The sequence below is a fragment of the Streptomyces sp. NPDC029296 genome (genome assembly GCF_055569255.1).
In genome coordinates this window covers 18,488-121,815 of record NZ_JBVHXT010000033.1, presented here as the reverse complement: position 1 = coordinate 121,815, position 103,328 = coordinate 18,488, and the positions used below count along the sequence as shown (strand labels likewise).

The window sequence follows — 103,328 nt, the reverse complement described above, 5'->3', positions numbered from 1 at the left end:
CACCCGCGCGAACACCGGAAACACCCGATACAAACCCCGACCCATCCCCACCCACTGACCACCCTGACCAGAGAACACAAACGCCGACCCACCCGGGGAGGCGGTGCCCGTGACGATTCCGGGTGTTCCGTCGATCAGCGCGTCCAGGCCCGCCGGGTCCGTCAGCACGGCACGGTGCGGAAAACGGGCCCGCGCGGCCAGGTCCGCGGCCACCTCGGCCGGTGTGACCTCGGGGTGCTCGGCGAGGAACCCGCGCAGCCTGCGGGCCTGGTCGCGCAGGGCCGCGTCCGACTTGGCCGACAGCAGCCACGGCAGCGGCACCGTGGGGGCGGGGGCGGGCGTGGAGGACGTCTCCTCGGCCGGGACCGGGTCCGGGGCCGGTGCCTCCAGGATCACGTGCGCGTTCGTACCGCTGATACCGAACGCCGAGACGCCCGCGCGGCGCGGACGGCCGTGGTCGGGCCAGGGCCGGGCCTGGGTGAGCAAGGAGACATGGCCCGCCGACCAGTCGACGTGCGAGGTCGGCACATCCACATGCAGCGTCGGCGGCAGCTCGCCGTGCCGCATCGCCATCACCATCTTGATCACACCCGCCACACCCGCCGCCGCCTGCGTATGCCCGATGTTCGACTTCACCGACCCCAGCCACAACGGCTCCACCCGGTCCCGGCCATACGTCGCCAGGAGTGCCTGAGCCTCGATGGGATCGCCAAGGGTCGTCCCCGTGCCGTGCGCCTCCACCGCGTCCACCTCGGACGGCTCCAGCCCCGCGTTCGCCAGCGCCTGACGGATGACGCGCTCCTGCGACGGACCATTCGGCGCGGTCAACCCATTGGACGCCCCGTCCTGGTTCACCGCCGAACCCCGCACCACCGCCAGCACCCGATGACCATTGCGACGAGCGTCCGACAACCGCTCCAAGAGCACGACACCCGCACCCTCGCCCCAGGCCGTACCGTCAGCAGCCTCGGCGAACGCCTTCACCCGCCCATCGGCCGCCAGCCCCCGCTGGCGCGAGAACTCCACGAACCCCGCCGGCGTCGCCATGACCGTCACGCCGCCCGCCAGGGCCAGCGAGCACTCCCCCGCCCGCAGCGCCTGCGCCGCCAGGTGGATCGCCACCAGCGACGACGAGCACGCCGTGTCCACCGACACCGCCGGACCCTCCAGCCCCAGCAGATACGACACCCGCCCCGAGGTCACACTCGTCGCCGTGCCCGTGGAGAGGTAGCCCTCCAGGTCGGGCGGCTGTGCCCCGGCGCCATAGCCCGAGGACCAGATGCCGGTGAAGACGCCCGTCTGACTGCCCCGCAACGACGTCGGATCGATCCCCGCGTCCTCGAACGTCTCCCACACCGTCTCCAACAACACCCGCTGCTGCGGATCCATCGCCAACGCCTCACGCGGCGAAATCCCGAAGAACGCGGCATCGAAGCCACCCGCGTCCCTCAGAAAACCACCCGACCGCGTGTACGACGTCCCCGGCCCACCGGCCGGATCATAAAGACGACCCACATCCCACCCACGATCCGACGGGAACTCCCCCACCGCGTCCACCCCACCCGACACCACACCCCACAACTCCTCCGCCGACCCCACCCCACCCGGATACCGGGCCCCCAACCCCACCACCACCACCGGATCACCCGACACCGAAACCGCAACCGGCACGGACGCGGCAGGGGTTCGGCGCCGGGCACCGACCAGGAGGTCCCGCAGATGGCCGGCCAGCGTGTCGGGGGTCGGGTAGTCGAAGGTCAGCGTCGCGGGCAGCCGTACCCCGGCGACCGCGGACAGGCGGTTGCGCAGTTCCACCGCGGTGAGCGAATCGAAGCCCAGGTCCTTGAAGGCCCGTTCGGCGCTGACGGCCGCGGTGTCGCTGTGGCCGAGGACCGCGGCCGTCTGGCCGGTGACCAGTTCCAGGACGCGGCTGTGCTGCTCGGTCTCGGGCAGGGCCGCCAGTTCCCTGCCCAGGCCCGGCCGGTCCGTGCGCCGGGCGGGCCTGGTCCGGGTGAGGCGGCTGAGCAGGGGGCGGGTGGACGCCGCCGACAGGTCGAGGTGTGCGGGGACGAGTGCGGGATCGGCGGCGCCCAGGGCCAGGTCGAACAGTGCGAGCGCCTGGTCCGTGGGCATCGGCAGCACGCCGGCGCGGGCGAGGCGCTTGCGGTCGGTGTCGGTGAGGTGTTCGGTCAGCCCGCTGTCCTCGGCCCATTGTCCCCAGGCCAGCGACACGCCCGGCAGGCCCTGGGCACGCCGGTGTACGGCGAGGGCGTCCAGGAAGGCGTTCCCGGCGGCGTAGTTCGCCTGGCCCGGGCCGCCCAGCACACCGGCGGCGGACGAGAAGAGCACGAACGCGCTCAGGTCCAGGTCTTTCGTCAGCTCGTGCAGGTGCCAGGCGGCGTCGGCCTTGGGCCGCAGCACCTGGTCGATCCGGCCGGGCGTGAGGGATTCGACGACGCCGTCGTCGAGCACGCCGGCCGCGTGCACGACCGCGGTCAGCGGGTGCGCGGCCGGGATCGTCTCCAGTACGGCCGCCAGCGCGTCCCGATCGGCCACGTCGCAGGCCACCACCTCTGCGTCGAAGTCCACCTCCGCCGCGGTCCTGCCGAGCAGGAGCAGGTGCCGGATGTCGTGCCGGTCGCGCAGGTGCCGGGCGACGAGGCGGCCCAGTGTTCCGGTGCCTCCGGTGATCAGCACGGTGCCGTTCGGGTCGAGCGGGCCGGGTGCCGGGGGCGCTTCGGCCCGTACCAGGCGGGCGGCGTGGGCGGCACCGTCGCGGACGACGAGCTGCGGTTCGTCCCCCGCGACGAGGACGCGGTCGTCGGTGTCGACGAGCACGAACCGGTCGGGGTGTTCCGCTTGGGCCGCGCGGACCAGGCCCCAGACGACGCTGGACGGCAGGTCGGCGGGGTCCGGCCCGACCGCCCCGCGGGTCACGACGGCCAGCCGGCCGTCCCCGTCGCGCAGGAAGTCCTGGAGCACGCCCAGCGTCTCGGCGGCGACGGTGTGCGCGGCCGAGACGGGGTCTCCCGCCGGAGGTGTGACGTGGTGGACGGCCGGGGGTTCGCCGGTGCTCTCGACGGGCACCCAGTCGAGGCGGTAGAGCTGGTGGGTCCCGGCGACCGGCAGGCCCGGCGGCCGGTGGCGCACGGTCAGCGCGTCGATCACCGCCAGCGGGCCGGACTCGTCGGCGAGCACGACCCGGAAGGTGTCGGGGCCGGTGGGTGTGAGGCGGACCCGGGCCGTGGAGCCGGCTTCCCGCATCGACACCCCGGCGAAGGAGAACGGCAGGCGGCCGGCCTCCAGCAGGGTCAGCGGCTGGAGTGCGGCGTCGAGCAGCGCGGGGTGGAGACCGAAGCGGTCGCGGGTGCCGGCGGGCAGCGCCACCTCGGCATAGAGCTCGTCGCCCTGCCGCCGGATCTCGCGTACGCCCGCGAACACCGGCCCGTACTCGTAGCCCTGGGCGGCGAGGGTGTCGTAGAAGTCGGTCAGGTCGACGGGTTCACCGGCCGGCTGCCAGGTCTCGCCGGTGTCGTACGGGTGGGGGCCGCCGGACGCGAGCACGCCGGTGGCGTGGCGCAGCCAGGTGCCGTCCGTCCGGGAGTGCACGGTGACGGGGCGCCGGCCCGTCCCGTCCGGTGCGCCGACGGCGACCTGGACCGGCACGGAACCGTCGTCCGGCAGGATCATGGGGGCTTCCAGCACCAGTTCGTCCAGGACGTCGCAGCCGGCCTGCCGTCCGGCGTGCAGGGCGAGTTCCACGAACACGGTGCCGGGCAGCAGCACGGAGCCCAGGACGACGTGGTCGGCCAGCCATGGCCGGGTGGCCGTCGAGAGCCGCCCCGTGAGCAGGATGCTCTGGTCCCCGGCCAGTTCGACGACGGCACCGAGCAGCGGGTGCCCGGCGGAGTCCAGTCCCGCCGCCGACACGTCGCCCTTCGTGGCGGCGGGGTTCAACCAGTACGGCCGGTGCTGGAAGGCGTACGTCGGCAGCGGGACGTGGCGGGGCTCGCCGGGGAAGACCGGCGTCCAGTCGACGGTCACGCCCTGCGTGTGCAGACGCGCCAGGGCGAGGTGGAATTCCTGTCTGCCGCTGCCACGGCGCAGTGTGCCGGTCACCGCGCCGTCCATCACCGGCACCAGTACGGGGTGCGGGCTGACCTCCACGAACACGCCGTGCCGGTCCTGCGTCAGGGCCTCGACGGCGAGGTCGAAGCGTACGGGTTCGCGGAGGTTGCGGTACCAGTAGCCGGCGTCGAGGACGGAGGTGTCGATCTCCTCGCCGGTCACCGTCGAGCAGAAGGGGATCACCGCCGGGTGCGGTGTGATGTCGGCGAGGTCGGTGAGCAGTTGGTCGCGGATCGCCTCGACCTGGACGGAGTGGGCCGCGTAGTCCACCGGCAGACGGCGGGCGCGGATGCCGTCGGCCTCACAGACCGCCAGCAACTCGTCCAACGCGTCCAGAGCACCCGACACGACGACCGAACCCGGGGCATTGACCACCGCCACCGTCAGCCGGCCGCCCCAGCGGGCCACGAAGCCGACGGCCCGCTCATGCCCGAGACCGACCGACACCATCCCACCCTGGCCCGCCAGAGCGACCAGGGCCTTGCTCCGCAGAGCGACCACCCTGGCCGCGTCCTCCAACGACAACGCCCCCGCCACATACGCCGCCGCGATCTCCCCCTGCGAATGCCCCACCACGGCATCCGGCTCCACACCATGAGCACGCCACAACTCCGCCAGCGCCACCATCACCGCGAACAGAGCGGGCTGCACCACATCCACCCGCTCCAGCGCACCACCACCGGTCAACACTTCCACCAACGACCAGTCCGTATACGGCGCCAACGCCACACCACACGCGTCGATCACCTCCCGGAACACCCGCTCCGAGCCGTACAACTCCCCACCCATCCCCACCCACTGCGCACCCTGCCCCGGAAACACGAACACCGACCGACCCACCGAACCGGCCACACCTGTGATGACGCGGGGGTCTCCGTCGGCGAGGGCTGCCAGTTCCGCCATGAGGTCGGTCCGGGTGCTGCCCACCAGGGCCGCCCGGTGGGCGAGCATGGTGCGGGTGGTGGCGAGGGCCCGGCCGATCGCGGCCGGCCGGAGTCCGGGGTGGGCGGTGATGTGGTCCGCGAGCCGTCGGGCCTGGGCGCGGAGGGCGTCGTCCGTCTTGCCGGACAGCAGCCACACGGTGGGCTCCGCGGAGTCGTCCGCGGCGGGTTGTTCGGGGATTTCCTCCGGGAAGTGTTCGATGACGACGTGGGCGTTGGTGCCGCTGGCTCCGAAGGCCGAGATGCCCGCGCGGCGGGGGCGCCCCGTCTCCGGCCACGGCCGGGCCTCGGTCAGCAGCCGGATGTCACCGGTGTCCCACTCGACGTGCGGCGTGGGCTCCTGGACGTGCAGCGTCGGCGGCAGTTCGCCGTGCCGCATCGCCATCACCATCTTGATGACACCCGCCACACCCGCCGCCGCCTGCGTGTGCCCGATGTTCGACTTCACCGACCCCAGCCACAACGGCTCCACCCGGCCCCGGCCATACGTCGCAAGCAACGCCTGCGCCTCGATGGGATCGCCAAGGGTCGTCCCCGTGCCGTGCGCCTCCACCGCGTCCACCTCGGACGGCTCCAGCCCCGCGTTCGCCAGCGCCTGACGGATGACACGTTCCTGGGAAGGGCCATTCGGCGCGGTCAACCCATTGGACGCCCCGTCCTGGTTCACCGCCGAACCCCGCACCACCGCCAGCACCCGGTGGCCGTTGCGCCGGGCGTCCGACAACCGCTCCAGCAGCACCAGCCCCGCTCCCTCACCCCACGCCGTACCGTCGGCCGTCGACGAGAAGGGCTTGCACCGGCCGTCAGGGGCCAGGGCACGCTGGCGGGAGAACTCCGTGAACTGCAAGGGGGTGACGCTCACGGTCACCCCTCCGGCCAGGGCGAGTGTGCACTCCCCCGAGCGCAGTGCCTGCGCGGCGAGGTGGATCGCCATCAGCGACGAGGAGCAGGCGGAGTCGACGGACACGGCCTGGCCCTGGAGGCCCAGCAGGTAGGAGACCCGGCCGGAGGTGATGCTCGGCGAGATGCCGGTGGCGAGGTAGCCCTCGGTGTCGGGCGGTGCCTGGTCGGGGCTGCCGACGTAGCCGGAGGACCAGATGCCGGTGAACACGCCCGTCTGACTGCCCCGCAACGACGTCGGATCGATCCCCGCATCCTCCAACGTCTCCCACGCCGTCTCCAGCAACACCCGCTGCTGCGGATCCATCGCCAACGCCTCACGCGGCGAAATCCCGAAGAAATCCGCATCAAACCCCGCCGCATCCGCCAAAAACCCACCCCACCGCGTATACGACGTCCCCGCATGACCCGCATCCGGATGGAACAACCCCTCGACATCCCACCCACGATCCGACGGAAACTCCCCGATCCCATCCACCCCACCCGACACCACACCCCACAACTCCTCCGGCGACCCCACCCCACCCGGCAACCGGCACCCCATACCCACGATCACCACCGGATCAGCCCCACCACCCACCCCACCCACCGACACCGACGACACCACCGGCACCACACCCCCGCCCGCTCCGGAGAGTTCGGCGGTGAGGTGGTCCGCGAGGTCGGCGGGGGTGGGGTGGTCGAAGACGAGGGTCGCGGGCAGCCGCAGGCCGGTGGCGCCGGCGAGGCGGTTGCGCAGCTCGACGGAGGTCAGGGAATCGAAGCCGAGGTCGCGGAAGGCGAGTCGGGGCGTGATCGCGATGGTGTCGGAGTGGCCGAGGACGGTGGCGGTGTGGGCGGCGACCAGGGACAGCAGGTCCGACGCGGGGGGCTTGGGCGTCGGCGGGGTCTGCGGCATGGAGAGGTCGGCCGTGGTCAGCGCGGGACGTCCGGCGGCCAGCGCGGTGTCGAACATGGCCAGGGCACGTTCGGTGCCGATGGGGCGGATGCCCTTGCGGGCGAGGCGCTGGCGGTCGGCAGCGGTGAGGTGGGCGGTCATGCCGCTCTCCTGCTCCCAGTAGCCCCAGGCCATCGACACGGCGGGCAGTCCGAGGCTCTGCCGGTGTGCGGCGAACGCGTCGAGGTAGGAGTTCGCGGCCGCGTAGCCGGCCTGGCCGGCGTTGCCGAGGACACCCGCGGCCGCGGAGAACAGCACGAAGGCCGCGAGGTGGTCCTCGCGGATCAGCTCGTGCAGGTGCCAGGCGCCGTCGACCTTGGGGCGCAGCACCCGGTCGAGCTGCTGCGCGGTCAGCCGTTCCACGACGGTGTCCTCGAGCACGCCGGCCGCGTGGACGACGGCGGTGAGCGGATGCTCGGCCGGGATCGAGTCCAGTACGGCCGCCAGCGCGTCCCGGTCCGCGACGTCACAGGCCACGACCCGCACGTCGACGTCCTCTCGCGGCTCCAGGTGCGGCACCGCGCCGCCCCCGCGGCTGACGAGCAGCAGGTGCCGTACCCCGTAGCGGGACACCAGGTGCCGGGCGACGGCCCGGCCGAGAGTGCCGGTGCCGCCGGTGATCAGCACGGTGCCGTCGGGGTCGATCGGCCGGGGGACGGTGAGGACGATCTTGCCGGTGTGGCGGGCCTGGCTCATCAGCCGGAAGGTGGCGACGGCCTGGCGGAGGTCCGCGGCGGTGACCGGCAGCGGCTCCAGCGTCCCGTCTGCGACCATCGCCACGACCCGGGAGAGGATGTCGCCCTGCCGCGCGGGGTCGACGTCGCCCAGGTCGAAGGCCCGGTAGATCAGGCCCTCGGGTGTGCGGACGTCCGTCTTGCCCAGCTCGACGAACCGTCCGCCGTCGGCGAGCAGCCGCAGGGAGGCGTCGGTGAGTTCTCCCGCGAGCGAGTTGAGGACGACGTCCATGGCCGGGAACCGGTCGGCGAACCGGGTGTCGCGGGACGAACCGATGTGGTCGTCCGCCAGTCCGAGGCGCCGCAGGGTGTCCCACTTGGCGGGGCTCGCGGTGGCGAAGACCTCCGCACCGCTGTCCAGGGCCAGCCGGATGGCGGCCATGCCCACTCCGCCCGCGCCGGAGTGGACCAGGACCCGGTCGCCGGGCCGCAGTTCGCCGAGGTCGAACAGCGCGTACCAGGCGGTGGTGAACGCGATGGGCACCGACGCCGCCTCGGTGAAGCTCCAGCCGTCGGGCATCGCCGTCAGGAGCCGGTGGTCGGCGACCGCGCGCGGCCCGAAGGCGCCGGGCATCATTCCCATGACGCGGTCGCCGGGCCGCCAGGCCGTGACGCCGGGACCGACCTCCAGGACGGTGCCGGCCCCTTCGCCGCCCAACGGGGGCCGGTCCGGGTACATGCCGAGGGTGATGAGCACGTCGCGGAAGTTCAGGCCGGCCGCGCGTACGGCGACCCGCACCTGGCCGGGTTCCAGCGCGGCCTCGTGCCAGGGCAGCAGGGCCAGGTCGTCCAGTTGCCCGGTGCCGGACTCGCTGAGCCGGTAGGCGCCGTCGGGGACGGTCAGTTCCGGCGCGTACCGGGCCTGCCGCGGCACGAGGACGCCTTCCGGGCGCAGGGCCAGTTCGGGTTCGCCGCCGGCCGTCATGGCGGCCCGGACCGCGTCCTCCTCGGACGCGTCGCCCATGTCGACCAGGACGAACCGGCCGGGGTGCTCGACGGCGGCGCTGCGGACCAGGCCGCGTACGGCCGCGCCGGCCACGCCGCGGGTCAGGACGGCCAGGCGCGCGGCCGGCCGCTCCGGCTGCTCGGCCAGGAAGTCCTGGACGAGCGCGCGGGCCCGCTGGAGGAGGGCGTGTACGGAGTCGGCGTCGGCTTCCGCGGTGAGTACCGGGCTCGGCACCACCTCGGCCGGTGTGCTCGCGGTGAGGGGCACCCACTGGGTGTGCAGCACCGCGGCCCGGGGCTCGGCGGCCGGACGGACGGTCAGGGCGGTGATGTCCGCGACCGGGTTGCCGGTCAGGTCGGTCAGGGTCGCGCGGTAGGTGTCGGTGCCCGTGCGGGCGAGGTGGACCCGGGCGGTCGACACCCCGGTGGTGTGCACGGTGACGCCGGAGAAGGAGAACGGCAGCCGGACCCGGGTGTCGGGGCCGAGCAGGATCAGCGGCTGGAGTGCGGCGTCCAGGAGCGCGGGGTGGAGGCCGAAGCGGGCGCCGTCGGGGACGGACACCTCGGCGTAGAGTTCGTCCTCGCCCTGCCACAACTCCCGCACGCCCCGGAACGCGGGTCCGTACTGGTATCCGAGTTCGGCGAGGAAGGCGTAGAACCCGTCGGGGTCCACGGGTTCGGCGTTCCTCGGGGGCCAGTCGAGGCGTCCGGCCGTCACCTGGCCGCCGAGCGTTCCGGACGCGTGGCGGACCCAGCCGTCGCCGCCCTTGGAGTGCACGGTGACCGGGCTGCGGCCGGCGTCGTCCGGAGCGCCGACCGAGACCTGGATGTCCGTCGGTGTGTCCGAGAGCGCGAGGGGCAGGTGCAGGACGAGGTCGTCCAGGGTCCCGCCGCCCAGGGTGGCGAGTTCGAGAAAGGCGGTACCCGGCAGCAGAATCGTTCCGTCAACGGCGTGGTCGGCCAGCCAGGGATGGGTGCGGGTGGAGACGCGGCCACTGTGCACGGTGCTCCCGTCGGGCAGTTCGACGGTGGTGCCCGCCAGCGGGTGCCCGGTGCCGTGGTCGCCGGCCGCGGGGGTGAGCCAGTAGGTGCTGCGCTGGAAGGCGTAGCGCGGCAGCCTGACGCCGTGCGGGCGGTCGTGCGGCCAGGTCACGGCGACGCCCTGGACGTGGAGGCGGGCCAGGGCGGTGTGGAATTCCCCGATGGCGCCGTGGTCGCGGCGCAGGGTGCCGGTCGCCACGCCGTCCAGGTCCTGCACCAGCACGGGGTGCGGGCTGACCTCCACGAACACCTCGTGGCCGTCGGCGGTGAGCCGGGCGGTGGCCAGGTCGAACCGTACGGGCTCGCGGAGGTTGCGGTACCAGTAGCCGGCGTCGAGGGCGGAGGTGTCGACCGGCTCGCCGGTGACCGTGGAGTAGAACGGGATCGCCGCCGAGCGGGGCGTGATGTCGGCCAGGTCGGTCAGAAGCCGCTCGCGGACGGCCTCGACCTGGGCCGAGTGTGCCGCGTAGTCGACGGGGATGGCGCGGGCGCGTACGCCGTCCCTGGCGCAGGCGGCCAGCAGTTCGTCCAGGGCTCCGGGTTCGCCGGACACGACGACGGTCGAGGCGGAGTTGACCACCGCGACGGTGATCCGGTCGCCCCAGGGGCCCAGATAGCCGGCGGCGGCGTCCGCGGACAGCGCGACCGAGACCATGCCGCCGTGTCCGGCCAGGGCGACCAGGGCCTTGCTGCGCAGAGCGACCACCCTGGCGGCGTCCTCCAACGTCAGCGCGCCCGCCACATAGGCCGCCGCGATCTCCCCCTGCGAATGCCCGACAACCGCGTCAGGTTCCACACCATGAGCACGCCACAACTCCGCCAGCGCCACCATCACCGCGAACAGAGCGGGCTGCACCACATCCACCCGCTCCAACGCACCACCGCCGGTCAGCACCTCCACCAACGACCAGTCCGTGTACGGCGCCAACGCCACACCACACGCGTCGATCACCTCCCGGAACACCCGCTCCGAGCCGTACAACTCCGCACCCATCCCCACCCACTGCGCACCCTGCCCCGGAAACACGAACACCGACCGGCCCAGCGGGCGGGCGATCCCGGTGACCAGACCCGGCGCCGTGCCACCCCCGGCCAGAACGTCCAGGGCTTCGGCGGTGCCCACTACGACCGCCCGGTGCTCGAACACGGCGCGGGCAGCCAGCGCGCCCCCGACCGCCGCCGGGCTCACCTCGGGATGTGCGGCGGTGAAGGCGCCCAGCCGGCGCGCCTGCTCCCGCAACGCCGCCTCGGACCTGGCCGACAGCGGCCAGAGGACCCGGTCGTCCGCGTGGCCCCGGGGGGAGGGTGCGGAGGAGTCGGCCTCGGCGGGCTGCTCGAGGATCACGTGGGCGTTGGTGCCGCTGATGCCGAAGGCGGAGACGGCGGCCCGCCGTGGCCGCCCGGTCCCGGGCCAGGCGACCGGTTCGGTGAGCAGGCGGACCGCGCCGGAGGCCCAGTCGACGTGCGGCGTGGGCGCGTCCACGTGGAGGGTGCGCGGCAGTTCGCCGTGCCGCATCGCCATGACCATCTTGATCAGGCCGGCCGCGCCGGCCGCCGCCTGGGTGTGGCCGATGTTCGACTTCACCGACCCCAGCCACAACGGCTCGTCCCGCCCCTGACCGTAGGTCGCCAGGAGTGCCTGGGCCTCGATGGGGTCGCCGAGGGTGGTCCCGGTGCCGTGGGCCTCCACCGCGTCCACTTCGGACGGTTCCAACCCGGCCTGGGCGAGGGCCTGACGGATCACCCGCTCCTGGGAGGGGCCGTTGGGCGCGGTCAGGCCGTTGGAGGCGCCGTCCTGGTTGGTGGCGGAGCCTCGGACGACCGCCAGCACCTCGTGGCCGTTGCGGCGGGCGTCGGACAGGCGTTCCACCAGCAGCAGGCCGGCGCCCTCGGCCCAGCCCGCCCCGTCGGCCGCGGCGGCGAAGGACTTGCTGCGGCCGTCGGGCGCGCTCGCCCCCTGCCGGGACATCTCGGTGAACAGTGTGGGTGCCGCGTTGACGGTGACGCCGCCGACCAGGGCGAGGGAGCATTCTCCCGAGCGCAGCGCCTGGGCCGCCAGGTGCAGGGCCACCAGGGACGACGAGCAGCCGGTGTCCAGGGACAGTGCCGGGCCGAGCAGGCCCAGCTGGTACGCCAGCCGGCCGGACCCCACGCTCGACGCGGTGCCGGTGACCTGGTAGCCCTCCAGGTCGTCGGGGACCGGCCCGGCGGCGTAGCCGGTGGACCAGATGCCGGTGAACACGCCGGTGGGTGTGCCCTCCAGCGTGGTCGGGTCGATACCGGCGTGCTCGATGGTCTCCCACGCGGTCTCCAGCAGGATGCGCTGCTGCGGGTCCATGGCGAGCGCCTCGCGGGGGGATATCCCGAAGAACGCCGCGTCGAAGTCGCCGGCGGCGTCGAGGAAGCCGCCCTGGGACGTGCTCGACGTGCGGGGGCGGCTTCCCGTCGGGTCGTAGAGGCGGTCGATGTCCCATCCCCGGTCGGCCGGGAAGTCGCCGACCGCGTCCACGCCGTCCGCGACCAGCCGCCACAGGTCCTCGGGGGTGTCGGCGCCTCCGGGGTAGCGGCAGCCCATGCCGATGACGGCGATCGGCTCGTCCGTCGCGGCCGGGGCCAGCGGCGCGTCCTGCTCGCCGGACTCGCCGGACAGGTGGGCGGCCAGCCGTGCCGGGGTGGGGTGGTCGAAGACGAGGGTGGCGGGCAGTCTCACCCCGAGCGCGGCGGTCAGGCGGTTGCGCAGTTCCACCGCGGTCAGCGAGTCGAAGCCCAGGTCCTTGAACGCCTGCCGGGGGTCGATCCGCTCGGGGGTGGCGTGTCCCAGCACCCCGGCGACGTGGGTGGTGATCAGCTCCAGCAGGTCGGTGCCGTCGGCGGGGGGCGCGGGCCTGGGGGCCTGCGGCCGGCCGTGGGCCTCGGGCAGGTCCCGCAGCAGCCGGCTCGGCCGCGCGTGGGTGTAGGCGCGGGCGAACTGTGCCCAGTCGGCCTCGGTGACGACCGCGAGGGTCTCGTCGTGGTCGAGGACGTCCTGGAGCGCGTCGAGTGCCCGGTCCGGGTCCAGTTCGCCGAGGCCGAGCAGGGTGCGCTGGCGCTGCACGGACTCCAGGGCCGCCATGCCGCCTTCGGCCCAGATGCCCCACGCGACGGAGGTCGTGGCGCGGCCCTGGGCGCGGTGCTGTGCGGCCAGGGCGTCGAGGAAGGCGTTGCCGGCGGCGTAGGCCGCGCCGTGGCCGTCGCCCCACACGCCCGCGGTGGAGGAGAACAGGACGAAGGCGTCGAGGTCCGGCAGGAGTTCCGCCAGGTTCGCCGCCCCGGCGACCTTGGCCGCGATGACCTCGGCGAACTCCGCCGGTGTCGTGTCGGCCAGCCTGGTCGCCCTGATCGCGCCGGCGGTGTGGAAGACCGCGCGGATGTCGCCGACGCGCTCGACGAGGTCCCGCAGGGCGTCCCGGTCGGCCACGTCGCACGCCGCCACGGTCACCCGCGCCCCGGCTGCCTCCAGTTCGTCGCGCAGGCCGGCCGCTCCGGGTGCGTCGGGGCCGCGGCGGGCGGCCAGCACGATGTGCTCCGCGCCCTGCCGCGCGAGGCGGCGGGCCACATGTCCGCCGAGCGCGCCGGTGCCGCCGGTGACCAGCACCGTGCCCCGCGGCCGCCAGGGCCGCGCGGCCGGGCCCGACGGGGCCTTGCGGCGCAGCCGCTTGGCGAAGCACCGGATGCCGCGGATCGCCACCTGGTCCTCGCCCGTGCCGGTGAGCACACCGAGCAGCGCGTTCACGCTCTCCTCGTCGGGCACGGCGGGAAGGTCGACCAGGCCGCCCCAGCCGTGCGGGAACTCCAGCGCCGCGGACGCGCCGGTGCCCCACGCCAGGGCCTGGGCCGGGCTGGTGACCGGGTCGGTGCCCGAGGTGCTCACGGCGCCGCTGGTCGCGCACCACAGCGGGACGGCCGGTGTCCGCACCGGGTCCAGGGTGCGGACAAGGTCCAGGGTGCGGACCAGGCCCGCCGGGAGCACCGGGTGGCCGGGGTGCGGCTCCTCGTCCAGCGCCAGCAGCGACAGCACACCGTCCGGCCCGGGCCGGGCGCCCGGGGTGTCGGCCACGTCCCAGGTCTCGGCCACCGCGAAGCCCCGTTCGCGCAGGGCCTCGGCCCACGGGTGCCCGGTCGTGGCCAGGACGAGCCAGCGAGCAGGGTCCACCGGGGCCGCGGTACCGCTCATCGGCGCCCATGCCACCTCGTACCGCCGGTCGTCGTGGGGCACCGGCGGGGTCGCGGCCACCCAGTAGGGCTCGCGCTGGAAGGCGTACGTGGGCAGGTCCGCCCCGGGTGCGGTGCGGGGCAGGACCGGAGTCCAGTCGACGTCGGCTCCGGCGGCGTAGAGGCGTCCCGCCGCGGCGAGGAACTCGGTGAGGCCGCCGTGATCGCGGCGCAGTGTTCCGGTGGCGGCGACGTCCAGCGCGGGCACCAGCACCGGGTGCGGTCCGACCTCCAGGAACAGGGCGTGGCCGTCGGCGGTGAGCCGGGCGGTGGCCAGGTCGAACCGTACGGGCTCGCGGAGGTTGCGGTACCAGTAGCCGGCGTCGAGGGCGGCAGTGTCGACCGGCTCGCCGGTGACCGTGGAGTAGAACGGGATCGCCGCCGAGTGGGGCGTGATGTCGGCCAGGTCGGTGAGCAGTCGCTCGCGGATCGCCTCGACCTGTACGGAGTGGGCGGCGTAGTCGACGGGCAGGCGGCGGGCGCGGATGCCGTCGGCCTCGCAGGCGGCCAGCAGTTCGTCCAGCACGTCGGGGCCGCCGGACACCACGACCGCCGCGGGTCCGTTCACCACGGCGGTGGTCAGCCGCTCGCCCCAGCGGGCCAGGTAGCCGGCGACCTGCTCGGCGGACAGCGCGAGGGACACCATGCCGCCCCGGCCGGCGATGCCGGCCAGTGCCCTGGACCGTAACGCCACGACCTTGGCGGCGTCCCGCAGCGACAGCGCGCCGGCGACGTACGCGGCGGCGATCTCCGCCTGGGAGTGGCCGACCACGGCGTCCGGCCGCACGCCGTAGGACCGCCACAGGTCGGCCAGCGCCACCATGACGGCGAACAGGGCCGGCTGCACCACGTCGACGCGGTCCAGTGAACCGTGGCGCAGTTCGTCGACCAGCGACCAGTCGGTGTACGGGGCCAGGGCGGCGGCGCAGGCGTCGATGCCGGCGCGGAAGACCTCGGACTGCTCGTACAGGTCACGGCCCATGCCCGCCCACTGCGCGCCCTGTCCGGGGAAGACGAACACGGTTCCGCCGGTACGGGCCGGCGGTCCCGGCGGGAGCGCGGCCAGGCCGGACAGCAGGTCGTCCCGGTCGGCGCCGACCACCGCGGCCCGGTGCGCGAACCGGGTGCGGGCCGCCAGTGCGCGGCTGATCGCGGCGGCCGGGACGTCGGGGTGGGCGGTCGCGTACGCGTGCAGCCGCTCGGCCTGGGCGCGCAGCGCGGCGTCGGTCTTCGCGGACAGCAGCCAGGCGGTGGGGGCGGCCCGGCCGGCGGGTTCGGGAAGGTAGCCGGGGTCCGGGTCGGGGGACTGCTCGATGATGAGGTGGGCGTTGGTGCCGCTGATGCCGAAGGCCGAGATGCCGGCGCGGCGCAGGTGCTCGTGCTCCGGCCACGGCCGGGCCTCGGTGAGCAGCCGGACGCCGCCCAAGGCCCAGTCGACGTGCGGGGTGGGGGCGTCGACGTGCAGGGTGCGCGGCAGTTCGCCGTGCCGCATCGCCATGACCATCTTGATCAGGCCCGCGACGCCGGCGGCGGCCTGGGTGTGGCCGATGTTGGACTTCACCGACCCCAGCCACAACGGCTCGTCCCGCCCCTGACCGTAGGCGGCCAGCAGGGCGTGGGCCTCGATGGGGTCGCCGAGGGTGGTGCCGGTGCCGTGGGCCTCGACGGCGTCCACGTCGGACGGCTCCAGCCCGGCGTTCGCCAGCGCCTGGCGGATGACGCGTTCCTGGGAGGGGCCGTTGGGCGCGGTCAGGCCGTTGGACGCGCCGTCCTGGTTGACCGCGCTTCCCGCGACGACCGCCAGCACCCGGTGGCCGTTGCGACGGGCGTCCGACAGGCGTTCCAGCAGCACCAGGCCGGTGCCCTCGGCCCAGCTGGTGCCGTCGGCCGCGGCGGCGAAGGGCTTGCTGCGGCCGTCCGCCGCGAGGCCGTGCTGGCGGGAGAACTCGGTGAAGCCGAGCGGTGTCGCCATGATCGTGACACCGCCGGCGAGCGCCAGCGAGCACTCGCCCGCGCGCAGGGCCTGGGCGGCCAGGTGGACGGCGACCAGGGACGACGAGCAGGCGGTGTCCACGGACAGCGCCGGACCGCGCAGCCCGAGGTGGTAGGCGACCCGTCCGGACGTGACGCTGGTCGCGACGCCGGTGAACAGGTAACCCTCCAGGTCCTCCGGCAGGCCCGGCCCGGTCGCGTAGCCGGACGACCAGACACCGGTGAACACGCCGGTGTGGCTGCCGCGCAGCGAGGCCGGGTCGATCCCGGCGTGCTCGAAGGTCTCCCAGGCCGTCTCCAGCACGAGCCGCTGCTGCGGGTCCATGGCGAGCGCCTCGCGGGGCGAGATGCCGAAGAACGGAGCGTCGAAACCGGCCACCGCCTCCAGGAACCCGCCCCGGGTGGTGTACGTGGTGCCGGCGCCGCGCAGTTCCGGGTCGTACAGGCCGCCCAGGTCCCAGCCGCGGTCGTCCGGGAAGTCGCCGATCGCGTCCACGCCCTGCGCGACGAGCCGCCACAGGTCGTCCGGCGAGGCCACCCCGCCGGGGAAGCGGCAGCCCATCCCCACGATGACGACCGGGTCGTCGTGCGGAGCCGGGGTGGCGGGGGCCGGCCGGTCGCCGGGGCCGGTGCGCAGCCAGTCGATCAGTTCCGCGGGCGTCGGGTGGTCGTAGACGAGACCGGAGGGGAGGTGCCGGTCCAGGGCGGCGGCCAGGCGGTTGCGCAGTTCGAGCCCGGTGACCGAGTCGAAACCGAGGTCCTTGAAGGTGAGTGCGGGATCGATGTCCGCGGCATCCTCGTGGCCCAGCACGAGCGCGATCTGCGCGGTGACGACGGCTGCCGCGTCGACCGTGCCGCCCGGCCCGGGATCGTCCGTGTCCGTGCCGCCCGCCCCGGTGCCGCGGATCTCCGGGCCGCCGTCCGGCCGGCCGGGCGCGGTGGTCCCCGCTGTGTGCGTCCCCGGGCCGGCCGGGGTCCGTCCGCCCTGCCCGGCTGTCGCATCGGGCAGCCAGTACGAGCGACGCTGGAAGGCGTACGTGGGCAGGTCGACCGGCGCGGCCTCGGCGACGGCCGGGGACCAGTCGACCGGCACGCCGGCCACGAACAGCCGGGACAGCGCGGTCAGGAAGGCGTCCGGCCCGCCCCGGTCCCGGCCCAGTGTGCCGGTGGCGACCCCGGGCACGCCGGTCCGCTCGCGGGCCTGTTCCAGGGTCTGTTCGAGGGCGGGCAGCAGCACCGGGTGCGGGCTGACCTCTACCACGACGTCGTGCCCGTCCGCCAGCAGGGCGGCGGTGGCCAGGTCGAAGCGGACCGGCTCGCGCAGGTTGCGGTACCAGTAGCCGGCGTCGAGCTCCGTGGTGTCGTCGAGGAGGCCGCCGGTGACCGCGGAGTAGTACGGGGTGGCGCCCTGCCGGGGCCGTACCCCGTCCAGTTCGGTGCGCAGCCGCTCGCGGATCGTCTCGACGTGCGCGGAATGGGAGGCGTAGTCCACCGGGACGACGCGTGCGCGGACACCGTCCGCCGCGCAGGACTCGACCAGTTCGGACAGGGCCTGCGTGTCGCCGGACACCACGACCGAGCCGGTGGCGTTGACGACGGCGACCGTCAGCGCGCCGCCCCAGCGCGACACGTAGTCCTCGGCCCGCTCGGCGGACAGGGCCACGGACACCATGCCGCCCCGGCCGGTCAGCGCCACCAGCGCACGGCTGCGCAGTGCCACGATCCGGGCCGCGTCGGACAGCGACAGCCCGCCCGCGACGTACGCCGCGGCGATCTCGCCCTGCGAGTGCCCGACCACCGCGTCGGGCTCGACACCGAAGGAGCGCCACAGTGCCGCCAGGGACACCATCACCGCGAACAGGGCGGGCTGCACGACGTCCACGCGGTCGAGCGGGGCGCCGTCCAGGACGTCGGCCAGGGACCAGTCCGTGTACGGGGCCAGGGCCTGGGCGCACTCGTCCATGGCGGCCCGGAAGACGGGGTACGCGGCATACAGCTCCCGGCCCATGCCGGCCCACTGCGCGCCCTGGCCGGGGAACACGAAGACGGTACGGCCCGGGGTGCCGGCCCGGCCGGCGGCGACCTGGGCGGAGTCGAGCAGGACCGCGCGGTGCGCGAAACGGGTCCTGGTGGTGGCCAGCGCGTGCGCGACGTCGGCGCCGGTCAGATCCGGGTGGCTGCGCACGTGTGCGCGCAGGCGCTCGATCTGCGCTCCCAGCGCCTGCCTGGTCCGCGCCGTGACGATCCACGGCGCCGGCCCCTCGGGGGCGGGCCGCCGGACCGGCGGCGCGGCCGGCTCGGGCGCCTGCTCGACGATCACGTGCGCGTTGGTGCCGCCCATTCCGAACGACGACACGCCGGCGAGCAGGGGCGCGTCCGGCCGCGGCCAGGGGGTCAGGGCGGTCTGGACCCGCAGCGCCAGTGCGTCGAGCGGGATGCCGGGGTGGGGGGTTTCGTGGTTCAGGCTCGGCGGCAGTGCGCGGTGGTACACGCTGAGGACGGCCTTGAGCAGACCGACGATGCCCGCGGCGCCTTCCAGGTGGCCGACGTTCGTCTTGGCGGATCCGACCCGCAGGGCGCTGTCCGCGTCGCCCTCGGTGTCTCCGGACCAGGCCGCGGCGCGGTAGGCCGCCGCGAGGGCGGCGGCCTCGACGGGGTCGCCGACAGCGGTGCCGGTGCCGTGCAGCTCCACGTACTGCACATCCGCGGGACGCACGCCGGCGCGGGCCAGTGCCTCCCGGATGACCTGTTCCTGGGCCTGCGCGCTGGGCACCGTCAGGCTCTGTGTCGCGCCGTCGTTGTTGACCGCGCTGCCCCGGATGACACCGTAGACGCGGTCCCCGTCGGCCAGGGCCCGGTCCAGCGGTTTCAGGACGAGGAAGGCGCCGCCCTCGCCGCGGACGAAGCCGTTGGCCCGGGCGTCGAAGGTGAAGCAGCGGTCGTCCGGGGACAGGCCGCCGAACTCGGCCGCTCCCTCCTCGCGGGCGGCGGTCAGGTTGAGGTTCACCCCGCCGGCCAGGGCGAGCGCCGACTCGCCTCGGCGCAGGCTCTCGACCGCCAGATGCACCGCGACCAGCGCCGACGACTGGGCCGTGTCGACCGTCATGCTCGGTCCGCGCACACCGAGGAAGTGCGAGACGCGGCCCGCGATGACGCCCCGGTTGGTGCCGGTCAGCGTGTGCGGCGTGATGTGACCGGGGTAGGCCAGGGATGTGTAGTCCTCCCACATCGAGCCGACGAACACCCCCGTCGGGCCGCCCGTCAGCGTGCTCGGCACGATCCGGGCGTCCTCCAGCGCCTCCCAGGCGAGTTCGAGCATGAGCCGCTGCTGCGGGTCCATGCCGGCGGCCTCACGGGGGGACACACCGAAGAACGCCGCGTCGAAGCCGTCCACCCGGTCCAGGTAGCCGCCGTGCCGTACGCCCTGCCGGCCCGCGGGCGGCGCGGTGATCGCGTCGGCCCCGTCGCACAACAGTCGCCAGAACGCCTCCGGGTCCGGGGCCTTCGGCAGCCTGCCCGCCATGCCGACGACAGCGACACGCTCAGCGTCCGAATCCAAGGGGAAGCGCATCACATCGACACCTCGTGAGCCGGGGAATGAAGGAAGGCGGGCTGCTTCCGTAGCAGTCCCCACGGTGCGGCTCCGGCCGCGCGAGCGACCGGATGATGGAACGCGCGGGCAGCCCGGCGACCCGGTCGTATCCGAACCCGGACTCGACCGCGCTTCGGGCGCCTGGATCAGTGGAGCGGTCCTCGAAAGCGACAGCATTGGCGATCTTCGAGGAAGATGCACTGGTGCGCTGAGCGTAGGGGCCGAGGCGATGATCGCCTCGCTGCGCAGACGAGCATGGCAGCAACATCACGCCATTGCCATAGGCCAAGCGAAGGCTGTCTGAAACGCAGCACATCACAATGTCATATGCCAGCATGACAAAGGCACCGTGGCGAGATTTGTCGCATGTCCTCGTGAAGCGCGTCGTTTCGTACGGGCGGCCCCTGGCAGTGTCCCCCGGCGGATCCGCCGGCGAATCCGCCGGTGAACCCCCCGTGCGGTCGCGGGAGTTCGCCCGCGCCCGGCACCGCCATGACCGGGCCGGGTTCATGGGCACCGTCGACGCCGCCGGTGACAACGCCCTAGAATCCCCCTTCGCACTCGCGCAGAAGAACGTCCTCGACCGTCATCCGGCCACCCGGGAACCTCCGCACGGCGATCACCACCCGGATCGAGCGAATCGGCCACCGGTGCCGTCCACAGCGCCGGCTGAACCGTTTGACCCTCATCGACACCGTCCGACCGCACCGACTTCGAGACGATCGCGAAGCGCCACCGCCCCAGGGCGGCATGAAACCCAGCTGTCACCGGTCCGTGCGTCGGTCCCGGCCGTTCGCGCCCGGCACTCGACGCCCGGCCCTGGTGACATGGATCAGGAGGCAGCGATGCAAGCCACGTTCCCCTTCACCACACCACACCACCTCGACAACGAGCCCGAAGCCGAGGCTCTGCTCGCACAGGCTCCGGCCGTCCTCGCGACGATGGGTACGGCGGACGTCTGGCTCGCCCTCTCCTACAAGGCGGTGCGCCAGGTTCTGAGCGACAGCCGGTTCAGCCGGGAGGCGGCCACACTTCCGGGCAGCTCGCTGAAATTGTCCGTCGCCGCCGACCCGCTGCTGGTCTCCAGCCTGGACGGCGAGCGCCACGCCCGCCTGCGCAAGCTGATGTCGCAGGCGTTCAGCCCACGCATGGTCGATCGGCTCGAGCCACGCGTGCAGTCCATCGTGGACTCCTTGCTCGACGACCTCGATCCCACCGCGGACCTTGTGGCAGGTCTGTGCGCTCCACTGCCGTTGATGGTCATCTGCGAGCTGCTCGGCGTGCCCTACTCCGAGGCGGAGGCCATCCGCAGGTGGACCAGACGGCTGTTCGTCACGGACATCACTCCGGAGGAACTGCGGGCCGCGCAGGGCGAGATGCAGGACTGGCTCGCCGATCTGGTGCGTCGGAAGCGGGCGCGTCCGGACAACGGGTTGATCTCCGCGATGGTCGCCGCCAACGACGAGGGCGACCACCTCACCGAACCCGAGCTGCTGGCCAACCTCGAGGGTCTGCTGATCGCCGGCCACGAGACGACCGTCAACCAGCTGGGCAACTCGTTGCTGACCCTCCTGCGCCACCCGGACCAGCTCGCGCTGCTGCGGTCGTCACCGGACCTCATCGGACCGGCGGTCGACGAACTACTGCGCTACAGCAGGCTCTTCACCTCGGCCGAGGTCCGGGTCACGACCGAGCCCGTCGCACTGGACGGCGTCGAACTGGGGGCGGGCGAAGCGGTGCTGCCGGTCATCGTCGCGGCCAACCGCGACCCCGGTGTGTACCCGGACCCCGGCCGCTTCGACATCACGCGCGAGGGACCGGCAGCGCACCTCGCCTTCGGGCACGGGCCGCACTTCTGCCTCGGCGCGATACTGGCCCGCCGGGAGATGCGGGTGGCGATCGGGTCCGTGGTGAAACGGTATCCGGGACTCCGCCTCGCCGTCGACGAGTCCGAACTCACCTACGTGCCGGAACTGGTCTTCCGCGGCCTGCAGGCGTTGCCGGTCACCTGGTGATCCCTGGTCTCCGACACCGGCTCCGTTCCGGCTTCGGAACGATGCTCGGGCTGCCCTGGTCGCCGTCCAGTGGATGACCTCGGCGGAACGCACCGAGGTTCGCCTGACTGCCACGGCGCCTTCACCTCGCATCACCTTCGGTGCCGTCCGACAACGCCGGTTGCCGGACCGCACCGCGGACGCGGTCGGGCGTAGCCGAGCATGGAACACCGGACGTACGTGAGCGGACGGGCCCCCGGCACCCGGGGCTCCTCACACTCCTGAGGAGCCCCGGGGCCGTCATGGGCGGTGTCAGTACGAGCCGGTGCACGCCAGCAGCACGGTCCCGTTGCGGAAGCCACAGGCCGAGGACGTGAGGCCCGCGTCGTTCACCATCACAGTGTGCTGGTCGCTGCCCGACGAGACCTGGCGCTCGTAGTACGCGCCGGCGGAATTGCTCACGGTGATCCAGTCCCCCACGCTGGCGCCGGTGATCTTCCCCCAGGCGGCGCGGCACGACGGGCTGTAGCGCAGTTGGATGGTACGTCCCCCACCGGACGCCTGCTTGGCCGTGATGGCGTCGCCGGCACAGGTCGTCCCGTTGGGCTCCTTACCGGTACACGAGGAGCCGTAGCAGGTCGCACTGGGTGCCGCGTGGGCGGTCGGCGCGGTGAGAGCCATCGTCCCGCACAGCAGCGCGGCGGAAGAAAGCCCTACCATGAGTCGTTTGCTCAACGTTCCCCCTGGAAGCCGGAGGCCTGCCTGGCGCAGTTCCTCGGTCGTCCAAAGACGCTAGTGGGTGCCGCATGCGGAGCCCAGCGCTTGTCCAGGACACAGAGGGCGCCCCCTTCAGGCGCTCCGTCGCTGTTCAGGCAGAGGACCCCAGCCGTTACCGCGTCTGTGGAAGCGCGACGCCCCTCTCATGCCCTGCCTCAACCGGCCATGTGTTCCCACCGACTCCCCGTAACGGAACATAGCGATAATCTTGGCCGAAATGGCACACCTCGGCCATGGCGCAGTGCTGGAGGTGGCTTCGGCCGCTCGACCAAGAGGAACCCGACGACGCCCGTCGCAGTGGTTGCCGACGTCGCGGGCATGCCGAGGGCCGCCCGCCGCACACCGCCGGCCTGACCGGCATCGACACCCCGGTCGACACCTCGCACGTGTTACGGGAGGGCGCCGGCGACGACCGGTTCCCGCCCTCCGAGCAGCTCGTCCGGACGGTCCGCGAAGGGCACCTCGGCGCGAGCGCGGGCGCGGGCTCCACAGTTACGTCGCCCCGGATCCCGTAGCGGCCGCCCGCGCGCCGTCGCGGTGGTCAGTCCCGGCGGCCGGGCGAGGCCGGACGCAGCTCGCCCGGGGTCCGCCCGTACCGCTCGCGGAAGACGCGGGTGAAGTGCGACTGGCTGGCGAAGCCCCACACATGGGCGATGTCGGCCACCGTCAGCCGCGCCGAGCCGGGGTCGGTGAGCTGCTCGTGGGCCCGCGTCAGGCGGCTCTCGAGGATGTGGCGGGAGGGGCTGAGCCCGGCCTGCCGGAAGACGCGGCTCAACTGCCGGGCGGAGAGGCCCACCGCGTCGGCGACGTACTCCGCGCACAGCCGGGGGTCGGACAGGTGCCGGTCGATGTACTCCTTGGCGAGCAGCAGCCGGGCGTCCTGGTCGTCCCCGGGGCGCCCGCCGCCCACCCGGGACGCCGCGAGCGAGCGCACCAGGCCCAGCACGGTGCCCTCGGTGCCCGCCACGTCGCCGGGCTCCCGCCGGGCGAACCAGCCGGAAAGCACGGACTCCAGGGCTCGCACCGCCGGGGCGTCGGCCGACGACCGCAGCCCGAAGACCAGCGGCACCGGAAGCTCGGCGGACAGGCAGCGCTCGGCGAAGACCTCCCGGGGGATGTCCACCAGGAGCTGGCGCATGGTGGTGGGGAAACCGAGCAGGTAGGAGCGGCGGGTGTCGTACAGCACCAGGTCGCCCGCGCCGAGGCTGAGGCAGCCTCCGCTGTGGAAGAACACCGCCTGCCCCGAGACGAGCAGGGTCGCGAAGACGGAGTCCTTGGGCGTCTCCCGGCACAGCCGCGCGTTGCGCTCGATGACGTGCTCGTTCCCGGCGATGTCGGCCAGGCGCAGACTGCCGAGGCCGACGTTGGTCTGGGTGGCCAGCAGTCCGTCGTCGGAGTACGGGGAACAGGTCAGGCCGACCAGGGCCTGCCGGTTGTAGTCCTCCCACAGGTCGACGCGGTCCGCCTGGTCGACCGACCGTGTCGACACTCGGGAGAACGCGGTGGCGGTGTGTCCGGTCAACTCGGCCTCCTTGCCGATGTGAGCCAGTGTCCTGCGCGCCGCGGAGGAGCGCGTCTTCGAAGCCGGCCCCGCCGGGCCGGATGCGCCGGGCGGGTCACACCGGAGCGGCTCCGCCGGGATCGTCCCCGGCCGGAGTGCCCGCGCACGCTGTGCCCGTCAGCGAAGGGTACTCGGCGACGCGGCTCCGATCACGACCCGACGGCTCACCCCCGTCCGACGACCCGCCGCGGAGAACCGGGGCGGGCCGTCGGACGGGGGCGACAGGGCGGAGCGGATGGGGGATGTACCGGGTGGGGCGAGTGGGGGTGAGCCGCGCGGGCCGTCGGGCGGGTGCGGAGCGGGCCCGGACCGGCCGGAGGGCGGGTCTCAGACCGCCGAGTAGCCGCCGTCGACGGGGATCACCGCTCCGTTGACGTAGGCCGCCGCCGGGCCGCACAGGAACGCGATGACCGAGGCGACCTCCCGGGGCAGCCCGAGGCGCCCCATCGGAACGCGCGTGAGCACGGCACCGGCCGCCGCCGGGTCGTCGAGCACGCCGCGCGCCAGCGGGGTGACGACGAAGCCCGGCGCCACCGCGTTCACCCGGATGCCGTCGGACGCGTACTCGGCCGCCAGGGAGCGGGTGAGCTGGGAGACACCGCCTTTGCTGGCACTGTAGGCGGGCCGGTCCCGGCTGCCGAACAGCGCGAACATGGACGAGACGGTCACGACGGAGCCGCCCCGGCGGGCCAGCAGCGGCCGGGCCGCCTCGCACGCCGTCATCGCCGCGCCCAGGTTGACCGCCAGCACGCGGTCCCAGGTCCCGGGCTCGTACTCGGCGCGGTCCGCGCTCATGCCCGCGCAGACCACCAAGTGGTCCAGGGTGCCGGTCTCCGCGATGCGGCGGGCCAGCCCTTCCCGGTCGGTCACGTCCTGTTCGACGACGTGCACCCGCTCGTGCCGGGGCGGTGCGCCGCCGGGCGCCGGCGGCAGGCCCAGGGCGTACACCCGCGCGCCCAGCTCCGCGAGCAGCTCGGCGGTGGCGGCCCCGATGCCCGAGGTGCCGCCGGTGACCAGCGCGGTGCGGCCCGCGAAGGCGTCGGGGCCGGGGAAGCATGGAGCTGTGCCGGGCACGGGCCCGGGGAGGGACGCGGTACCGGTCGGCGCGGTCCCCGGCGGTACGGGGCCGGACGGCGCGGGGCCGGACGGTGCGGCGGCGGGGGCGGTGCCCGCGGCGGGCGGTACGGGCCCGGTACCGGGCCCGGTCGGTGCGCCGGTGGTCATCGGTCGTCTCCTTCCCGTCCGGCGTGCGCCGGGGCCACCGGGTGTGCTCGGCTCGGTCCAGGTGCCGACGACCAAGCTCTCGCGTGCGCCGGGGCCGCCGGGGTGTGCTCCCCCGAGGCCGGGGCCGAGGGCGACACCAGGATCTTGATCTGGTCGCCGCCGTCCAGCAGTGACGAGAACCCCTCGCGCACCACGTCGTCGAGGGCGATGACCGACGTCACCACGGGGCTGAGGTCCAGGCCCTCCGTCCCGACGAGCCGGATCAGCTCCGGATAGGTGTCCCGGTAGCCGACACTGGCCACGATCGAGTGCTCGTTGTCCACCAGCGCGGAGGAGTCGAAGCCGACGCGGCGCCCCAGCCCCACCAGTACCGTCCGCCCGCCGCGGCGGGTCGCCGCCAGGCAGGTGTCCAGCGCCGCCTGGGAGCCGACCACCTCGAAGGCCACGTCGGCGCCCTCACCCCCGCAGGCGGCACGCACCCGGAGCCCCGCGTCCTCCTCCCGGGCGTCCATCACCTCGGTCGCCCCGAGGCGCGCCGCGAGGCCGAGCCGGACCGGGTTGACGTCGGAGGCGACGATCCGCCGGACTCCCCGCCGCGCGGCGAGCAGCACGGTCAGCAGCCCGACCGGGCCCAGGCCCACGACGGCCACACTGTCGGCGTCCCCGCCGCGCCGCAGCGCGTGCAGCGCGACCGAGGCCGGTTCGAAGAGGGCCGCCTGCTCCAGCGGCACCTCGTCGGGCAGCCGGTGTGCCATGTACGAGGGAACCGTGGCGTACTCGGCCAGCCCACCGTGGCCCATCAGCCCGGCGAAGCCGAAGTGGCGGCAGATGTTGTACTCGCCCGCCCGGCAGCGCGGGCAGGCGCCGCAGCGGTAGTGCGGTTCGACCGCGACGCGGTCACCCGCCGCCAGGCCCCGCACGGCCGAGCCGACGGCGGTGACCGTGCCGCAGAACTCGTGCCCCAGGACGAGGGGGGCGCGGGCGCCCGAAGCCGGGTGGGCCTTGCCGACCGGCACCGAGTGCGGGCCGTCGGTGTACTCGTGCAGGTCGCTGCCGCAGATCCCGCAGTACGCCACCGACAGCAGCACCTCGTCCGGGCCCGGCGGGGTCACCTCCCGCTCGGTGACGCGTACATCGCGCGCTCCATACCAGACCGCGGCCTTCATAGCGCACTCTCCGAGGTGGAAACCGGTGTGGCGTCGTGTACCGGCCCGGCGGGGAGGCACCTGCGGCGCAGCACCGCGGGGGCGGTCTCCCGCAGCCCCAGCGCGAGCAGGACCACGGCGACGGCGCCACCGGAGGAGATGAACATCGCCGCGTCCAGACCCCATGCGTCCGAGGCCAGCCCGGCGACCAGGGGGCCGATGAACCCGCCCGCCAGCTCGCCGACGCCCATGACCAGGCCGAGGGCGACGGTCAGCGTCCGGCGCGGCACGGTCTCGGCGGGAATGGTCGCCATGATCAGCGTGAAGCAGCCCAGACCGGTGTAGGTGAGCACCACGACGACGCCGAGCAGCACCGGGTTGTCGACGTACACCACGGCCAGCGGGCACAGCGCCGCCACGACGGTGAAGGCGATGAGCGCGCCCCGTCGGCCGATCCGGTCGGAGACCGCCGGGGTCAGGAAGCCCCACAGCACCCAGGCCACGCCGAAGCAGGTCATGACGTGGCTCATCGTGCCGGAGGAGAAGCCCTTCTCGTCCTCCAGGTAGGTGGGCGTGAAGGTGATGACGACCGTGAACCAGGTCAGGTAGAAGCAGGCCGCCAGGGTGCACAGCACGATGTTGCGGTGCGCCAGCGCCTCCCGCAGCACCTCGCGCAGCGGCGGTGCCGCCTCCTGCCGCGCGGTGGCGTCCGCCGGGCCGGCCGCCGTGCCGCTCGCCGTGCCGACGGCGGTGTCGCCGGCCGTGCCGGACGTGTCCGCGCTCGTGGCGTCCGATACGCCGGGGAGCACCGGTACGGGCGGGCGCTCGCGCACGGACCGCGCGATCCACACGGCGATCAGCAGCCCGGGGACGATGGTCACCAGGAACGCCGTCCGCCAGTTGTGGTGCTCGGCGATCCAGACCACGACCAGCGGGGCGACGATGCCGCCCAGCAACCCCGCCGACGACCCCTGGAGCAGGCCCATGTTCAGGCCGCGCCGGTGTTCCCGCGAAGCCTCCACCATCAGCGACTGCGCCAGCGGGAGGACCGCGCCCTCCGCCAGGCCCATCAGCGCCCTGGCGATCAGCAGACCGGCGAAGCCGGTCATCAGTCCGCCCGCCGCGGAGAAGCAGGAGAACAGCACGACGGCGGCGATCAGGACCGGGCGGCGGCCGTACCGGTCCGCCAGCCTGCCGCAGACCAGCCCCGACAGTGCCCACGTGAGCGCCAGCACACCGGACAGGACGCCCAGGGCCGTGTGCGAGAGGTGGAAGTCGTCGGAGATGAACGGGGCGAGGAAGGTCAGCGCCTGGCGGTCGAAGAAGACGAAGCCGAAGGCCGCGAAGAGGACGAGCAGCAGACGGTGCTCGTAACGGCGGGCCTCGGCGTCCCCGGGTGCCGCCGGCCGGTCCGGCGCCGCGGCGCCGGGCCGAGGAGGGGTTCTGGTCATGGCGACCTCATGTCGGGTTCTGGACGCTGCCGGTCAGCGGAACAGGGAGTCGACATAGGCGGCGCCGATGCCGACCTCGTCGTAGTGGCGGCGGCACATCTCGATGTAGTCGTGCACGTCGAAGAAGCCGGTGGGCTCGCCGTTCTCGTCCAGCCAGATGAGCGGGCCCTTGACGATGAAGAGCGCCTTCATCGGCTGCTCGCTCTCGTACGCGACCAGGGTGTGGCCCTCGCCCGGAGCCTCGTACACGAAGTCGCCGGCGCCGGCCGTCCAGGGGCGCTCCAGGTAGCCCCACTTGCCGGAGATGGTGTACGCGAACACCTCGTGCGGGTGGTAGTGGCGGTTGACCAGACCCGCCTCCTTGGCCCGCAGGATGTCGGACCACGTGTTGTCCTTCACGTTGATCCACAGCGGGCGGGAGCTGACGGTTTCGGTGAAGGGCGCGTAGTAGCGGTCGTCGTCGGTGGCGACGTCGGAGAGGTAGACCTCCGGCAGCGCGTCCGGCTTGAACGAGTTCTCGATCGGCTTGAGGTTCTTCCAGAACTCGTTCTTCGGCTGCTCCGGCATGGAACGGACTCCCTTGGCTCGTTCATCGGGTGGTTGGCTGGAAGTCAATCCCGCGACGCATGCCCTGTCTGTCCCGTACGGGACACCTTCCTTTGCCTGTTCCGGACGCCCGCACTGTCCGAAAACCGTTGACCGCCCGCCGCGGGGAGCCCCCATGCGTCAAGCGCACGCATCGCGGAGGTCTGCCGCTCCACCACGTCCGCGAGGGCCGGGGCCACCCGGCGCGGCGGCGACGTCCTGGTGCGCGGCGACCGCGCGGCGGCGGTAGCCGTCCGAGGCGGTCTTCCGAGTGCGCGCCGGACCGGAAGGCGCGGTCGCGGGTTCCGGGCCGGGGTCGGCGAGCTCGCGCGTGGGCACCGTGCCAGGCGCGAGGTGCAGGGCGGGTCTGTTCCAGACGCGTCTTCGTCACCCGGGCCGCCGACTCCGGGCACACGGTGGGCCGTCCGGTGTCGGCGTCGTAGCCGACCACAGCGAGGTGCCCGGCCGGCTCCGGGGCGATGGCCGCCCACCGCTCGCGCGGCGAGGCGCCGACGGCCGGGAGTTCCAGGCCCGCTCGGTGACCAGCGCGCCGATCGCGGCCCCCGGCCCATCGGCTCGCACCCATCCCGGTGCACCGTGCGGACGGGCCGCGGCTTCGGCTACGCCTTCTGCCCGCCGCCGTTCGGCCGGGGCAGGCTCTCGATGCCCTGGGGCAGGACATCCCGCCGTGTACGCACTGCCGGCCGGACGCCGGGATCGGCCTGCTCGACTGACGGGGGTGGGGCACCACCCGGCCCGCCGGCTGTCCCGAAGGCTCGTAGCAGCGATACAGGGGAGGCGGGAGCGAGATGTCTTCTCAGACGGACCGTCGGCGTGCGCTGCGGACGCGGACGACCGCCTGCGCAAGCGCCTCGCTCATGTTCCCCCGGGTGCAGGCTCCGTGCCACTCCCCTGACCGGTCGCTGCGCCGACTCCCGCGCCGATTCCGGATTCTTGACCTCCAGCGGTCACAGCAGTGCCGGACGAGGCCCGGTTTCGGCGCACGCCGGCACGGCCTCAGCCCAGACGCGTCGGCCCAGAACATCCGCACTGCCACCGGGAGGGCGACCACCGACGGCCCCGGCGCCACCCGCGCCTTCGCCAGGTCCGCAGCCGACCCGGCACCCCGGCGTACGGCACGCACCTGCGCTGGGTCGCATCGAAGCCGGGCGGCCGACAGGAAAGCGCGGCTCATGCCCGGCGGACCGCGTAGCCCAGATACGTCACCGCAGGGCTGCCCTCCTGTTCGAGCACCATGTCGACCAGATCCGGCAGTTGCTCGTCGGTCAGCGTGCCACGCCTGCGTCCGCGCGTCGCGCGCACCAGACTGCGTACGTCGCGCGGCTTGAACGCCGAGACGTCCTTCGCCGACAGCCCGGCCCGGTCGAGGGCCTCGGCGAGCTCGGCCGGGCGGCGCAGCCGGTGGGCGGCGTAGCGGCCGCGGGGCATGATCCGGGTGCCCGGGAAGGCCTGGAAGGCACCGAGGTAGATCAGGCGGGACACGAGGGTGCGGTTCACTGTGTCGTAGACGAAGGCCCCGGCAGGGCGCAGCACACGCGCTGCCTGCGCGAGGACCGCCTTCGGCCGTTCGGTGATCTCAAGGGTGTCGGCGCAGTACACGAGGTCGAACGTGCCGTCCGGCAGGTCGAGTTCCTCCGCGGGTGACGTCAGGTACGTGATGCCGAGCCCGTTGTCCGCGTCCCGGGCGAGGGCCGTGGCGGCAGGAGACGGGTCGGCGGCGACGACCTCGAAACCCAGCCGGGCGAGACCCCTGGCGGGAAGGCCGCGTCCGCTGCCGATGACGAGCGCCCGGCAGCCGGCCGCCGTGAGGCTCAGCTCCGAGAGCACGCGCCGCAGATACTCCATCCGTACGGACTGGAAGGTCACGGCCCGGATGTGGCGGCCGTCGACGGCCGCCCGGTCGGCCGAGTCGACTGCGATGCGCGGAGTGGTGGACATGGCAGACTCCCTCGACGTTCAGGGGCAAGTTCCCTGAGGAAACCTAGCATTGACGAGTTCCCTGAAGAAACCCTTCGCCGATACGATCGAAGCGTGACCCGCACCTCCCTCTCCGACGTCGCGTGCTCGATCGCCCGTGCGACCGATCTGTTCGCCGACGCCTGGACTGCCCTGATCATGCGCGACGTCCTCCTCGGCATCCGCCGCTTCGACGAACTCGCGGAGGACCTCGGCCTGTCCCGCAAAGTCCTCGCCGCCCGGCTGGCCCGTCTGGTCGAGGAGGGGGTACTGACTCGCGAGCGGTACCAGGACAGCCCGCCGCGCGAGGAGTACGTGGCCACGGAAAAGGGCCGGGAGCTCTACCCCGTCCTGCTGGCGCTGATGGCCTGGGGTGACAAGTGGTACGCGGGGCCGGCGGGACCGCCCGCCCGGATCCACCACGACGCCTGCGGACACGTCACCACACCGGTCGTGGCCTGCGACACCTGCCGAGAGCCGCTCACCGTGGCCGACACGACACAACTGCCCGGCCCAGGCGGACGGATAGGGCCGGGCACACGGCTGTTGGGACCCTTGCTCGCCGCCCGGCACGAGGGGGCCCCGGCCGCAGCCCCGAAGCCCGCCCGATCAGCTCCTTCGTGATCTCGTTGCGTGCCGCCGCCTCAGGTCTTGCGCACTGGCCGGAGCCGACCGCCACGACTCCCCGTTGCTCGCCCCAACCCTGAACCGCCTGGGCGGCCTGGGGCCGTTGCCCGACGCATCACCGTGCACCGGGACACCGGATACGACTCGCACCAGGACGAGAAGACGCCCATCCAGACCAGCCGACGTTGGCACGCGGAACGGGCCGACATCACGGCCGTGACTCGTTGACGATCCCCACCAGCTCGCCCGGGCGACGCGGTCGCGGCTCTGTAGGAACCTGCGGAAGCGCAGCCCGGCAGCTCGACCGGTCAAGAACGAGCGGATGGGCCCGTGGGAGCGGCGTCACGGACGCGGAGAACCCGCGGTTCCGGGCCCTCGGCCCCCTCGCCTTGGTCCTCTTGCCCATCTTCGGCGGTTCCGCATGGGGGTGGAGCCCCCATCTTTCTGCCGACCGCCCCGACCCTGTGGGGGTCTCCCCCCACAGGGAACCGGCCCGGACGCCCCGAACGGCTCGAACCCTTGTCGGGACACGAAAGGCCTGCGATTGTCAGGCCTGTGATCAACACCATGGTTGCTCCCGCCGATCCGGCCGTTTCCGGCCAGCGGCGAGGCGGACCGACCGCCGTCGAACTCCCCCACGACCCGCAACCGGAGTGGGCCGCGTTCGTCGCGGCGGCGGTCGCCGCCGCGCCGCTCGCGCCGGTGGTGCCGGCCGGGGAACTGCCGGGCACCTCCGGTTTCCGGTTCGTCCTGGCGCCCTTCGCCGAGCTGGCCGCCTCCCGGCTGCCGGCCGCCGTCCCCGACACGGATCTGCCGCGCCTGCGGGCCCAGTTCACCGATCGGCTGGCCCGGCGCCTGGCCCGGCAGGCCGCCCGCACCCTGGTGCTCGAACTCAACGTCGCCCGGGTGGACGGCCGCCTGACGGGTGACACCCCCGCGGCCCGGTTCCGTGCGTTCCTGGCCCTGACAGCACGTCAGGACGGTTTGTCGGCCCTGCTGTCGGAGTACCCGGTGCTCGGCCGGCTGCTGGCACAGACCTGCGTCAACGCCGCCGACGCCCTGACCGAACTGCTCGACCGCTACACCGCCGACCGGACGGAGCTGGTCCGCACCCTGCTGCACGGCACCGACCCCGGTCCGCTGGTCTCGCTCCGCGCCACCGCCGGCGACGGGCACCGGCACGGCCGCAGCACCGCGGTGCTCACCTTCGCCGACGGCTCCCGGACGGTCTACAAGCCGCGCCCGCTGACCGCGCACCGGCACCTCAACGAGTTGGTCGGCTGGTTCAACGGACAGCCGGACGTGCCGGAACTGCGCACCGTCGCCCTGCTGGACCGGCCCGGCTACGGCTGGCTGGCGTACGTGGCGGCCCTGCCCTGCCAAAACCGCGGCCAGCTGGAGCGGTTCTACCGGCGGCAGGGCGCCTGGCTCGCGCTGCTGCACGCGCTGGACGCGACCGACCTGCACTTCGAGAACCTCATCGCCCGGGCGGACCACCCGGTACCGGTGGACGTCGAAACCCTCTTCCATCCCCCGGTGTCCGGTTCCGCCCCCGACGGCGACCCGGCGGCGCTCACCCTCGCGGCCTCGGTCCACCGGGTCGGCCTGCTGCCGCTGATGCTCTTCGGCGAGGACGGCACGTCCCTGGACGCGTCCGGCCTGGGCGGCGACGCCGGGGCCGTGGCGCCGCTGCCGGTGGTGGCCTGGGCGGAGAGCGGCACCGACCGGATGCGGCTGGTCCGCCGGGCCGGGGCGATCTCCGGGGCCGACAACCGCCCCCGGCTCGGCGGGGCGTACGCCGACCCGGCCGAGTTCACCGAGGCGCTGGTGGCCGGATTCCGCGCGGGGTACCGGGCGATCGCCGCCGGACGGGAGACGCTGACCGGAGCGCGGGGCCTGGTGCACCGCTTCGCCGAGGACGAGGTGCGCGTGGTACCCCGGGCCACCCAGGTGTACGCCACGCTGCTCGACGAGTCGACCCACCCGGACGTGCTGCGCGACCCGGCCGACCGCGACGAGCTGCTGCGGCTGCTCGGCACGGACGCCCTCGGCATCCCCGGGCCGGCCCGGCTGCTGGAGCACGAGATCGCCCAGCTCTGGGACGGCGACGTACCGTTGTTCACCACCCGGCCAGGCCTGGCGGACCTGTGGTCCGGCACCGGTTCGCGGATCCCGGACGCACTGGAGCGGCCGGGTCTGGAGCGGGTGGTGGAGAAGATCCGTGCCATGGGGACGGCCGACCTCGACACCCAGGAGTGGATCGTCCGGGCGGCGCTGGCCGCCAGGTCCACGGCCTGCGCCCACCGGCCGGGCGCACCGGCCACCCGTCGGAGTGGCACGGCCCGACCGGACCTGGCGGAGCGGCCGACGGCGGAGCGGCTGCTCAGCGCGGCGCGGCGGATCGGCGACCGCCTGACGGACGGCGCCCACCGGGGCCGGGGCCGGGGCCGGGTCAACTGGCTCGGCCTCGAACTCCTCGCGGACCGGGCCTGGCGGTTCGGGCCGGCCGGGGCCGACCTCGGGCACGGCTACCCGGGTCCGGCGCTGTTCCTCGCCGAACTCGCCGCCCACACCGGGGAGGAGCGGTACGTCCAGACGGCGCGCCAGGCCCTCAGCCCGCTGCCCGCGCTGCTGGAACGCCTCGCGGCGGAGCCGGAGGACCGGGCGGCCGTGGGCCCGGGCGCCTTCGCCGGGCTGGGCGGCATCGCCTACGCGCTCGCCCGGACCTCCGCCCTGACGGACGACCCCGAACTGGCCGGCTGGGCCGACCATGCCGCCGAACTCACCCGTGCCACCGCCGGGTTCGACACCGCCACCGAGGCCCCCGGCGCGGCCGGAACCGCCGACGGGTTCCGGGGCGAAGACCGGGCGGGCGGGCGGGCCGGGCTGGCCGAGGGGGCGGCCGGCGGGCTCGCGGCCCTGCTGGCGGTACACGAGACCACCGGGAGCGCTGCGGCCTGGCACGGCGCCGCGCTTTTCGCCGAGCGGCTGGCGGACCGTCCACCGCCGGCCGCGCCGGGGTTCGCCGAGGGCGCGGCCGGGGTGGGCTGGGCGCTGCTGCGGTTCGCGAGGGCCGGCGGCGGGGAGCGGTACGAGCGCGCGGGCCTGGCGGCGCTGCGCCACGCGGCCCGGAGCGCCCGTGCCGCTGCGCCCACCGGCCCGACCTGGTGTCAGGGCCTGCCGGGGATCGCCCTGGCCGTGGCCGACAGCCCCGCCGCCCTGGCGGATCCGGAGCTGGCCGGGCTCACCGGGCGCGCCGTCCACGAGCTGGCGGCCGCCGGTCCGCTGCCCGGCCATGCCCTGTGCCACGGCGAGTCGGGCGTCCTCGAACTGCTCGGCCGCCTCCCGGGCCCCGGCGCCCGGGAGGTGCTGGACCACCGGGCGGGTGCCCTGGCCGCCGCCCTCGACCGAGCGGCCCCGGTCTGCGGTACCCCTGGTGGCCTGGCCGTTCCCGGCCTGCTGACCGGACTGTCCGGCATCGGACTGGGCCTCCTGCGGCTCGGCTCGGCCGGGCGGACAGCTTCGACGCTGCTGCTGCAGCCGTCGCCATCGGCGCGGCCGTCGTGAACCGACGGCGCGACCTTCATCGAGAGGAACCCCCATCCATGAACGTCGAAGAGCTGGTCCGCAGCTGGAAGCAGCCCAAGGCGCGCGGCGACCGGGCCGCCGACCATCCGAGCGGGCAGATCTCGCTGGACCCCGGCGGCGGCGCCCGCCGCAGTCGGCTGCTCTCGGGATTCGACGAGCACTCGATCATCGGCACCCTGACCGTGACCGTTCCGTTCGCACCGGAAGCGGTCGGCTAGGGCCGGTGCGCACGCCCGGGCGCCGACCGGGCGACGGAGACCTTCGGCCGGTGCGCCCGTGGCCGTACGGGCGCGCCGGCCGCCGCGCTGCCGGTGCGCCGGCGGCGGCGGTCATCCCTGTCCGCGCGTCGACCGATCAAGTAGCCTCCACGGCATGCGCATGACTTCTTCACACGTCGTCGGCCGGGACGCCGAGCTGGCCCTGGCGGACAGCCTGCTGTCGGACGCCCGGCAGCACTCCGGCCGTGCGCTCTTCTTCCTGGGAGAGGCCGGGATCGGCAAGTCGCGGCTGGCCGGCGAGTGCGAGTCCAAGGCCGCCGCGCTGGGGCTCCCGGTGCTGCGCGGGCGCGGCAGCCCGAGCGGGTCCGGCACCCCGTTCCGGCCGCTGGCCGAGGCGCTCTCCTCCCGGTTCCGGATCGGCGGGCCTCCGGCCGACCCGGCGCTCGCGCCCTACCGCCCGGCCCTGGCCAGGCTGATCCCGGAGTGGCGGCCCGCGACGGCCGTCGGCCACCCGGAGGGCGTGGTCGACCTCGCCGAGGCGCTGCTCCGGCTGCTGGCCGTGATCGGCAAGCAGCACGGCTGCCTGCTGGTGCTGGAGGATCTTCACGACGTGGACTCCGAGACCATCGCCGTGCTGGAGTACCTGGTCGACAACCTCGCCGGGCTGCCGGTCCTGCTGGTCGGCACCCTGCGCCCGCAGCCGGGCCCGGCCCTGGACCTGGTCGACGCGGCCGACCGGCGGCGGGCCGCCTCGGTGGCCGCCCTGCGGCCGCTCGCGCCCGGCGCGGTGCGGGCGATCACGGCCGGCTGCCTCGGGGTGCCCGCCGCCGGGGTGCCGGTCGAGCTGGTCGAGCGGCTGGTCGCCGGCGGGGACGGGAACCCGTACCTGGTCGAGGAGCTGCTGGCCGAGATGGTCGGCTCCGGCCTGCTGCGCTGGGGCGGCGGCGGGGGCTGGCAGGTGGCCGGCGATCTCTCCGCCACCGTCCCGGCCACCGTGGTCCGGGGATACCGCCGGCGGATCGAGCTGCTGGACCCCGAGGCCCAGGAGGTGGTGTTGCTGGCGGCCTCGCTGGGAGCCCGGTTCTCCGTCGCCACGCTCCAGTTGATCACCGGGGCGGAGGACCGCTGTCTGTTCGCCCGGTTGCGCTCCGTCGTCGAGGCGGGCCTGATCGTGCCCGACCCGGGTGCGCCGGACCGGTACGCCTTCCGTCACGCGCTGACCGCCGAGGCGGTGCTCGCCAGTCTCCCGCCGGCCGAACGGGCCGCGATCGCCCGGCAGGCCGCTGTCGGCCTCCAGCAGGCCGACCCGGAGCTGACCGACGACCACTGCCAGCTGGTCGCGGACCTGCGGATCGCGGCCGGTGACCTGGCGGACGCGGCCCTGCTCTACGCCGAGGCCGGGCGCCGGGCACAGGCCGACGGGCTGTCAGGGACGGCCGTGGCGCTGCTCGGACGCGCCCACGAACTGGCCGACCCACCGGACCGGACCGCCATCGCCGAGTCGCTGCTGTACGCGCTGGCCGACGCCAGGCAGCTGGACCGGGCGCTCGCCCTGGTCGACTCGCTGGCACCGGCCGGGGCGGCGGCACTGTGCCTGGACTCCCGGATCGCCCTGCACACCCGGTTGGCCTGGGTCGCGGTGGCGGCCGAGCGGCGGGCCGACGCCGTCAGCCAGATGGCGGCCGCCCGGGCGCTGCTCCAGGACGGCGGCACCCCCCAGCAGGGCGCCGCGCTCGCCGTGGTCGAGTGTGAACTGGCCCTGCTGCCCGGGCAGGGCGGGTGCACCGCGGAGGTCGAGCGGAAGGCCCGTGCGGCGGCGGAGGTGGCCGAGCAGACCAAGCTGCCCGTGGTGGCGTGCCAGGCGTGGCAGTTGCTGGCCCTGCTGGTCCGGGAACGCGGCTTCGACACGGCCGACGCCTGTCTGGAGCGGATGCTCGCCGTCGCCGAGACGCACACCCTGCCGCTGTGGCGGGTCGAGGCGCTGACCAGGCTGGGCGCCAACACCTACCTGCGGACCGGCGACATCCGCCGGCTCGAACAGGCATGGGAGGCCGCGAACGAGCTGGGCGCGATCCAGCTGGCCCAGACCGCCGAGAGCGTGCTGGCGATGAACGCGGTGCTCCGGGGCGACCCGCGGCGGGCCGAGGAGATCCTCGCCCGCTGCCTGGACGCCAGCGCGCGGATGGGCAACCTCGGCACCCGCCGGTACCTGCTGCTGGTCTCGGCCACCCTCGGCGCGCACCAGGGCCGCCGCCGCGAGATGGAGCGCGGCCTGCTGGCGTTCCGTCAGGCCGGGGGCGCCGAATCGCAGCTGAACCCGGTGATGCTGGGACTGTGCCGGGCCGTCTGCGCCCTGCTGGAGGAGGACCGGACGGCCGCCCGGGCCGAGCTGGCCGCCGCGGCCGCCTGGGAGTCCCTGCATCCGAACGTCTACTACCTGGCCGGCCGGTACGGGCTGAGCCCGCTGCTGGAGGTGCTGGCCGGCCGGGTGGCCCGTACGGACTTCGCGGCCGTCGCGGCCAAACCGGCCGCCGGGCTGGCCTGGAACCGCCAGTTCCTGATGCTCGCCGACGCCGTCCTGCTCGGCCGGGAGGGCCGGGGCGAGCGGGCCGCCGGGGTGGTCGAGGACTTCCGCCGGCACGCCGCGATCTTCCCGACCGGCCACCACCTGGGCCTGCGCCTGGTCGCCGAGGCCGCCCTGGCCGACGGCTGGGGCGACCCGACGTCCTGGCTGCAGGCCGCCGAGGAGTACTTCCACCAGCTCGACGTGCCCGCCGTGGTGAGCGCCTGCCGGGCGATGCTGCGCCAGGCCGGGGTGACCGTACCGCAGCGCCGCAGCGGCCGGGAGCTGATACCCGCCGAGCTGCGCGCGCGGGGCCTCACCCCGCGCGAGTACGAGGTGCTGGCCCTGCTCGTCGACCGGCCCGGCAACCAGGACATCGGCCGGCGGCTGTGCATCTCACCGCGCACGGTCGAGAAGCACATCGCGAGCCTGCTGCAGAAGACCGGCCTGGCCGGCCGCGCCGCTCTGAGCCGGCTGGCGGCCGAGCTCTCCGCCGGCGGCTGAACCCGCCGTCCCGGCCTCCCGGCACCGGCCGAGCGGGTCCAGGTACAGGTCCAGCGGCGGCTCGGGCGCGAGGTAGAAGTGCCCGCCGGGCAGCGCCTCGTGCCGGAACGACCCCCGGGTGAGCTCCCGCCACAGCTCGCCCTGACGGTAGGTCACGTGCGGGTCGTCCGCCCCGCGTACCACCAGCAGCTCGCAGGCCAGCGGCGGGCCCGGGCGGTACTCGTAGCGCTGGAACAGCTCGAAGTCGGCGCGCAGGTAGGGCAGTACGAGCTCGCGGACCCGGGGGTCGGCCATCAGCTCGGCGTCCGCCTGGCCCATCGCGACGATGCTGCGCACCGCCGAGTCGTCGTTCCAGACGGCGCCCTGCGCCGAGACGTGGGCCGGGTCGTGCGGGGCGCGGGCCGCCGAGGCCACCAGGCGCCGCACCCCGCGGCCCTGCTCCTCCAGCCGCCGGGCCACCTCGTAGGCGACGATCGCACCCATGCTGTGCCCGAACAGCGTGACGGGCCGGTCCAGTTCGGGGAGGACGGCGGCGCATACCTCCTCGGCCATGGCGTGCAGGTCGTGGTGGCAGGGCTCCGGCAGCCGGTCTGCCCGGCCGGGGTACTGGACGCCGAGGATCTCCACGTCGGTGCGGCCCCGGGTGGCCCAGCCGCGGTAGTAGTTGGCCGATCCGCCGGCGTGCGGCAGGCAGATCAGCCGCCGCGGGGCCTCGGGGCGGGGCTCCAGGATCCGGACGGTCGTCACGCGCCGACCTCCTGACGGCTCGTCAGCACCATGTCGCGCAGCTCCTCGAAGGAGCGCAGCCCGTAGACGTCGGCGAAGTCCAGCCGGACGCCGAAGGTGACCGCGATCGACTCGATCAGCAGGATGAGGTCCAGCGAGGTCCCGCCGGAGTGGAAGAAGTCCTCGCCGCTCTCGGCGGGCGTCCCGGTCCGCTCCAGCCACAGCCGGGCCAGCTTCGTCCGGTCGTCCGCCCCGGCCGCGGGCACGGCCTCCTCCGGTGCGGGGGTGGACGGCAGGGCCTTCAGGGCCTCGCGGTCGACCTTCCCGGAGGGTTTCAGCGGGAACTCCGCGACCACCACCAGCTCGTCGGGCACCAGGTGCCGCGGTGCCCGCTCCGCCAGCCGGGTCCGGACCGCCCGCGGGTCCGCCCCTGCGGAGGCCGGGCGGACGAAGGCGCGGACGTGCCGCTCGTGGCCGGTGCCGACCGCGGTGGCGACCACCTCCCGTACCTCCGGGTCGGCGGCCAGCAGGGCCTCCACCTCGGCGAGGTGGATCCGATGCCCCCGGACCTTGATCTCGTCGTCCTCGCGGCCGCGGAACTCCACTACCCCGCCCGCGAGCAGGGCGGCCCGGTCTCCGGTGCGGTACATCCGGGCGCCCGGCAGGTCCGAGAACGGGTCCGGCAGGAAACGCTGCTCGGTCATGGCCGGGTCGCCCACGTAACCGAGGGCCAGCCGGTCGCCGCCGAGGTAGAGGTCCCCCACCTGCCCGGGCGGCAGCGGGCGCAGCCGCTCGTCCAGGACGTGGCAGGTGGTACCGGCCAGGCCCGCTCCGATCGGCACCGAACCCCCCTGCCGGTCCCAGCCGTCGAGCGAGAAGGCAGTGGAGATCACGGTGTTCTCGGTGGGCCCGTAGGTGTTCAGGAACTCCAGCTCCGGGAAGCGGTCAAGGATCCGCACCGCCTGCTCGCGCGGCATCACGTCACCACCGACCATCAGGGAGCGGAGCCCGCCCAGCGCGTCTAGGTGGTGGTCCGCCAGCAGCGCGAACACCGCCGGGGTGAGCACGGCGGTGGTGACCCGCTCGTCCCGGAGGAGATCGGCCGTCTCGTGCAGGGACAGCGCCCGGCGCGGGGCGCAGAGCACCGAGGCGCCCACCAGCAGGGCCGACCAGATCTCGTACATCGCGGTGTCGAAGGTCAGCACCGTGTGCACCAGGACGGTCTCGTCCGGGTCGCGGCGCAGCACGCCGGGCCGCAGGCAGAGCGCGGTGAGCGCACCGTGCGGCACCCCGACCGCCTTGGGCGTGCCGGTCGAGCCGGAGGTGAAGATCACGTAGGCCGGCCGGTCCGGGTCCCCGGCGGGCAGCGGGCCGGGCGGGTCGGCCGGGCCGGCCTGCTCGATCAGTTCGCGGACGTGCCAGCTGTCCGCGCCGATGCCCTCCGGCACGCGGTGCTCCGAGGTGGCCAGCACCAGCGAGACGCCGGCGATGGCGGTCATCCGCTCGGCGCGCTCCGGCGGGCAGTCGGGGTCGATCGGCACGAAGTGCCCGCCCGCCAGCAGGACTCCGAGCATGGCCACCAGTGCGTCGCGGTCGCCCACGCCGAGGACGCCGACCGCGTCACCGGCCCCGACGCCCTTGCCGTGCAGGGCGCCGGCCAGCCGGACCGCCCGGTCCCACAGCTCGGCGTAGGTGGAGCTGCCGGTGCGGTCCCAGGCCGCCACCTTGTCCGGGTGCTCGGCCACCTGTCGGCGGAACACGGCGTCGACGCACTCGAAGTGCTCCCGGCCGGGGCGGCCGGGCAGGGTCGCGCTACTCATCCGTTGCCTCCTTCTGCGACGGCGTCATGAGCCGTTCGACGAGCCGGGCGTGATCGCCCATGGTGCGTGCCAGCAGCAGATCCCGGAGCGGGATCACCACCGTGAAGACCTGCTCCAGCCGCCGGGCCAGCCGGATGGCGAGCAGCGAGTCCCCGCCGTTGGCGATGAACTCCGCGTCCTCGGTGAGGCCGGGGTGGCCGAGGAGTTCGCGCCAGGCGGCGGCCACCGCCCCGGCGGGGGTGGGCGGTTCGGCGGTGATTGCCTCCGCCGGGACGGCCGCCGGGTTCTCCGGGGCCCGTGCGGGGCTGCCGGCCGGGGCCGGGGCGGCCGGCCAGGCCGTCTCCGGCGCGATGTGGCGCTCACCCCCGAAGGAGGTGCCCGGAAGGTGCAGCCGACGGCCGTCCGGGATCAGCGCCGACAGCTCGACGGGCTGGCCCTCGGCCCACAACCCGGCGAGCGCGAGGGCGAGTTCGTCCTCCGCCCGGGGGCCCTTCCCCGGCACCAGCGGGAGGCTCTCCAGCCCGGCGGCGGCCGCCATACCGGAGAGGGCCCGGCCCGGCCCGATCTCCACGGCCAGCGCACCGGGGTACAGCTCGCGCACGGCGGCGATGCCCTCGCCGAAGCGCACCGTCCGGCGGACGCCCTCGGCGAGGACGGCCAGCGGGACCTCGGTGCCGGCCGGCACCACCGTGCCGTCCAGGGTGGACACGTAGGGCAGTGAACTGCGGCCGCCGGTACGGCCGGAGAGGCGTGCGCGGAGGGTCTGGGCGGCGGGCTCCATCGCGGCGGAGTGGAAGGCGTGCGAGGTGCGCAGGCGCCGGGCCGGGATCCGCCCGGAGAGCCGGTCCTCCAGCGCCCGGACGGAGACGGCCGATCCGCTCAGCACACAGGCGTCCGGGCCGTTCACCGCCGCGATCTCCAACCCGCCGGCAGCGGTCTCCGGTTCGGCCAGCAGCTCGCGGGCCTCGGCCTCGGAGCAGGACAGCGCCAGCATCGCCCCGGGCGGGCAGGCCTGCATGCTGCTCGCCCGGACAGCCACCAGCTCGACCGACGCCGCGAGGTCCAGGACCCCGGCCAGGCAGGCGGCCGTCACCTCGCCGAGGCTGTGCCCGGCCAGTGCCGCCGGGCGCAGCCCGAGCCCGTCCAGGGCGCGGACCGCCGCGTACTCCAGGGCGAACAGCGCGGGCTGGGCCAGCTCGGTGGCGCGCAGCAGCTCGGCGGGGAACTCCGGGTCCCGCAGCGCCCGCCCGGCCAGCCTGGCCGTGAAGGGCTCCATCACGGCCAGGCACTCCTCCAGCGCCTGGTGGAAGCCCGGCAGTCGGGCCTGGAAGGGCAGGGCCATGCCCGGCCGCTGGGCGCCCTGTCCGGGGAGCAGGAAGACCAGCGGCCGCGGGCCGTCCCGCGGCACCCGGCCGCGGACCCGCAGGGGGCCGCCGCGCAGCGCCCCGGCGAGTTCCGGGCCGGTCCGGCCGACCACCGCGAGCCGCTCGGCCAGCGGTGCCCGGCCGGCCCGCAGGGTGAAGGCCACGTCGGCGGCGTCCGTCTCCTGCCCGGTCAGCACCTCGGCCAGCCGGGCCGCGGTCAGCTCCAGGCCCTCCGGCCGGACGGCGGAGAGGGTGAGGACCGAGGTCCGCTCCGCCGGGATCCGGTCCGCCGGCACCCCCGCCGCCGGGACGGCGGGTGCCTGTTCGACGATCACGTGCGCGTTCGTCCCGCCGATCCCGAAGGAGCTGACGCCCGCCCGGCGGGGCTCGGGGCCCTGCCAGGCGCGGGCCTCGGTGGGCACCCGGAGCGGCGAGTCCAGGTCCGCCAGCAGCGGGTTGAGGCTCTCGAAGTTGGCCACCGGCGGTACCTGACCGTGCTTCAGGACCAGCAGGGCCTTGTAGAGCGCGGCCAGTCCGGCGGCCGCGTCGAGGTGTCCGATGTTCGCCTTGAGCGCGCCCACCGGGATGCTCCCGGCCGGGCCGGCCCCGCGCAGGGCGGCGGAGAGCGCCGACCACTCGATCGGGTCGCCGACGTAGGTGCCGGTGCCGTGCGTCTCGACGTACCCGAGCGAGCCGGGCGCCACGTCGCCGGAGCGCAGCGCCGCCCGGACGACGGCGGTCTGCCCCTTGGGGGCGGGGGCGTTGAACCCGGCCTTCGCCGAGCCGTCGTTGTTGACGGCCGAGCCGAGGATCACCCCGTGGCAGGCGGTGTCCGGCCCCACGTCCTCGAAGCGGCGCAGCACCACCGCGATCACGCCCGAGCCGCCGACCGTCCCGGTCGCCCGGGCGTCGAAGGGCCGGCAGCGGCCGTCGGCCGACATGATGCCGCCGCGCAGGTGGGTGTGGCCGGCCTGCGGGAAGCCCACCGAGGCGGCCACCACCACGGCCTGGTCGCAGTCGCCGGCGTTCAGCGACTGGACGGCCAGGTGGACCGCGACCAGCGAGGACGAACACGCCGTCAGCACGTTGACCGCCGGGCCCTCCAGGCCGAGCCGGTAGGCGATCCGGCCGGCCATGAAGTCCCGGCCGGTGCCGACGTGCAGGGCGGCCAGAGTGTCCGCCGAGGCCGCCGGATTGCCGAGGATCCGCGACAGGTAGTCGCTGCTGGAGGAGGAGGCGAAGACCGCGGTGCGCAGGCCGTCCGCCAGCGGACCGCGGCCGGCGTCCTCCAGCGCCGCCCAGCTCGCCTCCAGCATCAACCGGTGCTGCGGGTCGATGAGTTCGGCCTCGCGGGGGCTGATCCCGAACAGCTCGGCGTCGAACCGCTCGCTGTCCTCGATCAGGCCCCGGACCGGGACGTAGGCCGGGTCGTCGAGCAGGTGGCGGGGCACGCCCCGGGCCGCCAGCTCGTCGGGGTCGAGGGTGCTGGTGAGCTCCTCGCCCGCGCAGACCGCCGCCCACCACTTCGCCGGGTCCTGCGGGCCGGGGAGCCGGGCGTGCATGCCGGTGACGGCGATGTCCAGGGAACGGTTCCTCACCTCCCGTCCTCCGTTCCGGCCGTCCGCCGGGAGCGGCCCGCGGCGAGCCGGAGCCGGCGCCGGTGCGGGCCGCCGGCCCCGTCCTCGGCGTCCGCGGCCCGTACCGCCGGCTCCGGCCCGGGCGCGTCGCCGCCGCTCGCGGCGAGCAGCGCGGTCTGGGCGTCGACGGTGGTCGCGGTGAACAGCCCGACGATCGGCACCCGGGTCCCCGCCCGGTCCTCCAGCTCCATCTGGAGCAGCGGCACCAGCAGCGAATGCCCGCCCGCGTCGAAGAAGTTGACGTCTTCCGCGGCCGGCGCCTCGCCGAGCACCGCGGCCCAGGCGGCCCGCACCAGTGCCCGCAGGTCCGGTCCGGTCGCCGGGGTGGTCTCGGGCTCGGCGGGCCCGGGGGCCCCGTCCTCCTCGGTGCGGAGCTCCACGGCCCGCAGCGCCTCGCGGTCCACCTTGCCGTGCGGGGTGCGCGGCAGCTCCGGGACCACCCGCAGCACGCCGGGCACCATCGCGGGCGGCAGGGTCTCGGCGAGCCGGGCGCGCAGCTCCCGGAGGTCCACCCCGTCCTCGGTCACCAGGTGGGCCGTCAGGCTTCCCCCGCCGGGCGCGAGCAGCACGGCGGCATCGGTCACGCCCTCGGCCGCGCGCAGCGCGCCCTCCACCGCGCCGAGCTCGACCCGGTGGCCGCGGACCTTGACCAGCTGGTCCCGGCGGCCCAGGTAGCGCAGGCCGCCGCCGGTGCCCCAGCGCACCCAGTCCCCGGTGCGGTAGGACCGCGCGCCGGGCGCCGTGCCGTACGGGTCGGGGTGGAACGCGGCCTCGGTCGCCTCCGGCCGCCCGAGGTAACCGCGGGCCACCCCGCGGCCGCCCACGTGCAGTTCGCCGGCGGTGCCGTACGGCATCAGCCGCCCCCGCCGGTCCAGCACGTAGAGGCTCGCCCCCGGGACGGCCCCGCCGATGTCGACCGGGCCGGGCGCCTCGAAGCGGCGGTAGGTGCTCCACACCGTCGCCTCGGTCGGCCCGTACTCGTTCACGAGCGGCGTGGCGGGGAGCAGCGCGAAGTGCCGCTCCAGCAGCGCCTCCGGCAGCACCTCGCCGGCCGTGGTGACCACGTCGAGGGTGCCCAGCGCGGTCCGGCCGGCCCGCTCGGCCCGGTCCAGCAGCGCGGCGTACAGGGCCGGGACGGCCAGCAGGGCCGTAACGGCGTGGGTCTCGATCAGCCGCAGCAGTCTCTCCGGGTCACGGACCTCCTCGGTCCGCGCGACCACCAGCCGGCCGCCGGAAGTGAGGGTGCCCCAGAGCCCGGCCACCGAGGAGTCGAAGGAGAGCGGCGAGACCAGCAGGAAGGTGCGGTAGCCGCCGTAGGTCAGCCACCGGGCGGTGGTGGAGGCGGCCAGCGCGCCGTGCCCGACCTCCACGCCCTTGGGCTCGCCAGTGGTGCCGGAGGTGTAGATGAGGTAGGCCGGGTCGTCCGGCTCAACGCGGTGCGCCACCCACGCCTGGTCCGGCAGCACCGCCGGGGCCTCGATCGGCAGCACCTGGGCCTGCGGGAGGCGCTTTCGCCAGGCGGCGTCGGCCAGCACGAACCCGGTTCCGGAGTCCGCCAGGACGGCGCCCAGCCGGGCGGCGGGGTGGCCGGGGTTGAGCGGCAGGTAGACGCCGCCGGCCCGCAGCACCGCCAGTACGGCTACCACCATCTCGGCCGAGGGCTCGGCCAGCACGGCCACCGGCGTCCCCGGGCGCACCCCCTGCGCGGTGATCCGGGCGGCCAGGGCGTCGGCCCGGCCGAGCAGCTGTCCGTACGTCAGCTCGCTGGAGCCGCAGACCACGGCGGGCCGGTCGGGGTCGGCCAGCGCGATCTCCGCGACCGCCTCGTGCACCGCCCGGAAGCCCTCCGGCAGCGGTGTCCCGCGGCCGGCGGCCAGCAGTTCGGCCCGCTCCCCGGCGGAGAGCGGATCCAGCGAGCCCACCGTGGTCTCGTCGTCGGCGGTCAGCCCGCCGAGCAAGGCGGCCACGTGGCGGGTGAGCTGCTCGATGAGGGCCGGCTGGTAGCGGGAGGTGCGGTAGGTCGCCAGCAGCTCGGCGGAGGCCCCCTTGTCCCGCAGCACCAGGGTGAGGTCGTACTTGGAGATCCGCACCGGGAGTTCGAGGGCGGTGACCTCCAGCCCCGGCACGTTCCGGGGCGCCTCGCGTGCCTCGAAGTTGAACAGCACCTGGAAGACCGGGGTCCGGGTGACGTCCGGGGTGATCCCGAGCTTGCGGACCACCTCCTCGAACGGGACCGACCGGTGGGTGAAGGCCCGCAGCAGGCCGCGCTGCACGGCGCCGCAGAACGCCGGACCGGTCTGCGCCGGGTCCACGTGCACCCGGACCGCGGCCGGGTTGACGAACATGCCGACGGTGTCCACGAACGCGGCGGACCGGGTGTCCATGGTCGAGCCGACCACCAGGTCCTCGGTGTCGGTGTAGCGGGCCAGGGTGAGCGCGAAGGCGCTGAGCCCGACCACCTGCGCGGTGGTGCGGTGCCGCCGGGCGTATCCGCGGACCGCCTCCCAGGTCCGCTCGGGGAGCGGCACCCGGACCACCGCGCCCGCCTTGTCCGCGGTTCGGGTGGCGGGCTCGAAGCCGAGCGGCTCCGCGGTCTGCGGGAGCCTCAGCTCCTCGGCCCAGGCGTCGAACCGGGCCGGGTCCGGGCGGGCCGCGGCCTCCCGCTCGACGTACTCCGCATAGGGGCGGCCGGCCGGGGCGAACTCCCGGCCCGCGTAGGCGGCGAACAGGTCACCGGTGATCAGCGCCATCGAGCGGCCGTCCACCACCGCGTGGTGGGCGTTCAGCACCAGGACGTGGTCCTCGGGGCCGAGCACCAGCAGCTCCGCCTCGGCGAGCCGGCCGCCGACCAGGTCGAAGGACCTGGTCACCGCCCGGTCCAGCTCGGCGGGCAGGTCCTCGGGAGGGATCTCCCGGACCGCGAGCCCGAACTCCCCGGCCGGCCACCGTGCGCGCCGGGGCTCGTTGTCCACCTCGAACAGCCGCAGCCGCAGCTCCTCGTGACGCTCCACGACGGCCCGCCAGGCCCGGCCGAGGGCCGCCCGGTCGAGCGGTCCGCGCAGCCGTCCTGCCCAGGGGGCGGTGTACTGCGCGCTCTCCGGTTCGAGGACGTGCGCCAGCCAGAGCCGCCGCTGCGCGGACGACAGCCCCCCGCTCGCCTCGGACACCTGCTCCGTCATCGACTTCCCCTCTCGTGCGTGTACGTGAACGTGGGCCGGAAGGCTTCCGGTATCGCCGCGGTGAGCCGGCCGAGGGCCGCGTGGTCGGGCACCCGCCCGTACAGCCGGCCGAGCCGGTCGGCCGCGCCGGCCCGCCAGTCGAGCGGCTGGCCCGGGCGGCCCCGGATGTCGACCAGGTCGACCCCGGGCAGGGTGCGCAGCCGGTCCAGTGCGCCGACCTCCACCAGGCTCCGGGCTCCGGACGGCGCAACCAGCGCGTACTGGTAGGTGACCTGCTCGAACTCCGGGGCACCGGGCGCCGGCCGGCCGAGGGCGAGCAGCAGGGCGGTCTCGACCACGTCGTACCCGGCGCCCCGGCGCAGCAGGTCGACGACCAGCCCGCCGACCCGGCCGTTCACCTCGATGACGCGCGGGCCGTCCGGGGTCAGCTTGATCTCGGTGTGCACGACGCCGTCCCGGACCCCGAGGGCCTCGATCGCGGCGTCCGCCAGTGCACGGACCCGCTCCGCGGTCTCCGAGCGCAGCGTGTGCGGGACGAAGGATCCGCGCTCGCGGAACGGCTCCTCGAGCCGGAACTTGCCGGTGACGCAGATGAGCCGGCGGTCCCCGTCGTGCACGGCGGTCTCCACCGAGACGTAGTCCCCCCAGTCGGGGCCGGCCTCCTGCGCCACCCCGGTGAGCAGGCTCTCCACCAGGAGCACCGCCCCGGCCGGGGCGGACCGGAAGAAGTCCGCCGCCAGCCGTTCGGCCTCCTGCGCGCTGTCCGCCCGGCGGACGGAGCGGCTGCCGGTGCCGGTCCGCGGCTTGAGCACCACGGGCAGGCCGGCCTCGGCGACCGCCGCGGCGATCCCGGCGGGTCCGGCCACCGGCACGCAGCGGGTGGTGTCGATCCCCGCCCCGGCGAACAGCCGCCGCTGGAGCAGCTTGTCCGTCAGCCGCCGGGTGGTCCGCGGGCTGTGCCACCGGGTCAGCCCGAGCGCGGCAGCCAGCTCGCCGGTCTCCGCCAGGCGGTGCTCGCTGAAGGTGAGCAGACCGTCCGGCTCCCGGGCGGCCACCGCCCTCGCCGCCTCGGCCGCGGTGAGGCCGCTGACGTCGCAGAGTTCGAACCGGCCGCGCAGGCCCCGCAGCAACTGCGCGACGTGGGGCGAGCGTTGGTCGATCACCAGGAAGAGTTCGGCTCCGCAGGCGCGGGCCGCCGAGGCGATCTCCCCCGGGCCGGCGGCGCCGTCGTCGTAGACCACGCCGAGCCGCGGGCTACCGGATCTGCTGTGCATACCCATCCATCCGTCGAAGCGAGGGGCCGCCCGGTGGCGCGCCGCCGGTCAGTCCTGCGGGACGGCCGGCCAGGAGCGCTCGGCGGTGAGGTAGAGCAGCTCGGAGCGGACCCCGCGCTGCCCGGCCAGGTCGCGCAGGACGACCTCCTGGCGCAGCTGCTCGGCCTCCGGGTCGAACCAGCAGCCCGTCAGGTGCTTGAGCCAGGGCTCGATCCCCAGCGCGTAGACGAAGATCTGCTCGGCGCCGAGCCGCTCGGCGAGCTGGTCGGCGGGCCCGGCGAAGGAGCCCTTCAGGCCGCGCTCCAGGCTGTGCTCGCGGGAGATCGGGGTGTCCAGCAGCGGGCCGTAGAGCCAGGTCAGCGGGGCGCCGACGCACTCCAGGCCGATGAACAGGGCGTCCACCGAGCCGATCTCCTCGGCCACCAGGTCGTAGAGGGCCGGGTCGATCGGCGAGGTGTCGGTGGCGAACAGGAAGCCGCGGCCGCCGAGCCGGACCATCGGCACCATCTTGGCGCGGATGTCGAGCTCGCCGTGCTCGCCGAGGAAGGGCAGCGCGGTGACGGTGGCCGGACCGGCCTGCAGGCTCTGCATGTCGGCGAGTTCGACCACGTTGCGAAAGCCGAAGTGCTCCAGCATCGAGCGCAGGCCGATGTCGGCCAGGCTGCCGCCGGAGGACCGCGGCACCACGATGGTGCCGATCCGCCTCCGGAGCTGGAGCAGGGTCTCCAGCGAGAAGTGGTCGGAGTGGCCGTGGCTCAGCACCACGACATCGATGGTCTCCGGCAGGTCGGCGATGGTGTAGTGGCCCTCGAAGCCGTCCCCGTCGTAGCCGACGGTCGGGTCGGTCATCACCGTGAAACCGCCGAAGTCCAGCAGCACCGAGGCGTGGCCGAAGTACTGCATCCGCACCTCGCCGGTCCCGTTGGGCACGTAGCGCCGGGGCTCCCGCTCGGTGAACAGGCGGCGGAAGCCCACCCGGGCCTCCTCGTCCAGGCCGAACCTCTCCGCCAGCTCCTCCACGTCCACCGGCTCCAGCCGGGCGGCGAACAACTCGTCCAGCAGCTCGGAGGCGAACGGCACTTCCAGGTCGGTGCGGCCGGGAGCGGGCAGGATCGGCGAACTGTAGATGAAGGGCTGCGCCGGGTCGTGACGTTCCATCAGGGACACGGTCTGGGCGTGCGGTTCGGTCGCCGGGGTGCGGTAGAGCAGGCTCTCGAAGAATCGCAGGGCGGCGTTGTTGGCCGTGTCGTAGACCAGCTCGGTGACCCCGCGCAGGGCGGGCGGGAGGTCCTGGTAGAGCGGGGCGAGCGCGCGGCCGTCGCCGTTCTTGGCCAGCGTGGCGCGCATGGTGTCGATGTCCTCGGCCATCCGGATCCGGGCCTCGCCCTCGGCCAGGGTGCGCTCCAGCAGGTCGGCGACGCCCTGCGGGCCGCCCGGGCCCGGGTCGATGAACGGGGCGCCGAACATGTTCGGGTCGGCCAGCGCCCGGGCGTGCTGCTCGGGGCTCTCCAGGTAGCCGCGCAGGGCCGGCAGGTGGCGCTTGACGAGGTTGAGCGCGCCGGTGTGGGGCGCGGCCACGAACGGTACCGCGTACCAGCGGTGGACCAGTGGCTGCACGACGGTGGCCGGCGACAGGTAGGCGCGCATGCGGGGTCTCCATCCGTGCCGCGGAGGCACGTTCGAACGTGACGGTCGGGTGGCGGCGCCCACTCTGGCCCGGGGGCCGGGCCGGACACATGGGGAGCCGGCTCCCAGATTCCGCACACCGGTCCCGACGGAATCTGGGTGCGCTCCCCCCATGTGCGGGGACGGCGGCGCTGGGAGCGTTGCCGGTGCCGCCCCACCCGACGAACGAGAGCGAGGGGACCCATGACCGCGGTCCACCGGCCCGACACCGCCGTGATCGTGGATGGTTACTCCACGGGCGCCTTCCTCCCTCCGGCCTTCGCGGCCCTCGGGGTCGAGGTGGTCCACGTGCAGAGCACTCCCGAGCCCATGCTGACGATGCTCCAGCCGGACCCGGCCGCCTACCGGGACCGGTACGTGCTCTCCGGTGCGGACGGGCTGCCGGACACGGTGGCCGCGCTCGCCGCGCTGACCCCCGTCGCGGTGCTGGCCGGCCAGGAGCCCGGGGTGCCGCTGGCGGACCGGCTGGGCGAACTGCTCGGGCTGGCGGGCAACGGCTCCGCGCTCTCCGCCGCGCGCCGCGACAAGTACCGGATGATCGAGACCCTGCGGGCCGCCGGGCTGCGCTGCGCCCGGCAGGCGAAGGGCTCCGATCCCGGGGAGCTGGCCGCCTGGGCGGCCGCCGAGGGCGGTTTCCCGGCCGTCGTCAAGCCGCTCAGCTCGGCCTCCACCGACCACGTCTACGTCTGCCGCACCACCGAGGAGGTGGCGGCCGCGGCCCGCCGGGTGCTGGCCGCGACCGACATCTTCGGCAGCCGCAACACCGAGGCGCTGGCCCAGTCCTTCCTGGCGGGCACCGAGTACATCGTGGACACCGTCGGGGCCGGCGGCGAGCACTACGTCTGCGGGGTCTGGGAGTACGAGAAGACCGAGCTGCCCTCCGGCCGGCGGATCTACGACCGGGACGTGCTGCTGGACCCGGCGGCCGAGCCGGTGCCGGAGCTGATCGCCTATGTGCTGGACGTGCTGCGGGCGCTGGGCATCGAGCACGGCCCCGCCCACGCCGAGGTGATGATGACCCCGCAGGGCCCGGCCCTGGTCGAGATCGGCGCCCGGCTGAACGGCAACATGAACCCGGGCTTCCACGACGCCTGCCTGGGCACCAACCAGGCCCACCTGACCGCGCTCGCGTACACCCGCCCGCAGGAGTTCCTGGACCGCTACGCCGGCCGGGTCTACACCAAGCGCCGCGAGGCCGTGGTGCACAACACCCGGACCGAGCTGGACGGTGAGGTCATCGCGGTCGACCAGGCGGTGGTCGACGAGATCGCCGCGCTGGAGACGGTCCACCTGGTCGGCGTCAAGCTCGCCCCGGGCAAGCGGCTGCGCCCCACCACGGACCTGCTGACCAGCCCGCTGCGGATCTTCATGACCGGCCCCGACGCGGAGTCGCTGCGGGCCGACCACCGGACCATCCAGACCTTGAAGGACGCGGTCTACCGGCTGGCCGAGACCCCGGCCGTGGCGTGACGACGCACCCCCCGCAAGCACCCGAGGAGAGGTTGGCGACCCGTATGGACACCGAACGACGGCCAACGGTCCTGCTGTTGGGCACCGACAAGTACGTGATGCAGGCCTGCGTGCGCAACGGCGTCGACGCCGTGGTGATCTGGGGCTCCACGGCCTACGACTACGGCATCGTCCCGGTCCCCGAGCAGTTCACGGTACTGCGGGTCGACGACCAGAGCAGTGCCGAGGCCGTCCTGACGGCCCTGCACCGGGCCGGCCTGGCCGACTGGAAGTTCGACGCGGTGCTCACCTCGGACGAGTGGGCCATGGTGACGGCCGGCCTGGTCGCCGAGCACCTCGACTGCCGCGGCATCGACCCCGTCACCGCCGCCCACTTCCGCGACAAGTCGCTGCAGAAGCGCCGGATCGCCGCGGCCGGACTGCGCACCGCCCGGGTCACGGTGATCGAGGACATCCACGACGTCTCGGCCCTCACCGAGCTGCCCTACCAGCGGGCGGTGCTCAAGCCGATCGCCGGCGCCGCCACCGCCCGCACCTCGGTGGTCACCAGCCTGGCCGACCTGGAACAGCGCAGCCGCCGGTACCGCACGGAGAAGACCGCCCAGCGCACCTTCGTGCTGGAGGAGTTCGTCGAGGGCGACGAGTGGGTGGCGGACGGTGTGGTGTTCGAGGGCGAGATCGTCTTCCACGCGCTCGGCACCTACGGCGACCCGTGCCTGACCGTGGTCGACCAGGGGCTGCCGCTGCGGCTGCGCCGCTTCGACCCGAAGTCCGAAGCCTGGGCCTACGAGCTGGGCGACCCGTTCGTCCGGCGCGCGATCGAGGCGCTCGGCCTGCGCGACGGCGCCTTCCACATGGAGCTGTTCCACCACCCGGAGCACGGGCTGGCCTTCGGCGAGTGCGCCTCCCGGCGCGGCGGGGCGCTGATCCACGAGGAGCTCCAGGCCAAGTTCAACGTCCACCTCGGCGCCGCGCAGCTGTTCGCCGCGCTCGGCCGCCGACCCGAACTGAGCGTCGTGGAGCGGCCGGAGATCATCGGCGGGACCTATCTGCCGGGCCGTCCGGGCACCTTGATCAGCTGCCCCTCGCCGGCCGAACTGCGGGCACAGCCCGGCGTGGAGTTCGCCCGGGTGGAGTTCCCCTTCGGAGGCCAGTTCGCCGACGGCCTGGGCTCCACCAACCAGAAGCTCGGCCAGGTGCTGGTCGCCGCCGACTCGGAGGAGGAACTGCGGGAGCGGTTGGCGGAGTTGCGCGCGTGGTTCGCCGAACGCACGGTGGTCGCCCCGTACGGCGGCCCGCTGCGCGAGCTGCGCGCCTGGCAGCGCGAGACCTGGCCGGACCAGGACTACCGGGACACCCTGTGGGACTGACCGGGAAAGCCCAGGCCGTCGAGGAGCGGCGGCAGCGGGGCCCGCTCGCCCGGCTGCTGCCACAGACCGCCGAGCAGCGTGCGCTGGCGGCCGGGAGTTTCGTGAACTCCCTGGGCGCCGGGATGTTCATGACCAGCAGCGTGCTCTACTTCACCCGGATCGTCGGCCTGCCGATGGCCCAGGTGGCCACCGGGCTGTTCTGCGGGGCGATGGCCGGGCTGGCGGCCGGGCTGGCCGCCGGGCGGATCGCCGACCGGTGGGGGGCCCGGGAGACCCAGATCGCGGTGATGCTGATCGGGGCCGCCGCCGTGGCCTGCTACCTGGTGGTCCGCACCTTCTGGCCGTACCTGCTGGTCTCGGTCCTGCTCGGCGTGGTCTTCGCCGCCGCCAAGTCCAGCCAGGCGCCGCTGGTCCGCGGCTTCGGCGGGGAGAACCCGGCGGTCTTCCGGGCCTACCTGCGCTCCTCGACCAACCTGGCCATCGCCCTCGGCGCGCTGATCGCCGGTATCGGCATCCAACTCGACTCCTCCCCGGCCTACCTGTGCCTGGTCGGCGGCCGGGCGCTGGCCTTCGCGGGCAGCGCGCTCGCGCTGCTCCGGCTGCCCCGGCCGGCCCCGGTGCCGGTGCCCCGCAGCCGCCGCCGCTGGGAGGCGCTGCGGGACCGCCCCTACCTGACCGCGACGGTGCTCAACTCGCTGATGTCGCTGCACTACGCGGTGCCGACCTTCCTGCTGCCGCTCTGGATCGTCGACCACACCGAGGCCCCGCGCTGGATGGTCTCCGGCGCGCTGCTGCTCAACACGGCGCTGGTGATCGGTCTTCAGGTGCGGGTCAGCCGCGGGGTGGACGACACCGGGGCGGCGGGCACCCGGATGCGGTACGCCGGAGCCGCCGTCCTGGCCGGGCTGGTCATGATGGCCTCCGCGAGCGGCCGCTCCCCCTGGGTCGCGGTGACGCTGCTGCTGGCCGCCGTCGCCGTCTACACCTTCGGCGAACTCTGGCACGCCGCGGCCTCCATGGAGTACTCCTTCGGTCTCGCCGCCCCGCACGCCCAGGGCGAGTACTCCGGGGTCTTCGGCCTCGGCGCGGGCGTCGCCGAGGCACTGGCCCCCGCCGTGATCGGCGCGCTCGCGCTGACCTGGGGACCACCCGGCTTCCTCGCCCTCGGCCTGGGTTTCTGGGCCGTCGGCACGAGCTGCCGGCCGCTCATCGCCCGCTCCCTGCGCAAGGCCGCCGAGCCGGCGGCCCCGACCACCGAAATGGCGTGACCAGAAGATGACCACCACGACCGATCCGCAGTCGCTCGGCCAGGACATGCTGGAGCTCGTCCCCGGCCTGCACTTCGACCACCGGGAAATCCTGAGGGCCTACCAGCAGGTGGTGGACCGGGTGCCCGTCACCGACCCGGAGAACCCGGAGCACCGGCTGCGCCGCCTCGGCCTGACCCACCGCGCCGACGCGGCCGACCCCTGGCACGACGCCGGCACCGGCCAGTTCGACCAGCGGACCGGCGAGAAGCACTTCGAGGAGTCCGAGTTCTCCTTCTTCAACGAGGAGGTGAAGGACACCTACTTCTACCACCTGTACCAGAGCCTGCCGTTCCGGATCGGCCGGATGCGCCTGGTGCCGCTGCACCCGGGCGAGATCTACCACATGCACACCGACGCCTCCCGGGTGGCGCACGTCGCGATCACCAGCAACGAGGACAGCCGGCTGCTGTTCCGCACCGGCCACACCTACCACGTACCGACCGACGGCCGGGTGCACCTGCTCAACACCAAGCTGCACCACTCCGCCTACAACGCCGGCAGCACCACCCGGATCCACCTGACCATGACCAAGGTCGAGTAGCCCCCGGTCCTCGCCCCGCCACCACACCCCACTGATCAGCAGGGAGCCCGCATGACCGCCCAGGAGCCGACCGAGCAGGGCCGCCGCCCGGTCGTGGTGCTCGTCGACGGCTACACCACCGGCAACTACCTGCCGCCGGCCTTCGCCCGCAAGGGCGCGGACGTCGTCCACGTGCAGAGCACCGCCGAGTTGATGACCACGATGCTCGCCCCGGACCTCAGCGCCTACCTGGCGAACCTGGTCTGCGAGTCCCCCGAGGAGACCGCCCGGCAATTGGCCGCGTACCGGCCGGTCGCCGTGGTGGCCGGTCAGGAGCCCGGGGTGCCGCTGACCGACCGGCTCTCCGAACTGCTCGGGCTGCCCACCAACGGCACCGCGCGGTCGGCCGCCCGCCGGGACAAGTACGAGATGATCGAGGCGCTGCGACGGGCCGGGGTCCGCTGCGCCGAGCAGTTCAAGAGCGACCGCCCCGAAGAGCTGGCCGAGTGGGCCGAGCAGCGCGGCCGGTACCCCGTGGTGGTGAAGCCGCTGACCTCGGCGGCCGCCGACGGCGTGGCGATCTGCCGGGACGCGGCCGAGGTCCGCAAGGCGGCCGAGGCCGTCCTCGCCACCCGCACCGTCTTCGACGAGCCGAACCTCGAAGTCCTCGTCCAGTCCTACCTGGTGGGCGAGGAGTACGTGGTCGACACGGTCTCCTGCCAGGGCCGGCGCTACACCTGCGGGGTCTGGCAGTACCGCAAGAAGCTGATCGGCACCCACAACATCTACGACTACGAGCTGGTCCTGGACCACCAGGACCCGCGGGTGGCCGAGCTGATCGCCTACATGGACACCGCGTTGCGGGCGCTCGGCATCGTCTTCGGACCGACCCATGCCGAGGTCGTCATCACCGCCGACGGCCCGGCCCTGGTCGAGGTCGGCGCCCGGCTGGCCGGCGGGATGAATCCCGCTTACCACGACGAGTGCCTCGGAGCGAACCAGGCCGACCTGACCGCGCTGGCCGCCGTCCGCCCGGAGGAGTTCCTGGAGCGGTACGCCGACCGGCACTTCCGCAAGCGGCGGGAGGCCTGGCTCTACACCACGCCGACCGAACTCGACGGCGTGGTGGACGGCCTGGACCAGGACGTGCTGGCCGAGATCGAGGGCCTGGAGACCGTCCGGGGCCTCAACGTGAAGATCAAGGAGGGCGGCCGGATCCGGCCGACCGTCGACCTCTACACCAGCAGCCTGCGGATCTTCATGGCGGGCGACTCCGCCGCGCAGGTGGAGCGCGACTACCTCCACATCCGGCGGATCAAGGACCGGGTCTTCCGACTGCGCTGACCCTCCGTCACCCCCTTACACAACGCGGGAGTTCTCCAGCATGACCACCACCGAAGGCACTCCGCCGCAACTGCTGCTGGTCGGCGGCGCCGCGCCGAACCCGCTCAGCGTCGACGTGGCCGTGCGGGCCCTGGCCCAGGCCCGGGCCCGCGGTCTGCGCACCCATGTCACCAACCAGGAGGCCACCGTGGCCGCCACCCCCGAGGTGGCCGAGGCCGCCGACGCGGCGAGCGCGGTCGACTTCGAGGACGCGGCGGGCAGCGCCGAGTGGGCGGCTGCCCGCCGCGAGGAGGGCGAGCGCTTCGACGTGGCCCTCGCGGTCCGCGAGATGGCCCAGGTGGCGGCGGCCGAGGTCGCCGCCGGACTCGGCGCCCCCGGCAACCCGCCGGAGGCGGTCCGCCGGATCCGCACCAAGGACGCCTGCCGGGCCGCACTGGCCGCGGCCGGTTTCCCGCAGCCGGCCGTGCGGCTGTGCGCCGACGAATCCGAGGCGCGGGTCTTCCTCAAGGAGAGCACCGGCCCCTGGGTGGTCAAGCCCCGGGACGCCATGGGCAGCCTGGGCGTCAGCCGTGTGGACGGCCCGGACGGCCTGGCGGCCGCGATCGAACTGCTGCCGAGCCAGGACCCCTTCCTGGTCGAGGAGTTCGTGGACGGCCCGGAGTTCAGCGTGGAGGGCCTGTTCCTCGGCGCGGTGCCCACCGTGCTGGCGGTGACCGCGAAGGAGAAGCTCCCGCCGCCGTTCTTCGTCGAGGTCGCCCACGTCCTGCCCGCCCCCCTGCCGGAGGCGGACCGGGCCGAGATCGACCGGCAGGTCCGTGCCGCGCTGACCGCGCTCGGCCTGCGGTTCGGCGCCTTCCACGTCGAATGCTGGCTCACCGCACGGGGCGTGGTCCTCGGCGAGGTGCACGGCCGGGTCGGCGGCGGCTGGATCCACACCATGCTGCCCTACGTCTTCCCCGGCCTGGAGCTCTTCGGCCTCATCCTGGACGACGCGCTCGGCCGCCCGGCCGAGCTGCCGGCCGCCTCCTCCCGGGCGGCGGCCAGCCGCTTTCTCGCACCCCCGCCCGGGCGGCTGGTCGCGGTCGAGGGCTGGGACGAGGTGCTGGCCCATCCCGGCCTGCTCTACGCCGAACTGACCGTACGGCCGGGGGACGTGATCGGCGCGTTCCGCTCCGGCCAGGACCGGGTGGGCGCGGTCGTGGTCGGCGCGGAGAGTCCGGCCGAGGCCGAACGGCTGGCCCGGGAGCTGGCCGCCTCGGTCCGCTTCGTCACCGAGGAGCCGTCCGGCGCGGAGTCCCCCGAGGAGGCCGGGGCATGACCGGCACCCCCACCGGCACCGCCGGCCTCACGGGCACCACCGGAACCGCTCAGACCATCGGCACCGCCGGTACCGCCGGCACCACCGTCCGGGCCGGCCTCCAGGTCGACGTGGCGGTGGTCCCCCACCAGCTGGACCGCCCGTTCCAGATCTCGCACATGACCATCGCCACCGTCGACCGGGTCCGGCTCCGGCTGATCGGCTCGTGCGGCCGGCTCCGCGGCGAGGGGGAGATCGCCGCCGACCTCGGCTACGGCCAGGACGGCCCGGCCATCGCCGCCGAAGCCCGGCTGCTGGCGGGCGAGTTGACCCGGACGCGCGGCACCGAGACACCCGACCGGCTCGGCGAGCTGCTGGCCGGCGCGGCCTCGGCGTTCAGCGCCCCGGCCCGGATGCTGGTCGAGATGGCCTTCCTGGACCGGGCCGCCCGGACCGCCGGGCTGCCGGTCTGGCGGCTGCTCGGCCTGCCCGAGCCCGGCCCGGTCCGGCTGATGCACACCGTCCCGATCGGCGAGGAGGTCCCGGCCGCCCGGCCGGTGAAGATCAAGCTCGGCGGCTCCCGGGACCAGGAGGTGCTCCGCGGCCTGGTCGGCGTGGACGGCCCGGTGGTGCTGGACGTCAACCGGGGCTGGGGGCACGCCGCATGGGAGGAGTTGCGCCCGCTGGTGCAGCAAGTCGCGCCCACCGTCCTGGAGGACCCGGTGAGCGACGACGCGCTGCTTGCGGAGGTACGCGCCGCCCTGCCCGGCACCACCGTCCTGCTGGACGAGGGCATCGACAGCCGGGCCGCGGTGGAGCGCGCCGCGCTCACCGCCGACGGCGCCAACATCAAGCTGATGCGCTTCGGCGGCCTGCTGCCCGGCCTGGACGCCCTGCGCCACCTCGCCGCCCAGGGCACGGCCCGGATGCTCGGCTGCTTCCTGGAGCCGCCCCGGTCGATCGCCTACGCGGCGCAGCTGGCCGGCCTGTGCGACTGGACCGACCTCGACGGGCACTTCTGGCTCTGCGACGACCCGCCGGTACCCGGCTACCACCTCGACAGCTCCCGCCCCGGCATCCCCGGCATCCGGTACTGACGCCCCCCGGCGCCGTCACCGCACCGAACCCACGAGGAGTCAGCGCACCATGCAGCACGTCACCGAGCCGCTGCCGTACGGCACCTGGAACTCCCCGGTGGAGGCGGCGGAGGTCGCGCGGGGCGAGGCCCTGCTCGAATGGACCGGCTTCGTCGGCGAGGAGGTGTGGTGGACGGAGGCCCGTCCGCAGGAGGGCGGGCGCAGTGCCCTGACCCGCCGCACCGCCGACGGCCCGGTCCCCGCCCTGCCGCCCGGCTGGGACGTCCGCAGCCGGGTGATCGAGTACGGCGGCCGCCCCTGGCTGGCGCTGTCCGGCCGGGCCGAGGACGGCATCGTCTTCACCCACTGGGACGATCAGCGGGTCTACCGCTGGCGCCCGGGCGCCGACCCGGTGCCGCTGAGCCCCGTCGGGGCCTGGGCCGCCGAGTTGCGCTACGCCGACTTCGCGGTCCGCGGCGAGGAGGTCTGGTGCCTGCGGGAGACCGTCGCCGACGCCGAGGGCACCTCGGTGGTCCGGCACCTGGTCGCGCTGCCGCTGGACGGCCGGGCCGCCGGCGACCCCGCGGCCGTCCGGGTCCTGGCGGGCGGTCACGACTTCCTCTCCGGCCCGCGGATCGAGCCGGGCGGCCGCCGGGTCGCCTGGCTCGGCTGGAACCACCCGGCGATGCCCTGGGACACCACCGAGCTGATGGTGGCCGGGATCGAACCGGACGGCAGCCTGGCCGAGCCGGTCCGGGCGGCCGGCGGGGACGGCGAGTCGGTCACCCAGACCGACTGGGCGGCCACCGGCTCCGGTGCCCTCTACGCCGTCACCGACCCGGACGGCTGGTGGAACGTGCACGAGCTCGGGCCGGACGGCGGGCGGCGCAACCTGTGCGCCCGGCCCGAGGAGTTCGGCGAGGCACTGTGGCGGATCGGCCTGCGCTGGTGCCTGCCGCTGCTGGACGGCCGGCTCGCGGTGGTGCACGGTACCAGCGGCCGCCGGCTGGGCCTCCTCTCCCCGGACGGGCGGCTCGACGACCTGGAGACCCCGTACACCGAGTGGTTCTTCCCGGCCACCGACGGCCGCCGCATCGCGGCCGTCGCGGCCGGTCCGCGGCAGGGCCGCACCGTGGTGCTGATCGACCCGGCCGACGGCGGCACCCAGATCCTCCGCGAGCCGTCCGCCGCCCACCCGGAGTACGCCACCACGCCCTACCGGCGTACCTTCACCGGGCCGGACGGCGAGCCGGTGCACGCCCACGTCTACCCCCCGTACCACCCGGAACACACCGGGCCGGACGGCGAGCTGCCGCCCTACCTGGTCCTCGCCCACGGCGGGCCGACCAGCCGCAGCCACCTCGTGCTGAACCAGGAGATCGGCTACTTCACCAGCCGGGGCTTCGGTGTGGTCGACGTCCAGTACGGCGGCTCCACCGGCTTCGGCCGGGCGTACCGGGAACGGCTGCGGGAGTCCTGGGGCGTGGTGGACGTGCGTGACTGCGCCACGGTGGCCCGCGCCCTGGCCGCCGAGGGCCTGGCCGATCCGGACCGGCTGGCGATCCGCGGCGGCAGCGCCGGCGGCTGGACGGCCACCGCCTCGCTGGCGGCCGAGCCCGGCCTGTACCGGGCGGCCGGCATCTACTACCCCGTGCTGGACGCCGGGCAGTGGCGCACCCGGGGCACCCACGACTTCGAATCGCGGTACCTGGAGAGCCTGATCGGCGCCTGGCCGCAGCAGCGCGCCCGCTACGCCGAGCGCTCGCCGGTCGAGGGGGCCGGCCGGATCCGCGCACCGTTCGTCCTGCTCCAGGGCCTGCGGGACACCGTCTGCCCGCCGGCCCAGGCCGAGCGGCTGCTCGCGCTGCTCGAGGACTCCGCGGTGCCGCACAGCTACCTCACCTTCGAGAGCGAGGGGCACGGCTTCCGGCTCGCCGACACCGTGCGCCGCTCCCTGGAGGCCGAACTCGCGCTCTACGCCTCGGTCTTCGGTCTCGCCCCGTGACGGCCCGCCCGTCCCCGGGCGTCCCCGCCGACACCTCCACGCAGAGGAACACGACATGCCCTCAGGACGATCCTCGACCGGGCGGACGGACCACCGCCCCGGTCCCGGCCGCCCGAACCTCGACGACCTCGACTTCGACCGGCTGGCCCCGCCGATCAGACGGGGTCTCAAGTCCCTGACCCGACTGGACAACCACCACGCACTGCTGGCGATCGCCTTCGAGTACGGCCTGGTCGCGCTCTGCGTCACCGCCTGCGTCGCGGGCTCCTACTGGGCCTACCCCGTCGCGGTGGTCCTGATCGGCTCGACCCAGCGGTTCCTCGCCCACTTCCTGCACGAGTCGGCGCACAAGACCCTGGCCCGGAACCGGATCCTCAACCTGGTGGCCGGCACCGCCCTCTCCGGCTACCTGGTCGGCCAGCTGTACGGCCCGTACCGCGGCTCGCACGTCGGCCGGCACCACCGCCACCTCGGGGAGGCGGACGCCGACCCGGACTACCGCTTCCACCTCGAGTGCGGGCTCTACGACCCGGACCGCAGCGACCGCGGCTTCCTGGTCCGCGAGGTGCTGCTCTCGCTGCTGGGGCTGCGCACCGTGGACTACCTGCGCTACCTGGTCCGGGACCGGGTCCGGGCCCGGGAGTCGGACCTGACGGTCTCGGTGCCGGTGCCGCTCCGTACCGAGCAGCGGCTGTTCCTGCTCCAGTGGGCCGCCGTGCTCGGCCTCTGCGGCTGGCTCGGGGTGCTGCCCGAGCTGCTGCTGTTCTGGTTCGTCCCACTGCTCACCGGCAACATCGCGATCGGCTGGCTCTCCGAACTGGCCGAGCACTACCCGCTGCCGGAGAGCGAGTCCACCCGGGTGCTGCTGACCCGCAACCGGCACGGCCGGGCCCTGGAGACCTTCCTGCTCAGCCGGCACGGCGACCGCTTCCACCTGGTCCACCACCTCAACGCGGGCATCCCGTTCTGGAACCTGCACCGGGCCCACCGGCTGCTGCTGGACGACCCGGCGTACGCCGGCTGGGACGGCATGTGGGCGGGGGTGCTCAGCCGCCCGCGCTCCCGGCGCGGCAAGGAGACGGTGATCAGCTACGCGGCCAAGTACCGCGCCTGGCGCCAAAACGGCGGTGACCCGGCCACCGCGGACCGCACCTTCGCCCAGTCGATGATGCTCGCCGCCGGGCAGGTCACCGTCACCGTTCCCCGGCAGTCCGAACCGACCACCGTGAGGCCCTGATGACCGAGGCATACGTCACCACCCGGACACCCGCCGGCGACACCGCCACCACGCCCGACCGGGACGCGGGCCTGGGCCTGCGGCTGCTGGCCGCCGACGAGCGCTGCCGGCGCGCCTTCGCCGAGCCCGGCTCACTGCTGCGTCAGATCGCCTACCCGGCGGCCCGGCGCTACCTGGTCGCCGACGACCTGACCGGGCTGCTCCCCCGGCTCGACCTGCTCCGGACCCGCGGGTACCGGGTGTCGGCCGAGTACGTCGGCGAGGAGATCCGGGACGAGGCCGAGATCGAGCAGGTGGTCCGGGCGTACCTGGATCTGCTCGCCGCCGACGCCGGACCGCTCCAGCTCGGCTTCGACCTCTCCAACGTCGGCCTGCTGGTCTCCCGCGACCTGGCCGTGCGGAACACCTCACGGATCCTCGCCGCGGCGGCCGCGCACGGCAGCGAGGTGGTGCTCTCGATGGAGCGCTCGGAGCTGGTGGACCAGATCGTCTCGGTCTTCGCCGAGCTGGCCACCGCCCACCACAACGTCGGCATCACCGTCCAGGCCCACCTGCACCGCACCGAGCGGGACCTGCCCGGCCTGGTCGCGCTCGGCCGCAAGATCCGGCTGGTCAAGGGCGTCTACGCGGAGGCCCCGGAGACCGCCCTCGGCCGCGGCCCCGAACTCGACGAGCGCTACCTCGAGTTCGCCGAGTACGCCCTCGGCGAGGACGCCCGGCTCACCCTGGCGACCCAGCACGCCGAGCTGCTGGCCACCGCCCAACAGCGCGGGCTGCTGGCCGGGGCCGAGGAGATCGAGATGCTGCACGGGGTCCGCCCCGCGCTGCTCCGGCACTACCGGGAAGCCGGCTACCCCTGCCGGGTCTACACGACCTATGGCCGGAGCTGGTGGCTGCACCTGCTGCACCGCCTGGCCGAGCACCCCGCCATGGCCCTGCGCGCCCTGGCCGATCTCGCCGACCCCTCCGCCACGGCTTTCGGCACCGACTACTGAGAGGGCGTCACCCATGACCGGACAGCTGATCCACCTCAACACGGCCGGGGCCGGCCTGATGCCCGAAGCGGTCTCCACCGCGATGGCCGACTGCCTGGCCCGGGAGGCGGCCACCGGCAGCTACGAGACCGAGCTGCACCACGACGAGATCCTCCAGCACGACGTCTACCGGCGGCTCGGCCGGGTCGTCGGCGCCGACGCCCGCGACCTCGCGGTCTTCGACAGCGCCACCCGCGCCTGGTGGCGGGTGGTCTCCCGGCTCGACCTCGGCCCCGAGGACCTGATCTGGGTCACCCCGTACGAGTACGCGGGCAGCCTGATCGGGTACTTCACCCTGCGCGACCGCACCGGCTGCGCGATCGAGACCATCCCGCTGCGCCCCGACGGGAACCTGGACCTGGACTGGATGGCGGCCAACCTCTCCGACCGGGTCGCCCTGGTCTCGGTCACCCACGTGCCCTCCGGCTGCGGGATCGTCAACCCGGTCGCCGAGATCGGCCGGCTCCTCGCTCCGTACCGCGCGTGGTACGCGGTGGACGCCTGCCAGGCCGTCGGGCAACTGCCGCTGGACGTGGCCGCGATCGGCTGCGACCTGCTCACCGGGGCCGGGCGGAAGTTCCTGTGCGGGCCTCGGGGAAGCGGCTTCGCCTACACCACACCGCGGTTGCGGGCCGCGCTGCTGCCCGACTTCACCGACCTGCACGTGGCCCGGGTCAGCTCGCCGACCGCCGTCACGGTGCACGAGGAGAGCGCCCGCACCCTGGAGCTGGGCGAGCGCAGCACGGCCGTGGTGCTCGGGCTGCACGCCGCACTCGGTCACCACCTCGAACTCGCCCGGGAGGGACGGGCCTTCCCCTCGAAGGACGTCGTCGAGGCGCTGCACGCCTGCGTCGGCGGGCTGCCCGGTGCCGAGCCGCTGAGCCCGGGGACGGAGCAGTCGGGCATCCTCTCCTTCCGGCACGGCACCCTGCCGGCCGAGCGTGTCCGGGACGGACTGGCGGCCCGCGGCATCAATGCCTGGAGGATCGCCGGCGACCACACCCCGCTCTACCTCTCGGCCCGGGGCGTCGACACCGCGGTGCGGCTCTCGGTGCACCACTACAACACGCTCGAGGACGTGGAGGCGCTCGGCCGGGCCCTCCACGGCCTCCGGTGATCCGCCCCTCCGCCGGCCCGTCGGGGAGGTGCCGGCCGGAAGGTCCCGACGGGCCTGGCGCGCTCATGGTGATCAGGGAGGCCACCGCGGAGGACTGGCCCGCCATCTGGCCGTTCTTCCACCAGATCGTCGCCGCGGGCGAGACCTTCACCTACCCGCTCGACCTCGGCCCGGAGCAGGGCCGCGACTGGTGGCTGCTGTCCGCGCCGAACCGCACGGTGGTGGCGGTCGACGAGGCCGGCACGGTGCTGGGCACCGCGAAGATGCACACCAATCACCTGGGGAACGGCTCGCACACCGCGAGCGCCAGCTACATGGTCGATCCCGCGCACTCCGGGTGCGGGGTGGGCCGGACGCTCTGCGAGTACTCCCTGGAGTGGGCCCGGGCGGCCGGCTACCGGGGCATGCAGTTCAACGCGGTGGTCGAGACCAACGTCCACGCGGTGGGCCTCTACCGCTCGCTCGGCTTCGAGATACTGGGCACCCTGCCGGAGGGCTTCCGGCACCCGGAGAAGGGCTACGTCGGGCTGCACATCATGCACCGCCCACTGCCCTGACCTCTCGGCGTGACCTGCTGCGGCCGGCCCCGCGCCTCACGGCGGGGGCCGGCCGTCCTGACGCGGGCTCCGGCCTCCTGGGCGCCGAAGAGGCGTCGCGGACCGCGAGCAGCCCATACGATCACGCACATGCCGATCACACCGCCCATACCCATCCTGCGCAGTTCCAGCGGCACCCTGCTCCGATTCGACGAGGACGCACTGGTGTTGCGCCGGACGGCCGAGGAACTCCGGATCCCCCTCCCGGCAATCGGACACATCCGCCCGGAGGGGCGCGCCGTCGCCGTCGAGCTCACAGCCCCGCCCGGAACGGTGCCCGCCGTGCACCGCGTCGACGACGTGAGCGAGGCCGCGGTGACCCTGTTCGCCGACGCCGTCAACGCGGCTCTGCCCAGGCGCGCCGAGGAGACCGAGAGGGTCGACGGCTCGGCCCTGGTCACCGCCCGCGCCTTGACCGAGTCGCGCGAAGAGCGGCGAAAGCGCAGGCGAAAGATCTGGGCACTCGCCGTCGGTCTCTTCTTCTTCGCCCTCGCACTCGCCGTCGGGATCCACGGCCAGTGGACCGTCGCGCTCGAGATCCTGCTGGTCGGCCCCTTCGGCGCGGGGATCGTCGCGTTCGGCGCCATGGGGGCGGACACCGTATACCGCACGTGGTACCTGCCCCGGAACGGCATCACCGTCGAGGCGGGGAGAGTCGGCAGCACACACGTCCTGGGCGGCAGGTTCGGGACGTACGTGTACACAGACCTGCAGGGCATGAGCCGCAGCGTGTACGCCAGGAGCAGCGCCCCGACCGTCCAGGTCGCCTACCACCCGGACAGGCCCCACTTCGTGACCGTCTGTGCATCGCGGTCCAGCACGGCCGGGGACGCCGCTCTCACCGTGGTCCTCCTCCTCTTCGGCCTCGGCGTCGAAGGCGTTGTCATCACCCTGGCCGTCGCCGCCTTCCTGGGCATGTACCCCGGCCGCTGACGCCGGGCCGGTACGGACCGGCCGGCTCACAGGTCGCCCAACCCGCTGGTAGCGATGCTCGTCCTGATCACGGGCCCGGCCAGGCCCCGGCCACGGCCACCGCGCCCAGCCTGCTTGCCGATGTCCTCGGAGCCCGGTGTGTTCCCGAAGGCGGGTGCGTACGCCCTGCCGGTCCGGCACCATGGCACGGGAGCGGTCGGCAGCCCGCGGGAGCTGTCGGGCAGCCGTTTCTGACGGGGGCGAGGCAGTGCGGAAGAACCAGGGCGGACGCCGCGCGGTGTTGTCCGGGATGGCGGCGGACGAGACGGGAACCGGGGGCTTACGGCCCGGTGCGCCCCGGCAGTCCCGTGCCAAGGGTGTGCTCCTGGTGGCCGCCGCCTGGCCGATGGGTCTCGCGGGATTCTGGCTGGCCCTGGCCGCGTTCAACCACTGGCAGGACATCCGGCTCCGGTCCGGGATGGCCGTCGGTGCGTTCAACCCGGACGACCCCTGGTGGTACACGACGGTCGTCGCCGCTGCCGTGATCGTGGGCGGGGCCGTGGTGCTCGGTGCCGTGCGCGCCGTGGTGCTGCGACGCCCTCCGAGCGGACAGGGTTTCGGTCGTCTGCGGCTCTTCCTGCCCATCATGGCGTTCACCTCGGTCTACGGACTCTGGGGTGAGGACTCACCGGTGCCCTGGTGGGACGTCGACCTCCTCGTCCCCCTCGTCGCGGTGTCCGCCCAGACCCTGTTGTTCGGCGCGCGTCGTCTCGCCGTGCTCGGACGGCAGCACCTCGCGGAGATCATCCGGTGCCCGGGAGAACTCCGCAGGAACTCGTTCACGCTCTATCTGAGGTCCTTCGAGGACGACGTCCGGCGTACGGCCCTGGAGGAGAACGAGCGTCCGGCTCCTGGGCCGGGCGCCGTGCTGTCGGATCTGGGTCTGTCCACGCGGACCGAGGAGGAGCAACTGGGACAGGCACTGAAGACGGTGGCGCCGATGGTCGCTGTGGGCCGGCCCGGGGAGCGGCTTCCCCTGGTCGGTGCCCGGCGGTTGTACCTGCCGGTCGACGACTGGCAGGAGACGGTCCGGGACTTGATGGAGGGAGCGCGGCTCGTGGTGATGGCGGTGGGGCCGGGGGCCGGACTGCTGTGGGAGTTCAGGGAGGCGACACGGCTGCTCCCCGCGGAACGGCTCGTTCTCCTTGTGCCTGGTCGGGATGAGTACGAGAGGTTCCGGGCCCAGGCGGCACCGCCCCGGCAAGGCGCGGCGCGACCTCGGCAGGAGGCGCGTGCCTGGTCGTCTCCCGTGCTGCCGCCCTATCCCGACACCGAGCCTCCGGCCGGCCTCGCGTTGAAAGGCGCGGTGTACTTCGACGCCGGCTGGGCCCCGCACTTCGTGCTCTTCGGCGCGGGCGGGAGCCGGAGCAGACCCGGCGGCGTGGTCCGCATGGCGATGGAGGAAGGGCTCAAGCCGGTTCTCGACCGGTACCGTCCCGGCCGCCACCGGTGATACGGCCCGCACCGCGCCGCATCAGGCCGCGTCGGACGAGGAGACCGGAGCGCTGACCCGACGCGACCACCGCCGGCCGTGCCAGGCGACCGTGACGCCGCTCCCACATGGAGTCGAGGACTTCTTGCGGGCCGCCGTCGCAGCGCACCAGGACGCCGGTTCACGCGGGTTCCCGCCCGTCGGTCTCGCCCTGCTCACAGCGTGAGTTGTCCATTCCCGTCATCCAACCGACACCGGCCCGTCACCCATTCGACTGCATGTCCATGCCATTCTCCCGAGTGCCGCCTCCGTTCAACCCGCGTAGAGGGGACCCCACATGCCGGCGACACGCACCCGCCGCTGGAAGTCAGTGGCCTTCGCCACGGCCGCCGTCCTGGTCGGCCTCACCAGCCCCGCCCTCACCGCCACCCCCGCCGCGGCGACCACGACGGCGTACGACTCGACGTACTACAAGAACGCCGTGGGCAAGACGGGCACCAGCCTCAAGTCCTCGCTGCACACCATCATCAGCAGCCAGAACAAGCTGTCCTACTCGGCGCTCTGGGAGGCGCTGAAGGTCACCGACCAGGACCCGGCCAACAGCGGCAACGTCAAGCTGCTGTACTCGGGCATCTCCCGCAGCAAGACGCTCAACGGCGGGGACGTCGGCGACTGGAACCGCGAGCATGTGTGGGCCATCTCGCACGGCGACCTGACGACCTCCACCGGTCCGGGCACCGACCTGCACCACATCCGCCCGGAGGACGTCCAGGTCAACGGCGTCCGCGGCAACAAGGACTTCGACAACGGCGGCAGCAGCTTCACCAACTCCGGTGGCAGCCTCACCGACTCCGACTCCTTCGAGCCGCGCGACGCCGTCAAGGGCGATGTGGCGCGCATGATCTTCTACATGATCGTCCGCTACGAGGGCGGCGACGGCTGGGCCGACCTGGAGGGCAACGACGGCGTCGGCAACGGCGGCAACCCCTACATGGGCCGGCTGTCCGTCCTCAAGCAGTGGAACGACGAGGACCCGCCGGACGCCTTCGAGGAGCACCGCAACCAGGTCATTTACGACACCTACCAGAGGAACCGGAACCCGTTCATCGACCACCCCGAGTGGGTCGAGGCCATCTGGTAGAGCGGGCCGGACACGCCGGGCACCCCGCTGGCACTCCAGCGCGAAGTCGGCGGGGCCGCCGGCCCCGAGGGGCCGATCACCCGTTTCGCACGTCCGTCGGGCGGCATCGACCAGCCTTCCGTCGTGTCGCCCGTCGTGACCGAGAGGGCGCACCGCCCACCCTCTCCGAGACGGAAGACTCGACGTCGCCGGCGGGCCGGACGTGACGTCGTCGGTCAAGTGGTCTCGATCCGGGTGTGGCCTCGCGACGATTGCCGATCTCTTGTCCCGTGTCACCCCGGGATCCCCTGCGTCACAGGACCGGGGCGCGCAGCGACCGGGGCCCGTCGTCCGCGACGGCGTGCGGCGGAGGGAGCGGCGGCCTCCCGGGGCCGGAGATGATCGGCGGACCGGGGCGGGCGGCGGCCGGCATCGGTGATCGCGGTGAACGCACCGCTTCCGGCGGGTACCCGTTGGACATGATCAGACCTGATCGTCCCGGTGAGCGGCGGCTGCCGATCGATCGCGTGGCGCAATGGGGCCGGGCAGGGGTCCTCGACGGGCCGGGGCCCGGCCACGGCTCGGGGCCCGGCTACGGCACAGGGCCGGCGCGGACCGGCCGGGAGCGGGCAGCCTGCCGGAAGGGGACGGCCGATCGGCGAGGAGACGGGTATGGCAGGGCCTGAACGCACGGACACGGACGCGAGCAGTGGGCGGCAGGAGTCCGAAGGCGTATCCGACGGTGTGCTCACCGAAGCGCTGGAAGCCATCGGGACCGGTGCCTACGTCGTGGACGAGCAGGGCCGCATCATCGCCGTGAACTCCCACGCGGAGCGGATGCTGGCCATGCCGGCCGAGGATCTTCTCCGCCGCGACGCACATGACCTGTTGCATCGGGACGCTCACGGTCAGCCACTGCCGACGGCACGGTGCGTCATGCGGCAGGCGTTCCACGCCGGGCGCACCGCCCAGCGCGAGGAGGACCACTTCGCCCGCGGGGACGGCTCTGTCCTGCCGGTCTCCTGGCTGATCACGCCGTATCGCATCGGCGGGCGGCAGTGCGGCACCCTCGTCGTCTTCCACACCACCGACCACGCGCGGGAGGCCGGCGCGCGACGGGGGCCGGCGGCCGAGCTGACGGAGCTGGAGCGGCTGGCGCTGCTCGCCGAGACCACCACGCGCTTGACTTCGACCCTCGACGTCGACGAGGCGCTGCGCCGGCTGGTGGCGCTGGTGGTGCCCCGGCTGGCGGACTGGGTCATCATCGACCTGATCACCGAGCGGGACGAGGTGTGGCGCACGGTCGTCGTCCACGCCGACGGCGACACCCTGAAGCATCACGAGGACCTGCAAGGCCCGATGCCGCCCATCCCGGAGCGATCCCGCATGCCCCTGTCCAGGGCCCTGCGCGGGGTCGCCTCCACCGTCGCCGGACCCGAGACCTACCAGGGGGCGCCGGATTCCGGCATCGCGGTGGAACAACGCCGCCTGTTCGGTGCCACCGGCATCCGCTCCGCGGCCATCGCCCCCATCCGCAGCACCCGCGAAGTCCTGGGAGCCCTCACCCTGGGCCGGGCCGAACACCCGGGGAACTTCACCGGTGACGACCTGCCCCTGGTCGAGGACATCGCGCGCCGGGCCGGTCTCGCCCTGGACAACGCCCGCCTCTACCAGCGTCAGCGCAAGGTCGCCGAGACCATGCAGAACCATCTGCTGCCCCAGATGCCGAGCGTGCCCGGGCTGCAGATGACCGTCCGCTACCTGCCCGCACCCGACGCCTCGCACGTCGGCGGCGACTGGTACGACGCCTTCCCCCTGCCCGACGGCGCCACGGCCCTCGCCGTCGGCGATGTCGTCGGCCACGACCTGGAGGCCGCGGCAGGCATGGCGCAGGTGCGCAACATGCTCCGCGCCTATGCCTGGACCCACCGGGAAGGGCCCGGCCGGATCGTCGAGCGACTCGACGAGGCGGTCCAGCACATCACCGATGTGCCCATGGTGACCATGGTCCTGGCCCGGATCGAAGAGGCGGGCGGCGGCCACTGGCGGCTGTCCTGGACCAACGCCGGCCATCCGCCGCCCCTGCTCGTCAGCCGCGACGGCCTCGCCGACTACCTCACCGACGGCCACGGCCTCCTCCTCGGCACCGGACTCGGCGCTTCCCGCCCCGACGCCACCGTCCTGATCCCGACCGGATCCACCCTCGTCCTGTACACGGACGGCCTGATCGAAGCCCCCGGCCAGAGCCTGGACACCGGTCTGCAGCGGCTGCGCCAGCACGCAGCCGCGCTCGCCCACCGGCCGCTGCCCTCCTTCACCGACCGGCTGCTGAGCCGGGTCCGCCCCGCCGACAACGACGACGACGTGGCCCTCCTCGCCCTGCGGGTGCCCGCCAGGCCGTGAGATGCGACCCGGTGTCTCAGGGGGCTTGGGGGCTTGGGGGCCGATGTGTCGCGGCTGGGCGCGCCGTCGGCGCACGGCGTGCCGCCCGCGACCGATGCCGAGCGGCCCTGTGCGCTCTGAGAGGATCAGGGCATGGCGGACTCACCTATGCAGATCAATGCCCTCATCGTCGATGCCGCTGACCCTGAGCGGCTTGCCGCGTTCTGGTCCGAGTTGCTCGGTCGGCCGGTCGTGGGCCGTATGGGACCCTATGTATGGCTGCGGCGCGAGAACGGCCTGGGCCTGGGCTTCCAGCGAACCGGCGAGCCCAAGTGCGTGAAGAACCGTATGCACTTCGACGTCACCTCACCCGACCCGGCCTCGGAGCAGCAACGTGTCGAAAAGCTCGGCGGGCGCCGGCTGGAAGAGTACGACGCCGGCGGGTTCCTGGTGATGGCGGATCCCGAGGGCAATGAGTTCTGCATCATCCCCGAGGGCCCCTTCGAACTCGATGACGAGGGGCGCGCGGACTACCTCGCCTGATCGGCCGTGTTACGAACGGTTGTACGACAGGCGCCGACACCCGGTCGGCGCGACAGATTCCCTGCTCGCAACCCCTCTCCGTAATCAACTGCGTTCGTTTCGTTGACATTTCACGCAGAAGTCTTACCGTTGGGAGCGCTCCCATAACAGCCTCGCCACTGGAAGGAGTTCCCCCCACATGCGCAACCAGAGTCCGTTAACCAGGCGTTCGCGGCCGTCCCTCCGTCGGCCTCTCCAGGTGCTCGTCACGCTGTTCGCCGTGGTTGTCGGCGCACTGACCTGGTCGGCCCCCGCCCAGGCCCACGGCACCATCGTCGACCCAGCCTCCCGCGCGTACCAGTGCTGGAAGACGTGGGGCAGCAACCACACGAACCCGGCCATGCAGACGGAAGACCCCATGTGCTGGCAGGCCTTCCAGGCCAACCCGGACACCATGTGGAACTGGATGAGCGCGCTCCGCGACGGCCTCGGTGGTCAGTTCCAGGCGCGGACCCCCGACGGGACGCTCTGCAGCAACAACCTCTCGAGGAACGCCAGCCTGAACAAGCCCGGGCCGTGGAAGACCACCAGCGTCGGCAACAACTTCTCGGTCCACCTGTACGACCAGGCGTCCCACGGTGCCGACTACTTCAAGGTCTACGTGAGCAAGCAGGGCTTCGACCCCAAGACCCAGACCCTGGGCTGGGGCAACCTCGACTTCATCACGCAGACCGGCCGCTTCGCGCCGGCGCAGGACATCACGTTCCCCGTCCAGACCTCCGGCTACAGCGGACACCACATCCTGTTCGTGATCTGGCAGGCCTCGCACCTCGACCAGGCCTACATGTGGTGCAGCGACGTGAACTTCGGCTGAGCCGGGGAGAACCGCACACGGCACCGGCCTCTGCCGGGCGGCCGGTGACCCGCCGCCCGGCCGACCGAACCCCGTCGGGGCAGGGGACCCATGTGGTCGCCTGCCCCGGCGGGGTTTCCCGCGCCCACCGGATCCGCCTGTTCGAGGGCACCTCCTCCGCGAGGCCCGGCTCGCGGAGGATCGCGGGCTGTGCCTCCGATTCGACCAGCCGGTGCACCGAGGCCCGGCCGCGGATCCCGGCCGTCCGCCCGACCTGCCGCACCGTCGGCGCTTCCCCGTGACCGGCGATGCGCCGACCCCCGTCCACAGACACCGCGGTGACCGCGGAGCCGGTTCTTCACGATTCCGTGCCGTCCCGAGAGGCGAGACGTGTCCGCGGCCGGTGTCCGTGGACGCCGGCCGCGGGGGGCTGCCCGGTCCCGTCAGTCGGCCGCCGGTGCGGCGCCCTCCGGATCCGGGGCGGAGGGGCGGCCTCGGGTCAGGCGGAGGTCGGTCAGGGCGAGGGTGACGGCCGAGGCGACCACGACGGCGTTGAGGCACAGGGCGAGGCGCGGGCCGATGCCGACCAGGGTGCCCGCCAGTGCCGTGCCGGCCGAGCCGGCGGCCATCTTCAGGCCGGCCATCGTCACGAACACCTGCGCCCGGGCGTTGGGCGGGGAGTACACCGACCGCACGGCCAGGGTCGCGGTGAACAGGACCGCGCTCGTCGCTCCCGCCAGGGCGAAGGTGCCCAGGGCGAGGACGTAGCCCGGCGCCAGCGCGCAGAGGCCGACCGCCGCGGCGTTCGCGGCGATCAGCCGCAGCACCCAGCGCTCCGGCTCCCCGGTGAGGGGGAACGCGCCGGTCAGCAGGGCTCCGCAGAGGTTTCCGACGCCGTAGGCGGCGCCGAGGGCGGCGCCCGCGCCCGCCGAGCCCTGGAGGCTGCGGCCGAAGACCACCGCTATCACCATCACACCGCCGGTGCTGACCGAGGTGATCATCGTGGCGACCATGACGCGCCGCAGCGGGCCCCGCCGGACGATCACGCGGAGGGCGTCCCGTACGGGCATCGAGCGCTGCCTCGCGGCGGCGGGCCGGTGTTCCTTCGGCAGCGCGAACATCAGCAGGCCGGCCACCACGCCGGCCGCGCCGAGCGCGACGACCGCGCTCACGGCCCCGGTCAGGGCGGTGAGCGCGGCGACGGCGGCCGGACCGAGGATGTTGCTGGTGCCGTAGGTCGCCGAGTCCCATCCCTCGGCCCGGCGCTGGGCGCGGGTGTCCTCGCCGACGATCAGTGCGAGCCGGCTGCTGAGCCCTCCCGTCATCAGCGGGTCGCACAGACCGCCGACGACGACGAGCACACCGACCAGGACGACGGGCAGGCGGCCCAGCGTCCAGCCGGTCGCGGCGAGCATCAGCCCGAAGACGAGGAACGCGGCCGCCAGCCGGAACCTCGGGTCGCGGGCCTCCTCCAGCCAGCGCGCCATCCACGGCCCGGCGGCGTTGGGCAGTGTGAGCAGGGCCGCCAGGATGCCGCCGAGCGCGGCCCCGCCGTGGCCGGGCCGGGCCAGCGTGAGCGCGACGAGCGCGACGGGAGCGCCGCCGCTCGCCGAGCGCACGAGCGTCGCCGAGGTGAGGTACACGGCGAGCGCCATGCCTCGCCTCTGAGGTAACGCTCCCCGCGTCTCCCGTGGTTCCGGCGCCGACGGATCGCCGGCCCGGTCGGCTGCCCGCGGGACGCCGGCCGGCTCCTGCTCCTTCGGCGCGGCGGTCGCGTCCGGCGGTCGCGGGGTGCCGGGAGTCGCGTCGCCGTCGGCGCGGTCGCGGCGGTCGGGCACGTCTTCTCCGTTCGACGGGGTCCGGCCGCGGGGCCCGGACACGCTGTTTCCGTTCGTGCCCGCGGTGGTCCGCCGGCCGCCGTCGTGCCTCACGCGGCCGGAGCCGAGGTGCGGGTCCGCTCGGCCAGCAGCGGGAAACCGAAGAGGTCCTCGATGTCCGCCTTGACGGCCGAGCACGCCGCCTCCGCCTCGGCGGGCGTGGGGGCGACGGCGCGCAGCATGCCGAACGAGTCGAAGTTGGTGCGCATGGGCGGCACCACGTCGCCGGCGCCCGCCCGCGCGTAGCCGGAGTGGAGCCGGGCGAGGAACGGGGCGAACCAGGTGCCCGGAAGACGGGCGGGCACGGTGGACTTCTCCGGTACGGCGAGGAAGGAGTGCGAGGCCGAGCCGTTCAGGGGCAGCGGGCCGTCGGGCAGGGGGCCGCCGAGGAACAGGTCGACCAGGAGGGCGAAGACGTCGACGCCGGCGACCGTGCCGATGGTGTCGGGCAGGGAGCCGCCCGTCAGCCGCGGGTTGACCTCGATGAGCCGGAAGCCGGACGGGGTGTGCATGACCTCCACGTGGAAGATGCCGAGGTCGAGCCCGAGTGCGCGGCACACCTCGACCGCGTAGCGGCCGAGTGCGGCCTCGTCGGCGGCCGGCAGTCCGGACGGGACGGTGCAGCCCAGTTCCAGTACCGGGTTCTCGCGGCTGACCTTGCGGCTCGCGCACACCAGCGGGACCAGGCGCCCCGCGGACGCGGCGACCTCCACGGAGTACAGGTCGCCGGCCACCAGTTCCTCGACCAGGTACCGCTCGTCGAGCTGCCGGGCCATGCCCTCGGTGAGTCCGGCCCGGTCGGCCGCGGCGGCGGCGAAGTGTGCGCGCACGGCGGAGGGGTCGCGGGCGATGGAGGTCACGGCCTTCCCTATGCCGAGAACCGGTTTGACGATCACCGGGTAGCCGATCGCCTCGGCGGCCTCCAGCGCTTCACCGGCGCCGGTGACCACGCGGAAGCCGACGCTCGGCACCCCGCGCTCGCGCAGGACGCGGCGGCACTCGCCCTTGTCCCGGGCCGCGAGGGTGCCGGCCGGAGAGGTGCCGCGGGCGCCGATGCGGGCGGCGAGGTCGGCGGCGGCCTGCGCCCCGTAGCTCAGCGTGGAGAGCACCGCGTCGACGCTCCCGGGGTCCGCGCCGGAGGCGAGCAGTGCTCCGTACACCGCGTCGCCGTCCAGCGGGTCCGCGAACGGGGCCGCGTGGTCGGCCAGCCGGATGGCCTCGCGGCGCTGGGCCGGGGTGGCGGTGAAGTCGTAGAGGGGGCAGTGCAGGTAGGTCACGGTGTGACCGCTGCGCTTCGCGTAGGCGAGTGCCTGGACACCCAGACCCGTGGTCTCCACGAAGAGGAGGTGAGACATGGCGGCCCTTCCTCGCCGCGCGGCGGCGGGAGATCGATCCGAGCGGATGCGGGGTGACGCAGGACAGCACAGGTGTTCCCCCTGAGCGGGATTCATGTCCGGCCGGACAAGGCATCGCATGGGCCCGTCGGCCTCCACGCGAGGGCGCCGGATGCGGGCCGGTGCGCCTGACGTGGGCCGATCGCCACATCGCGCAGGAGAACCGGGTGTTCACCACCGTCGAAGAATGAGATGTAGGACACACTCATCGTGGGTGAGGTGTGATTCGTGTGGCGCTGGTGACCCGAGGGCAGCGAAAGCCCGGGGTCATCCGGACAGCGGCGAGCGGCACACCGCCCGAAGGGCTCCACGGCGTTTCGGCGCTCCACGCACCATCGGATCGAGACCGGCCGGTCCCGACCGCAGGTTCGAGCCCGGGGGGATCCTGTGAACCACAGCGCGAAGACCGAAACGACGGCCGCCTTAGACAGGCCGCTGCTGTTCCCGCTGGGAAGGCGGGCCGGTGACACCCGTACCGTCGTCTTCCACCCCCTGGGGGGCGGCCTCCTTCCCTGCCTGGGTCTCGTCGCCCACCTCTCCCGCCATGGCCCCGTGTACGGCGTACGGGCGCTCGGCCTGGAGGAGGGCGAGGAACCCGACACCCGCATCCCCGACATGGCCGACCGTTACGCCGAGGCGGTGGCCGCCCTCCCCGCCCCCGCCGACCTGTTCGTCGGCTGGTCCCTCGGCGGGCTGCTCGCCTTCGAGACGGCGCGGCGGCTGACCGGTGGGCACACGCCCGACCTGGTGCTCGTCGACAGCAGTCCGGCTCCGATCGGCGAGGGACCCGAGGCCTACGAGGCCGTACGCCGACGGGTGCTGAGCGAGGCCGCGGCCCACATGGGCGCGGACGCCCTGGCCCGCACGGAGCGCACCGTCGACGCCCACCTCTGGGCCCGCATCCAGTACCGCGCCGAGGGGCGGCATCCGGGCCGTGCCCTACTGATCACCTGTACCGGCAGCGACGATCCGCAGCAGGCCCGGCGCTGGTCGCCGCACCTCGCGGACGTCTCGGTCCGCTCTCTGGACACCGATCACTTCGGCGTCCTTCGCGCCCCGCACCTGCACCAACTCCGCCTGGATATCGAGGAGTTCCTCAAGCCCGGCGGCGGCAGCCGGGATCGGCGCCCCGCGCCCGGCACGGTGTAGGGCCGTCGCGGCTCCCGCCCGCCGACCGGCGCCGCCGCGCAGCGCGCCCACGGCGGGCCGCGTCCCGGCCCGGTGGCCGGCGCCGCCACCCGGCTCTCTTCCCCCTTGATCCGTTCTCCCGTTCCGACGGGGTGCGCCACCGTCTCCGCCCCGGACGGCGCGGACGACTGCCCGCCGGCGGTCGTCCTCCGTCCCCCGTTCGTACGCCCAGCGTTCCCGGACGCTGCGCGTGTCCCCCTGCCCCGCTCCGCAAAGGAATGGCATGCAGCACGCACACCCCACGTCGCCCCGCCTCGCGAGCGTCGTCAAGGAGGTCGTCGCGGCGGCCTCCGAGCCCCCCGTCGACCCGCACGGTCTGAGGGACGACGAGCCGCTCAACGGCGAGCGTCTCCACATCAACTCCCTCTCCCTCATCGGCCTCCTGGTCCGGATCGAGGAGGAGACCGGCGTCACCCTCTCCGACGAGTTGTTCGTCGGCAGGTCCTTCGCCACCGTCGCCGACATCACGGCGATCGTCGAGCAGAGCAGCGAGGCCACCGCATGACCGAGGTCCCCCGCCGCTGGCGCAGCGTCCTCGCGCACCTCGGACAGCCGCTGCCTGCCGACCGCACCCAGCACGCCGCCACCGGCGGCAGCGTGCAGGCGAACCTGCCGATGGAACTCGTCCGTCAGAGCGTGCAGCCCCGCGAGTACTGGGACATCCCCGAGGAGGTCGCCGACGCCTACCGGCGTTTCCGTCCCACCCCGCTGTGGCGGGCCCGCGCCTTCGAGGAGGCGGTGGGCGCCCGGGTGCCGATCTGGGTGAAGTACGAGGGCGGCAACATCTCCGGCAGCCACAAGCTCAACACCGCGCTCGCCCAGGCCTACTACTACCACCGGGCGGGCGTGCGGGAGCTGGTCACCGGCACCGGGGCCGGTCAGTGGGGCACCGCGCTGGCCGCCGCCTGCGCCCGCTTCGGCATGCGCTGCACCGTCTTCATGGTCGGCGGCAGCCTGGAACGCAAGCCGTACCGCGGCGTGTTGATGCGGATGCTCGGCGCACGGGTGATCTCCAGCCCCAGCACCCTCACCGAGGTCGCCCGTTCCGGCCGGTCGGCGGGCAACAGCCTCTCGCTCGCGATCGGCGAGGCCGTCGAGTACGCCGCCCGCACGGAGGGAGCGGCGTTCTGCATCGGCAGCGGTGAGACGTACAGCATCCTGCACCAGTCCGTGATCGGCCTGGAGGCCATCGACCAGCTCGCCGAGGAGGGGGGCGAGGTCGACGCCGTGGTCGGCTGCGTCGGGGCCGGCTCCAACTTCGGCGGCATCGCCCTGCCCTTCCACGCCCGGGCCGCCGCCGAGGGCGGCACAGCACCGGCACTGATCGCGGCGGAGTCCAGCACGACCCCGAAACTCACCCGCGGCGTGTACGCCTACGACCGCACGGACGCCACCGGGTCGTCGCCGCTGGAGGCCATGTACACCGTCGGCAGCGACTACGCCATCCCCGACTCCCATTCGGCGGGCCTGCGTTACCACGGCGCCGCCAAGCTGATCTCCGCGATGCGGCACGCGGGACAGGTCCGCGCCACCGCCGTCGACCAGGTCGCCGCCCTCGCCGCCGGCCGCGCCTTCACCACGGCGGAGATGACCCTGCCCGCCCCGGAGTCCGGACACGCCCTGGCCGCCGCCGCCCGGGCGGCGGGCGACGGCGGCGGAGACGGCGACGCCCCGCGTGCCCGCACCGGCGTCCTGGTCTGCGTGAGCGGCCACGGCTACCTGGACCTCGGCGCCTACCAGCAGTTCCTCGAGGGCGAGCTGGCCGACCGCGCGCCGGACCCGGCTGCCATCGCCGACGCCGTCGCGGGCCTCGCCCGGGCCGACGCACCGGGGGGCGCCGGCCCGGCGCCCGGCCGGGTCACGGTCCCGCCCGCCGGGACGGCCGGACGCCCGGCAGGCACCCCCGTCGGTCTGGGGGAGGTGCGATGACCGCTCCCGCCCTCCCGCGGACCGCCCCGCCGGCGGATCTGTGCGCCGAGCTCCTGGACTGCGTCCAGGTCAACCTGGCCTGGCTGGCGTGCGCCGAGTACGGGGTGCCGCCGCTCGTCCTCGGCGCGCGGCTGGAGTTCGCGCCCCGCGACGACGGTCCCGGCCGGCTGCCGACCGTCGAGGCGGCCACCGACACCCAGGTGGAGCGCACCGCCCAGGCGCTCGGTCTGTGTCTCACAGACCGTCGGGTCCACCCGCCCGGCACCGGGATCCCGCCGACCGGCACCGGCACCGCGTACGTGGTCGCCGACGCCTATCACCTGCCCTGGGTGCCGTACCACGGTCACGCCCACATGGATCACAGCTTCCTGCTCGACACCGACGCCTCCGGGCGGGCCGTGGTGCGCGACGGCTACCACAACGACACCCCGCACGGTCCGGCCCGGCCCGGCACCTGGACCCTCACCGGGGCCGAGCTCGCCGAGGCGCTGCCCGACGGCGCACGCGTCTACCGCACGGCCCGCGCCGGGGCCCCGCGGGACGCCACCGCGGTCGTACCCGCCTCGGCGGCGGCCGTCGAGGCGTACGTGCGCGCCTACCGGGAGCACCCCGACCGGGAGGAGGCCCTCGCCCGGCTCACCCTGGAGACCTGGCTGCTGGCCCGGGCCCGGCGGCTGCACGCCGCGCACCGCGCCGCCGTCGGCGACACGGCGCCGGCCGTCGAGGAGCACCTGGCGGCCTGGGGCAAGCTGGCCGAGCAGACCTTCCTCGCCCACCGCCGCGTCCAGCGCGGCCGGCCGGAACCCTCCGGCCCGCTGGAGCGTCTCGCCGGACTCCTGCACGCCGACGCCCGGGTGTTCGCCGCGCCGCGCCCGGCGCGACGGGCCGGCCCGGTCACGGCCGCGGCCGTGACCGGCGGCACCGGCTCACCGGGCGCGGACGCGCTGCGCACGGCCGTCGCCGAGGAGGCCGCCGCCGTGCTCCGCGTCCCCGCCGCCGAGGTGCTGGCGGGCCGCCCGCTGACCGGGATACCGGGCTTCGGCTCCTTCCGCATGGTCGACATCGTCGAGCGGATCGAGGAACGGCTCGGCATCGAGTTCGACCCCGGCGATCTCGTCCCGGAGAACCTCCACGACCTCGACGGCCTGTGCCGCATCACCGCCCGCGCCCACCGGGAGAAGCCGTGAACCTGCTGCACGATCTGATCGACGCCGCGGCACACCGCGCGCCGGACGCACCCGCCGTCAGCACCTCGCGGGACACCCTCACCCACGGCGAACTCGCCATCGCCAGCCGGGCGGCCGCCCGCTGGCTGCGCGCCCTCGGCGTCCGCCGCGGGGAACGCGTCGTGGTGGTGGCGCCCTCGGCCGTCGAGGTCGCCGTCGCCGTCTACGCGGCCTCCCGGATCGGGGCGCCCTTCGCGCTCCTGCACGAACAGACCCGCGGGCGGGCCCTGGCCCACGTCCTGGACGACGCCGCACCCGTCCTCCTGCTCGCCGACGACGAGGACGCCCGGCGCCTGGCCGCCGAGCGCGGCATCACCGCCGCCCGTCTCTCCGACGTCCCGCGCGGCCCGGACCCGGACCCCGCTCCCGGCCGGCCCGCACCGGCCGCCGACGGGACCGGCGCCGGCGCCCCGCTCCCGGTGGACCCCGTCTGCCTCATCTACACCTCCGGCACCACCGCGGCGCCGAAGGCCGTGGTGAGCACCCACCAGCAGGCGCTGTTCGCCGTCCACGCCATCCAGGGGGAACTGGCGTACCGCCCCGACGACGTGGTCTACAGCCCACTCCCCCTCTCCTTCGACTACGGCCTCTACCAGCTGTTCCTCGGTGCGGCGAGCGGCGCCGCGGTACGGCTGGGGCTGCCCGCCGAGGTCGGTGCCACGTTGCTGCGCAACATCGAGTCCGCGGGCGCGACCGTCCTGGCCTCCGTCCCCGCCGTCGCCGATACCCTGGCCAAGCTGGTGCGCCGCTCCCCCGGCCACGGCCTGCGGCTGCGACTGCTCACCAACACCGGCGCCGCGATGCCCCCGCAGCCCCTCGCCGTGCTGCGGGCCGCCGTCCCCGGGCTGCGGGTGCAGCTCATGTTCGGGCTCACCGAGTGCAAACGCGCCGCCATCAACCCGCCGGACGCGGACCTGGAGCACCCGGGCAGCTGCGGCCGGGCCCTGCCCGGAACCGAGATCCACGCGGCCGGCCCGGACGGGGAACGGCTGCCCCCGGGCGAGATCGGCGAACTGGTGGTGCGCGGACCGCACGTCATGGCCGGGTACTGGCGCCGCCCCGAGCTGACCGCCCAGCGGTTCCCGCGCCGCGACGGCCTCTTCCCCGAGCTGCGCACCGGCGACCACGGGTGGCTCGACGAACACGGTTTCGTCCACTTCGCCGGCCGCCGCGACGACATCTACAAGGAACGCGGATTCCGGGTCAGCGCCACCGAGGTGGAGGCCGCGGCCCGGCGCGTCGAGGGCGTCGAACAGGCCGCCGTACTACCGCCGGCCGAGGGCTCGCCCGCCCTCCTGGTGGTGGTCTCCGACCGCGCGCCCGCGGACGTCCTGGAGGCCATGCGCGAGGAGATCGAGGAGTTCAAGGTGCCCGGCCGCTGCGTGCCGCTGCCCGCCCTGCCCCTGACCCGCAACGGCAAGGTCGACCGCAAGGCCCTCGCCCGGGAGGTGGCGAGCCTTGTCTGACGCGACCACCGTCGTCCGCCCGGACACCTCCCGGCCCGACGCCGTCCCCGGCGCCCTGCCCGCGGCGGTCCGCGCCGCACTGGACGCGGGCGCCGAGACACCCGCCTACGTGTACGACCTCGCGCGCGTCCGCGAGAACGCCGCCCGGCTGCGCGGGGCGCTGCCCGGGCCGGCCGACCTCTACTACTCCCTCAAGGCCAACTCCCACCCCGCCGTCCTGCGCACCCTCAGGGAGGCCGGGACCCTGCCCGAGGTGTGCTCCCCCGGCGAACTCGACGCCGCGCTCGCGGCCGGATGGCACGCCGGGCAGGTCCTCTACACCGGGCCCGGCAAACGCGACCAGGACATCGACCGGGCCCTGGAGGAGGGGGTCCGCGAGTTCTGCGCCGACTCCCCCACCGGCCTCGACCAGCTCGACCGGCTCGCCGGGCGGGCGGGGGTGCGGGTACGGACGCTGCTGCGCGTCAACGACGACCGCCCCGCCGCCGGGCAGGGCCTCGCCATGACCGGGGTCGCCTCCCAGTTCGGCGCGGACACGCGGTGGATCACCGACGAGCCGGAGCGCTTCGGGGACCGGCCCCACGCCGAGGTCACCGGCCTGCACCTCTACATGGGCACCAACCTCTCCCACGTACCCGACCTGCTGGCGCAGTTCCGGCAGTCGCTCGGCACCGCCGCCCGGCTCCGCGCCGTCCTGGCCCCGCACACCGCGCGGCTGGACACCACCCTCGACCTGGGCGGCGGCTTCGGCGCCCCCTTCGCCAAGGAGGGCGAGGCCGCCGATCTGACCGGCCTGCGCGAAGGGCTCGCCGAACTGCTCGACGCCTCCGCACCCGGCTGGCGTGACGGAGCGCCCCGCCCGGCGTACGAGTCCGGCCGTCACCTGGTGGGCACGGCCGGGACCCTGCTCACCCGGGTGCTCGACGTGAAGCGGTCGCACGGCCGGGACGTCGCCGTCCTGGAGTCCGGCATCAACCACCTCGGCGGCATGGCCGGCCTGCGCCGCCTGCCCCCGCTCAACCCGACCCTGCTCACCGACGCGGCGGGACGCGGCGCACCGCGGCCCACCATGGTCACCGGCCCCCTGTGCACCCCGCTCGACACCTGGGCGCGGCAGGCCCCGCTGCCCCCGCTGCGCCCCGGCGACCTGCTCGCCGTCCCCAACGTCGGCGCCTACGGGCTGTCCGCCAGCCTGCTCGCCTTCCTGGGCCACCCGGCCCCGCTCGAAGTCGCCGTCGACGGCGACGCCGCGCCCGACCTCACCCGCCTCACCCTCATCCGGAAAGGCTGACCGCCATGGACTCCGTGTTCCAGGACGTGCTCCGCGACCACCTGCCCCGCCTCCAGGGACAGCCGCTGACCGACGACACCCCGCTGCGCGACCTCGGGCTCGACTCGATGAAGTCGGTCGACCTGCTGTTCGCCATCGAGGACGAGATGGGCGTCTCCCTGCCCGACGACGACCTCAACGAGGAGACCTTCGCGACGGCCGGCTCGCTGTGGCGGGCCGTGGACGCCGCACGCGCCTCCGAGGCGGCCGCGTGACCACCACCGCCACCGCGCCCGCCCCGGCCGCCGGCGCAGCCGGCCGGGGCGGGGCTCCCTCCTCCCTCGCGGCCCTGGTCGAGGAGGTCGCCGAGGTGACCGCGGCGCACGCCCGGCGCACCGACACCGAGGCCGTGTTCCCCGTCGAGGCGCTTCAGGCGCTGCGCCGCACCCGGCTGCTCGGCCTGCTCGTGCCGGCCGCCGACGGCGGACTCGGCGGAGACCTGGGCGACGTGCTCACCGCGACCCGGCGGCTGGGCCGCGAGGACATGTCGCTCGCCATGGTCTTCGCGATGCACTGCCAGCAGGTGGCCGCCCTGGTGCGGCACGCCGACGGCGCACTGCGCGACGACCTCCTGCCCCGGATCGGGGCGGGCGAGGTGTACCTGGCGTCGGTCACCACGGAAGCCGGCAAGGGCGGCGCGCTCCTGACCGCCACCGCGCCCCTCGAACAGCGCGCGGGCCACCTGGTCCTCGATCGTTTCGCGCCGATCGTCACCGGCGGCCTGCACGCGGACGGTTTCCTCGTCACCATGCGCAGTCCGGATTCCGCGGACGAGCACGACGTGTCGCTGGTGTACGCCGACCGGAGCCAGCTCGAGGTGGCCTGCGCCGGCGACTGGGACCCGCACGGCATGCGGGCCAGCCACAGCGGCGCGCTCCACCTGCGCGGCGCCGTTCCCGGCCACCAGGTCGTGGGGCAGCACGGCCGCTTCCGGGACGTCGTCACGCACACCTTCGGACCGCTGGCCCACCTCGGCTGGAGCGCGGCCTGGCTGGGCACGGCCGAGGGCGCGCTGGCCCGCACCGTCGGCATGCTCCGCTCCGGCCGCAGCCGCGGCAACGCCGTGCTGGACTCGGAGCTGCTGCTCACCCGGCTCGCCCGGGTACGGCACCGCCTGGAGGCCGTCGCCGCGCTGCTGGCCCACACCCTGGACACGGTCACGCACGAGGACGTGTCCCGGCCCCGTGTCCAGCTCCTGGTCAACGGGCTGAAGGTGACCGCCTCCGAGCAGTGCCATTCGGCGGTGCAGGAGCTGGTGGAGGCGGTCGGGCTGCGCCACGGCTACCTGCGCGGCTCACCCGTCGCGCTGGAGCGCGCCCTGCGCGACCTGCGGTCGGCGAGCCTGAACTTCAGCAACGACCGGCTGCTGCTGGCCGACGGCAGGCTCACCCTCCTCGACGCGGAGGTGCGCCTTGCCTGAGGTGGTGGAACTCCTGGAGCGCGGCCGGCGCGGGCCCGCGGCGCGGCCCGGGCCGGCCGGCCCGGGGTCCGGACGCGACCTGTGGGCGCGCCTGGGTGCCGAGGGCGCCCTGCGCGGGATCTACCGGGAGGGTCGGCCCGAACGCGGGGTGGTCCCGGGCCGGTTCGGCGACCTGATCGCGCGCTGCGAGGCGGAGGAGGGCGCCGGGCCCCTGCTGTCGGTCTGCGTCCAGGCCGCCACCGTGCTGCCGCTGCTGGCGGAGGCGGGCCGGCGCGGGCCGGCCGCGGCGGACGTCGCCCGGCGGATGCTCGACGGCCGGGCCGTCGTGGCGCTGGCCGCCACCGACAGCGGCCCCGGCTCCGACCTCACGGCCCTGGCGACACACGTCGAGGAGACGGACGCCGGGACGGTGCTGCGCGGCGCCAAACGGTGGATCACCAACGCGGTCCACACCGACCTGCTGCTCGTCCTGGCCCGCCGTCGTCCCGGCCCGCACTTCACCAACTTCACCTGGTACCTCGTGAGCGCCGACGACCCGCGGGTGCGGATCGAGGCGGCGCCGGGCCCGTACTTCGCGGGATCCGGCACCGGACACGTCCACCTCGACGGCGCACCGGTGCTCGCGGACGGGCCGGTCGGCGGCGCGGGGCGCGGGCTGGCGCTGTTCGCCCGGCACATCGCGGTGGAACGCCTCGCCGGCGGCCTGTGGGCGGCGGCGGCCTGCCGCCGGGCGCTGGCCGACACCCGGGACCGGCTGGCGGAACGCGGCCTGTGGGAGCAGCCCGCGATCCGCCAGCGGCTCGCCGCCGCCCTGGTCCGCACCCGCCAGCTGGAGGCGCTGGTGGAGGCGCTCGGGACCTCCGTGGCCGCCGGGCACGACCACGCCGGTGCGGCGCTGGTGAAGGCGGCGGCCGGGGAGACGGCCGACCACGTCCTCGGGGTCTGCGCGCAGCTGTGCGGTGCGGACGGCTTCGCCGCCGCGGGCATGCAGCACCGGCGTGCCGAGGCCGCGCTGTTCGGCATCGCCGGCGGCAGCACCGAGACCGTGCTCGCCTCCGTCGCCGACCAGGCGGAGGCGCTGCTGTCCCGGTCCCGCGAGGCGGCGTCGTGACCGTCGTCCCGGTCCTGGCGCGCCCCGGCGCCGCGGTCCGGCCGTCCGGTCCCGTCACCGTCGAGGCGGCGCCCGGGGTGTGGGTGGCCTGGGCGCGCGGGGCCGCTCCGAGCACCCACCCGGCCGACCTGGCGGACGTGGGCGGCCGGCCTCGGTGGCGGCGCCGTCAGTCCCTCGCCGCCCGGGGACTGCTGCGCACCCTGCTGGCCGAGGTGTGTCCCGGGACCGAGGACGTCCCGCTGACCGCCGGCGTCCGCGGCCGGCCCGGGCTGGAGGGGCTGCCCCATCTGGGCGTCAGCCTCTCCCACGACGGCCCGGACGGCGCCTCGGCCGACACCGCGGACGATGCCTCGGGCCACGCCCCGGGCGGTGTCCCGGCCGGCGCAGCGGAGGATGTCTCGGGCTACGGCCCGGGCGGTGACCTGGTGGCCGCCGCCGTGGCCCCCGGCCGGCGGGTGGGCGTGGACGTCCAGTTCCCGCCCGGGCCGGACCTGCCGCCCGGCCTGGTCCGCCGGTGCCTGCGCGCACGCGCCGCCGAGCTGTCCTCGCTGCCGGCCGACCGCCGCGCCCTGGAGTTCGCCTGGGTGTGGACCGTGCAGGAGGCCTGCGTGAAGGCCGACGGCACCGGCATCGCCGGCCGCCCGTGGTCCCTCGACATCCCGGTGCGACCCCGCACCGGCACCCTGGGCGATCTCACCTGGATCGCCCTGCGTCACCTCAGCGTCCTTCCCGTGAGTTGTGCCTTTGGAGATCTCCGTGCCCGCTGAACCGCTGAGCTGCTACACCACCAACCTCAAGGAGCACCTCCGTCTCACCGACCCCGCTGCCGAGCGGCGGCTGGCGGCCGGTTTCTCCCTCTCCGTCCGCCGCGACGGTCTCGACGGCACCTTGGCCTTCAGCCACCACGAGCGGGTGGCGCCCGACTTCGGCTACCGCGGCGCGCGCCGCTGGGAGGACGCCCTGTCCGCCCTGAGGCGCGAGTTCGCCCGCCGGGGCGACGTCCTCGCCGTGGCCGACTGCCGCAACCTGCCGTGGAGCCCGTCCCACCTGGTGCGCGACGTGCCGCACTGGTTCCGCCTCGCCGCCCGCGACGGCGACCGCTGGCTGGTCGTCGACGACTTCGACGCCCTGCTGCCCGAAGGCCATCAGGCCCCGTACCGCGGCTGGGTCGACGAGGCCGGACTGCGCCTGCTGCTCGCCCCGTTGCCGGGCCTGGACACCGTGCTGCACCAGCGGGACGTGTACGCCCTCGGCGGCGGCCCCGCCTGGGTGCCGGACCCGGGGAACCACCGCTGGCTGGAGCACGGCGCCGGCCGCTTCGATCCGTGCCCCGGCGACTGGGTCCACGGCACCGCCGCCTCGCTCGCCCTCCTGCGCGACCTGCTGCCCTCCGACCCGGAGGCGCTGGTCCGCTACGCCGAGGACCTCTGGGCCGCGGCGCGCCACCACCAGTACCTGCACCGCGCCGAGCCGGCGACCGCCGCCGCGTGGGGCGAGCTGTCCCGCTCCCTGCGCTACGCCGCCCAGTCGGCGGCACGCGGCAGGCCCCGCGCCTCGCTGGTGCGCACCGCCTTCGACCGCATCCTCGCCGCGATCGGTCCCGACGCGGCCGCCGCCCGCCCCGCCGCCGTGAGCGCGGGAGCGGCCTGGTGACCGCCCGCACCGGGGAGCACCCCGGCACCCTGCACGCGTGGTTCGCCGCATCGGCCGCGCGCCACCCCGACCGCGTCGCCCTGGAGGCCGACGGGCGGGTCCTGACCTACCGCGAACTCGACGAGTACAGCGCCCGTGTCGCGGCCGGCGTCCTCCGGGCCTGCCCCGGACCGCCGCGCCGCGTCGGTCTGCTGGCCGGCCGGCGGCCCGCCACGTACGCCGGCTACCTGGCCGTGCAGCGGCTCGGTGCCACGGTCGTCCCGCTCAACACCGCCTGGCCCGGCGCCCGCAACGCCTCCGTCGCCCGGCGTGCCGGGCTGGACCTGGTGCTGACCGACGGGACCGGCGAGGCGGGCGGGCCGCCGGTGCCGCTGCTCGACCTGGCCGACGCGGCCGAAAGCGCCGCCGACGGCACGGCTCCCCGCGCCGGGGAACCGGGGGCGCCCGCCTACATCCTGTTCACCTCCGGCAGCACCGGCGCCCCCAAGGGCGTACCGATCCTCCATGACAACGTCGCCCCGTACCTCGCCCATGTCATCGGCCGCTACGAGGTGGGGCCCGGCTCCCGGCTCTCCCAGACCTTCGACCTCACCTTCGACGTCTCGGTGTTCGACCTGTTCACCGCGTGGGGCGGCGGGGCCACCCTCGTCGTGCCGAGCCGGGACGAGATCCTGGCGCCCGTACGGTTCGTCAACGACCGTCGCCTGACCCACTGGTGCTCCGTCCCCTCGGTGATCTCCTTCGCCCGGCGGATGCGGGCGCTGCGCCCCGGTGCCATGCCGGGGCTGCGCCACAGCCTCTTCGCGGGGGAGCCGCTCACGCTCCAGCAGGCCCGGGCGTGGCAGGCGGCGGCGCCGTCGTCGCGGCTGGAGAACTTCTACGGCCCGACCGAACTGACCATCACCTGCTCGGAGTTCGGTCTCGGCACCGACATGGACGACTGGCCCGCGACCGCCAACGGAACGGTGCCGATCGGACAGGTCTACCCGCACCTGGAGCATCGCGTCCTCGACGCCGCGGGGCGGCCGGCGAAGGAGGGGGAACTGTGCGTGCGCGGCCCCCAGCGCTTCCCCGGCTACCTGGACCCCGCCGACAACGCCGGACGCTTCTGGGACCTGGACGGCGACCGTCCCGCCGACCCCTGCGACCCGGCTTCGGCGCCGCCCGGGCCGGCCGCCCGGCGGACGGACGCGGTCCCGGCCCGTATGTGGTACCGCACCGGCGACCGGGTCCGCGGGAGCGGCCGGGACGGACTCCTCCACCTCGGCCGCCTCGACCACCAGGTGAAGGTCGACGGTTACCGCGTCGAACTCGGCGAGATCGAGTCCGCGCTGCGCGACCAGCCCGGCGTGCACGACGCCGTGGTCCTCGCGCTGCCCACGGCGCACGGCGGCACGGAACTGCACGCCGTGTGCACCGGTGCCGAACCCGAACCCGGGACACTGCTCGCCGCGCTCCGTGACCGGCTGCCCGTCTACATGGTCCCCGCCTTCCTCCACGTCCGTCCCGAACTGCCCCTGAACGGCAACGGAAAGACGGACCGGGCGGCCCTCGCCGCCCTGCTGCAAGACGCCCCCGCACTCACCCCGGTCAAGGAGCCCCGATGGCGAGAAACCGCCCCGGCCCGCCCGTAGTCCTCGTCGGCGCCCGTCCCGTGGAGGGCCACGCCACCCTGACCCGCCTGGGCATCCCCTTCGTCTGGATCGTCGATCCCGGCGAGCCCCTGCCGCGGCCGGGCCCCGGCGTCCTCGCCGTGCACCGCGCCCCCTACCGCGACGACCCGACGTCCCCGCTGGAGGCGCCGCTGCCGCGCGACACCGCCGCGGTCCTCTCCTTCACGGAGTTCGGACTGCTTCCGGCCGCCCTGCTCTCCGAGGCGCTGGGGCTGCCGTCGGTGTCCGTGGGCGCCGTGCTGCGCACCCGGGACAAGCTCGTGATGCGCCGGGCACTGCGGGGCGCCTGTCCCGGTCCCGCCTTCGGCATCGTCGGCGAGGACGAACCGGAGGCGGATGCCTTCCCCCTGGTCGCCAAACCCGTCCGGGGCGCCGGCAGCCGGGGCGTGCGCTACATCGCCCGGCCGGCCGACTACCCGGCCCTGCGCGAGGAACTCCGCGGCCTGCTCTGGGAGCGTTACGTCAGCGGCCCCGAGTACAGCGTGGAGGCCGTGTCCGGCGAGGACGGCCACCGCGTCCTCGGCGTCACCGCCAAGCGCACCAGCGGGCCGCCGCGCTTCATCGAGACCGGTCACGAGGCCCCGGCCTGCGTCGACCCGGTGGTGCGCGGCCGCATCGAGACATGCGTACGCGACTGCCTCGACGCCCTCGGTGTCGACCGGGGCGCCAGCCACACCGAGGTCAAGGTCGAGGACGGCCGGGTGCACGTGATCGAGACGCACACCCGGGCCGGCGGCGACCGCATCCCGTTGCTGACCCGGCTGGTCACCGGGCTCGACCAGTACGAACTGGCCGTCCGCTCGGTCCTCCCCGGCGCGGTCGCCGCCGAGCCGCGTCCGCGCTTCGCCCACGCGGCCGTCCACTACTTCCCCTGGGAGGACGCCGTCCTCGCCGGCCACGCCGATCCGGAGCGCTGCCGGGCCCTCGACGGCGTGGTGGAACTGGAGGTGCGCGCGCGTCCCGGCGACCGTCTGCCGGTCTGGCGGCACAGCCACGAGCGTCCCGGGCACGTCGTCGTCGGGGCCGGCAGCCGCGACGGACTCCACGCGCGGGTCCGGGCCGTGGAGGAGGCGCTCGGCCCGGTCCTCCACCGTGCGTCCGATCCCGTCTCCCCCGCGCCGCCCCCACTGCTACCGACTTCCTGAGGAGTCTTCCCATGGGCCTTCCCGCACCCGCCGCCACGTCCCTGCCGCCGGCCGCCGGCCCCTCCGGCAGCGGTCCCGAGCACCGGCCGCGCGCCGACCGCGACGCCTTCCGCGCCGCCATGACCCACCTCCCCAGCGGCGTCAGCATCGTCACGACGCAGAGTCCGGACGGCCCGCTGGGCTGCACCGTCAACTCCGTCGTCTCGCTGTCCGCCCAGCCGCCCTCGCTGCTGGTGTCGCTCGCGAACACCAGCCGTACCCTGCTCCACGTCCTGCGCACCGGCGGCTTCGCCGTCAACGTCGTCTCCTGGCGGCAACGGGAGCTGTACCGCCGCTTCGCCCAGGGAGACCCCCTGCGGCGCTTCGACGGCGTCCCGCACACCGTCCGCGACGGCCAGCCCGTGCTGGCCCACACGTCGGCCGTGTTCACCTGTGTCGTCGAACGGTCGATCGAGGTGGGCGACCACACCCTCCTGGTGGGCGTCCCCCTGGAGGCGTCCCACGACGGGGACGCCCCTCCCTTGGTCCTCCACCGCCACCGCGCGCACCGGCTGGACCCGTACGCGTGACGCCTGCCGCAGTCGGCCGTCGCCGGGGCTGGGCGGGGAGTGGCCGAGCGTGTCCTGGTCCGCGGACCGGCCGGCCGGGGGGGCAGAGCCGCAGCAGTCAGGCTCTCGCACCACGGGCGATGCGGAACAGAACATTCGGACGCAACGGTCCTTCCGGTACGGCGGGATCGTCGAAGTCGCCGGCCGGGTCCCGGGTCATGCCGATCCTCCGCATCACGGCCTGGGAACGGAGGTTGGCGGACGTCGTCACGGCGAGGATCTCCGGAAGCCCGAGCGTGTCGAAACCGTGGGCCACGACTGCCAGCGCGGCCTCGGTGGCGTAACCCCGGCCCCAGGCCGAGCGGGTGAGCCGCCAGCCGATCTCCACTCCGCTGAACGGCATGCCGTCATCCACCCGGTCCAGGCCCGCGAAGCCGATGAACTCGCCCGCGTCCCGCACCTCGACCGCCCACCATCCATAGCCTCGCCGGTCGAACTCGGCCTGGAACCGCGCCACGGAGGCATCGCTCTGTTCACGGGTGAGCAGGTCACCCAGGTGCTCCCGGACCTCGGGATCGGCGTTCATCGCCGCCCACGGTTCAAGGTCGCAGTCGCGCCATCGACGCAGGACGAGGCGATCGGTACGCAGTTCAGTCATGCTGCCCAGCCAACGTGAACTCGTCCCCCCGAGGCAATCCCCTCGACGCGGGGCGAGGCCGGGTCCCGACGTCGATGAGCACCGCGCCGTAGACCCGTCCTTCGCGTGTGGCGTACTCGCCGACACCAACCACCCTCGAGGCCGCCTGATGGGAGCGGCAGCGCGTCCGACGGACTGTTCAGTAGAGCGGGAAGGCCCAGCCGCCGGGGTACCAGGGTTCGCGTTCGCCGCGGAAGGCCGCCGAGGCTCGGGAGAGCGCGCCGCGCCGCAGTTCCTCGACGAGGCCGGCGGCCGCGAGGACGGCCAGCGAGGTGCCGCCGAGGAAAGCGGCGCCGAGTTCCGCCGCCGTCAGGCGTAGGTCGGCCGGGGCGGTCGTGGGTTCGCACAGAACGTTCCCCGCTTCCGCCTGCAGCCGGTGGCGCCCGCTGTTCCACGGGCAGAAGTCGTCGCGCACCTCCAGCACGAGGTCCAGCGGAAGGCTGTAACTCCGGCCGGCCAAAGCCCTGCCCACGTCGGCCGGCCGCAGCCACAGGCGGTCCACCGGCGCCGCCTGGACCGCCCGGGGTTCGACGAGCAGGTGGGGCAAGGGCTCGTCCAGGGCGCCCTCGTAGTCGATCCGGGTCACCAGGTCGATCCCGGCGAGGAAGCGCCACAGCGCCGCGTACGCCCGGAGCGAGCACGCCGCCAGCTCCACCACTTCCACCGTCCCGGTACTGCCACCGAGCCCGTCCGGCGCGGAGCCGTGCCGGTAGAGCGCGTAGCCGGTGGCATGCCCGTCGCGCTCCTCGTGCACGGCGAACCGGAGCGAGGTGGCGCCACCGCGCCGGTGCGGATGGTCGGCGAGGCGCACCGCCCAGTGGGCCGCCCGCCGGTCGGGCCAGCCGACCGTGGTGGCGCGGACCCGGTCGTAGATCTCCTCGAGGACGGGGCGGGCCTGGACGGCGTGGCGCAGCCGGACGGTTCCGTCGCCGAAGTCGGTGTCCGGGCGAAAGCGCATGGCGCGCCGGTCACAGCGCATCCGGTTGCCGGCCGTCGCGGGGCCATAGCCGTACCGTCCGTAGATGCCGGCCTCGGAGGGACGGAGCGCGGCGACCGGCTCGCGCCGCCGCTCGTGCAGGTCGGTCAGCTGGGCGCGCATCATCGAGGTGAGGATGCCGCGGCGGCGATGCGTCGGGGCCACGCCCACGGAGGCGATTCCCGCCACCGGCAGGACGCCCCCGGGCACGGTCAGGGACCGGCTGTAGACGGAGGCCCCGGCGACCGGCTCGCCCTCGTCGAAAACGGCCAGGGTGCGGGTGAGATCCGTCGCGGCCCGCTGTTCGGCGAGCTCCTCGTCCGACCGGTCCAGGCCGTATGTGTCGGCGATCATGCGCGCCCAGGGAACGAACTCCTGCTCGGCGACACAGCGAAGCTGGAACTGGGAAGTGGTCACCGGACATGTGTACAGCACATCCGACCGCTGCCTTCCCACCGGCAAATAGATCGTCAAATGCCGTAAGGCGGCAGCGGGTTGGAAGAACCCTGCCGTTTCCACACCCGCCACCACAGGTCAATCCGCCATTTTGTCGAAGAAGGCAGGGGGCTACTCGACCAGCAAGATCATTCACCTTCGGTCCGCACCTGGCTAGCGTCCTTCGCAATCACTGATCCGTGCAGCTCGGGGGCCTGTGGCACGGGGTCCCGGGGCGCGAAGGAGGGAGTCAGGCATGGCTTTGAACGCACAGGGCTTCGCGATCATCGAGACACCGGAACCGGACGAGTACACCCTCGCCCAGTTCGAGAACCTCCCGCTCGACCCGTACACCGGCTCACAACAGCGCTACCGCCGCTTCTCGCAGTTCCGGCTGGTCCACGACGGCGAGTGGAAGCTCGAGCTCCTGCCGCACCGTCATTTCGCCCAGCCCCGCCAGTACAACGACCTGGTCGGCGGCCGACTGCGCACCCTGGAACCGCTGACGGTGGACCCCACACCGCTGATCGCGGCCGGTGCGGAGGCCCTGGATCTGGACAAGGGCACCGTCTGGCAGCTGAACGTGCACCAGTGCCGGGTCGTGTCCACCCCCGAGGTGGAGGGGGTGGCGGCCCCCGAGGGCCCGCACCGCGACGGCCACCACTACGGCATCGTCGCCGTGACCCGGCGGCACAACATATCCGGCGGCGAGACGCAGTTGATGCCGCTCGGCGGTGGTGAGCCGTTCTTCACCACCACTCTCCAGGACGGCCAGGCGATCTGTTTCGACGACCGGTTGATGTTCCATCACGTGACCGACATCGAGCACCTCAGCGAGGAGGGCGGCCACCGCGACGTGTGGCTGGTCGCGGTGAACCCGTGGGAGCACCGGCGCTACGGCGAGGAGTACGAGGCCGAGGTCCTCGCGAGCAACGGCGAGGCGTGAGATCCGTGACCCACACCGTTCTCGACAGCCCGCCCGCCGCCACTTCGGGCACGGCTGCCGTCTATGACCGCATCGGCGTAGGCTACTCCGCCGTCCGCCGCCCCGACCCGCGCTGGGCCGCGCTGATCCGCGAGTCCCTGGGCGAGGCGCGTACGGTCCTGAACCTGGGAGCCGGTTCAGGCGCGTACGAGCCGGAGGGCCTGCAGGTGATCGCGGTCGAGCCCTCACGGGAGATGCGCGCCCAGCGGGGCGCGGGCAGCGCCCCCTGCCTGGCGGGCCGCGCGGAGAACCTGCCCTTCGACGACCGGACCTTCGACGCGGCCATGGCCGTGCTGACCGTGCACCACTGGTCGGACCTGGAGGCCGGGATCGCGGAACTCCTGCGCGTGGCCGACCGGTTCACCGTCGTCACCTACGACATGGACGTCCAGGCCGACTTCTGGTTCACCCGGGACTACGTACCGGAGATCGCCGACGCCGAGCGTTCCCGGGTCCCGTCGCTGGAGCGGCTCACCACGTTGCTCGGCCCGTGCGAGGTCGTGGAACTGCCCGTCTGGCACGACTTCACCGACGGCTTCATGACGGCCTTCTGGCGGCGACCGGAGGCCTACCTGGAGCCGGCCGTCCGGCGGGCCTGCTCGGCGTTCGCGCTGACCGACCCGGCGGCCGTCGAGCGCGGTGTGGCCCGGCTGCGCGCCGACCTCGCCTCGGGCGCGTGGCAGCGCCGTTACGCCGACCTGCTGGAGCGCGACCACATCGACGCCGGGTTCCGGCTGCTGACGGGGACCGCGCGCGACGCCGCGGCCGGGACGGAGGCCGCGTCGTGAGCCGCCTCGCACGGGACTCCCGGACCGCCGACTGGGACTACGGCCGCCTGGTCGACATCGCGGGCCGGCACGGCACTCCGCTACAGGTGCTGGATGCCGGGCGGCTGGACGGCGCGGCCCGCGAACTGCTCGCGGCCCTGGACTCGTTGCACAGGCCCACCCGGGTCTACTACTCGGTGAAGACCAACTACCTGCCCTATCTGTGCCGGCGGCTCGCCGGTCACGGCATGGGCGCCGACGTGGTCTCCGGTTACGAGCTGGACGCCGCGCTGGCCGCCGGATTCCCGCCGGAGGCCGTCGTGTTCAACGGCCCGGTGAAGACCGAGGAAGAGCTGGCGGCGGCCGTACGGCACGGAGTACGGGTCAACATCGACGGCGAGCAGGAGATCGAGACGCTTCAGCGGCTGGCCGCTGCCGCCGGGCGGACGATCGAGGTCGGCATCCGGATCTCCCCCGGGCTGCCGCTGTCGACGTCGCCGGACCCGTCGTACCGGGCACTGGCCGAACGGGCCGCCCGCCGCAACCGCTTCGGCTGGCCGGCCGGCTCCGCGCAGCTCGCCGGTCTCGTCGAGCGCATCACGGCCTGCCCCCACCTGTCGCTGACAGCGGTACACGCCCACCTCAGCAGTCAGATCGTGCACCAGGAGCTGATGGTGGCCGCGCTGGAGCCGATCCTGCGGGAGGCCGCGGCCCTGCACCGCACGGTCGGGCTGCGCGAGGTCAACATCGGCGGCGGCTTCGGCGTCCCGGGCATCCGCCGCCCCCGCACCGGCCCGCTCACGGCGCTGTGGGGGCAGCAGGGCGGCACCCCGTTGCCGGATCCGGAGCCGGTGCTGGACGTGCCCGGGCTGCTGGCCGACGTGGACAAGCGGCTGCGGGAGGCGGGGCTGGCCGACGTCGTCCTGGCGTTGGAGCCGGGGCGCTGGCTGGTCTCCGACGCGATGGCGATGGTGACCCGGGTGGCGTCGCGCAAGGAACTGCCGGACGCCCGCTGGCTGATCCTGGACGGCGGCAACAACGTCGCTCCCTGGACGGGCAGCGGCGAGGAGCACCGCCTGGTGCCGCTCGGCCGTGCCTACGCGCCGACGACCGCCGCGTGGTCGGTGGCCGGACCGTTGTGCTATGAGAACGACATCCACGCCGCCGCCGTCGACCTGCCCGAGGACATACGGGTCGGTGACCTGCTGTGCCTGCACGACACGGGCGCCTACTCGCTCGGCCGGAGCAACAACTTCATCCGGACCAGGGCCGCCGTGGTCGCGCTCGACGGGGACCGGGAGGAACTGGTCTGGCGGGCGGAGACGGGAGCCGATGTGTTCCGGCTGGCCGACCCGGGTGTCCGACCGTCCGAGTCGTCGTGATGTTCAGGAGTTACGCGGAGCTGCTGAGGCTCCCCGGCGCGAGTGCGGCGGCGGTGCCCGCCGCGCTCGCGCGCCTGGCCGGCACGATGGTGCCGCTCGCCCTGCTGCTGGCCCTGGTCCAGTCGGACCGGTCCGTGGCGGTGGCGGGTGGCGCCGGAGCGGTGTACGCCCTCGGCAGCGCCGTGGGCGGCCCGTTCATCGGCCGGCTGATGGACCGGCGCGGGCCGGCGCCCGTATTGCGGATCACCGGGCCGCTGTCCGGCGCTCTGCTGGTCGCCGCCGCGCTGGGGGCGTCCCGCGCGCCCATCGGCATCCTGTTCGCCGTGGCCTGCTGCGCGGGCCTGGCCACGGCTCCGGTGGGTGCGTCGGCGCGGGCGATGTGGCAGGACCTCACCGACGACGAGGATCTGCGCAAGCGGGCCTACACGTTCGAGTCGACCCTCAGTGAACTGCTGTTCGTGCTCGGGCCGTCGGTGGTCAGCGCGCTCGGCTGGCTCCTCGGGGCCCGCACCGTGCTGCCGGCCACCGCCGTGCTGCTGGGGGCGGGAGCGGTGGGCTACGGGCAGGCGGGCATCGTGCGCCGACGCGCGCCCGTGCCCCGCCGCGCGCCGGGCCGGGACACCCGGCGCGGTGCCGCCGCGCTGTCGGTGCTCGCCGCGATCGCCCTCACCGCGGCCCTGTCCAGCGCACTGGCGGTGGCCGTCACGGCGACGCTGCGCGCTCAGGGATCCGCGCCCGAACTGGCCGGGTCGCTGGTCGCGTTGCAGTCCGCGGGCAGCGTCGTGGGCGGTCTGCTCTACGGCGCCCGAACCCGCGGCGGCAGCACCTTTGGCCGGTACGTACGGCTCCTGGTGGTCCTGACCCTCGCGCTGGCCGTGCTGCCGTCGGCCGCCCTGGCCCACCGCGCGGGCCTGCCGGCGGCCTGGACGCTCGTCCTGCTGGGCGCGCTGCTGGCGCTGAGCGGGCTTCCCATGGCCCCCGCCGGCGCCGAGGAGTTCCAGCTGGTCGGCGACATGACGGCACGTCACCGGATGACGGAGGCGTTCGCCGGCGTGGGCAGTTTCATCGCCGTGGGCGGTGCGCTGGGCTCCGCGCTCACCGGTGCGGTCGCCGACAGCGCCGGCCCCGTCGCGGCCCTCGGCCTGCCCGCCGCGTGTACGTCGGCCGCTCTGCTCCTCACCCTGGCCGCCCGGCGGCCGATCGCCGCGGCCGTCGCCGCGGCCCGTGACGAAGACCGCGTCCGCTGCGCGACGCCCGAATCCGAAAGGCACAGCCATGAGCACTGAACCCGGTGTTCTCGCCGTCGTCGAGAGCCAGTTGTCGAACTTCGGCCTGACCCCCCTGCGGGCCGCCCACGAACTGGGCTTCCACACCGTCCTGGTGAGCAACGACCCGGACCGCTACCGTGTGGTCAGCCTGGCCGAGGAGGTGTACGCCAAGCACCTCGACGAGGTCGTCACCACGGACACCAACTCTGTCGACGCGGTCGTCGCCGCGCTCGCCCCGTTCCACGCGGCGGGCCGGCTGCGCGGGGTGATGACCGTCACCGACTACAACATCCCGATCGTCGCCGAGGTCGCCGCCCGCTTCGGTCTGCCGGGGCTGTCCCCCGAGGCGGCCCGCACCTGCCGGGACAAGCTGCTGATGCGCGACGCGTGCCGGGCGGCCGGTGTCGCGGTGCCGGACTACCACCAGGCGACCGGGGAGGCCGACGCGCTGGACGCGGCCGGCCGCTTCGGCTACCCCTGCGTGGTCAAGCCGATGACGGAGTCCGCGAGCATCGGCGTCACTCTGTGCCGCACGCCCGCCGAGGTGGTGGCGGCCTACCGCGACCTGACCGCGAGCCCCACCGACTTCCGCGGCCAGCCGCGCCGTCCGGGCGTACTGGTCGAGGAGTACCTGATCGGCTTCGAGGTCAGCGTGGAGTCGGTCCTCGTGGACGGCGAACGGCACGTCCTCGGCGTCACCGACAAGGCACTCGGCCCTCACCCCCACTTCGTGGAGATGGGCGACACCTTCCCCTCGATGCTGTCCGAGCCGGTCCGCCAAAGCTGCGCCGACCTGGCCCGGCGCGCCCTGGAGGCGGTCGGCCACGACTTCGGGGCCGCCCATGTCGAGGTGAAGGTGACCGCCGAGGGACCGCGGATCGTGGAGGTCAACGGGCGCATGCCCGGTGCCGAGATCACCCAGCTGATACGCGAGGCGACGGGCCTCTACCTGCAGCGGGAGGTCGTCCGGCTGCACGCCGGGCAGGCCGCCGACCTCACCCGCACGCGCGAGAACGCCGCCGCCTCCCGGTACCTGGCCGCGCACCGCACCGGTACCCTCGCCCGCGTCGAGGGCGTGGACCTGGCACGCCGCGTCCCGGGCGTGGCGGAGGTGGACCTGGAGGTCCGCCCCGGGGACCGGGTACGGCCCGCCGAGTCCAACCTGGACCTGCTCGGGTACGTCGTCGCCGTGGGCGACACCACCGGCGACGCGGTACGCCGCGCCGAGTCCGCGCTCGGCCAGCTCACCCCCGTCTTCGCGGCCGACGAGGACGAGCGGTGACAGCCGCCGCGGCGAAAGACACCTCCGCGTGGGAGGTGGCCGTGCACCGGGACCTGGCGGAAGTCGACACGGAACGCTGGGACGCGCTGTTCGGGCCGCGGGGCTTCTACTCGACGTCCCCCTGGCTGCGGCACGCCCAGGCGACCGCGGCCACTCCCCCGTACTACTTCACGGCCGTGCGGGACGGCGAGCCGCTGGCGGCTCTGCCCGCCTACCCGCTCGAGGCCGGCACACCGTACGTCTTCTGCGCTCCCGGACGGGTGGTCACCTCCCTCCACGAGCGGCTGACCGGGCGCGGTGCCGACTGGACCGACGCGCTCATGCCCGCGCTGGCCTGCGGCGGCCGCAATCCGTCGCACACCAAGGCCGGCGTGCGCCCCGGACTGCCGCCCGAGGAGCAGCACGCGGTGCTTCGCCGGCTGGTCGCGACGGCGGAGGACGAGGCGTGGCAGGCCGGCCTCGACGCGGTCTCGTTCCTGTACGTCGACGAGGACGACACCCCGCTGCGCCAGGTCCTGGAGTCCGGGCGGTACACCGCCCTGCCCGGGCAGACCGCGTATTCCCTCCAGGTGCCGGCCGACGGGGACTTCGGCACGTACCTCGCCCGGTTCCCCTCCCGGCACCGGGTGAAGATCCGCAAGGAGGTCCGGGTGCTGGCACAGGCGGGCGTCACCTACCGGACCCGGCCCCTCACCGAGGAACTCATCGAACGGATCGCCCCGCTGGAGACGGCCCTGTATGCCAAACACGGCACACCCGCGGACGCGGCGGCCTTCCTCGCGGTACTGCGCAGCGTGGCCGCCCACGCCGGTGCGGCGGCCCGGGTCACCACCGCCCACCTGGACGGTGAACTGGCGGGTTTCGTGCTGACCTTCACCCACGACGGGCAGCTGTACGCCCGTCAGGGCGGCTTCGACTACGCGGCGAAGGGACGGCTGCCGCTGTATTTCGGCCTCGTCTACTACGAGTTGCTGCGTCTGGCGATGGCCGAGGGCCTGACGCACATCCACTACTCCACCGGCTCGGACACGGTGAAACTCTCCCGGGGCTGCACCCCGGTCCGCCAGTTCGCGTACGTCAAGGCACGCCGGGAGGACCTCACGCGACGGCTGGCCGAGCTGGCCGAGCTGGGCGTCTGAGAGCAGACCGGCCCTTCCCGGCCGTCGCCCGAAGCGGCATACCGCTCGAAGTGCCCGGCGGCTGCCTGGCAGACGCGCGGAGTACCCGCGTGCTCCCCCGCGAGCGCGCGGGTCCGCCGTGCGAACGCGACGGCACGGCGGACTCGTCCGCGAGCCGGGCGCCGAGGCCGGCAACGTCACCGCTCACGACGCTCGCGATGCCGAACCGGCGCGGCTGTCCGTCTCATAGGCTCGGCAGGACATCACGCAGCACCTGTCCGCGGAGGAGCCTTCTCATGACCCGCTACTGTGTCGAGCCGGACCGGCACGAGTTGATCGCCGCCTGGGGAACGGGCGAAGGCGACCTGGCCGCCTGCGTCGCCACCCTGCCGGCCGGCGCCGGCGTCGGCAGTCTCCTCGCTCTGGCCCGGGCACTCACCCAGCTCTCCAGCGCCGCGTGGCGCACCTACACGCATCCCGCCAGTGCTGCCGACTCCTTGGAACCCAACAGCGACGGCTGGCGCCGCGAGGAGGAGCGCAAGGGATTCGGCGGGGTCGTCGAGGCGATCACCCGGCCGAACCTGCCGAGCGGCGGCAGCATGGTGGTCTCCTACAGCGGCCTCCTCGAATCCGCTCACCGGGTCGGGCGGGCCCTGCACAGCCTCGGCGACCCGCACCTCGTGAAGGCCATCGCCGCCGAAGCCGCCGTGGAACTCGCGGCCGTGGAGAGCGCCGAACTCGGTGACCTCGGCGGCCGCGCCCAACAGGCCGTCCTGCTCAGCCGTGAGGACGCCTCTCCCGTCCAGGTCGCCGCCGCCGACGACCTCCTGCGGCAGGATCCCTTCGGCCCCGACGAACTCTTCATCGGCATCGATCCGACCGCGGCCGCGGTCGCGGCGGCCCACTGGCTCGCCGCCGCGGCCGACGTGGCCTCGCGGGCATCCGGGCTCGACCCCGCCCAGGTAGTCCTCGAGGCCGACAACATCGAGGCCCTCCCCCACGAGACGCCCACCCTGGTCCTCGGCCTCATCAACGACGGCGTCGCCCCGCACGACGCCGTCACCAGCCTTGTCCGCCACGCCATGCACGTAGCCGACGGTGTGCTGCCCGACCCGACGGCACTGCGGGAACAGCTCGAGGACCTGGAGGAGACACTCGCCGAGTACACCGGCGACGACGAACCCGACCTCGGCGATCTGGCTCTGCGCCTGACTCCCCTCGATCCCAGGCGTCCCGCACGAGATCTCCTCGAAGACCTCCTCACGGGCATCCACGGCTGCTGGCTCCTCCACAGCGAGTACGACGACCTCGGCCATGACGAGGAGACCGGCACCGACGACGTGGAGGAATGGGACGACGAACAGGCCGAACATCACCAGAACCGCAGCCGCGAACGCTTCGCCCAGCTCGTCCGGGACACCGCCGCCCACCACCGCGACCGGCTCGTCTGACCCCGCCCGCCGGCGCCCGTGGCCGGCACCCGCCGACTGCGACGCCTCGGGCAGCCACAGCGGCGGCACCGCTTCCCGCGCCGCACGGCCGGCCACTCTCGCGGTGACGGAGCGGGTCCGGGTGCCGTACGCGTCCGTGCGGCGAACCCGTCACGGACATCCACCAGGCGCACACGGCCCGGCAGCGAAGTACGGACCGGGCACCGGCCGCGCCCAGGGTGCGGGAGCCGAGGGGCCGTTGCCGCCTCGGCGACCTCACATCAGCACGGCGAGCGTCCCCCAGCCTCCCCCCTTCCGGCGGGTCTCGACCGCCTGCGCGATCCGCTCGAAGGGCAGGGACGTGGTGCGCAGGGCGAGCCGTCCGTCGGCCAGGTCGCGAAGGAGCCGGTCGAAGACCTCGGCGGGCACACGGCGGCGGACCATGTTCATCGGCAGCAGGGCGATGTCCCGGGCCATCAGGGCGGGCAGGTCGACGCGGAGGGTGGTGCCGGCCACGTAGCCGATCAGGACAGCGCGCCCTCCGGGCCGCATGGCCTCGAGGAAGTCCGGGACGGTGTTCCCGCCGACGGTGTCGAGCAGGACGTCTGCCTCTTCCTTCCCCGCGGCCTCTTCGGGGGCCGGACGGACCAGGATCTCGTGCGCGGCCTCGGGGACGGCACCGGCCGCGTCCTCGTCGCGGACCACCGCGACGACGTAGGCGCCGGCTCGCGCGGCCAACTGCACGCAGAGAGAGCCGACGGCGCCGGCCGCGCCGGTCACCAGCACCCGCTCCCCCTTCTTGACCCGGCCCACCGCCTCCACCGCGGCCCATGCGGTGGTCGTCGGCGAGTAGCAAGTGGCGGCGAGCGCGGCATCCACTTCCCGGGGGACCTCGCGGACCGCACCGGCCGGGACCGCGACGCGCTCGCCCCAGGTACCGTCCCGCTCCAGCCCGATGCCGCCGCCACGCACCAGCACCCGGCGTCCGAGCAGTCCGGCGCCGCCCTCGACGACGGTGCCGACTCCCGCCGTGCCGGGGGTGAACGGCAGTGGGGGCCGGTGCGCGAAGGTACCGGTCATGACGGTGAGGTCGAGATGGGTTACGGCGGCGGCCTCGACTTCCACGATCACCTCGCCGTCCCGCGGCGGTGCGGGATCCGCGATCTCCTCCGGGCCGGGTGTGGTGTTCCAGGTGTGCAGACGAGCGGCAAGCATGACGTACTCCGAGGGTCGGTCGTGTACGGGGTGTCCTCCCAGGGGAGCACCGCGACGACACCAAGGGCCACTACCGCCACAAGCCGAAAATGCCCGCGTTTGCAAGCACCCGGGCAAGGGGGTCGTGTGCGACGCCCGCGCTTGCGACGGCAGTCACCCGCTCCGGTACGGCGACTCGTCCGCGGCAACGGGACGCGCCGCAGGCACATCGCTCCGGCCCCGCCGTGCGCCGACGACGCACGCGCCCCGTCCGGCGACGTCGGTGGACACCCCGTGGTCTGCGTGCCGCCCGAGCGAGGTCGCGGGCTGCCGTGTCCACGCGGCCGGTGACCGAGGCGCCTCCGAGCCGGAGCCCGCCTCGGCGGTGCAGACACTCAGCCGCCTCGCCGGGGAGGGTGAGGGCGGCGACCGTTCCGTGCCCGCAGGCGGGCAGTTCTCCTTCCGTGGTGAAGGAGCGCGGTTCGGCCGTGCCACCGGTGCGACGCACGTACACGGCGTGCGAGGTGCCCTGCGCGGCGGGGATCCGGCGCCGTCCGCCGTCGCCCCGCGGCGCGTCGTTGTGAGGATGCCGTGGTGACCGAATGGCGACCTGTCGCCGCGTCCCCGCTCTCTCTACTCTCCCGTATCCATGACCACAGGACACCAGGGAACGACCCGCAGACGGTTCCTCGCGGGTGCCGGAGGCACGGCGGGCGCCCTCGCCCTGTCCGCGGGTACGGTCCAGGCCGCTGCCACCGCCCCCACCGGCAAGCACGTCGCCGTCCTCGGCGGCGGTGTCGCCGGACTGAGCGCCGCCCATGAACTCGCCGAACGCGGCTACACCGTCACCGTCTACGAGTACTACGACGTGCTCGGCGGCAAGGCGCGGTCGATGGACGTACCGGGCACCGGCACCGGCGGCCGCAGGCCCCTGCCCGGCGAACACGGCTTCCGCTTCTTCCCCGGCTTCTACCGCAACCTTCCGGACAGCATGCGCCGCATCCCCTTCCCCGGCAACGCCGACGGCGTCCACGGCAACCTCCGCAACGGCACCGAGGCGCTCTTCGCCCGGGAGGGCGGCCGACCGGACCTGCACTTCCCCCTGCGGCGGGTGACCACCCCGCCCGCGCCCGGCGACATCACCCCGTCGTGGATCCGCGACCAGATCCTCTCCGTCCTCGACCTGGGCAGCCGGCTGCCCGCGCACGAGGCCGCCTACTTCGCCGGCCGGGTCCTCGTCCACCTCACCAGCTGCGACGCGCGCCGCGAGGACCAGTGGGAGAAGACCCCCTGGTGGCACTTCATCCGCGCCGAGCGGATGAGCGAGGAGTACCGCACGCTCCTGGGCATCGGGCAGACCCGCAACCTCGTCGCCACCCGCGCCGAGGTCGCCTCCACCCGCACCGTCGGCCGCGTCATCATCGAGGCACTGCTGCTGTGGGGCCTGCTGGGCCGCGGCATGGACGGCGACGCGGACGTCGACCGGGTGCTCAACGCCCCGACGAGCGAGGCGTGGATCGACCCCTGGTCCGCACACCTGCGCTCGCTGGGCGTCCGGTTCGTCCTCGGTACCGAGGTGCGGGAGGTGCTCTACGACGGCGGGCGCGTCACCGGCGTGCGGGTCTCGGCCCGTGACGGGAGCGGCGAACACACCGTCACCGCCGACCACTACATCTCCGCCATGCCCGTCGAGCACGCCCGGCGCACCTGGGGTGCCGCGCTACGCGCGGCCGACCCGCGGCTCGCCCGGTGCGACGCGCTGCAGACGGACTGGATGACCGGTGTGCAGTTCTATCTGCGCACGCCGACGCCCGTCGTCCACGGGCACATCAACTGCCTCGACTCGCCGTGGTCGGTGACCGCGATCGGGCAGGCGCAGTTCTGGGACGTACGGAACTTCCCGGAGGACTACGGCGACGGACGCGCCCGCGACTGCCTGTCGGCGATCGTCTCGGAGTGGGACAAGCCGGGGATCCTGTACGGCAGGACGGCCCGTGAATGCACGCGCGAGGAGATCGTCGAGGAGTGCTGGGCGCAGTTGAAGGACGCCCTGAACGACGCCGGCAGGACGACGCTCACGGACGCCGACCGGATCGCCTGGTTCATGGACCCGGCCGTGACAGGACTCGGCGGCCCCGACCCTCGGAACCGCGAGCCACTGCTGGTGCATCCCGCGGGCACGCTGTACAACCGTCCGTCGGCGAAGACCGCCGTGCCGAACTTCTTCCTCGCCGGGGACTACGTCCGCACGGACGTGGACCTGGCGACGATGGAGGGCGCCAACGAGTCGGCGCGAAGGGCCGTCAACGCGCTCCTCGACCGGGACGGCTCGTCCGCCGAGCGGTGCCGGATCTGGGAGCTGTACCGCCCCGCGGAGCTGGAGCCCCTCAAGCGCGTCGACGAGCTGCGCTACCGGCTGGGCCTGCCCAACACCTTCGACCTGGGATGAGCGGACAGGCCACCGCGGGCCTCCACGGCCTCCGACAGCCGCACACCCCGGTCCCGTTGCGTGTGGGTTCACTCTCCCGGCTGCCGGGGCGAAGTGCCCGAGACGGCTTGTGCGCACAGGTGTCGTGACACGACCAGCCCCGGACGGGAGGCCCAGGTGCCGCGCGAGGGCGTCGCGCACGGGTACACGCACGCGATCCGGTGAAGCGTGGCCGCGATGCCGCCGACCGCGGTGGCCTCCGCCATCCCGGTCACCGCCCGGGCGGCCGGCCACGGCCGGGGGGGGGGGGGGGGGGGGGGGGGGGGGGGGGGGGGGGGGGGGGGGGGGGGGGGGGGGGGGGGGGGGGGGGGGGTGGGGGGGGGGTGGA

Annotated in this window: 65 protein-coding genes and 1 pseudogene; 47 read left to right on the top strand and 19 right to left on the bottom strand. The window is 74.2% G+C overall.

The window, feature by feature from the left end; all coding sequences use genetic code 11:
- The coding region (locus ACZ4W9_RS27125; protein ID WP_467940175.1) for an SDR family NAD(P)-dependent oxidoreductase at positions 1-19,440 on the bottom strand (19,440 nt) is incomplete at its 3' end.
- Between the two features lie 866 nt (positions 19,441-20,306).
- Between ACZ4W9_RS27125 and ACZ4W9_RS27120 the strand changes: the two genes are divergently transcribed.
- The gene (locus tag ACZ4W9_RS27120; RefSeq protein WP_467940174.1) at positions 20,307-21,476 is read left to right on the top strand and encodes a cytochrome P450 family protein; all 1,170 of its coding nucleotides are present in this window, start codon (positions 20,307-20,309) and stop codon (positions 21,474-21,476) included.
- Positions 21,477-21,767: 291 nt separating this feature from the next.
- On the opposite strand, the gene ACZ4W9_RS27115 is transcribed toward ACZ4W9_RS27120, so the two are convergent.
- From ACZ4W9_RS27115 to ACZ4W9_RS27090, 6 genes are all read right to left on the bottom strand, one after another.
- The gene (locus ACZ4W9_RS27115; protein ID WP_467940172.1) at positions 21,768-22,175 is read right to left on the bottom strand and encodes a DUF2690 domain-containing protein; all 408 of its coding nucleotides are present in this window, start codon (positions 22,173-22,175) and stop codon (positions 21,768-21,770) included.
- Between the two features lie 598 nt (positions 22,176-22,773).
- Positions 22,774-23,754, bottom strand: coding sequence for a helix-turn-helix domain-containing protein (locus ACZ4W9_RS27110; protein ID WP_467940170.1), 981 nt, complete (start codon positions 23,752-23,754; stop codon positions 22,774-22,776).
- 366 nt (positions 23,755-24,120) lie between these two features.
- Positions 24,121-25,017 carry an SDR family NAD(P)-dependent oxidoreductase gene (locus ACZ4W9_RS27105; protein ID WP_467940168.1) on the bottom strand — a complete coding sequence of 299 codons (897 nt, stop codon included), beginning with the start codon at positions 25,015-25,017 and terminating at the stop codon, positions 24,121-24,123.
- The gene (locus ACZ4W9_RS27100) at positions 25,014-26,183 is read right to left on the bottom strand and encodes a 2,3-butanediol dehydrogenase (protein WP_467940166.1); all 1,170 of its coding nucleotides are present in this window, start codon (positions 26,181-26,183) and stop codon (positions 25,014-25,016) included. Before ACZ4W9_RS27100 ends, ACZ4W9_RS27105 begins: the two co-directional genes overlap by 4 nt.
- Positions 26,180-27,613, bottom strand: coding sequence for an MFS transporter (locus tag ACZ4W9_RS27095; RefSeq protein WP_467940164.1), 1,434 nt, complete (start codon positions 27,611-27,613; stop codon positions 26,180-26,182). The genes ACZ4W9_RS27100 and ACZ4W9_RS27095 overlap by 4 nt, the downstream gene beginning before the upstream one ends.
- A gap of 33 nt (positions 27,614-27,646) precedes the next feature.
- Complete coding sequence (locus ACZ4W9_RS27090) at positions 27,647-28,180, bottom strand: 2,4'-dihydroxyacetophenone dioxygenase family protein (RefSeq protein ID WP_467940162.1); 534 nt, start codon at positions 28,178-28,180, stop codon at positions 27,647-27,649.
- A 608-nt stretch (positions 28,181-28,788) separates the two neighbouring features.
- Here ACZ4W9_RS27090 and ACZ4W9_RS27085 point away from each other — a divergent pair.
- On the top strand, positions 28,789-28,932 hold the full coding sequence (locus tag ACZ4W9_RS27085) for a DUF6233 domain-containing protein (protein WP_467940160.1): 144 nt from the start codon (positions 28,789-28,791) through the stop codon (positions 28,930-28,932).
- 457 nt (positions 28,933-29,389) lie between these two features.
- Here the strand turns inward: ACZ4W9_RS27085 and ACZ4W9_RS27080 are convergent, their stop codons facing one another.
- Entirely contained in the window at positions 29,390-30,157 is a 768-nt protein-coding gene (locus tag ACZ4W9_RS27080) for a class I SAM-dependent methyltransferase (protein WP_467940158.1), read from the bottom strand.
- A gap of 93 nt (positions 30,158-30,250) precedes the next feature.
- Between ACZ4W9_RS27080 and ACZ4W9_RS27075 the strand changes: the two genes are divergently transcribed.
- The 5 genes and pseudogenes from ACZ4W9_RS27075 (at position 30,251) to ACZ4W9_RS27055 (ending at position 37,675) form a co-directional block, all read left to right on the top strand.
- A complete protein-coding gene (locus tag ACZ4W9_RS27075) occupies positions 30,251-30,799 on the top strand; it encodes a winged helix-turn-helix transcriptional regulator (RefSeq protein ID WP_467940156.1) in 549 nt (182 codons plus the stop codon).
- A gap of 34 nt (positions 30,800-30,833) precedes the next feature.
- Positions 30,834-31,003 (top strand): annotated as a pseudogene (locus ACZ4W9_RS27070) (IS5/IS1182 family transposase); the annotation flags it as partial.
- 366 nt (positions 31,004-31,369) lie between these two features.
- Entirely contained in the window at positions 31,370-34,369 is a 3,000-nt protein-coding gene (locus ACZ4W9_RS27065; RefSeq protein ID WP_467940155.1) for a type 2 lanthipeptide synthetase LanM family protein, read from the top strand.
- A 38-nt stretch (positions 34,370-34,407) separates the two neighbouring features.
- A complete protein-coding gene (locus tag ACZ4W9_RS27060) occupies positions 34,408-34,608 on the top strand; it encodes a hypothetical protein (RefSeq protein ID WP_467940154.1) in 201 nt (66 codons plus the stop codon).
- Positions 34,609-34,762: 154 nt separating this feature from the next.
- Entirely contained in the window at positions 34,763-37,675 is a 2,913-nt protein-coding gene (locus ACZ4W9_RS27055; RefSeq protein WP_467940152.1) for a helix-turn-helix transcriptional regulator, read from the top strand.
- Here the strand turns inward: ACZ4W9_RS27055 and ACZ4W9_RS27050 are convergent.
- The 6 genes from ACZ4W9_RS27050 to ACZ4W9_RS27025 are packed head-to-tail and all read right to left on the bottom strand — an operon-like array spanning position 37,568 to position 49,322.
- Complete coding sequence (locus ACZ4W9_RS27050; protein WP_467940150.1) at positions 37,568-38,422, bottom strand: thioesterase II family protein; 855 nt, start codon at positions 38,420-38,422, stop codon at positions 37,568-37,570. The two genes, ACZ4W9_RS27055 and ACZ4W9_RS27050, sit on opposite strands and share 108 nt — an antisense overlap.
- Positions 38,419-40,221: a non-ribosomal peptide synthetase gene (locus ACZ4W9_RS27045; RefSeq protein WP_467940148.1), complete on the bottom strand. Its 1,803-nt coding sequence runs from the start codon at positions 40,219-40,221 to the stop codon at positions 38,419-38,421. Before ACZ4W9_RS27045 ends, ACZ4W9_RS27050 begins: the two co-directional genes overlap by 4 nt.
- On the bottom strand, positions 40,214-43,183 hold the full coding sequence (locus ACZ4W9_RS27040; protein ID WP_467940147.1) for a type I polyketide synthase: 2,970 nt from the start codon (positions 43,181-43,183) through the stop codon (positions 40,214-40,216). The genes ACZ4W9_RS27045 and ACZ4W9_RS27040 overlap by 8 nt, the downstream gene beginning before the upstream one ends.
- Positions 43,180-46,401: a non-ribosomal peptide synthetase gene (locus ACZ4W9_RS27035; protein ID WP_467940145.1), complete on the bottom strand. Its 3,222-nt coding sequence runs from the start codon at positions 46,399-46,401 to the stop codon at positions 43,180-43,182. Before ACZ4W9_RS27035 ends, ACZ4W9_RS27040 begins: the two co-directional genes overlap by 4 nt.
- The gene (locus ACZ4W9_RS27030) at positions 46,398-47,675 is read right to left on the bottom strand and encodes an ATP-grasp domain-containing protein (protein ID WP_467940143.1); all 1,278 of its coding nucleotides are present in this window, start codon (positions 47,673-47,675) and stop codon (positions 46,398-46,400) included. The genes ACZ4W9_RS27035 and ACZ4W9_RS27030 overlap by 4 nt, the downstream gene beginning before the upstream one ends.
- A 48-nt stretch (positions 47,676-47,723) precedes the next feature.
- Positions 47,724-49,322 carry an MBL fold metallo-hydrolase gene (locus ACZ4W9_RS27025; RefSeq protein WP_467940141.1) on the bottom strand — a complete coding sequence of 533 codons (1,599 nt, stop codon included), beginning with the start codon at positions 49,320-49,322 and terminating at the stop codon, positions 47,724-47,726.
- Positions 49,323-49,544: 222 nt separating this feature from the next.
- On the opposite strand from ACZ4W9_RS27025, the gene ACZ4W9_RS27020 reads away from it, so the two are divergent.
- The 18 genes from ACZ4W9_RS27020 to ACZ4W9_RS26935 all read left to right on the top strand — a co-directional run bounded on the left by ACZ4W9_RS27020 (position 49,545) and on the right by ACZ4W9_RS26935 (position 71,039).
- Entirely contained in the window at positions 49,545-50,831 is a 1,287-nt protein-coding gene (locus ACZ4W9_RS27020; protein WP_467940139.1) for an ATP-grasp domain-containing protein, read from the top strand.
- 44 nt (positions 50,832-50,875) lie between these two features.
- The gene (locus ACZ4W9_RS27015; protein WP_467940137.1) at positions 50,876-52,201 is read left to right on the top strand and encodes an ATP-grasp domain-containing protein; all 1,326 of its coding nucleotides are present in this window, start codon (positions 50,876-50,878) and stop codon (positions 52,199-52,201) included.
- Positions 52,192-53,469 (top strand): MFS transporter, encoded by a 1,278-nt coding sequence (locus ACZ4W9_RS27010; RefSeq protein WP_467940135.1) that lies wholly within the window; start codon positions 52,192-52,194, stop codon positions 53,467-53,469. Before ACZ4W9_RS27015 ends, ACZ4W9_RS27010 begins: the two co-directional genes overlap by 10 nt.
- A gap of 7 nt (positions 53,470-53,476) precedes the next feature.
- Positions 53,477-54,052 carry a hypothetical protein gene (locus ACZ4W9_RS27005; RefSeq protein WP_467940133.1) on the top strand — a complete coding sequence of 192 codons (576 nt, stop codon included), beginning with the start codon at positions 53,477-53,479 and terminating at the stop codon, positions 54,050-54,052.
- A gap of 51 nt (positions 54,053-54,103) precedes the next feature.
- Positions 54,104-55,375 carry an ATP-grasp domain-containing protein gene (locus ACZ4W9_RS27000; protein WP_467940131.1) on the top strand — a complete coding sequence of 424 codons (1,272 nt, stop codon included), beginning with the start codon at positions 54,104-54,106 and terminating at the stop codon, positions 55,373-55,375.
- 40 nt (positions 55,376-55,415) lie between these two features.
- Positions 55,416-56,693 carry an ATP-grasp domain-containing protein gene (locus ACZ4W9_RS26995; protein WP_467940129.1) on the top strand — a complete coding sequence of 426 codons (1,278 nt, stop codon included), beginning with the start codon at positions 55,416-55,418 and terminating at the stop codon, positions 56,691-56,693.
- A complete protein-coding gene (locus ACZ4W9_RS26990) occupies positions 56,690-57,769 on the top strand; it encodes an enolase C-terminal domain-like protein (protein ID WP_467940127.1) in 1,080 nt (359 codons plus the stop codon). The genes ACZ4W9_RS26995 and ACZ4W9_RS26990 overlap by 4 nt, the downstream gene beginning before the upstream one ends.
- Positions 57,770-57,818: 49 nt before the next feature.
- Positions 57,819-59,753, top strand: a complete 1,935-nt coding sequence (locus ACZ4W9_RS26985; RefSeq protein ID WP_467940125.1) for an alpha/beta hydrolase family protein — start codon at positions 57,819-57,821, stop codon at positions 59,751-59,753.
- 55 nt (positions 59,754-59,808) lie between these two features.
- On the top strand, positions 59,809-60,990 hold the full coding sequence (locus ACZ4W9_RS26980; protein WP_467940123.1) for a fatty acid desaturase: 1,182 nt from the start codon (positions 59,809-59,811) through the stop codon (positions 60,988-60,990).
- The gene (locus ACZ4W9_RS26975; RefSeq protein ID WP_467940121.1) at positions 60,990-61,985 is read left to right on the top strand and encodes a proline dehydrogenase family protein; all 996 of its coding nucleotides are present in this window, start codon (positions 60,990-60,992) and stop codon (positions 61,983-61,985) included. Before ACZ4W9_RS26980 ends, ACZ4W9_RS26975 begins: the two co-directional genes overlap by 1 nt.
- A gap of 13 nt (positions 61,986-61,998) precedes the next feature.
- Positions 61,999-63,141 (top strand): aminotransferase class V-fold PLP-dependent enzyme, encoded by a 1,143-nt coding sequence (locus ACZ4W9_RS26970; protein WP_467940119.1) that lies wholly within the window; start codon positions 61,999-62,001, stop codon positions 63,139-63,141.
- A 65-nt stretch (positions 63,142-63,206) separates the two neighbouring features.
- Positions 63,207-63,698, top strand: coding sequence for a GNAT family N-acetyltransferase (locus tag ACZ4W9_RS26965; protein WP_467940117.1), 492 nt, complete (start codon positions 63,207-63,209; stop codon positions 63,696-63,698).
- 129 nt (positions 63,699-63,827) lie between these two features.
- Positions 63,828-64,670, top strand: a complete 843-nt coding sequence (locus ACZ4W9_RS26960) for a hypothetical protein (RefSeq protein ID WP_467940115.1) — start codon at positions 63,828-63,830, stop codon at positions 64,668-64,670.
- A 247-nt stretch (positions 64,671-64,917) separates the two neighbouring features.
- Entirely contained in the window at positions 64,918-66,162 is a 1,245-nt protein-coding gene (locus ACZ4W9_RS26955; RefSeq protein WP_467940113.1) for a hypothetical protein, read from the top strand.
- A 316-nt stretch (positions 66,163-66,478) separates the two neighbouring features.
- Positions 66,479-67,282, top strand: a complete 804-nt coding sequence (locus ACZ4W9_RS26950; protein WP_467940111.1) for an endonuclease I family protein — start codon at positions 66,479-66,481, stop codon at positions 67,280-67,282.
- Positions 67,283-67,933: 651 nt separating this feature from the next.
- Entirely contained in the window at positions 67,934-69,664 is a 1,731-nt protein-coding gene (locus ACZ4W9_RS26945; RefSeq protein ID WP_467940109.1) for a SpoIIE family protein phosphatase, read from the top strand.
- Positions 69,665-69,796: 132 nt separating this feature from the next.
- Complete coding sequence (locus tag ACZ4W9_RS26940) at positions 69,797-70,186, top strand: VOC family protein (RefSeq protein ID WP_467940108.1); 390 nt, start codon at positions 69,797-69,799, stop codon at positions 70,184-70,186.
- A 178-nt stretch (positions 70,187-70,364) separates the two neighbouring features.
- Entirely contained in the window at positions 70,365-71,039 is a 675-nt protein-coding gene (locus ACZ4W9_RS26935; RefSeq protein WP_467940106.1) for a lytic polysaccharide monooxygenase auxiliary activity family 9 protein, read from the top strand.
- Positions 71,040-71,461: 422 nt separating this feature from the next.
- Here the strand turns inward: ACZ4W9_RS26935 and ACZ4W9_RS26930 are convergent, their stop codons facing one another.
- Positions 71,462-72,673: an MFS transporter gene (locus tag ACZ4W9_RS26930; protein WP_467940104.1), complete on the bottom strand. Its 1,212-nt coding sequence runs from the start codon at positions 72,671-72,673 to the stop codon at positions 71,462-71,464.
- Positions 72,674-72,945: 272 nt separating this feature from the next.
- Positions 72,946-74,250 carry an ATP-grasp domain-containing protein gene (locus ACZ4W9_RS26925; protein WP_467940102.1) on the bottom strand — a complete coding sequence of 435 codons (1,305 nt, stop codon included), beginning with the start codon at positions 74,248-74,250 and terminating at the stop codon, positions 72,946-72,948.
- Positions 74,251-74,676: 426 nt separating this feature from the next.
- Here ACZ4W9_RS26925 and ACZ4W9_RS26920 point away from each other — a divergent pair, with 426 nt between their 5' ends.
- The 14 genes from ACZ4W9_RS26920 (at position 74,677) to ACZ4W9_RS26855 (ending at position 88,999) form a co-directional block, all read left to right on the top strand.
- Entirely contained in the window at positions 74,677-75,438 is a 762-nt protein-coding gene (locus tag ACZ4W9_RS26920) for a thioesterase domain-containing protein (RefSeq protein ID WP_467940100.1), read from the top strand.
- Positions 75,439-75,700: 262 nt separating this feature from the next.
- Complete coding sequence (locus tag ACZ4W9_RS26915) at positions 75,701-75,982, top strand: acyl carrier protein (RefSeq protein ID WP_467940098.1); 282 nt, start codon at positions 75,701-75,703, stop codon at positions 75,980-75,982.
- Positions 75,979-77,406: a TrpB-like pyridoxal phosphate-dependent enzyme gene (locus tag ACZ4W9_RS26910; RefSeq protein WP_467940097.1), complete on the top strand. Its 1,428-nt coding sequence runs from the start codon at positions 75,979-75,981 to the stop codon at positions 77,404-77,406. Before ACZ4W9_RS26915 ends, ACZ4W9_RS26910 begins: the two co-directional genes overlap by 4 nt.
- Positions 77,403-78,593, top strand: a complete 1,191-nt coding sequence (locus ACZ4W9_RS26905) for an acyl carrier protein (RefSeq protein ID WP_467940096.1) — start codon at positions 77,403-77,405, stop codon at positions 78,591-78,593. Before ACZ4W9_RS26910 ends, ACZ4W9_RS26905 begins: the two co-directional genes overlap by 4 nt.
- Complete coding sequence (locus ACZ4W9_RS26900) at positions 78,590-80,098, top strand: class I adenylate-forming enzyme family protein (protein ID WP_467940094.1); 1,509 nt, start codon at positions 78,590-78,592, stop codon at positions 80,096-80,098. Before ACZ4W9_RS26905 ends, ACZ4W9_RS26900 begins: the two co-directional genes overlap by 4 nt.
- Positions 80,091-81,389, top strand: a complete 1,299-nt coding sequence (locus ACZ4W9_RS26895) for a type III PLP-dependent enzyme domain-containing protein (RefSeq protein ID WP_467940093.1) — start codon at positions 80,091-80,093, stop codon at positions 81,387-81,389. Before ACZ4W9_RS26900 ends, ACZ4W9_RS26895 begins: the two co-directional genes overlap by 8 nt.
- 5 nt (positions 81,390-81,394) lie before the next feature.
- The gene (locus tag ACZ4W9_RS26890; RefSeq protein WP_467940091.1) at positions 81,395-81,643 is read left to right on the top strand and encodes a phosphopantetheine-binding protein; all 249 of its coding nucleotides are present in this window, start codon (positions 81,395-81,397) and stop codon (positions 81,641-81,643) included.
- Positions 81,640-82,848 carry an acyl-CoA dehydrogenase family protein gene (locus ACZ4W9_RS26885; RefSeq protein ID WP_467940090.1) on the top strand — a complete coding sequence of 403 codons (1,209 nt, stop codon included), beginning with the start codon at positions 81,640-81,642 and terminating at the stop codon, positions 82,846-82,848. The genes ACZ4W9_RS26890 and ACZ4W9_RS26885 overlap by 4 nt, the downstream gene beginning before the upstream one ends.
- A gap of 1 nt (position 82,849) precedes the next feature.
- Positions 82,850-83,959 carry an acyl-CoA dehydrogenase family protein gene (locus tag ACZ4W9_RS26880; RefSeq protein WP_467940180.1) on the top strand — a complete coding sequence of 370 codons (1,110 nt, stop codon included), beginning with the start codon at positions 82,850-82,852 and terminating at the stop codon, positions 83,957-83,959.
- On the top strand, positions 83,956-84,726 hold the full coding sequence (locus ACZ4W9_RS26875; RefSeq protein WP_467940089.1) for a 4'-phosphopantetheinyl transferase family protein: 771 nt from the start codon (positions 83,956-83,958) through the stop codon (positions 84,724-84,726). The genes ACZ4W9_RS26880 and ACZ4W9_RS26875 overlap by 4 nt, the downstream gene beginning before the upstream one ends.
- Positions 84,716-85,612 (top strand): hypothetical protein, encoded by an 897-nt coding sequence (locus ACZ4W9_RS26870; RefSeq protein ID WP_467940087.1) that lies wholly within the window; start codon positions 84,716-84,718, stop codon positions 85,610-85,612. The genes ACZ4W9_RS26875 and ACZ4W9_RS26870 overlap by 11 nt, the downstream gene beginning before the upstream one ends.
- Positions 85,609-87,246, top strand: a complete 1,638-nt coding sequence (locus ACZ4W9_RS26865; RefSeq protein ID WP_467940086.1) for an AMP-binding protein — start codon at positions 85,609-85,611, stop codon at positions 87,244-87,246. The genes ACZ4W9_RS26870 and ACZ4W9_RS26865 overlap by 4 nt, the downstream gene beginning before the upstream one ends.
- Entirely contained in the window at positions 87,216-88,430 is a 1,215-nt protein-coding gene (locus ACZ4W9_RS26860) for an ATP-grasp domain-containing protein (protein ID WP_467940084.1), read from the top strand. Before ACZ4W9_RS26865 ends, ACZ4W9_RS26860 begins: the two co-directional genes overlap by 31 nt.
- A gap of 11 nt (positions 88,431-88,441) precedes the next feature.
- Entirely contained in the window at positions 88,442-88,999 is a 558-nt protein-coding gene (locus ACZ4W9_RS26855; RefSeq protein ID WP_467940082.1) for a flavin reductase family protein, read from the top strand.
- Positions 89,000-89,096: 97 nt separating this feature from the next.
- Here the strand turns inward: ACZ4W9_RS26855 and ACZ4W9_RS26850 are convergent, their stop codons facing one another.
- Both ACZ4W9_RS26850 and ACZ4W9_RS26845 read right to left on the bottom strand, forming a co-directional pair.
- Complete coding sequence (locus ACZ4W9_RS26850; protein WP_467940081.1) at positions 89,097-89,636, bottom strand: GNAT family N-acetyltransferase; 540 nt, start codon at positions 89,634-89,636, stop codon at positions 89,097-89,099.
- Positions 89,637-89,814: 178 nt separating this feature from the next.
- Positions 89,815-91,068, bottom strand: coding sequence for a GNAT family N-acetyltransferase (locus ACZ4W9_RS26845; protein ID WP_467940080.1), 1,254 nt, complete (start codon positions 91,066-91,068; stop codon positions 89,815-89,817).
- Positions 91,069-91,342: 274 nt separating this feature from the next.
- On the opposite strand from ACZ4W9_RS26845, the gene ACZ4W9_RS26840 reads away from it, so the two are divergent.
- The 7 genes from ACZ4W9_RS26840 (at position 91,343) to ACZ4W9_RS26810 (ending at position 99,339) form a co-directional block, all read left to right on the top strand.
- A complete protein-coding gene (locus tag ACZ4W9_RS26840) occupies positions 91,343-92,032 on the top strand; it encodes a 2OG-Fe dioxygenase family protein (RefSeq protein ID WP_467940078.1) in 690 nt (229 codons plus the stop codon).
- A 5-nt stretch (positions 92,033-92,037) separates the two neighbouring features.
- A complete protein-coding gene (locus ACZ4W9_RS26835) occupies positions 92,038-92,859 on the top strand; it encodes a class I SAM-dependent methyltransferase (protein ID WP_467940077.1) in 822 nt (273 codons plus the stop codon).
- Positions 92,856-94,220 carry a diaminopimelate decarboxylase family protein gene (locus tag ACZ4W9_RS26830; protein ID WP_467940076.1) on the top strand — a complete coding sequence of 455 codons (1,365 nt, stop codon included), beginning with the start codon at positions 92,856-92,858 and terminating at the stop codon, positions 94,218-94,220. Before ACZ4W9_RS26835 ends, ACZ4W9_RS26830 begins: the two co-directional genes overlap by 4 nt.
- The gene (locus ACZ4W9_RS26825; RefSeq protein ID WP_467940178.1) at positions 94,220-95,506 is read left to right on the top strand and encodes an MFS transporter; all 1,287 of its coding nucleotides are present in this window, start codon (positions 94,220-94,222) and stop codon (positions 95,504-95,506) included. The genes ACZ4W9_RS26830 and ACZ4W9_RS26825 overlap by 1 nt, the downstream gene beginning before the upstream one ends.
- Entirely contained in the window at positions 95,496-96,770 is a 1,275-nt protein-coding gene (locus ACZ4W9_RS26820; RefSeq protein ID WP_467940074.1) for an ATP-grasp domain-containing protein, read from the top strand. Before ACZ4W9_RS26825 ends, ACZ4W9_RS26820 begins: the two co-directional genes overlap by 11 nt.
- Entirely contained in the window at positions 96,767-97,909 is a 1,143-nt protein-coding gene (locus ACZ4W9_RS26815; RefSeq protein ID WP_467940072.1) for a GNAT family N-acetyltransferase, read from the top strand. Before ACZ4W9_RS26820 ends, ACZ4W9_RS26815 begins: the two co-directional genes overlap by 4 nt.
- A gap of 275 nt (positions 97,910-98,184) precedes the next feature.
- The gene (locus ACZ4W9_RS26810; RefSeq protein WP_467940071.1) at positions 98,185-99,339 is read left to right on the top strand and encodes a hypothetical protein; all 1,155 of its coding nucleotides are present in this window, start codon (positions 98,185-98,187) and stop codon (positions 99,337-99,339) included.
- A 255-nt stretch (positions 99,340-99,594) separates the two neighbouring features.
- Here ACZ4W9_RS26810 and ACZ4W9_RS26805 read toward each other — a convergent pair whose 3' ends face one another.
- Positions 99,595-100,533 carry a quinone oxidoreductase family protein gene (locus tag ACZ4W9_RS26805; protein WP_467940070.1) on the bottom strand — a complete coding sequence of 313 codons (939 nt, stop codon included), beginning with the start codon at positions 100,531-100,533 and terminating at the stop codon, positions 99,595-99,597.
- Between the two features lie 628 nt (positions 100,534-101,161).
- Here ACZ4W9_RS26805 and ACZ4W9_RS26800 point away from each other — a divergent pair.
- The gene (locus ACZ4W9_RS26800) at positions 101,162-102,961 is read left to right on the top strand and encodes a hydroxysqualene dehydroxylase (protein WP_467940068.1); all 1,800 of its coding nucleotides are present in this window, start codon (positions 101,162-101,164) and stop codon (positions 102,959-102,961) included.
- Positions 102,962-103,328 lie beyond the last annotated feature (367 nt).

Bases quoted from the DNA above. Each gene is read 5' to 3' on its own strand.
- ACZ4W9_RS26950 (WP_467940111.1), top strand. From the start codon at position 66,479: ATGCCGGCGACACGCACCCGCCGCTGGAAGTCAGTGGCCTTCGCCACG.
- ACZ4W9_RS26840 (WP_467940078.1), top strand. From the start codon at position 91,343: ATGGCTTTGAACGCACAGGGCTTCGCGATCATCGAGACACCGGAACCG.
- ACZ4W9_RS27035 (WP_467940145.1), bottom strand. From the start codon at position 46,401: ATGACGGAGCAGGTGTCCGAGGCGAGCGGGGGGCTGTCGTCCGCGCAG.
- ACZ4W9_RS27100 (WP_467940166.1), bottom strand. From the start codon at position 26,183: ATGAAGGCCGCGGTCTGGTATGGAGCGCGCGATGTACGCGTCACCGAG.
- ACZ4W9_RS26945 (WP_467940109.1), top strand. From the start codon at position 67,934: ATGGCAGGGCCTGAACGCACGGACACGGACGCGAGCAGTGGGCGGCAG.
- ACZ4W9_RS26850 (WP_467940081.1), bottom strand. From the start codon at position 89,636: ATGACTGAACTGCGTACCGATCGCCTCGTCCTGCGTCGATGGCGCGAC.
- ACZ4W9_RS27090 (WP_467940162.1), bottom strand. From the start codon at position 28,180: ATGCCGGAGCAGCCGAAGAACGAGTTCTGGAAGAACCTCAAGCCGATC.
- ACZ4W9_RS26860 (WP_467940084.1), top strand. From the start codon at position 87,216: ATGGCGAGAAACCGCCCCGGCCCGCCCGTAGTCCTCGTCGGCGCCCGT.
- ACZ4W9_RS26890 (WP_467940091.1), top strand. From the start codon at position 81,395: ATGGACTCCGTGTTCCAGGACGTGCTCCGCGACCACCTGCCCCGCCTC.
- ACZ4W9_RS27060 (WP_467940154.1), top strand. From the start codon at position 34,408: ATGAACGTCGAAGAGCTGGTCCGCAGCTGGAAGCAGCCCAAGGCGCGC.
- ACZ4W9_RS27095 (WP_467940164.1), bottom strand. From the start codon at position 27,613: ATGACCAGAACCCCTCCTCGGCCCGGCGCCGCGGCGCCGGACCGGCCG.
- ACZ4W9_RS26915 (WP_467940098.1), top strand. From the start codon at position 75,701: ATGCAGCACGCACACCCCACGTCGCCCCGCCTCGCGAGCGTCGTCAAG.
- ACZ4W9_RS26990 (WP_467940127.1), top strand. From the start codon at position 56,690: ATGACCGGCACCCCCACCGGCACCGCCGGCCTCACGGGCACCACCGGA.
- ACZ4W9_RS26960 (WP_467940115.1), top strand. From the start codon at position 63,828: ATGCCGATCACACCGCCCATACCCATCCTGCGCAGTTCCAGCGGCACC.
- ACZ4W9_RS26970 (WP_467940119.1), top strand. From the start codon at position 61,999: ATGACCGGACAGCTGATCCACCTCAACACGGCCGGGGCCGGCCTGATG.
- ACZ4W9_RS27015 (WP_467940137.1), top strand. From the start codon at position 50,876: ATGGACACCGAACGACGGCCAACGGTCCTGCTGTTGGGCACCGACAAG.
- ACZ4W9_RS27065 (WP_467940155.1), top strand. From the start codon at position 31,370: ATGGTTGCTCCCGCCGATCCGGCCGTTTCCGGCCAGCGGCGAGGCGGA.
- ACZ4W9_RS27020 (WP_467940139.1), top strand. From the start codon at position 49,545: ATGACCGCGGTCCACCGGCCCGACACCGCCGTGATCGTGGATGGTTAC.
- ACZ4W9_RS26800 (WP_467940068.1), top strand. From the start codon at position 101,162: ATGACCACAGGACACCAGGGAACGACCCGCAGACGGTTCCTCGCGGGT.
- ACZ4W9_RS27030 (WP_467940143.1), bottom strand. From the start codon at position 47,675: ATGCACAGCAGATCCGGTAGCCCGCGGCTCGGCGTGGTCTACGACGAC.
- ACZ4W9_RS26975 (WP_467940121.1), top strand. From the start codon at position 60,990: ATGACCGAGGCATACGTCACCACCCGGACACCCGCCGGCGACACCGCC.
- ACZ4W9_RS27055 (WP_467940152.1), top strand. From the start codon at position 34,763: ATGCGCATGACTTCTTCACACGTCGTCGGCCGGGACGCCGAGCTGGCC.
- ACZ4W9_RS26905 (WP_467940096.1), top strand. From the start codon at position 77,403: ATGACCGCTCCCGCCCTCCCGCGGACCGCCCCGCCGGCGGATCTGTGC.
- ACZ4W9_RS27005 (WP_467940133.1), top strand. From the start codon at position 53,477: ATGACCACCACGACCGATCCGCAGTCGCTCGGCCAGGACATGCTGGAG.
- ACZ4W9_RS26995 (WP_467940129.1), top strand. From the start codon at position 55,416: ATGACCACCACCGAAGGCACTCCGCCGCAACTGCTGCTGGTCGGCGGC.
- ACZ4W9_RS26965 (WP_467940117.1), top strand. From the start codon at position 63,207: ATGGTGATCAGGGAGGCCACCGCGGAGGACTGGCCCGCCATCTGGCCG.
- ACZ4W9_RS26930 (WP_467940104.1), bottom strand. From the start codon at position 72,673: ATGGCGCTCGCCGTGTACCTCACCTCGGCGACGCTCGTGCGCTCGGCG.
- ACZ4W9_RS27080 (WP_467940158.1), bottom strand. From the start codon at position 30,157: ATGTCCACCACTCCGCGCATCGCAGTCGACTCGGCCGACCGGGCGGCC.
- ACZ4W9_RS26825 (WP_467940178.1), top strand. From the start codon at position 94,220: ATGTTCAGGAGTTACGCGGAGCTGCTGAGGCTCCCCGGCGCGAGTGCG.
- ACZ4W9_RS26855 (WP_467940082.1), top strand. From the start codon at position 88,442: ATGGGCCTTCCCGCACCCGCCGCCACGTCCCTGCCGCCGGCCGCCGGC.
- ACZ4W9_RS27105 (WP_467940168.1), bottom strand. From the start codon at position 25,017: ATGACCACCGGCGCACCGACCGGGCCCGGTACCGGGCCCGTACCGCCC.
- ACZ4W9_RS26935 (WP_467940106.1), top strand. From the start codon at position 70,365: ATGCGCAACCAGAGTCCGTTAACCAGGCGTTCGCGGCCGTCCCTCCGT.
- ACZ4W9_RS26925 (WP_467940102.1), bottom strand. From the start codon at position 74,250: ATGTCTCACCTCCTCTTCGTGGAGACCACGGGTCTGGGTGTCCAGGCA.
- ACZ4W9_RS27115 (WP_467940172.1), bottom strand. From the start codon at position 22,175: ATGGTAGGGCTTTCTTCCGCCGCGCTGCTGTGCGGGACGATGGCTCTC.
- ACZ4W9_RS26805 (WP_467940070.1), bottom strand. From the start codon at position 100,533: ATGCTTGCCGCTCGTCTGCACACCTGGAACACCACACCCGGCCCGGAG.
- ACZ4W9_RS27000 (WP_467940131.1), top strand. From the start codon at position 54,104: ATGACCGCCCAGGAGCCGACCGAGCAGGGCCGCCGCCCGGTCGTGGTG.
- ACZ4W9_RS26940 (WP_467940108.1), top strand. From the start codon at position 69,797: ATGGCGGACTCACCTATGCAGATCAATGCCCTCATCGTCGATGCCGCT.
- ACZ4W9_RS26810 (WP_467940071.1), top strand. From the start codon at position 98,185: ATGACCCGCTACTGTGTCGAGCCGGACCGGCACGAGTTGATCGCCGCC.
- ACZ4W9_RS26980 (WP_467940123.1), top strand. From the start codon at position 59,809: ATGCCCTCAGGACGATCCTCGACCGGGCGGACGGACCACCGCCCCGGT.
- ACZ4W9_RS26985 (WP_467940125.1), top strand. From the start codon at position 57,819: ATGCAGCACGTCACCGAGCCGCTGCCGTACGGCACCTGGAACTCCCCG.
- ACZ4W9_RS26820 (WP_467940074.1), top strand. From the start codon at position 95,496: ATGAGCACTGAACCCGGTGTTCTCGCCGTCGTCGAGAGCCAGTTGTCG.
- ACZ4W9_RS27120 (WP_467940174.1), top strand. From the start codon at position 20,307: ATGCAAGCCACGTTCCCCTTCACCACACCACACCACCTCGACAACGAG.
- ACZ4W9_RS27025 (WP_467940141.1), bottom strand. From the start codon at position 49,322: ATGCGCGCCTACCTGTCGCCGGCCACCGTCGTGCAGCCACTGGTCCAC.
- ACZ4W9_RS26910 (WP_467940097.1), top strand. From the start codon at position 75,979: ATGACCGAGGTCCCCCGCCGCTGGCGCAGCGTCCTCGCGCACCTCGGA.
- ACZ4W9_RS27045 (WP_467940148.1), bottom strand. From the start codon at position 40,221: ATGAGTAGCGCGACCCTGCCCGGCCGCCCCGGCCGGGAGCACTTCGAG.